109 protein-coding genes, 2 tRNA genes, 1 pseudogene and 1 riboswitch (1 of these 113 running past the window's edge) are annotated in these 107684 nt (G+C 70.9%); of the genes and pseudogenes, 30 read left to right on the forward strand and 82 right to left on the reverse strand.

Features of this window, described 5'->3' with window-relative positions; genetic code table 11:
- Nucleotides 1-613: the 3' end of a glycosyltransferase family 2 protein gene (locus tag RM609_RS15385; RefSeq protein WP_311611284.1), read on the forward strand. 1238 nt of this gene lie to the left of the window's left edge; only the last 613 of its 1851 coding nucleotides appear in the window; its start codon lies off the left edge, out of view; its stop codon occupies nucleotides 611-613.
- Nucleotides 610-2574 (forward strand): radical copper oxidase GlxA, encoded by a 1965-nt coding sequence (gene glxA / locus RM609_RS15390; RefSeq protein WP_311611285.1) that lies wholly within the window; start codon nucleotides 610-612, stop codon nucleotides 2572-2574. Before RM609_RS15385 ends, glxA begins: the two co-directional genes overlap by 4 nt.
- Before the next feature lie 25 nt (nucleotides 2575-2599).
- On the opposite strand, the gene RM609_RS15395 is transcribed toward glxA, so the two are convergent.
- From RM609_RS15395 to RM609_RS15455, 13 genes are all read right to left on the reverse strand, one after another.
- Nucleotides 2600-3652: a glycoside hydrolase family 6 protein gene (locus RM609_RS15395; protein WP_311611287.1), complete on the reverse strand. Its 1053-nt coding sequence runs from the start codon at nucleotides 3650-3652 to the stop codon at nucleotides 2600-2602.
- A 175-nt stretch (nucleotides 3653-3827) separates the two neighbouring features.
- The gene (locus tag RM609_RS15400; protein WP_311611289.1) at nucleotides 3828-4517 is read right to left on the reverse strand and encodes a class F sortase; all 690 of its coding nucleotides are present in this window, start codon (nucleotides 4515-4517) and stop codon (nucleotides 3828-3830) included.
- Nucleotides 4518-4539: 22 nt separating this feature from the next.
- Entirely contained in the window at nucleotides 4540-5175 is a 636-nt protein-coding gene (locus tag RM609_RS15405; RefSeq protein WP_311611291.1) for a hypothetical protein, read from the reverse strand.
- Between the two features lie 138 nt (nucleotides 5176-5313).
- Nucleotides 5314-6093, reverse strand: coding sequence for an HAD-IIA family hydrolase (locus RM609_RS15410; RefSeq protein WP_311611293.1), 780 nt, complete (start codon nucleotides 6091-6093; stop codon nucleotides 5314-5316).
- Between the two features lie 94 nt (nucleotides 6094-6187).
- A complete protein-coding gene (locus tag RM609_RS15415) occupies nucleotides 6188-7258 on the reverse strand; it encodes a 2-aminoethylphosphonate ABC transporter substrate-binding protein (RefSeq protein WP_311611295.1) in 1071 nt (356 codons plus the stop codon).
- A 27-nt stretch (nucleotides 7259-7285) separates the two neighbouring features.
- Nucleotides 7286-8092: an ABC transporter permease gene (locus tag RM609_RS15420; RefSeq protein WP_311611297.1), complete on the reverse strand. Its 807-nt coding sequence runs from the start codon at nucleotides 8090-8092 to the stop codon at nucleotides 7286-7288.
- The gene (locus RM609_RS15425) at nucleotides 8079-8948 is read right to left on the reverse strand and encodes a 2-aminoethylphosphonate ABC transporter permease subunit (RefSeq protein WP_311611299.1); all 870 of its coding nucleotides are present in this window, start codon (nucleotides 8946-8948) and stop codon (nucleotides 8079-8081) included. The genes RM609_RS15420 and RM609_RS15425 overlap by 14 nt, the downstream gene beginning before the upstream one ends.
- Nucleotides 8941-9990: an ABC transporter ATP-binding protein gene (locus RM609_RS15430; protein ID WP_311611301.1), complete on the reverse strand. Its 1050-nt coding sequence runs from the start codon at nucleotides 9988-9990 to the stop codon at nucleotides 8941-8943. The genes RM609_RS15425 and RM609_RS15430 overlap by 8 nt, the downstream gene beginning before the upstream one ends.
- Nucleotides 9990-10727: a phosphonatase-like hydrolase gene (locus RM609_RS15435; RefSeq protein WP_311611303.1), complete on the reverse strand. Its 738-nt coding sequence runs from the start codon at nucleotides 10725-10727 to the stop codon at nucleotides 9990-9992. Before RM609_RS15435 ends, RM609_RS15430 begins: the two co-directional genes overlap by 1 nt.
- A gap of 5 nt (nucleotides 10728-10732) precedes the next feature.
- The gene (locus RM609_RS15440) at nucleotides 10733-11854 is read right to left on the reverse strand and encodes a TIGR03364 family FAD-dependent oxidoreductase (protein ID WP_311611305.1); all 1122 of its coding nucleotides are present in this window, start codon (nucleotides 11852-11854) and stop codon (nucleotides 10733-10735) included.
- Between the two features lie 102 nt (nucleotides 11855-11956).
- On the reverse strand, nucleotides 11957-12721 hold the full coding sequence (locus RM609_RS15445; protein WP_311611449.1) for a GntR family transcriptional regulator: 765 nt from the start codon (nucleotides 12719-12721) through the stop codon (nucleotides 11957-11959).
- A 117-nt stretch (nucleotides 12722-12838) separates the two neighbouring features.
- The gene (locus RM609_RS15450; protein WP_311611306.1) at nucleotides 12839-13645 is read right to left on the reverse strand and encodes a hypothetical protein; all 807 of its coding nucleotides are present in this window, start codon (nucleotides 13643-13645) and stop codon (nucleotides 12839-12841) included.
- 141 nt (nucleotides 13646-13786) lie between these two features.
- On the reverse strand, nucleotides 13787-14923 hold the full coding sequence (locus RM609_RS15455) for an ROK family transcriptional regulator (protein ID WP_438828442.1): 1137 nt from the start codon (nucleotides 14921-14923) through the stop codon (nucleotides 13787-13789).
- Between the two features lie 48 nt (nucleotides 14924-14971).
- On the opposite strand from RM609_RS15455, the gene RM609_RS15460 reads away from it, so the two are divergent.
- Complete coding sequence (locus RM609_RS15460) at nucleotides 14972-16075, forward strand: Gfo/Idh/MocA family oxidoreductase (protein WP_311611310.1); 1104 nt, start codon at nucleotides 14972-14974, stop codon at nucleotides 16073-16075.
- Here RM609_RS15460 and RM609_RS15465 read toward each other — a convergent pair.
- On the reverse strand, nucleotides 16059-16985 hold the full coding sequence (locus tag RM609_RS15465) for an aminoglycoside phosphotransferase family protein (RefSeq protein WP_311611312.1): 927 nt from the start codon (nucleotides 16983-16985) through the stop codon (nucleotides 16059-16061). The two genes, RM609_RS15460 and RM609_RS15465, sit on opposite strands and share 17 nt — an antisense overlap.
- Before the next feature lie 100 nt (nucleotides 16986-17085).
- Between RM609_RS15465 and RM609_RS15470 the strand changes: the two genes are divergently transcribed.
- Nucleotides 17086-17724, forward strand: coding sequence for a pyridoxamine 5'-phosphate oxidase family protein (locus tag RM609_RS15470; protein ID WP_311611314.1), 639 nt, complete (start codon nucleotides 17086-17088; stop codon nucleotides 17722-17724).
- A gap of 121 nt (nucleotides 17725-17845) precedes the next feature.
- Nucleotides 17846-18766 carry a class A beta-lactamase gene (gene bla, locus RM609_RS15475; RefSeq protein ID WP_311611315.1) on the forward strand — a complete coding sequence of 307 codons (921 nt, stop codon included), beginning with the start codon at nucleotides 17846-17848 and terminating at the stop codon, nucleotides 18764-18766.
- Between the two features lie 48 nt (nucleotides 18767-18814).
- Here bla and RM609_RS15480 read toward each other — a convergent pair whose 3' ends face one another.
- Nucleotides 18815-19771 (reverse strand): GlxA family transcriptional regulator, encoded by a 957-nt coding sequence (locus tag RM609_RS15480; protein WP_311611317.1) that lies wholly within the window; start codon nucleotides 19769-19771, stop codon nucleotides 18815-18817.
- Nucleotides 19772-19858: 87 nt separating this feature from the next.
- On the opposite strand from RM609_RS15480, the gene RM609_RS15485 reads away from it, so the two are divergent.
- Nucleotides 19859-20791, forward strand: coding sequence for an NADP-dependent oxidoreductase (locus RM609_RS15485; protein ID WP_311611451.1), 933 nt, complete (start codon nucleotides 19859-19861; stop codon nucleotides 20789-20791).
- Between the two features lie 17 nt (nucleotides 20792-20808).
- On the opposite strand, the gene RM609_RS15490 is transcribed toward RM609_RS15485, so the two are convergent.
- From RM609_RS15490 to RM609_RS15525, 8 genes are all read right to left on the reverse strand, one after another.
- Nucleotides 20809-21342: a class I SAM-dependent methyltransferase gene (locus RM609_RS15490; protein ID WP_311611319.1), complete on the reverse strand. Its 534-nt coding sequence runs from the start codon at nucleotides 21340-21342 to the stop codon at nucleotides 20809-20811.
- A 54-nt stretch (nucleotides 21343-21396) separates the two neighbouring features.
- Entirely contained in the window at nucleotides 21397-22797 is a 1401-nt protein-coding gene (locus RM609_RS15495) for a choice-of-anchor A family protein (RefSeq protein ID WP_311611320.1), read from the reverse strand.
- Nucleotides 22798-22875: 78 nt separating this feature from the next.
- Nucleotides 22876-23748: a fumarylacetoacetate hydrolase family protein gene (locus RM609_RS15500; protein ID WP_311611321.1), complete on the reverse strand. Its 873-nt coding sequence runs from the start codon at nucleotides 23746-23748 to the stop codon at nucleotides 22876-22878.
- Nucleotides 23749-23829: 81 nt separating this feature from the next.
- Nucleotides 23830-24606 carry a YidC/Oxa1 family membrane protein insertase gene (locus tag RM609_RS15505; protein ID WP_311611323.1) on the reverse strand — a complete coding sequence of 259 codons (777 nt, stop codon included), beginning with the start codon at nucleotides 24604-24606 and terminating at the stop codon, nucleotides 23830-23832.
- A gap of 121 nt (nucleotides 24607-24727) precedes the next feature.
- Entirely contained in the window at nucleotides 24728-25039 is a 312-nt protein-coding gene (locus tag RM609_RS15510; protein ID WP_311611325.1) for a DUF6412 domain-containing protein, read from the reverse strand.
- 71 nt (nucleotides 25040-25110) lie between these two features.
- Nucleotides 25111-26658 carry a sodium:solute symporter family protein gene (locus RM609_RS15515; protein ID WP_311611327.1) on the reverse strand — a complete coding sequence of 516 codons (1548 nt, stop codon included), beginning with the start codon at nucleotides 26656-26658 and terminating at the stop codon, nucleotides 25111-25113.
- A complete protein-coding gene (locus RM609_RS15520) occupies nucleotides 26655-26855 on the reverse strand; it encodes a DUF3311 domain-containing protein (RefSeq protein WP_311611329.1) in 201 nt (66 codons plus the stop codon). The genes RM609_RS15515 and RM609_RS15520 overlap by 4 nt, the downstream gene beginning before the upstream one ends.
- 53 nt (nucleotides 26856-26908) lie before the next feature.
- Nucleotides 26909-28258 (reverse strand): DUF445 domain-containing protein, encoded by a 1350-nt coding sequence (locus RM609_RS15525; RefSeq protein WP_311611330.1) that lies wholly within the window; start codon nucleotides 28256-28258, stop codon nucleotides 26909-26911.
- Between the two features lie 139 nt (nucleotides 28259-28397).
- Between RM609_RS15525 and RM609_RS15530 the strand changes: the two genes are divergently transcribed.
- The gene (locus RM609_RS15530) at nucleotides 28398-29720 is read left to right on the forward strand and encodes an SGNH/GDSL hydrolase family protein (protein WP_311611332.1); all 1323 of its coding nucleotides are present in this window, start codon (nucleotides 28398-28400) and stop codon (nucleotides 29718-29720) included.
- Between the two features lie 15 nt (nucleotides 29721-29735).
- Here RM609_RS15530 and RM609_RS15535 read toward each other — a convergent pair whose 3' ends face one another.
- The 4 genes from RM609_RS15535 to RM609_RS15550 form a co-directional block, all read right to left on the reverse strand.
- Nucleotides 29736-30419 carry a DUF1707 SHOCT-like domain-containing protein gene (locus tag RM609_RS15535; RefSeq protein WP_311611334.1) on the reverse strand — a complete coding sequence of 228 codons (684 nt, stop codon included), beginning with the start codon at nucleotides 30417-30419 and terminating at the stop codon, nucleotides 29736-29738.
- A gap of 68 nt (nucleotides 30420-30487) precedes the next feature.
- Entirely contained in the window at nucleotides 30488-31453 is a 966-nt protein-coding gene (locus RM609_RS15540; RefSeq protein WP_311611336.1) for an ABC transporter ATP-binding protein, read from the reverse strand.
- Nucleotides 31454-31462: 9 nt separating this feature from the next.
- Complete coding sequence (locus RM609_RS15545; protein ID WP_438828443.1) at nucleotides 31463-32332, reverse strand: ABC transporter permease; 870 nt, start codon at nucleotides 32330-32332, stop codon at nucleotides 31463-31465.
- Nucleotides 32325-33125, reverse strand: coding sequence for an ABC transporter permease (locus RM609_RS15550; protein WP_311611337.1), 801 nt, complete (start codon nucleotides 33123-33125; stop codon nucleotides 32325-32327). Before RM609_RS15550 ends, RM609_RS15545 begins: the two co-directional genes overlap by 8 nt.
- Nucleotides 33126-33449: 324 nt before the next feature.
- Here RM609_RS15550 and RM609_RS15555 point away from each other — a divergent pair, with 324 nt between their 5' ends.
- Entirely contained in the window at nucleotides 33450-35759 is a 2310-nt protein-coding gene (locus RM609_RS15555) for a transglycosylase domain-containing protein (RefSeq protein WP_311611338.1), read from the forward strand.
- Between the two features lie 20 nt (nucleotides 35760-35779).
- On the opposite strand, the gene RM609_RS15560 is transcribed toward RM609_RS15555, so the two are convergent.
- From RM609_RS15560 to RM609_RS15570, 3 genes are all read right to left on the reverse strand, one after another.
- The gene (locus RM609_RS15560) at nucleotides 35780-36100 is read right to left on the reverse strand and encodes a DMT family transporter (RefSeq protein ID WP_311611339.1); all 321 of its coding nucleotides are present in this window, start codon (nucleotides 36098-36100) and stop codon (nucleotides 35780-35782) included.
- A 32-nt stretch (nucleotides 36101-36132) separates the two neighbouring features.
- Nucleotides 36133-36198, reverse strand: a riboswitch (guanidine-III (ykkC-III) riboswitch).
- Complete coding sequence (locus RM609_RS15565; RefSeq protein ID WP_048831771.1) at nucleotides 36196-36498, reverse strand: GroES family chaperonin; 303 nt, start codon at nucleotides 36496-36498, stop codon at nucleotides 36196-36198. It overlaps the preceding riboswitch by 3 nt.
- Nucleotides 36499-36624: 126 nt before the next feature.
- Entirely contained in the window at nucleotides 36625-36975 is a 351-nt protein-coding gene (locus RM609_RS15570; RefSeq protein WP_311611341.1) for a DUF3618 domain-containing protein, read from the reverse strand.
- A 140-nt stretch (nucleotides 36976-37115) separates the two neighbouring features.
- Between RM609_RS15570 and bcp the strand changes: the two genes are divergently transcribed.
- Nucleotides 37116-37583 carry a thioredoxin-dependent thiol peroxidase gene (gene bcp / locus RM609_RS15575; RefSeq protein ID WP_311611342.1) on the forward strand — a complete coding sequence of 156 codons (468 nt, stop codon included), beginning with the start codon at nucleotides 37116-37118 and terminating at the stop codon, nucleotides 37581-37583.
- On the opposite strand, the gene RM609_RS15580 is transcribed toward bcp, so the two are convergent.
- Complete coding sequence (locus RM609_RS15580) at nucleotides 37564-38856, reverse strand: sensor histidine kinase (RefSeq protein ID WP_311611456.1); 1293 nt, start codon at nucleotides 38854-38856, stop codon at nucleotides 37564-37566. The two genes, bcp and RM609_RS15580, sit on opposite strands and share 20 nt — an antisense overlap.
- Nucleotides 38856-39386, reverse strand: a complete 531-nt coding sequence (locus RM609_RS15585; RefSeq protein WP_311611343.1) for a hypothetical protein — start codon at nucleotides 39384-39386, stop codon at nucleotides 38856-38858. The genes RM609_RS15580 and RM609_RS15585 overlap by 1 nt, the downstream gene beginning before the upstream one ends.
- Nucleotides 39387-39686: 300 nt before the next feature.
- On the opposite strand from RM609_RS15585, the gene RM609_RS15590 reads away from it, so the two are divergent.
- From RM609_RS15590 to RM609_RS15600, 3 genes are all read left to right on the forward strand, one after another.
- On the forward strand, nucleotides 39687-40316 hold the full coding sequence (locus tag RM609_RS15590) for an HNH endonuclease signature motif containing protein (protein ID WP_311611344.1): 630 nt from the start codon (nucleotides 39687-39689) through the stop codon (nucleotides 40314-40316).
- 248 nt (nucleotides 40317-40564) lie between these two features.
- Complete coding sequence (locus tag RM609_RS15595) at nucleotides 40565-41155, forward strand: HNH endonuclease (protein WP_311611345.1); 591 nt, start codon at nucleotides 40565-40567, stop codon at nucleotides 41153-41155.
- A gap of 36 nt (nucleotides 41156-41191) precedes the next feature.
- Nucleotides 41192-41266: transfer RNA gene (locus RM609_RS15600), tRNA-Leu, on the forward strand.
- A gap of 45 nt (nucleotides 41267-41311) precedes the next feature.
- On the opposite strand, the gene rdgB is transcribed toward RM609_RS15600, so the two are convergent.
- From rdgB to RM609_RS15615, 3 genes are all read right to left on the reverse strand, one after another.
- Nucleotides 41312-41914: an RdgB/HAM1 family non-canonical purine NTP pyrophosphatase gene (gene rdgB, locus RM609_RS15605; RefSeq protein WP_311611347.1), complete on the reverse strand. Its 603-nt coding sequence runs from the start codon at nucleotides 41912-41914 to the stop codon at nucleotides 41312-41314.
- Between the two features lie 52 nt (nucleotides 41915-41966).
- Nucleotides 41967-42698: a ribonuclease PH gene (gene rph, locus RM609_RS15610; RefSeq protein WP_311611349.1), complete on the reverse strand. Its 732-nt coding sequence runs from the start codon at nucleotides 42696-42698 to the stop codon at nucleotides 41967-41969.
- 89 nt (nucleotides 42699-42787) lie between these two features.
- On the reverse strand, nucleotides 42788-43021 hold the full coding sequence (locus RM609_RS15615) for a PTS sugar transporter subunit IIB (RefSeq protein ID WP_106679865.1): 234 nt from the start codon (nucleotides 43019-43021) through the stop codon (nucleotides 42788-42790).
- Between the two features lie 194 nt (nucleotides 43022-43215).
- Here RM609_RS15615 and RM609_RS15620 point away from each other — a divergent pair, with 194 nt between their 5' ends.
- Together RM609_RS15620 and RM609_RS15625 are read left to right on the forward strand one after the other, a co-directional pair.
- Nucleotides 43216-44526 carry a PTS transporter subunit EIIC gene (locus tag RM609_RS15620; RefSeq protein WP_311611351.1) on the forward strand — a complete coding sequence of 437 codons (1311 nt, stop codon included), beginning with the start codon at nucleotides 43216-43218 and terminating at the stop codon, nucleotides 44524-44526.
- 335 nt (nucleotides 44527-44861) lie between these two features.
- Nucleotides 44862-46058: a PTS transporter subunit EIIC gene (locus tag RM609_RS15625; protein WP_311611457.1), complete on the forward strand. Its 1197-nt coding sequence runs from the start codon at nucleotides 44862-44864 to the stop codon at nucleotides 46056-46058.
- A gap of 75 nt (nucleotides 46059-46133) precedes the next feature.
- Here the strand turns inward: RM609_RS15625 and RM609_RS15630 are convergent, their stop codons facing one another.
- The 8 genes from RM609_RS15630 to clpS form a co-directional block, all read right to left on the reverse strand.
- Nucleotides 46134-46886 carry an MBL fold metallo-hydrolase gene (locus RM609_RS15630; RefSeq protein WP_311611353.1) on the reverse strand — a complete coding sequence of 251 codons (753 nt, stop codon included), beginning with the start codon at nucleotides 46884-46886 and terminating at the stop codon, nucleotides 46134-46136.
- A 414-nt stretch (nucleotides 46887-47300) separates the two neighbouring features.
- On the reverse strand, nucleotides 47301-47420 hold the full coding sequence (locus RM609_RS34510; protein ID WP_126914323.1) for a transposase: 120 nt from the start codon (nucleotides 47418-47420) through the stop codon (nucleotides 47301-47303).
- 110 nt (nucleotides 47421-47530) lie between these two features.
- Complete coding sequence (locus RM609_RS15635; RefSeq protein ID WP_311611354.1) at nucleotides 47531-48481, reverse strand: PLP-dependent cysteine synthase family protein; 951 nt, start codon at nucleotides 48479-48481, stop codon at nucleotides 47531-47533.
- 16 nt (nucleotides 48482-48497) lie between these two features.
- On the reverse strand, nucleotides 48498-48779 hold the full coding sequence (locus tag RM609_RS15640) for a MoaD/ThiS family protein (RefSeq protein WP_311611355.1): 282 nt from the start codon (nucleotides 48777-48779) through the stop codon (nucleotides 48498-48500).
- Nucleotides 48780-48905: 126 nt separating this feature from the next.
- Complete coding sequence (locus RM609_RS15645) at nucleotides 48906-49328, reverse strand: M67 family metallopeptidase (protein ID WP_311611356.1); 423 nt, start codon at nucleotides 49326-49328, stop codon at nucleotides 48906-48908.
- Between the two features lie 80 nt (nucleotides 49329-49408).
- Nucleotides 49409-50857: an amino acid permease gene (locus RM609_RS15650; RefSeq protein ID WP_311611357.1), complete on the reverse strand. Its 1449-nt coding sequence runs from the start codon at nucleotides 50855-50857 to the stop codon at nucleotides 49409-49411.
- A gap of 322 nt (nucleotides 50858-51179) precedes the next feature.
- Entirely contained in the window at nucleotides 51180-51773 is a 594-nt protein-coding gene (locus tag RM609_RS15655) for a DUF2017 domain-containing protein (RefSeq protein WP_311611359.1), read from the reverse strand.
- Nucleotides 51773-52084, reverse strand: a complete 312-nt coding sequence (gene clpS, locus RM609_RS15660) for an ATP-dependent Clp protease adapter ClpS (RefSeq protein WP_311611360.1) — start codon at nucleotides 52082-52084, stop codon at nucleotides 51773-51775. Before clpS ends, RM609_RS15655 begins: the two co-directional genes overlap by 1 nt.
- Before the next feature lie 108 nt (nucleotides 52085-52192).
- Between clpS and RM609_RS15665 the strand changes: the two genes are divergently transcribed.
- Both RM609_RS15665 and RM609_RS15670 read left to right on the forward strand, forming a co-directional pair.
- Entirely contained in the window at nucleotides 52193-53521 is a 1329-nt protein-coding gene (locus RM609_RS15665; RefSeq protein WP_311611361.1) for a nicotinate phosphoribosyltransferase, read from the forward strand.
- Nucleotides 53522-53629: 108 nt separating this feature from the next.
- On the forward strand, nucleotides 53630-54223 hold the full coding sequence (locus tag RM609_RS15670; RefSeq protein WP_311611362.1) for an isochorismatase family protein: 594 nt from the start codon (nucleotides 53630-53632) through the stop codon (nucleotides 54221-54223).
- Between the two features lie 21 nt (nucleotides 54224-54244).
- Here RM609_RS15670 and RM609_RS15675 read toward each other — a convergent pair whose 3' ends face one another.
- Together RM609_RS15675 and RM609_RS15680 are read right to left on the reverse strand one after the other, a co-directional pair.
- The gene (locus RM609_RS15675; RefSeq protein WP_311611364.1) at nucleotides 54245-54580 is read right to left on the reverse strand and encodes a hypothetical protein; all 336 of its coding nucleotides are present in this window, start codon (nucleotides 54578-54580) and stop codon (nucleotides 54245-54247) included.
- A 116-nt stretch (nucleotides 54581-54696) separates the two neighbouring features.
- Nucleotides 54697-57117 carry an immune inhibitor A domain-containing protein gene (locus RM609_RS15680; protein WP_311611365.1) on the reverse strand — a complete coding sequence of 807 codons (2421 nt, stop codon included), beginning with the start codon at nucleotides 57115-57117 and terminating at the stop codon, nucleotides 54697-54699.
- Between the two features lie 352 nt (nucleotides 57118-57469).
- Here RM609_RS15680 and RM609_RS15685 point away from each other — a divergent pair, with 352 nt between their 5' ends.
- Nucleotides 57470-57754 carry a hypothetical protein gene (locus RM609_RS15685; protein WP_311611366.1) on the forward strand — a complete coding sequence of 95 codons (285 nt, stop codon included), beginning with the start codon at nucleotides 57470-57472 and terminating at the stop codon, nucleotides 57752-57754.
- Here the strand turns inward: RM609_RS15685 and RM609_RS15690 are convergent.
- Together RM609_RS15690 and RM609_RS15695 are read right to left on the reverse strand one after the other, a co-directional pair.
- Complete coding sequence (locus tag RM609_RS15690; protein ID WP_438828444.1) at nucleotides 57740-58180, reverse strand: RDD family protein; 441 nt, start codon at nucleotides 58178-58180, stop codon at nucleotides 57740-57742. The genes RM609_RS15685 and RM609_RS15690 overlap by 15 nt on opposite strands.
- Before the next feature lie 245 nt (nucleotides 58181-58425).
- Entirely contained in the window at nucleotides 58426-59823 is a 1398-nt protein-coding gene (locus tag RM609_RS15695; RefSeq protein WP_311611369.1) for an RDD family protein, read from the reverse strand.
- A gap of 234 nt (nucleotides 59824-60057) precedes the next feature.
- Here RM609_RS15695 and RM609_RS15700 point away from each other — a divergent pair, with 234 nt between their 5' ends.
- Complete coding sequence (locus RM609_RS15700; protein WP_311611370.1) at nucleotides 60058-60474, forward strand: SsgA family sporulation/cell division regulator; 417 nt, start codon at nucleotides 60058-60060, stop codon at nucleotides 60472-60474.
- 84 nt (nucleotides 60475-60558) lie between these two features.
- Here the strand turns inward: RM609_RS15700 and RM609_RS15705 are convergent, their stop codons facing one another.
- On the reverse strand, nucleotides 60559-61938 hold the full coding sequence (locus RM609_RS15705) for an FAD-binding oxidoreductase (protein WP_311611371.1): 1380 nt from the start codon (nucleotides 61936-61938) through the stop codon (nucleotides 60559-60561).
- Between the two features lie 70 nt (nucleotides 61939-62008).
- Entirely contained in the window at nucleotides 62009-63151 is a 1143-nt protein-coding gene (gene hppD / locus RM609_RS15710; RefSeq protein ID WP_311611373.1) for a 4-hydroxyphenylpyruvate dioxygenase, read from the reverse strand.
- A gap of 124 nt (nucleotides 63152-63275) precedes the next feature.
- On the opposite strand from hppD, the gene RM609_RS15715 reads away from it, so the two are divergent.
- A complete protein-coding gene (locus RM609_RS15715; RefSeq protein ID WP_311611375.1) occupies nucleotides 63276-63740 on the forward strand; it encodes an Lrp/AsnC family transcriptional regulator in 465 nt (154 codons plus the stop codon).
- Between the two features lie 17 nt (nucleotides 63741-63757).
- On the opposite strand, the gene RM609_RS15720 is transcribed toward RM609_RS15715, so the two are convergent.
- Both RM609_RS15720 and RM609_RS15725 read right to left on the reverse strand, forming a co-directional pair.
- Nucleotides 63758-64552 (reverse strand): YlbL family protein, encoded by a 795-nt coding sequence (locus RM609_RS15720; RefSeq protein WP_311611376.1) that lies wholly within the window; start codon nucleotides 64550-64552, stop codon nucleotides 63758-63760.
- A 223-nt stretch (nucleotides 64553-64775) separates the two neighbouring features.
- Nucleotides 64776-65417 (reverse strand): IclR family transcriptional regulator, encoded by a 642-nt coding sequence (locus RM609_RS15725; protein WP_311611377.1) that lies wholly within the window; start codon nucleotides 65415-65417, stop codon nucleotides 64776-64778.
- A 293-nt stretch (nucleotides 65418-65710) separates the two neighbouring features.
- Here RM609_RS15725 and RM609_RS15730 point away from each other — a divergent pair, with 293 nt between their 5' ends.
- A complete protein-coding gene (locus RM609_RS15730) occupies nucleotides 65711-66700 on the forward strand; it encodes an LAETG motif-containing sortase-dependent surface protein (RefSeq protein ID WP_311611378.1) in 990 nt (329 codons plus the stop codon).
- A gap of 79 nt (nucleotides 66701-66779) precedes the next feature.
- Here the strand turns inward: RM609_RS15730 and RM609_RS15735 are convergent, their stop codons facing one another.
- The gene (locus RM609_RS15735) at nucleotides 66780-68567 is read right to left on the reverse strand and encodes a DEAD/DEAH box helicase (RefSeq protein ID WP_311611379.1); all 1788 of its coding nucleotides are present in this window, start codon (nucleotides 68565-68567) and stop codon (nucleotides 66780-66782) included.
- A 156-nt stretch (nucleotides 68568-68723) separates the two neighbouring features.
- Nucleotides 68724-70136: an MFS transporter gene (locus tag RM609_RS15740; protein WP_311611381.1), complete on the reverse strand. Its 1413-nt coding sequence runs from the start codon at nucleotides 70134-70136 to the stop codon at nucleotides 68724-68726.
- A gap of 279 nt (nucleotides 70137-70415) precedes the next feature.
- On the opposite strand from RM609_RS15740, the gene RM609_RS15745 reads away from it, so the two are divergent.
- Entirely contained in the window at nucleotides 70416-70985 is a 570-nt protein-coding gene (locus RM609_RS15745) for a hypothetical protein (protein ID WP_311611383.1), read from the forward strand.
- Nucleotides 70986-71073: 88 nt separating this feature from the next.
- On the opposite strand, the gene RM609_RS15750 is transcribed toward RM609_RS15745, so the two are convergent.
- The 3 genes from RM609_RS15750 to RM609_RS15760 all read right to left on the reverse strand — a co-directional run bounded on the left by RM609_RS15750 (nucleotide 71074) and on the right by RM609_RS15760 (nucleotide 73797).
- Entirely contained in the window at nucleotides 71074-72183 is a 1110-nt protein-coding gene (locus RM609_RS15750; protein WP_438828445.1) for a YeiH family protein, read from the reverse strand.
- Nucleotides 72183-72791: a cysteine dioxygenase family protein gene (locus RM609_RS15755; RefSeq protein WP_311611385.1), complete on the reverse strand. Its 609-nt coding sequence runs from the start codon at nucleotides 72789-72791 to the stop codon at nucleotides 72183-72185. Before RM609_RS15755 ends, RM609_RS15750 begins: the two co-directional genes overlap by 1 nt.
- 100 nt (nucleotides 72792-72891) lie before the next feature.
- On the reverse strand, nucleotides 72892-73797 hold the full coding sequence (locus RM609_RS15760; RefSeq protein WP_311611387.1) for a LysR family transcriptional regulator: 906 nt from the start codon (nucleotides 73795-73797) through the stop codon (nucleotides 72892-72894).
- A gap of 88 nt (nucleotides 73798-73885) precedes the next feature.
- On the opposite strand from RM609_RS15760, the gene RM609_RS15765 reads away from it, so the two are divergent.
- From RM609_RS15765 to RM609_RS15775, 3 genes are all read left to right on the forward strand, one after another.
- Nucleotides 73886-74749 (forward strand): alpha/beta fold hydrolase, encoded by an 864-nt coding sequence (locus RM609_RS15765; RefSeq protein ID WP_311611389.1) that lies wholly within the window; start codon nucleotides 73886-73888, stop codon nucleotides 74747-74749.
- A 136-nt stretch (nucleotides 74750-74885) separates the two neighbouring features.
- Nucleotides 74886-74957, forward strand: a tRNA-Cys gene (locus RM609_RS15770).
- 100 nt (nucleotides 74958-75057) lie between these two features.
- Nucleotides 75058-75417: a hypothetical protein gene (locus RM609_RS15775; RefSeq protein WP_311611391.1), complete on the forward strand. Its 360-nt coding sequence runs from the start codon at nucleotides 75058-75060 to the stop codon at nucleotides 75415-75417.
- A gap of 31 nt (nucleotides 75418-75448) precedes the next feature.
- Here the strand turns inward: RM609_RS15775 and RM609_RS15780 are convergent, their stop codons facing one another.
- From RM609_RS15780 to RM609_RS34520, 5 genes are all read right to left on the reverse strand, one after another.
- Nucleotides 75449-76768: a DUF1266 domain-containing protein gene (locus RM609_RS15780; protein WP_311611392.1), complete on the reverse strand. Its 1320-nt coding sequence runs from the start codon at nucleotides 76766-76768 to the stop codon at nucleotides 75449-75451.
- A gap of 87 nt (nucleotides 76769-76855) precedes the next feature.
- A complete protein-coding gene (locus RM609_RS15785; protein WP_311611393.1) occupies nucleotides 76856-77200 on the reverse strand; it encodes a hypothetical protein in 345 nt (114 codons plus the stop codon).
- A 101-nt stretch (nucleotides 77201-77301) separates the two neighbouring features.
- The gene (locus tag RM609_RS15790) at nucleotides 77302-78018 is read right to left on the reverse strand and encodes a hypothetical protein (RefSeq protein WP_311611395.1); all 717 of its coding nucleotides are present in this window, start codon (nucleotides 78016-78018) and stop codon (nucleotides 77302-77304) included.
- Between the two features lie 119 nt (nucleotides 78019-78137).
- Entirely contained in the window at nucleotides 78138-78356 is a 219-nt protein-coding gene (locus tag RM609_RS34515) for a DUF6255 family natural product biosynthesis protein (RefSeq protein WP_369016240.1), read from the reverse strand.
- The gene (locus RM609_RS34520) at nucleotides 78343-78546 is read right to left on the reverse strand and encodes a hypothetical protein (protein WP_369016241.1); all 204 of its coding nucleotides are present in this window, start codon (nucleotides 78544-78546) and stop codon (nucleotides 78343-78345) included. Before RM609_RS34520 ends, RM609_RS34515 begins: the two co-directional genes overlap by 14 nt.
- Here RM609_RS34520 and RM609_RS34525 point away from each other — a divergent pair.
- From RM609_RS34525 to RM609_RS15815, 5 genes are all read left to right on the forward strand, one after another.
- Entirely contained in the window at nucleotides 78532-78690 is a 159-nt protein-coding gene (locus RM609_RS34525; RefSeq protein ID WP_369016242.1) for a hypothetical protein, read from the forward strand. The two genes, RM609_RS34520 and RM609_RS34525, sit on opposite strands and share 15 nt — an antisense overlap.
- Before the next feature lie 132 nt (nucleotides 78691-78822).
- Nucleotides 78823-79257, forward strand: coding sequence for a DUF5753 domain-containing protein (locus tag RM609_RS15800; RefSeq protein ID WP_311611461.1), 435 nt, complete (start codon nucleotides 78823-78825; stop codon nucleotides 79255-79257).
- Between the two features lie 10 nt (nucleotides 79258-79267).
- A complete protein-coding gene (locus RM609_RS15805; RefSeq protein WP_311611399.1) occupies nucleotides 79268-79465 on the forward strand; it encodes a hypothetical protein in 198 nt (65 codons plus the stop codon).
- A 116-nt stretch (nucleotides 79466-79581) separates the two neighbouring features.
- Entirely contained in the window at nucleotides 79582-80067 is a 486-nt protein-coding gene (locus RM609_RS15810; RefSeq protein ID WP_311611400.1) for a hypothetical protein, read from the forward strand.
- A 197-nt stretch (nucleotides 80068-80264) separates the two neighbouring features.
- Complete coding sequence (locus tag RM609_RS15815) at nucleotides 80265-80627, forward strand: cupin domain-containing protein (RefSeq protein WP_311611401.1); 363 nt, start codon at nucleotides 80265-80267, stop codon at nucleotides 80625-80627.
- Here the strand turns inward: RM609_RS15815 and RM609_RS15820 are convergent.
- From RM609_RS15820 to RM609_RS15910, 19 genes are all read right to left on the reverse strand, one after another.
- Complete coding sequence (locus RM609_RS15820) at nucleotides 80624-81175, reverse strand: hypothetical protein (protein WP_311611403.1); 552 nt, start codon at nucleotides 81173-81175, stop codon at nucleotides 80624-80626. The genes RM609_RS15815 and RM609_RS15820 overlap by 4 nt on opposite strands.
- Nucleotides 81176-81443: 268 nt before the next feature.
- A complete protein-coding gene (locus RM609_RS15825; RefSeq protein WP_311611404.1) occupies nucleotides 81444-81761 on the reverse strand; it encodes a hypothetical protein in 318 nt (105 codons plus the stop codon).
- A gap of 5 nt (nucleotides 81762-81766) precedes the next feature.
- Nucleotides 81767-86572: a putative T7SS-secreted protein gene (locus tag RM609_RS15830; protein ID WP_311611406.1), complete on the reverse strand. Its 4806-nt coding sequence runs from the start codon at nucleotides 86570-86572 to the stop codon at nucleotides 81767-81769.
- Nucleotides 86572-87177 (reverse strand): hypothetical protein, encoded by a 606-nt coding sequence (locus RM609_RS15835; protein WP_311611407.1) that lies wholly within the window; start codon nucleotides 87175-87177, stop codon nucleotides 86572-86574. The genes RM609_RS15830 and RM609_RS15835 overlap by 1 nt, the downstream gene beginning before the upstream one ends.
- A complete protein-coding gene (locus RM609_RS15840) occupies nucleotides 87174-87674 on the reverse strand; it encodes a hypothetical protein (RefSeq protein ID WP_438828446.1) in 501 nt (166 codons plus the stop codon). The genes RM609_RS15835 and RM609_RS15840 overlap by 4 nt, the downstream gene beginning before the upstream one ends.
- Before the next feature lie 199 nt (nucleotides 87675-87873).
- Nucleotides 87874-88311 (reverse strand): hypothetical protein, encoded by a 438-nt coding sequence (locus RM609_RS15845; protein WP_311611409.1) that lies wholly within the window; start codon nucleotides 88309-88311, stop codon nucleotides 87874-87876.
- Entirely contained in the window at nucleotides 88311-89606 is a 1296-nt protein-coding gene (locus RM609_RS15850; protein WP_311611411.1) for an amidase domain-containing protein, read from the reverse strand. The genes RM609_RS15845 and RM609_RS15850 overlap by 1 nt, the downstream gene beginning before the upstream one ends.
- A 4-nt stretch (nucleotides 89607-89610) precedes the next feature.
- Complete coding sequence (locus RM609_RS15855) at nucleotides 89611-89934, reverse strand: type VII secretion target (protein ID WP_311611412.1); 324 nt, start codon at nucleotides 89932-89934, stop codon at nucleotides 89611-89613.
- A 145-nt stretch (nucleotides 89935-90079) separates the two neighbouring features.
- Nucleotides 90080-91315, reverse strand: coding sequence for a type VII secretion-associated serine protease mycosin (mycP, locus tag RM609_RS15860; RefSeq protein WP_311611414.1), 1236 nt, complete (start codon nucleotides 91313-91315; stop codon nucleotides 90080-90082).
- A gap of 1653 nt (nucleotides 91316-92968) precedes the next feature.
- The gene (locus RM609_RS15865) at nucleotides 92969-93427 is read right to left on the reverse strand and encodes a DUF2563 family protein (protein WP_311611416.1); all 459 of its coding nucleotides are present in this window, start codon (nucleotides 93425-93427) and stop codon (nucleotides 92969-92971) included.
- A gap of 129 nt (nucleotides 93428-93556) precedes the next feature.
- The gene (locus tag RM609_RS15870; protein ID WP_438828450.1) at nucleotides 93557-95920 is read right to left on the reverse strand and encodes a xanthine dehydrogenase family protein molybdopterin-binding subunit; all 2364 of its coding nucleotides are present in this window, start codon (nucleotides 95918-95920) and stop codon (nucleotides 93557-93559) included.
- 5 nt (nucleotides 95921-95925) lie between these two features.
- Nucleotides 95926-97791, reverse strand: coding sequence for a 2Fe-2S iron-sulfur cluster-binding protein (locus RM609_RS15875; protein WP_311611419.1), 1866 nt, complete (start codon nucleotides 97789-97791; stop codon nucleotides 95926-95928).
- The gene (locus tag RM609_RS15880; protein ID WP_311611421.1) at nucleotides 97788-98720 is read right to left on the reverse strand and encodes an FAD binding domain-containing protein; all 933 of its coding nucleotides are present in this window, start codon (nucleotides 98718-98720) and stop codon (nucleotides 97788-97790) included. The genes RM609_RS15875 and RM609_RS15880 overlap by 4 nt, the downstream gene beginning before the upstream one ends.
- A 306-nt stretch (nucleotides 98721-99026) precedes the next feature.
- Nucleotides 99027-100688 carry a beta-N-acetylhexosaminidase gene (locus RM609_RS15885; protein WP_311611423.1) on the reverse strand — a complete coding sequence of 554 codons (1662 nt, stop codon included), beginning with the start codon at nucleotides 100686-100688 and terminating at the stop codon, nucleotides 99027-99029.
- 3 nt (nucleotides 100689-100691) lie between these two features.
- Complete coding sequence (locus RM609_RS15890; protein WP_311611425.1) at nucleotides 100692-101579, reverse strand: carbohydrate ABC transporter permease; 888 nt, start codon at nucleotides 101577-101579, stop codon at nucleotides 100692-100694.
- Complete coding sequence (locus RM609_RS15895; RefSeq protein WP_311611426.1) at nucleotides 101576-102484, reverse strand: carbohydrate ABC transporter permease; 909 nt, start codon at nucleotides 102482-102484, stop codon at nucleotides 101576-101578. The genes RM609_RS15890 and RM609_RS15895 overlap by 4 nt, the downstream gene beginning before the upstream one ends.
- Entirely contained in the window at nucleotides 102484-103785 is a 1302-nt protein-coding gene (locus RM609_RS15900) for an extracellular solute-binding protein (RefSeq protein WP_311611428.1), read from the reverse strand. Before RM609_RS15900 ends, RM609_RS15895 begins: the two co-directional genes overlap by 1 nt.
- A gap of 204 nt (nucleotides 103786-103989) precedes the next feature.
- Nucleotides 103990-104289, reverse strand: a complete 300-nt coding sequence (locus RM609_RS15905; protein ID WP_071961972.1) for a DUF3039 domain-containing protein — start codon at nucleotides 104287-104289, stop codon at nucleotides 103990-103992.
- Nucleotides 104290-104319: 30 nt separating this feature from the next.
- The gene (locus RM609_RS15910) at nucleotides 104320-104952 is read right to left on the reverse strand and encodes a YqgE/AlgH family protein (protein WP_311611430.1); all 633 of its coding nucleotides are present in this window, start codon (nucleotides 104950-104952) and stop codon (nucleotides 104320-104322) included.
- 346 nt (nucleotides 104953-105298) lie between these two features.
- Between RM609_RS15910 and murA the strand changes: the two genes are divergently transcribed.
- The gene (murA, locus tag RM609_RS15915; protein WP_311611432.1) at nucleotides 105299-106642 is read left to right on the forward strand and encodes a UDP-N-acetylglucosamine 1-carboxyvinyltransferase; all 1344 of its coding nucleotides are present in this window, start codon (nucleotides 105299-105301) and stop codon (nucleotides 106640-106642) included.
- A 259-nt stretch (nucleotides 106643-106901) separates the two neighbouring features.
- Here murA and RM609_RS15920 read toward each other — a convergent pair whose 3' ends face one another.
- Both RM609_RS15920 and RM609_RS15925 read right to left on the reverse strand, forming a co-directional pair.
- On the reverse strand, nucleotides 106902-107183 hold the full coding sequence (locus tag RM609_RS15920) for an HU family DNA-binding protein (protein WP_071961969.1): 282 nt from the start codon (nucleotides 107181-107183) through the stop codon (nucleotides 106902-106904).
- Nucleotides 107184-107471: 288 nt separating this feature from the next.
- Nucleotides 107472-107684, reverse strand: a pseudogene (locus tag RM609_RS15925) (NAD-dependent malic enzyme); the annotation flags it as partial.

Genomic DNA, 107684 nt, shown 5'->3' on the forward strand with positions numbered 1-107684 from the left:
CTACGAGACCATCATCAAGCAGTACTGGAAGGGCCCCTTCACGCTGTCGCCGGGGAAGTTCCTCAATTACACCCTGATGGTCATCTATTATCCGATGACAGCGCTCAACTGGATGCTAGGAGCGCTGAGTTGCGCGCTCTTCCTGGGGCTCGGCGCCTCCGGCATCTCCATCGACTCCGAGATCTGGATGATGCTCTACAGCGACGCCGCGGCCCTCCAGATCGGCCTCTACATCTGGAACCGCCGGCACAATGTCTCCCCCCATGAGCCCGAGGGCTCGGGCGGTCTCGCGGGCATGGTGATGTCCGCGCTCTCCGCGCCGATCTACGCCCGCTCGCTGACGGACGCGGTGCTGCGCCGCAAGAGCTCGTTCGTGGTGACGCCCAAGGGCGATTCGGCCAGCCCCGACACCCTCTTCGGCACCTTCCGCATCCATCTGTTCTTCCTGCTCGTCTTCGGGGGGTCGCTGGTGGCCTCCTTCGTCCTCGGCCACACCCATGTGGCCATGCGCACCTGGGCGTCGCTCGCCCTCGCGGTCACCATGGCCCCGATCGTCGCGTGGTCGTGGACGCTGTACCGCGCCAAGCATCCCGAGGGAGCCCGTCAGCGATGAGATTCCAACCGAGCCGCCGCACCCGTCGTACGACGGTGGGTGCGGCGGTCGTGTTCGCCCTGGCGGGAATGAACGGCCCGGCGCTCTGGGACTACACCGCCGACCGGTATCACGCATACAAGATCAATCAGCCCGCCTACAAGGCGGAGAACGGCCACTGGGACGTCGTGGACGTCCCCCGGGAATACCGGATCAACACCATTCACGCCGCCTTGTTGCACACCGGCAAGGTGCTCCTCGTGGCCGGCTCCGGGAACAACGCCGCCAATTTCAAGGCCAAGTCCTTCCGCACGGTCCTGTGGGACCCGCGCAGGAACACCTTCAAGAACATCCCCACGCCCAAGGACCTGTTCTGCGCCGGCCACACCCAGCTGCCGGACGGCAGGCTCCTGGTGGCGGGCGGCACCCAGCGTTACGAGAAGCTCAACGGCGACGTCACCAAGGCCGGCGGCCTGATGATCGTCCACAATGAGAACCCCGACAAGCCGATGACCTTCCCGGCGGGCACCCGCTTCACGGGCAAGGCCAATCACAAGACCTTCGAGTCCAAGGACGCCGTCCTCGTGCCGCGCGCGACCAAGACCGGCGAGGGCGACAAGGTCAAGGTCACGGCCAGTACCGCGCGCGTCTATGTGGAGGCCCTGGACAAGGGCCCCAAGTACGAGACGGGGGCCACCGACAACTACCGCATCCAGGGTCTCACCGGCGTCGACGACCGGAACAACTACGGCATCGCCAACAAGCTCTCCTTCGACAAGAAGGATTTCCAGGGCATCAAGGACGCCTTCGAATTCGACCCCGTGGCCGAGCGCTACATCACGGTCGACCCGATGGAGGAGGCCCGCTGGTACCCGACCCTGACCACGCTCCAGGACGGCAGGGTGCTCTCGGTCTCCGGGCTGGACGAGATCGGCCAGGTCGTCCCCGGGAAGAACGAGATCTACGACCCGAGGACCAAGAAGTGGTCCTACCTCCCCGAGGAGCGGTTCTTCCCCACCTATCCGGCCCTCTTCCTCGCCGACAAGGGAAAGATCTTCTACACCGGCTCCAACGCGGGCTACGGCCCGGCCGACAAGGGCCGCACCCCGGGCCTGTGGGACCTGGAGAGCAACGCGTTCACGGAAGTGCCCGGCATCAGCGATCCGGACATCCTGGAGACCTCGATGTCCGTGCTCCTGCCGCCCGCCCAGGAGCAGCGCTTCATGGTCCTCGGCGGCGGCGGGGTGGGCGAGGACCGCAAGTCCACCGCCAAGACGCGCATCGTGGACCTGCGCGAGGACAAGCCGCGTTTCCACGACGGCCCCGACCTCTACGCCGAGGTCCGCTATCCCAGCAGTGTCATCCTCCCCGACGACACCGTGCTGACCACCAATGGCTCGGGCGACTACCGGGGGCGCAGCCAGTCCAACGTCCTGGGGGCCGAGCTCTACGACCCGGGCGCCAACTCCACCCGTCGCGTCGCCGATCCGCTGGTGGGCCGCAACTACCACTCCGGTGCCCTGCTGCTGCCCGACGGCCGGGTGATGACCTTCGGCTCCGACTCGCTGTTCGGCGACAAGGACAACACCAGGCCCGGTACGTTCCAGCAGCAGATCGACCTCTACACGCCGCCGTATCTCTTCCGCGACGAGCGCCCGGAGTTCAAGGACACCGCCCCCCGGACCGTCAAGCTGGGCGAGCGGACCTCGTACCGCACCGGCGACACCAAGGAGATCTCCCGGGCGCGGCTGATCCGGCCGGGGTCCTTCACCCATGTCACCAATATCGAGCAGCGCTCGATCGCGCTGGACCTCGCCAAATCGGCGGACGGCGTGACCGTCACCGTGCCCGGGGACCCGTCCCTGGTGCCGCCCGGCTGGTACATGCTGGAGCTGATCGACGGCAAGGGCACCCCGTCCGAGGCGGTGTGGGTCAAGGTGCCGGTGGCGGAGAAGGCCTCCGGGGAGCAGGGCGGGGAGTGAGCGCGGGCCCGGGCGCCGGCGGTGGTCAGCGGGTGTTGCGGGCCAGCTCCAGGGCGTAGTTCTCCCACCACTGGCCGGCGTCCGGGCCGCCCTTGCAGGTGCCGTCCGACTCCCCGGGCCGTTTGACCCAGAGGTAGGCGTCCACCAGCGCGTCTCCCGTCTTCGTGGTCGGGGGGTCGCCGAGGGCGCGTCCGGAGGGGTTGCACCAGGCCTTCTCGTGGCCGCCGGAGAGCGGGCCGTTGCCGTTGCGGCTGGTGTCGATGACGAAGTGCTTGCCGCCCAGTTGCTCGGAGATCCGGTGGCCGTAGTCCTTGCTGTCCTGGGTGGTCTGGAAGTTGGAGACGTTGAGGGCGAAGCCGTCGGCCTGGTCGATGCCCGCGCGGCGCAGCGGGTCGGCCATGCGGTCGGCGGGCGTCACCCAGCTGGGGTTGCCCGCGTCCAGGTAGACCTTGGTCCTCGGGAGGGCCTTGAGCCTGCCGACGGCGTCCTTGAGGAGTGCGTAGCGCTCCTCGTGGAACTGCTGGGGGGTGCAGCCGTCCTCCATGTGCGGCAGGGCGTCGGGTTCGAGGATGACGGTCGTCCTGCGGTCGCCGATGCCGGCGGCGGCCTTGTCCAGCCAGGCCCGGTAGGAGTCGCCGTCGGCGGCGCCGCCCTGGGAGTACTGGCCGCAGTCGCGGTGGGGGATGTTGTAGAGGACCAGCAGCGCGTCGCGGTCGACGGCCGCGGCGGCCTCGGTGAAGCCGCGGGTCTGGGCGTCCGGGTCGTCGGCGCCGACCCATTCGGCGACGGGCTGGGCGGCGATCTTCGCGATCAGCGCGGCGTCCTGGGCCTTGCCGGCCTTGCCGAGCCGGAGGGCCTCGCGGGCGGCCGTGCCGTCGGGGTTCACCCAGTAGGGAGAGGTGGACTTGGGGAGCTGGGAGGGGGCCTGGACGGCGAGGGCGTCCTTCCTGGGGGCGCCGGATTCGTCCGAGGAGCCGCAGCCCGTGGTCGTGAGGAGCAGGAGCACCCCCGCCGTCGCCCCCGTCCGCGCCCATGCCCTGCGGCCCCGGCGCGCGCGGCCGGAGTAACTGCGGTACATCCACTCCCCCTTGGGTGTACTGCCTGTGGAGGTGATTGACGGAAGCGCCGTCCCCATGCTGGCACAGACGTGCCCACGCCCGGGGGCAGTCATGCCACGACACGTGGCGGGTCGCTCTGTCGGGCGACCCGGCCGGCGGGTGCCCGTGCGCTCGGGCGGGCCGTCGGCCGGGGTCTCAGGCCGCATGGCCGGATCCCGTGGCGGCGGGGTCGGTCGCGCCGGTCAGATAGGCGGAGACGACGACGTTGGCACTGTAGGTGCGCCGGTCGCGGTCGTAGTAGCCGCCGCAGGTGATGAGGCGCAGCTCGGCGCGGCCCTTGACACGGGGTCCATAGGCGCGTGCGGCGTCGAAGCGTTCCTTGGTGAAGACGGAGACGTCCTCGACGGTGAACTCGGCGACGGAGCCGTCGGCGCGGGTGACGTCGACCTCGGTGCCGCGCCTGATGCCGCCGAGTCCGTAGAAGACGGCGGGCGCGTGATCGGTGTCGAGGTGGCCGACGAGGACGGCGGCGCCGGGGCTGCCGGGCCGGGGCCCGTCCCGGTACCAGGCGACGGCGCCGGGCCGGGCGTACGGGGGCGGGTCGACCGCGCCCCGGGGGGTCAGGCCGTGGTCCTCGACGGGGGCGTGGACGTTCATGGCCTTGATGGTCAGGCTCTGTGGGCGGCTCCCGGTCAGGGGGTGGTGGGGCGGGGGCAGCGCGGGGTCGGCGGGCCGGCCGACGGCGGCCACGTCGCCGGTGGTGGGGGCGGTCGCCATGGGCACCTCGGTGATGTCGCGTCCCCACAGCCACAGCGCCACCAGCAGGGCGGCCCAGGCCGTGCCGGTCAGCAGCCGGCCGGTGCCGCCGGGGCGGTCCTCGTCCATGGCGGTCGTCCGTCCCGCCGGGTCAGCGCCGGGCCGCGGCGGTGCGCCGCCGGTGCCAGATCAGCGCGCCGGCGATGGCCGCGGTGGTGCCGGCGAGGGCGAGGCCCGCGGTGTCGGGCGGTTCCACGGCGGCCGCGTGGGAGGTGCTGCCGCCGCCTCCGGCGGGGACGGGGGCGACGGGCGAGGAGTGGCCGAGGCGGCGGTCGCGGCCGGTGAGGGTGCCGTGGTCGTCGCGGTCGGCGAGGGAGCCCGCGGCCGGGTGGTCGGCGTCGGGGTGGTCGTCCCGGCGGGCGTCGGAGCCGTCGGTGACGACGGTCAGTTTGCCCTCGGCCGTGGCCTCCGTGCCGTCGCAGTTGACCCTGACCGGGTAGGTCCCGGGGCGTACGGCCTGGCGGATGGTGGTCTCGGCGAACATCCCGGCGGAGTCCTTGGCGAGCTTGGCGTCGGAGACGAACGCCTCGGAGGTGGCGGTCCCCCGCTCGCCGGTACAGCCGGAGACCCTCAGCTGCACCTCGGCGCCGGGCCGGGTGGTGACGGGGGTGAGCTCCATGGTCCCGGACATGGTGACGGGCCCGTCGTTGGCGTGGGCGGGGCCCGCGCCCGCGGCGAGCGCCGCCGCGATCACGACCCCGCTGAGGGCGGAGCGGACTGCATCCATAGTGAACCTCCTGGTACTCCCGAGGTTCACCCGGTGATGTCCGTGGACGCATCCGCTCCGTAGCCGTATTGCTCCATTTGACGATCATCCAAGCCGGTCGGGTCAGCGCGGGGGCGCGGGCCCGGCCGGGGCGGGGCGTCAGATGAGCTCGACGAGGTCCGCGATGGAGTCGACGACCCTGGACGGGCGGAAGGGGTGGAGGTCGACCTCCTCGGCCCGGGTGAGGCCGGTGAGCACCAGGAAGGTCTCCATGCCGGCCTCCAGGCCCGCCAGGATGTCGGTGTCCATCCGGTCGCCGATCATGGCGCTGGTCTCGGAGTGGGCGCCGATGGCGTTGAGGCCGGCCCGCATCATCAGGGGGTTGGGCTTGCCGACGAAGTAGGGCTCGCGGCCGGTGGCCTTGGTGATGAGGGCGGCGACGGAGCCGGTGGCGGGCAGCGCGCCCTCGGCGGAGGGGCCGGTCTCGTCGGGGTTGGTGGCGATGAAGCGGGCGCCGTTGTTGATCAGGCGGATGGCCTTGGTGAGGGCTTCGAAGCTGTAGGTGCGGGTCTCGCCGAGCACCACGTAGTCGGGATCGGCGTCGGTGAGGACGTAGCCGATGTCGTGGAGGGCGGTGGTCAGGCCGGCCTCGCCGATGACGTAGGCGGTGCCGCCCGGCCGCTGGTCGTCCAGGAACTGGGCGGTGGCCAGCGCGGACGTCCAGATGTTGCGGACCGGCACGTCCAGCCCGATCCGCTTCAGGCGCGCGTGGAGGTCGCGGGCGGTGTAGATCGAGTTGTTGGTCAGCACCAGGAAGGGCTTGCCGGACTCCCGTAGCCGGGCGATGAAGGCGTCGGCGCCGGGGACCGGGATGCCCTCGTGCATGAGGACGCCGTCCATGTCGGTGAGCCAGGACTCGATCGGCTTGCGTTCTGCCACTGCGGACTCCTGCCGTGCTGTGCCCGTCGCCGGGGACGGGTCGGGGACGCCGGGACGCCGCCGCTCGTGCGTCGCCCCGACACCCCCAGCCTAATCAGTTGCCGGTGGCCGCCTTCCACGCGCTGACATAGGAGGGGAGATTCCTGTCGATGTCGGCCCAGTCGGGGCGGAATATCTCGACGCCTTTCATAAGGTTCGCCAGGGAGGTGGCGCTGAGGTCGGTGGCCTTCACGTCCGTGCGGGAGGAGAAACCGCCGCCGACGCCGGAGACGGCCTTCTGGACGGGTTCGGTGAGGAGGTAGTCCAGGAACTTCCTGGCGTTCTCGTCGTGCGGGGCGTCCTTCACCAGTCCGGCCGCGTAGGGCAGGGCGAAGGTGGTGGGCTTTCCGTCGTCGCCGGCCGGGAAGAAGATCCCCTGGTTCGGCATGGACTTCATGTTCGCGAAATTCATCTGGACGTCGCCGTTGGCCACCAGGAGTTCGCCCTTGTCGACCTTGGGGGCGAGCTGGCCGGTCGACTTCGAGGGGCCGACGTTGTTGGCCTGGAGGTCCTTGAGGAAGGCCATGGCCTTGTCCTTGCCGCCCAGGTCGTGCATGGCCTTGATCAGGACGGCGGTGCCGTCGCCCGCGACGCCGGGGGTGGAGTACTGGAGCTTCCCCTTGAACTTCGGGTCGAGGAGGTCCTTCCAGGTCTTCGGCGGAGTGCTCTTCAGTTCCTTCGAGTTGTAGATGAAGCAGAAGTAATTGTCGGCGATGGAGGTCCATTTGCCGTTCGGGTCCTTGTCGCTCGCGGCGACGTTCTCGGAGCCCTTGGGCGTATAGGCCTCCAACAGGCCCTTGCCGTCGGCCTGCTGGATGAAGGGCGGCAGGGTGACGACCACGTCGGCCTTGGTGTTGGACTTCTCCCGGTCCAGGCGCTGGACGAGCTCCCCGGAGCCGCCCTCGACGTAGTCGACCTTGATTCCGGTCTCCTTCCGGAAATCCTTGAAGACCTTGTCGTAGAAGCCGGAACCGTCCTCGGCCTTGAGGCCGTCGGCGCTGTAGACGGTGATTTCCTTGGCGTTCCCCGCGGCGGAGGCGCCGCAGCCGGTGAGGGTCGTGCCGAGGGCGAGGACCGACAGCGCGGCGGCGAGCGCGAGCGGGCGGGGGGTAAGGGGGCGGGGCATGACGTGTCGGACTCCTTCGGTGGTGGGCTAGCGGTAGGAGGCCCTCGTACGGATCCGGGAGACCGCGGTCAGGACGATCAGCGTCGTGCCCATGAGGACGACGGCGAGCGCGGCGCCCGAGAAGAGGGACCCCCGGTCGGTGGCGGCGAAGACCTTGACCGGCAGGGGCAGCCAGTCCGGCGGGTAGAGCATCATCGTGGCGCTCAGCTCGCCCATGGACAGGGCGAAGCAGAGGCCGGCGGCGGCCGACAGGGACGGCAGCAGCAGGGGGAGCTTGACCCGTCGCAGCACATGCGCCGGGCTCGCGCCGAGGCCGGCCGCGGCCTGCTCGTACGCCGGGTCCAGGCGGCTCAGCGCCGCGGTCACGGACTGGTGGGCGAAGGCGGTCACCAGCACGGTGTGGGCCAGGACGACGATCGTGGGCGTGCCGTTGAGGAGCAGCGGCGGCTTGGAGAAGGCGACGAGGAGCGAGAGGCCCACGACCACGGAGGGCACGGCGACCGGCAGCATGAACAGCGTGTCGGCGGCCCGGCTCAGCCGGCGCGCCCGGGTGCGCAGCGCCTGGGCCGCGAGGGCGGACCAGGTGCCGATGGCCAGCGCCAGCGCGCTCGCCGCGAGGCCGGTCAGCAGGCTGGTGACCAGCGCGTCGAGCGCGTCGCCGCGGGCGATGTCCCGGTAGTGGGCGAGGGTCGCGCCGGAGGGCAGCGCGCCGCTCCAGCCGGTGGCGAAGGAGGCCGCGAGGATCACCAGGAACGGCAGCGCGAAGACGGGCAGGAAGACCACGGTGAAGGCGGCCCACACGACCCACCGGGCGGTGCGGCTATGCACGAGCACGTCGGACTCCGTTGGTGGGGACGAGGAGGCGGTAGAGCCCGTAGAGGGCCACCGACAGGGCGATGTTCACGACCGCAACGACGCAGGCGCCCGTGTAGTCGCCGTCGAGGATCGCCTTGCCGTAGATGAGCGTCGGCAGCGTCGTCACGCCCTTGGCGCCGGTGAAGAGCACGATCCCGAACTCGTTGAGGCACATCACCAGCACCAGCGACCCGCCCGCCGCGAGCGAGGGCAGCGCCTCGGGCAGGATCACCCGCCGTACGATCCGGGGCGCGGTGGCCCCGAGCGAGGAGGCGGCCTCCAGCTGCGCGGTCTCCAGCTGGGAGAAGGCGGCGAGGAGGGGCCGCATCACGAACGGGGTGAAGTAGGTGACCTCCGCGAGGAGTACGCCCCAGGGGGTGTGGAGGAAGTCGAACGGGCCGTGGGCGGCGCCGGTCATCCCGGTCCACAGCCCGTTGGCCATGCCGACGGTGCCGTAGACGAAGAGCAGGGCGAGGGTGATCAGGAAGGACGGGAAGGAGAGGAAGACGTCGATGAAGCGGCTCAGCGCCTTTCCGCCCGGGAAGGGGACGAAGGCGATGACGAGCGCGAGCGCGAAGCCGAGGGCGACGGCGCCGAGGGTGGCGCCGACGGCGATGAGGACGGTGTTGGTGAGGGCGTCGCGGAACGCGGTCTGCGCGAGGACGTCGCTGTAGGCGGACAGCGAGAATCCGCCGCCGTCCGGGGAGACGGATTCCCGGACGACCAGGGCCAGGGGGTAGAGGAAGACGAGGCCGAGGGCGGCGACGGGCGGGAGGGCGAGGGCCCAGGCGGCCCAAGCGGCCCGGCCGGGCCGGGTCGCCCCGGGGCTAGCCACGCGCCACTCCCGCCGGCAGCAGTACCGCGTCCTCGGCGGCGAAGTGCAGCGACACCTCCGTGCCCAGGGGCAGCGGCTCCCGCAGTTCGCGGACGTCGGCCTTCACCCGGTGGCCGGCCACGTCGACGTGGAGCCGGTGGGTGGCGCCGCGCCACTGGAGCTCGGCGATCGTGCCGCGCAGGGTGTTGGGCCCGGTGCCGAGCCCGACCAGGTGGGGGCGGACGCAGAGCGTGGCCGAGGCCCCGGGGGCGGCTCTGCCTGCCGCCACGTCCAGCCGGGTGCCGGCGAATTCGGCGCCGCCGTCCCTGACGGTGACGGGCAGCAGGTTCGCGTCGCCGACGAAGGACGCCGTGAACTCGGTGCGCGGGCGGCGGTAGAGGTCGTGCGGGGTGCCGCAGTCCTGGAGGCGGGCGCTGTCCATGACCGCGATCCGGTCGGCGAGGGTGAGCGCCTCGACCTGGTCGTGGGTGACGTACAGCATGGAGACGCCGGGCAGTTCGCGGTGGAGCCGGGCGAGTTCGGCGAGCATGCCGGAGCGCAGCTGGGCGTCGAGCGCGGAGAGCGGTTCGTCGAGGAGGAGCACGCCGGGCCGGACGGCCAGCGCCCGGGCGATGGCGACGCGCTGCTGCTGGCCGCCGGACAGTTCGCGCGGGTAGCGCTTGGCGTAGGCGGTCATGCCGGTCATCTCCAGCGCCTCGGCGACGCGGGCGGCGATCCCGGCGCGGGGCGCCTTGCGGGCCTTGAGCCCGAAGGCGACGTTGGCGTCGACCCGCATGTGCGGGAAGAGCGCGTACTGCTGGACCACCATGCCGACGCCCCGCCGGTGCGGGGGCAGCGCGGTGACGTCCCGGTCGCCGATGAGCACCCGTCCGGAGGCCGGCTGGACGAACCCGGCGACCGCCCGCAGCGCGGTGGTCTTGCCGGAGCCGGAGGGGCCGAGGAGCGCCATGACCTCGCCGGGTTCGACGGTGAGGTCGAGTGAGTCGAGAACGGTGTTCCCGCCGTAGGCGACCGAGACGTTCTCAAACGTGATGCCGGACATCAATCGCCTTCCGCGGCGGAGCGCTCGTACGCGGCGATGGCGTCCGGGAGTCCGGCGACCGACCCCAGGACGTGGGTGGCGCCGGCGGCGCGCAGGGCGGGCTCGTCGTGGGCGCCGGTGAGGACGCCGGCCGCGAGGGCGGCGCCCGAGCGGCGGGCGCTCAGCATGTCGTAGGAGGTGTCGCCCGCGACGGCGATGCCCTGGACGGAGTCGGCGGCGTGGGTGCGCAGCAGGGCGGTGAGGACCATGTCGGGGTACGGGCGGCCGCGGCCGCCGGCGTCGGCCGGACAGAGGGTGAGGTCGGCGAGGCCGGTCCAGCCGAGGGCGGCGAGGATCGCGTCCTGGGTGACGCGGGCGAAGCCGGTGGTGAGGACGACGGTCCGGCCCTCGGCGCGCAGCTGCTCGATGGCCTCGCGGGCGCCGGGGATCGGCGCGACGTGCCCGGCGTCGACGAGCTGCCCGTAGGCGGTCTCGAAGGCGGCGTTGGCGCGCTGGGCCCGTTCCTCGTCGCCGCCGAAGAGGTGGCGGAAGACGGAGATCTTCGATTCGCCCATGGTGGCGCGGACGTAGGCCAGTTGCCCGGCGTGCTCGGGGGTGCCCGGCTCGACGCCCAGGGCGCGGGCGGCGGCGTCGAAGGCCCGCTCGACCAGGCCGTCGTCGGCGACGGTCGTGCCGGCCATGTCCAGGACGACCAGGCCGATCTTCTTGTTCTCTTGCATCTCTTGCGTCTCTCGCATCTCTTTCACCACTCCAGTGCGTCGGCGGTGGTCTCGGCGATCGCCGGGGAGCAGGTCATGCCGCGGCCACCGGGGCCGGTCACCAGCCAGACCCCGTCGCGCACCTGCTCGCGGTGGACGACGCGGGTGGTGTCCACGCACTGCGCGTACACCCCGGCCCAGCGGTGCCGGATCTTCGGGAGCGGCCGGCCGAGGAGCCCTTCGGCGACGGCGGTCAGGTGCTCGTAGGGGTCCTCGACGACGTCGAAGGAGAAGGGCTCGGCGTATTCGTGGGTGTCGCCGATGGTCAGGCCGCCGTCGGCGCGCTGGACCATGAGCAGCTGCATCTTGTGCTCCGCCGCCACCGGGGGCTGGGGCTTCGCCGCCGCCATGGCGTCGAGGCCGGCGCCCGCGTAGGCGGGGTAGTAGCGGAAGCTGTCGGCGTCGGCGACGGAGGTGGTGAGCTTCTCGCCCAGCGGGGCGGTCTGCATCATCTGGAGCCGCACCCGGCGGACGGGGAGGGCGGGGGCGAGCTCGCGGACGAGGCCGCCCAGCCAGGCGCCCGTGCACAGGACGACCGCGTCGCCCATGTGGAGCTCGCCGCGGTCGTCGCGGACGGCGCGCTCGCCGACGACCTCGCGGACCTCGCGGCCGCCGAGGAAGGTGTAGCGGCCGGAGGCGAGGAGGGCGTCCTTGAGGGCGCGCTGTGCGGTGCGGGGCTCGACGGCCGCGTCGCGCTCGCACCACAGGGCGCCGAGGAAGTCGCCGCGCAGGGCGGGGTTGAGAGCGCGGGCCTCGTCCGGGGTGAGCAGCCCGAAGCCGCGGGCGGCGGCGTCGGGGCGGGCCAGGGCGGCGCGGGCGACGGCCAGTTCGGTCTCGTCGGTGACGGCCGTCAGGGATCCGTTGGCGCGGAAGCCGAGGCCGGGGACGGCGGCGCCGATCTCCTCCCACAGCTCCCGGGCGCGCAGGGCGGTCTCCAGCTCCTCGCCGGCCGCCCGGCCGCCGACCCAGACCAGGCCGAAGTTACGGACGGAGGCGCCGCGGGCCTCGGCCTCCCGCTCGATGTGCACGACCTCGTGGCCGCGTTGGACTGCCTGCCAGGCGTGCATGGTTCCCAGCACCCCGGCTCCGACGACTATGACTCGCATGACTCGAACAGTCGTCGGGCGCGGTGTCGCCGAGGGGGCCGTACGGCGACGCGACGGTGAACGAGCCGCCAAACTTGGCCTAGACCCGTTATCGTTCCGTTATCAGCCGGGCTGGTCCCCACCGCGCAGGTGCGTGGTGAACGAGAACCGGTCCCCCCGGTACAGCGACCGCACCCGCTCCAGCGGGCGGCCCTCGGTGTCGCGCGAGACCCGGTGGATCAGCAGCATGGGCAGCGCGGGCGGCGTACCGATCAGCAGCGCCTCGCGCGGGGTGGCCAGTACGGTCTCCAGGCGCTCGTCCGCGTCGCCGAAGGAGATGCCGAGGCACTCGCGCAGATAGCCGTAGAAGGACGAGTCCGGGGCGAACCCGGCGTCCAGCGACGGTACTCGCGCCACCGCCACGTACGTACTCTCCAGCCCCACCCGTTCGTCGTCCGCGAGCAGGACGCGCTCCATGTGCCACACCGGCTCGCCCGGCGCCACGCCGAGGTCGGGGGCGAGGCCCGCCGGGCAGGAGAGACGGTCCAGGCCGATCAGGGCACGGCCGGGGCGGCGGCCCTGACGGCGTACGCCCTCGGTGTAGCTGGCCAGGGACAGCGGCTGCTCCAGCTTGGGCCCCGCGACGACCGTGCCACGTCCCATGCGGCGCAGCCGCCCTTCCAGCAACAGCTCGCGCAGGGCCTGCCGCACGGTCTCGCGCGAGACCTCGAAGCGCGCCGCGAGCTCGCGCTCGGTCGGCAGCAGACCGCCCTCGCCCAGCTCGTCGAGGAGCGCGGCCACGCGTGTCTTGACCGCGTAGTACTTGGGGATCCGGCCGTGTTCCGGGATTCCCGCGCGAATGGGGGCGCCGGGCCGCTGACCTGCCATGTCATGGGGGTGCGTGTGCGTGTTGTCCACGGCGCGATCCTCGCACCCCCGGGTGACGCCCCGGTGTCGGCGGACCTGGGGGGTGTCGGCGGGTGTCGGCCGTTCGGTCAGGGGGCGTCAGCGGTTCAGTCGCCGCGCCCCGACCACCAGCGCCGTCCCGGCGATCAGCAGGGCGAGGGCGGCCGCGCCGACGGCGAACACGGGCCGTTCGTCACCGGTGTCGGCCAGTCCGGGCGGCTCCAGGTGCGCGGCGGCGTCGGGCCGCGTGGGGGCGGTGGCGGCCGAGGGCGTCGCGGCTCCGCCGCCGGCCCCGACGGCGAACGTGTAGTCGTCCGACTCCCCCACCCACGCGCCGTCGCCGCCGCGCTTCTGCACCGCCGTGACGTTGACCGTGACCGGCCCCTCGGGGGCGTCGCCGGCGAAGCCCAGCCGCAGGGGCACGGTGAGCGAGCCATGGGCGGGCACGGTGAAACCGGGGAAGGCGGGCGTCTCGCCGCCGGGTGCCGGTGAACCGCCGTCCAGGACACCGACGTTCTCCGCCTCGTCGGTCCGCTCGAACCGCACGGGCAGCCAGCGGCCGTCCGCCGGGTCCTGGAAGTCCAGGTGGAAGTCGGCGGGCTCAAGGGCCCGGCCCCGGTCGGCGAGGACCGCGACGGGGTGGATGGCCCGGCACTCGGTGGCGGTGGCGTTGCGCAGCTCCAGCCGCCAGGCGCGCGGGGTGCCGCCGCGCTCGTAACCGGCGGGGCCGCCGGCGATCCGCGACGTGATCGGGAACTCGGCGCTGTGCGGGTCGCCGCACTGCTGCCGTCCCGGGTCGGCGGGCGGACGCGCCGCGCCGACGGCGCCGAGCGCGAGCACGGCGCCGCAGACGAGCAGGGCACGGCGGGGGGCGGAGCGGGGCGACGGCTTGGGGGGCCTGTTCATGGCGGGCCTTTACGGCTGGGGGCTCCGGTCGTCCGCAAGCTTCCACGGCCCACGCCGTCGAGGGCGTACGGCACGGCCCCGTACGGCCGACCGGGCGTCAAACGCCGCCCGATGAGCCGACAGTCGTTTGATCCGGTCGGGTCATTCGGCCGAGCGGGTGAGCGCTGCCGGAGCGGCGGGCGCCAGGGCGCGGCCCGCGCCGAAGAGCGGCGCGAGCACGAGTTCGGCCGCGCCCTCGGCCACGGCGCGCTCCCCGCCGGGGGCGACGGCCACGGGCACGGACGCGGGGAGCTCGGCGCGTACGCCTCGTACGTACGGGTCGGGGTCGGCCAGCACGGTCCGGCCGCCGAGCAGCACGCGGTCGATGTCCAGCAGCTGGACGAGGTTGGCGGCGCCGACGCCGAGCAGGCGCGCGGCGAGGGCGGTGTCGCCGTCGGCGACGGCCCGCAGGCACAGGACTTCGAGGCAGCCGCGCCTGCCGCAGGGGCACGGCGGCCCGTCGAGCCGCAGCACCTGGTGCCCGAACTCCCCGGCGCCGGTCCGGGCGCCCCGGTGCACCTCGCCACCGAGCACGAGCCCGGCGCCGAGGCCGGTGCCGAGGTGGAGGTAGGCGAAGGAGCCCGGCTCGCGGGGGGCGGACCGCAGGAGGCCGAGCGCGGCGGCGTTGGTGTCCTTGTCGAGGACGACGGGCACGCCGGGGGGCAGGCCGAGCCGCTCGGCCAGCGCGTCCCGCAACGGGAAGCCGCTCCACTGGGGGAATCCGGTGACTTCCCGCAGGACGCCGCCGGCGTGATCGAGAGGGCCGGGGGCGGCGACGCCGACGCCGAGCTTCAGCCCCTCCGGGGGGACTCCCCCACCTTCCAACAGCGCTCGCACCCCGTTCACGACCACGTCGACCAAGGTCTCCGCTGTCGCGCCGAGCGAGAGCGGCACCGTGCGAGTCGCGACGGCCGACCCCGCAAGATCCACGACCGTGAACGTCACCGCGTCCCGCTCCACGTGCACCCCCACCGCCCGCCCCGCCCCCGGCACCAGCCGTAGGGCCGTCGCGGGCTTGCCGCCCGTGGAGACCCGCCGCCCGGCCTCGGCCGCGAAGCCCTCCGCCCGCAGCCGTGCCGTGATCTTGCTGACGGCCTGGGGTGTCAGCCCCGACCGGGCGGCCAGCTCCGCACGGCTCGCGCCGTCCTCGCCCGCGTCGCGCAGCAGTCCGAGGACCACGGCGGCGTTGTGGTCGCGCAGGGCGGCGAGGTTGGCTCCAAGATTGCTCACAGGTCCCATTCTCCCCTCCACTTGCGCTTACGCAACAGCGTTGCCAAAGTGGAGGGCATGAACATGGGCATGAACACCGGCATGGGCACCGCCCCCTTCCGCGTCGGCCTGATCGGCTACGGCCTCGCGGGCTCCGTCTTCCACGCCCCGCTCATCGCCGCCACCGACGGGCTCACCCTCGACACGGTGGTCACCGCCAACCCCGAGCGGCAGCGGCAGGCCGTGGCCGAGCATCCCCAAGCCCGTACGGTCGCCACCGCCGAAGCGCTCCTCGACCGTGCCGCGGATCTCGACCTGGTCGTCATCGCCTCCCCCAACCGCACCCACGTCCCGCTCGCCCGCGCCGCGCTCGAGGCCGGGCTGCCGGTCGTCGTCGACAAGCCGCTGGCCGCGACCGCCGCCGAGGCGGAGGAGCTGGCCGCGCTGGCCGAGGAGCGCGGGCTGCTGCTCAGCGCCTTCCAGAACCGCCGCTGGGACAACGACTTCCGCACCGTCGCCAAGCTGGTCGGGGGCGGCACGCTCGGCAAGGTCCAGCGCTTCGAGTCCCGCTTCGAGCGCTGGCGGCCCCGCCCCAAGGGCGGCTGGCGCGAGTCCGGCGACCCCGCCGAGATCGGCGGCATCCTCTACGACCTGGGCAGCCACCTCGTCGACCAGGCCCTCACCCTCTTCGGCCCGGCCGTCACGGTCTACGCCGAGTCGGATGTGCGCCGGGCGGGCGCGGAGGCCGACGACGACACGTTCATCGCCATCGGTCACGCCTCCGGCGTCCGCTCCCATCTGTGGATGAGCGCCACCGCCGCCCAGCTCGGCCCGCGCTTCCGGCTGCTGGGCGACACGGCCGGCTATGTGAAGTACGGGCTCGACCCGCAGGAGGGCGCGCTCCGTGAGGGGCTGCGGCCGGGCTCGGCGGCCTCCTGGGGCGTCGAGGCGGAGTCCTCCTGGGGCCGGCTGGGCGCCGGGGAGTCCCCGCTGACGGGCGGCGGCGAACCGGTGCCGACGCTGCCGGGCGACTACCCCGCGTACTACGCCGCGATCGCCGAGGCGCTGCGCACGGGCGGTCTGCCGCCGGTCACGGCCCGGGAGGCGGCGGCCGCGCTGCGCGTGCTGGAGGCGGCGAAGACCTCCGCCGCCGAGGCGCGTACGGTCACGCTGAACGGCTGACGGACAGCGGGGCCCGCTCGCGCCACCGCGCGACGGCGGGCTCCAGCATCGCCCCCATCTCCGGCATCAGCGGCACGAACGCCAGCGCCCCCACCACCTGGAGCAGCCGCGCGCCCTCCATGACCTCCAGGAGGGCGGGGTCCACAGGCCCGCCGCCGGCGCGCTCGTACGCCTCGATCCCGTGCGGGCCGACGAGGGTCAGGTCCCACTCCACGGGTCCGAGGGTGACGTCCTCGAAGTCGCTGAAGAGCCGGCGACCGCCGGTGACGCGCAGCATGTTGTACGCGGGGGAGTCGCCGTGGAGCGGCTGGAGGCGGGCTCCGGGGAAGTGTGCGGGCAGGTCCACGACCAGCGCTTCGAGCGCGGCGTACTCGCTCTCGGCCCGGTCCAGGTCCGCCGCGGTGAGGCCGTCCGGGCGGCGCCTGCCCAGCTCGTCCAGCAGGGGGCGCAGGCCGGGTACGAGCGGGGAGAGCACGGGCAGTTCACCGGGGTAGCCGGCCAGGAGGGCGTGCAACTCCGCCGCGTTCCCGGTCTGTTCGACGAACCGCGCCATGAGGTCCTCATCGGCGGCGGGCTTCTCCTCGCTGACGAACTCCCAGAACGTCAGCGACGTCCCGTCGGTCACGACCGGCTCACGCGGCACCAGCGGGCTGGGCCGGACGACCGGGGCGCCGGTGTCCGCCAGCCAGCCCGCGACGGCGAGTTCGCGGCGCTGCTTGCGTTCCAGTTCCTCGGCGCCGGCGAAGCCCAGGGACGGCACCCGCACGACGACGGGCTCGGGCGCGAGGTGCACCAGCACGTTGAACACGTCGTGCAGCACGCGGGGTTCGCGGGCGTGGAGCCCCAGCCGGCGCCCGGCCCGGGTCGCGATGGCCACAGCGCGTCCGGCGCGTTCGCTGAGGTTCGTCATGACGATGATCTTGCCGTCCGGGTCGAGCCCTGTCGAAGAGATTTCCCGCGATCTAAGCTCGTGGGACAGCATGATCCAGCCCAACGGGAAGGACTCACCGATGGATACGGCTGCGATGGCCGAGGTAGCCGAGATCACCTCGCCCGAGGAACTGCGCGAACTGCTGGGCGAGCCGACGGCGGCGGCCGCCGGCAAGGTCCGTACGCGGCTGCACGACCTCGACAGGGAGTGGCTGGCCCGCTCGCCGCTCTGCCTCGTGGCCACGGCGGCGGCCGACGGCACCTGCGACGTCTCCCCCAAGGGCGACCCCCACGGCTTCACGCTCGTCCTCGACGACACCACCCTCGTCATCCCCGAACGCCCCGGAAACCGCCGCGCCGACGGCTTCTTCAACATTCTGAGCAACCCTCACGTCGGGCTGGTCTTCCTCATCCCCGGGCGCGGGGACACGCTCCGCGTCAACGGCCGGGCCCGGCTCCTGCGCGACGCGCCCTTCTTCGACGAGCTGGTCGTCAAGGGGCACCGCCCCCAACTCGCGCTCCTCGTCGAGATCGAGGAGGTCTTCCACCACTGCTCCAAAGCGTTCCTGCGGTCCGCCCTCTGGAAGCCGGAGACGTGGCGGCCCGAGGAGATGACCTCGCGCGCGCGGATCGCCAAGCGCCTGGAGCGCCCGGAGGCGCCGCTGGAGGAGCTGGAGAACTACTACGGACCGCGGTACGCGGACGGCCTGTACGGCTGAAATGACCGGAACGCTCTGAATCAATCCGAATCGATCTGAATCCCTCTCGAGTGGAACCAGTGCCCTCTTTTGCGGCGTCGTGAGTGATGTCCTGGCCGCAACTGGAGAGGAAACCGAGACGTTGGAGACCACAGGGGCACACCCGTCGCGCCGGGCCGTGCTGGCCCTCGGCACCGGGGCCGCGCTGGCCGTCACGCTGACCACGGGCGGGAGCGCCGTGGCGGCCACGCCGCGACGCGAGGACGAGATCACCCGGCGGCTGAGGGAGCTGGAACGGAAGCACTCGGTCCGGATCGGCGTGTACGCGCGCGACACGGCCACGGGCCGGACCGTCGAGCACGGCGCGGACGACGCGTTCCCGATGTGCTCGGTGTTCAAGACCCTCGCCGCGGCGGCCGTCCTGCGCCAGGACCGGCGCGGCGAACTCCTCGGCAAACGCATCCGCTACACCGAACAGCAGACCAAGGACTCGGGCTACGCCCCCGTCACCGGCGAGGCCAAGAATCTCGCCAACGGCATGACGGTCGCCGAACTGTGCGCCGCCGCCGTCAGCGAGAGCGACAACGCCGCCGCGAACCTGCTCCTCCGCGAGCTGGGCGGCCCGACCGCCATCACCCGCTTCTGCCGCTCGATCGGCGACGGCACGACCCGCCTCGACCGCTGGGAGCCCGAGCTCAACTCCGCCGAGCCGGACCGCGACACCGACACCACGACCCCCGCCGCCATCGGCCGCACCTACGAACGGCTCGTCCTCGGCGCCGCGCTCCCCCACCGGGACCGCGAGCGGCTGACCGGCTGGCTGATCGCCAACACCACCAACATCGAACGCTTCCGCAAGGGCCTGCCGGGCTGGACCCTCGCCGACAAGACCGGCGGCGGCTCGGCCTACGCCGTGGCCAACGACGTCGGCATCGCCTGGCCCCCGCACCGCCGCGCCCCGATCGTCCTCGCCGTCCTGACGACGGCCCATTCCGCCACCGCCCCGACGAACAACGCGCTGGTGGCCGAGGTCGCGGCGCTGGTGGGGCCGTCCCTCGTCTGAGGCGACTGGTACGTGCTGGACACGCAGGCGGGCGCGGGCGCGGCCCCCTCACGCCCGGAACGTCCTGCGGTACGCCCCCGGTGAGACGCCGATCGCCGTGTGGAGGTGCTGTCGCAGGGTCGCGTCCGTGCCGAAGCCGACGCGTTCGGCGACGCGGGTCACCGGGAGGTCGCTGCTCTCCAGGAGGTGGCGGGCCAGGTCGACGCGTTGCTGGGTGAGCCACTGGCCGGGGCTGAGGCCGACCTCGGCGCGGAAGTGGCGGGTGAAGGTGCGCCGGCTCATGCCCGCGTGCCGGGCCAGGTCGGTGAGCTGGAGGGGCTCGTGGAGGCGGTCCAGGGCCCAGGCGCGGGTCGCGGACGTGCCGGTGTCGGCGCTGTGCGGCACCGGGCGTTCCACGTACTGGGCCTGGCCGCCCTCCCGCTGCGGCGGGACGACGCAGCGGCGGGCCACGTGGTTGGCGACGCCGCTGCCGTGGTCCCGCCGGATGAGGTGGAGGATCAGGTCGATGCCCGCCGCGGCCCCCGCCGAGGTCAGGACGCGGCCGGCGTCCACGAAGAGGACGTCGGGCGCCAGGGCGACCCGGGGGTACAGCCGCTGGAAGCGGTCCGCGTGGCACCAGTGCGTGGCCGCGCCCTTGCCGTCCAGCAGGCCCGCCGCCGCCAGGACGTAGGTGGTGATGCAGATCCCGACGATCCGGGTCCCGGGCCGGATCCGGGCCAGCGCCTCGGCCACGGGGGCGGGCAGCGCGTCGCTGTCGACGATGTCGGCGAACGCCTCGGACGCGGGGATCACCACCGTGTCGGCCGTGGCCAGTACCGACGCGTCGTGCTCGACGCTGATCGAGAAGTCGGCGCCCGTACGGACCGGGCCACCGTCCGGCGAGCAGGTCAGCACCTCGTACAGCCGCCGCCCGTCCGGGTCGACTGCCACGCCGAACAGGCGCGACGCCAGGCTCAGCTCGAACGGGATGACGCCGTCCAGCGCCAGGACCACCACACGATGCATGGCCCGATTCTTGCATGTCATGGCCTCCGGGCCACTGTCGATCACGTTCCGGGCCGGGAAATCCTTACGTCCATGAGCAAGAGCACGATGAAGGCGATCAGTCAGAACAGCTACGGCGGCCCCGAGGTCGTCCACATGGTCGAGACCGAGCGGCCGGCCCCCGGCCCCTCCGAGGTGCTGGTCCGCGTCCGCGCGGCGGGCATGAACCCCACGGACTGGAAGCACCGGCAGGGCGCCGGCTTCCTCGACCGGCTCCCCCTGGTGCTGGGCTGGGACGTGTCGGGCGTCGTCGAGGCCGTGGGCATCGGCGTCACGCTGCACGAGCCCGGGGACGAGGTGTTCGGCATGCTCCCCTACCCCTACGGCGTGGGGTCCTTCGCCGAGTACGTCGTCGCCCCGGCCCGCGCCCTGGTGCGCAAGCCGGAGGGCGTCGACCACGTCCAGGCGGGCGCGATCCCGCTGGCCGCCCTGACCGCCTGGCAGGTGCTCGTGGACACGGCGGACGTCCGGCCCGGCCAGCGTGTGCTGATCCACGCCGCGGCCGGTGGCGTGGGCCACCTCGCCGTGCAGATCGCCAAGGAGCGGGGCGCGTATGTGATCGGCACGGCCAGCGCCCCCAAGCACGCGCTCCTGCGCGAGCTCGGCGCGGACGAGACGATCGACTACCGGAACCAGGACTTCACCGAGATCGACCCCGTCGACCTGGTCTTCGACACCATCGGCGGCGACACCGCCGACCGCTCCCTGGACGTCCTCAAGCCCGGCGGGCAGCTGATCAACATCGCCATCCGCTCCTACGCCGAGGACCTTCCCGAGCGGGCCGCCGCCCGGGGCGTGCGCTTCCGCCCCCTGCTCGTCGAGGCCGACCAGGAGGGCATGCGGTCCATCGCGGACCTCATGCGCGCCGGCAAACTGAAGGCGGTCGTCGAGGCGGTCTTCCCGCTGGACCGGGCCGCCGAGGGGCACGCGCTGGGCGACACCAACCGGGTGACCGGGAAGGTCGCCCTCACCGTTTCCTGACCGCCCCCTCTGCCCCCTCAGCGTCTGCGGTAGGCCAGGCGCAGGTTCTGGCCGCCGCGCCGGGCCCGCCGCAGGTCGAAGGCCTCGGCCCGGCCGAGCGCGGCCATGTGCCCCCGCCGGAGCAGGGGGCGCCAGAGGAAGAGCACGAGCTGTCCGCCCGGGCGCAGCACCCGGGCGGCCTCGGCCAGCGCCGTCTCCGGGTCGGCCATCTCCTCCAGGCTGTAGCTGTAGAGCAGCGCGTCCAGGGTGGCGGAGGCGAAGGGCAGGGCCAGCCCGTCGCCGCCGACGTGGACGGTCGTCGCGCCCGGGCCCGTGCGGCGGTGGGCGCGGGGGTCGTGGGCGGCCGGGTCGAGCGCGATCAGCAGGCCGCCGGGCCCCAGGTGGGCGGCGAGGGCGGGGGTGTAGTACCCGCCGCCGCTGCCGATCTCGGCGCAGCGCATGCCCGGTCCGGCCGCGATCCAGCGCACGTCGCGCCGCGGGTCGTCACCGAGGACGCGGCGTGCGAGGCGGAGGCTGACGACGGGGTAGCAGCCGCTGGGGGTACGGGGCATGGGAGACCTTTCCGCGAGACCTGTCCGCGTGTGTCCGCCGCCTTTGCTCCACCACTACTCCACCACCCTCATCCGGGTCCGGAACAGGACGACGAGGGCGAGTCCGGCACCGGCGGCGACGAGGGCCGTGCCCGCCGTCATGTACGCGCCCATCGGCGGTCCGGTGCGGGCCAGTTCATGGCCGTCGCCGGCGACCGGCGCGTCCTGGGCGGGGGCCCAGGAGGCCCCGGGGGCGCCGGCGAGTCCGGCCGGGCCGACGGCCGGGGCGGCGGGGCCGCTGGGCACCGGCAGGGGCAGGGGCTCACCGGAGTCGGCGGGGTCCGCGGGCACGGTGGTGCCGCAGTCGGGGAGGGAGCCGTCGAAGGGGTAGGCGTGGAGGGCCTGGCCGACCGCGCCGGTCCCGGACTCGTGGATGAGGGAACCGGCCGTGAAGAACCGGCCGTTGACGCCCGGCAGGGTGACCCGGGTGACGCTGGAGCGACGCCCGACGAGCACGGTGCCGTCCAGCTGGCCGCCGCCGGTGAGGCGGACCTCCTTCGCGTCGGGGAAGTTCCACAGCAACCGCTCCCGCCGCACTCCGGTGAGCCTGCCGGAGGACGTACTGACGGCCCGGGCCGTACCGCCGTCGGGGTTGGTGACGTTGACGAGCACGGTCGCCCCGTCCGGGACGTAGCGGAACAGCAGCTCCTGCGCGCCACCGCCGGGCGCGACGAGGTCGAAGGGGGCGTTGAAGACCTGGAGACGGGAGCGGCCGTCGCCGGTGAAGACCGTGGCGGCGCCCTGGTTCACGGCCGTGCCCGTGCTGCGGCGGGCCACGCCCCGCTCGTAGGCGTAGCAGTTGCTGGCGGAGGTCACCTCCTCGCGCAGGGGCCCGTAGAGGGCGACGGTGCCCACGTCGCGTACGGCCTTGGGGCTGACCGTGCCGGTGTGGACGCTCCCGGCGTACGCCACGGTCCCGCTGACCGGGCCCTGTTCGGCCACGAGCCGCTGCCCGGCGGCCACCTTGAGGTCGCCGCCGATCCTCAGGAACGGCGAGCCGTTCTCCGGCGGCACCCGGGAGCCGGTCCCGACGACGCCCACGTTGTAGGCGGGCGGGACCCCGGCGGCCTTGGAGACGTCGAAGTCGCCCAGCACGACGATCCGCCCCTCGGCGTCCGCCGCCGCCTGGCGCACGGTGTAGTCGCCGCCGACGAAGATGTTGACGCCGTTGTCACGGCTGGTGACGGGGCCGTTGTTCGGCTCGGGGTACGCGCCCGGGCACGTCCCCGGGACACAGGGCCCCGGGCCCGCCACGGGCGCCGAGTCCTCGGTGCCCATCATGCTGAAGGCGCAGGCCAGCAGGGTGCCCCCGATCAGGGACAGCAGGGCCATCACCGAGGCCGCCGGGCGGTTCACCCGGAGCCATCGCACATACTCCTTGTGCTGCATGGGCCGGGGGTGCTGCATGGGGTGCATATCCGAAAATATGCCTATCCGGGGTGCCGGATCCCCGCAGCACACGCTTCCGTGCCCCCGTACGGCCCACGGCCGGCGCTAGGCCCCTTTGAGCTGCTGCCGCTGCCTGCCCAGTCCCTCGATCTCCAGCTCCACCACATCCCCCGCCCGCAGATACGGCTTGGGCTCGGGCCGGGCCAGCGCCACGCCCGCCGGGGTGCCGGTGTTGACGACGTCCCCGGGGTGGAGCGTCATGTACTGGCTCAGATGACGCACCAGATGCGCCACCGGAAAGATCTGCTCCGCCGTGCTGGAGTCCTGCATCAGCCGGTCGTTGACCCACAGACGCATCCTCAGCGCCTGTGGGTCGGGTATCTCATCGGCCGTCACCAGCCAGGGCCCCAGCGGATTGAACGTCTCGTAGTTCTTGCCCTTGCCCCAGGCGTTGCCCCACTGCCCGCCGTTGCGCCCGTTCTGGTACGAGCGCTCGGAGACGTCGTGGGAGAGGACATAGCCCGCGACCGCCGCCAGCGCCTCCTCGTCCGTCCGCAGATAGCGTGCGGTACGGCCGATGACGACGCCCAGCTCGATCTCCCAGTCCGTCTTCACGCTGTCGCGCGGCACCAGCACCGTGTCGTCCGGGCCGACGACCGTGTCGGGCGCCTTGAGGAACACCACCGGCTCGGCCGGTGTCGCCACCCGGCTCTGGGCGACGAGATCGCGGTAGTTGACGCCGATGCCCACGATCTTGCCGATCCTGGCCAGGGGCGGGCCGGTGCGCAGCCCGGCCGGGTCGAGGACGGGCAGGATCCGCGCCCCGACGGCCGCCCGGACGCGGTCGAGGGCCGCGGGGTCGCCGAGCAGCGCCCCGTCGACGTCCGCCACCAGGGGCGACAGGTCGCGCAGCGTCCCATCCTCCTCAAGCAGCGCCGGGCGCTCGGCCCCGGCGGGCCCGACCCGCAGCAGTCTCATCACCACACCCCCACATGATCGAACAGGACCGGAGGCTGTCTCCACAAGCCCCCTTTCGGCCCCTGGTCCCGATACGGCGCGCTATGCGGCGGAAGTCCTCGCCTTCGGGCCCGTCCCCACCGTCTCGCGCGGGGTGCGCAGCGGCTGGAGCAGCATCCGCTCCACCGCCGTCCACGTGGTGGTCGTCGCCAGGTACAGCCCGGCCGCCAGCGGTACCACCGCGGCCGTGACCAGCGTGCCGAACGACAGCAGCGGCATCACCTTCGCCATCGCCGCCATCCCCGGCACCTGCTCGTCGCCCGCCACCGGCGCCGGCAGCGTGGCGGCGGCCTTGCGGTTGCGGAGGAACGTCCACGTGGCCACGGCCGCGATCAGCGCGAACAGCCCCAGGTACACCAGCCCCTGGGCGCCGAACGCTCCCCCGTGTCCCAGCGCGCCCGCCCAGCGGCCGCCGAGGGGAGCGCCCAGCAGCGTGTGCTCCAGCAGGTTCCCGCCGTCGCCGGTGGAGAACAGGTGGTACATCACATAGAAGACGGGGAGCTGGGCGAGCGACGGCAGACAGCCGGCCAGCGGCGACGTCCCGGACTCCGCGTACAGCTTCGCCCCCTCCTCGCGCAGCCGCTCGGGGTCCTTGCCGTGCCGGCGCTTCAGCTCGGCCAGCCGGGGCGCGAGCTCGGCCCGGGTGCGCTCGCCCCGCGCCGCCGACCGGGCGAGCGGAAGCAGCGCGAGCCGTACGCAGCAGGTGAGGACGACGATCGCGGCGGCCGTGGCCGAGGCGCCGAAGAGCGGCTCGACCGCGTCCGCGAGATGGGTGAGAAGCGAACCGAGATTCGAGAAAAGCGGTGAGAGGAAAGACATGGCGAGTGAGCCCTCCACGGGGTCCCGTCGTGACCGAACAAAGCCAAAAGAGGCAGGGGATTTCGGTGTGACGAGCCGCGCGGGCACCCCCACGGGGCGGTGAAGGCCCGGGTGTGCGCGCCTACGCGGCCGTCAGGACGGAACGGCCGGGCGCCCGGGGCCGGCGACGGCCGCGGGCATCGGGATCGCGCTGGGCGAGGAACGCCGTCCGCAGCTCACGGTCCCGTATCGCCGTGCGTATCCGGGTGGGGGTGAGCGGGCCGGAGGACCGGGCGGCGACGGCGGCCAGCAGCAGCGCCGCGGTGGCCACCACGGAGGTGGCGACGGTGAAGGCGACCGAGGCCATCAGGCCGCTCAGCCCGCTCTCCGTCAGCCACAGCTCGGCGAGCAGGAAGAGGAGCATGCTCATGTGCGTACGGAAGACGACGCTCATCACTGCTCCCCCCTGCCGAACCGGGCTCACGATCAGGCGAACACCTGATCACATCTCAACTGCCGTCGATACTAGTCCCCGCCACTGACAACGGCACCGGCCGGGGCGCCGTCCCGCTCCGGATCGCGGCCCGGGTCCCGGGCCAGGACCTCGTCGTCGGGCCGGGCCGCCTCGGCCGGTCCCGGCCGCGGGCCCCACCACGACACCGCCAGCGCCACCAGCACGTTCGCCACCAGCGCCAGGGCTCCCGCGTTCACCCCCCACACCGGGTCGTGCTTGGTGAAGACCAGCGCGCACACCAGCGTGCCGCCCACCGCGAGCCCGCTCAGGGCGCCCCACAGCGTCAGCCTCCGCCACATCAGCCCCAGCAGGATCATGGGAACGAGCTGGGCCATGCCCTCGTACGAGATGAGCGACAGCCGCACCAGCGTGTTGGGCGCGGTGTAGGTAAGCAGCAGCGCCAGCGCGCCCGCCCCGACCACCACGGCCTGCGCCGCCGCCTTCTGCCGCTCCGGGCGCTCCGCGAGCCGGGGGATCGCGCCCAGCACGCTCCGGCCCCACATCGTGCCGATGACCAGCATGAACACGGCCATCGGCACGATCGACGAGAGCGCCCCGGCCACCCCGATCACCCCGACCGCCCACGCCGGCAGCGAGTCGACCACGAGCTTGAACAGCGCCAGGTTCGAGCCCGCCCCGGTGAGCCCGGGCACCACGAAGATCGCCGCCATGCCCAGCAGCATCGGCACGAACAGCAGCACGTTGTAGAACGGCAGCAGGATCGCGTTGCGCCGCAGGGCGTCGGCGTTGCGGGCGCCCAGATAGCCCGCCACGGTCGTCGGGAAGATGACGACCGTCAGGGAGTTGAGGAAGCTCGTCGTGACGAACCAGCCGCCGGCCATCCCGCTGCCGCCGTGCCCGGAGAAGGTCAGCCACTCGGGCTTCTCCGCCACCATCCGGTCCAGGAAGGGGCCGTAGCCGCCGAAGTAGTGGAGGGGGACGTAGACGGCGAGGAAGCCGAGGGTGCCGATGACGAGGATGTCCTTGAGCACCGACACCCACGCGCTGCCGCGCAGGCCGCTCACGACCACAAAGGTTGTGGTGACGGCGAAGGCGATGAAGTAGGCCCAGTTCAGGCTGATCGCGCCGTAGGAGATCGTCGAGACGACGACCCCCATCCCGGTGATCTGGAGCTGGATGTACGGCAGCAGGCACACCGTCGCCAGGACCGCCACCAGCGCACCGGCCCATGGGCGGCCGTAGCGGTGGGCCACCATGTCCGTGATGCTGACGAGCCCGTGGCGGCGGGCGTAGGCCCACAGCGTCGGGCCGACGACGTAGCCGATGGCGTAGCCGCAGGAGAGGTACGCGACGACATAGAGGACGGGCGCGCCGTAGTTGTAGCCCCAGCCCGCCGCGCCGAGGTAGCTGAAGCTGGTGTAGCCCTCACCCGCCATCAGCACCCAGATGAAGACCGTGCCCAGGCTGCGGCCGCCCACCGACCACTCGGCGAGCCCGCCGCCTCGGCCGTGGCCCCGGACGGCCAGCAGGCCGAGGGCGACGGTCAGGAGCATGAAGACGCCGAAGATCGCCGAGGCGACGGCGGCGTTCCCGCTCATGCCCGGCCCCGCGCGCGGTCGCCGCGCCAGGCGAGGAAGACGGCGACGGGGGTGAGGAGGGTGGCCAGGAGCAGCCAGAAGAACAGGAAGGGCAGGCCCATGACGGTGGGACGGACGCGGTCCACGAGGGGGAGGGCGGCCAGGTAGAGCACATAGGGGGCCAGGAGCCACAGGAGAGTGGGACGTTTCTTCAGCACGCCCCCGACCCTAGGGGGTGGGAGCTCACGCCCCCAGGCTCACGTCCCAGGACTCACGCCCCCAGCAGCCGGGACGCCGTGTAGATCAGCAGGCCCGCCAGGGCGCCCACCACCGTGCCGTTGATGCGGATGAACTGGAGGTCCCGGCCGATGTGGGCCTCGATCTTGCGGGAGGTCTGCTCCGCGTCCCAGCCCGCCACCGTCTCCGTGATCAGGGCGGTGATCTCGTCCCGATAGGTCGTCACCACATAGACGGCCGCGTCCTCCAGCCAGCCGTCGACCTTCCGGCGCAGCCGCTCGTCGTCCGTCATCCGGGCGCCCAGCGAGAGGATCGAGGCGCGGACGCGCAGCCGCAGCTCGCTGCGCTCGTCCTCGGCGGCGGCGACGATCATCGCGCGGACCGAGGACCAGACCGAGGCGATCACGTCCTGGACCTCGCCGCGCCCCAGCACCTCGGACTTCAGGCGCTCCACCCGGGCCCGGGTGTCCTCGTCGGACTGGAGGTCACGGGCGAAGTCCGTCAGGAAGCGGTCGACGGCGCCGCGCGCCGGGTGGTCCGGCATGTCGCGCATCTCGGTGACGAAGCGCAGCAGCTCCTTGTAGACGCGTTCGCCGACCTTGCGGTCGACGAAGCGCGGCGTCCAGCCGGGGGCGCCGCCGGTGACGGCGGACATGACGGAGTCGCTGTGGGTGACGAGCCAGTCGTGGGCCCGTACGCACACCAGGTCGACGACCCGGTGGTGGCCGCCGTCGGCGACGACCTTCTCCAGCGTGGCGCCGATGCCGGGGGCGATCTCGACGGCGTCCGCGCGCCGGGTGATGGCCTCGCCGACGACCGCCTGGACGTCGGAGTCGCGCAGCACGGTCAGGGCGCCGCGCAGCGCCGTGGCCAGCTCGGCGGTGACCCGGTCGGCGTGCGCGGGGTCGGACAGCCAGGCGCCGAGCCGGGAGCCGATGCCGACGGCCCGCAGCCGTACCCGCACCACGTCGCCGGAGAGGAAGTTCTCGCCGACGAACTCGCCCAGGCTCTGGCCCAGCTGGTCCTTCTTGGTGGGGATGATCGCGGTGTGCGGGATGGGCAGGCCCATGGGCCGCCGGAAGAGCGCGGTGACCGCGAACCAGTCGGCCAGCGCGCCGACCATGCCGGCCTCGGCGGCCGCGGCCACGAACCCGGCCCAGCCGCCCGCGCCCGCGGACTGCGCCCACTTCGCGAGGGCGTACACCAGGGCCACGGCCAGCAGCAGCCCCGTCGCGAGGGCCTTCATCCGGCGCACGCCGCGCCGTTTCTCCTCGTCCGCCGCGCTGTAGGTGAATCCGGCCGCCGGCCCGGGCAGCATCACTCCGTCGGCGGCATTCGCGCCGCCCCCGGCGGCAGCCGGCTCCTCTTCATGGAACCGTTTCATCGACACCACCCGTTCCGACTGTCCTCGCTGTGCATTGTCCCTACCCGACGTACTCGGGGAACGGACGAAGAGTTCCCCGGCGTCGTTCCCCACGTCCGGCCGTCGTCCGCCGTCGATGTGTCCCCGGGAGTTGTCCGCGATGAACAGGCCACCCCTGTCCCGTGGCGCGGCCCACGCCCTGCTGGCCGCGCTGGCGGCCCTGGTCGTGGCCGCCTCACTGGCGATATTCACCGGCGTGGGCGGGGCGGACGGCACGGCCGGCGAGGCGCGGCGGTCCCAGCGCCCGGCCGCGCCGGCCGCCGCCGGGCGCTGGATCGGCTCCTGGTCGGCGTCCCCGGCCGCCGCCGAGCCGGGCACGGCGCGCGGCTACCCCGGCCGGTCCATCCGCAACGTGGTGCACACGACGCTGGCCGGCGGCATGGCCCGCGTCCAGCTCTCCAATCTCTTCGGCGGCGCCCCGCTGACCGTCGACCACGCCTCGCTCGCCCTCGCCGCGACCCCGGGCGGCCCGGCGGCCGCGCCGGGCGGCATGCGGGAGCTGACCTTCGGCGGGGAGCGCTCGGTGACCGTCCCGGCCGGACGGGCGACCTACAGCGACCCGGTCCGCCTCCCCGTGGGCGCCCCCGCGGACCTGCTGATCAGCACCTACGTCTCCCGGCCGGCCGGCCCCGTGACCATCCACCCGCACGCCCGGCAGATCTCCTACCTCGCCCCCGGCGACCGGACGCTGGACGCGGGCGGCGCCGCGTTCACCGCGAAGAGCCTGTTCTGGCGCTATGTGACGGCCGTCGACGTCTGGACCGCCGAGGCCACGGGCGCGGTGGTGGCCCTCGGCGACTCCATCACCGACGGCGTCTCCGCCACCATCGGCGCCGACCGCCGCTGGACCGACTTCCTCGCCGCCCGGCTGCGCACCGAGCACGGCGCCCCACGCCTGGGCGTGCTCAACGAGGGCATCAGCGGCAATCGCGTCCTGCTCGGCGGAATGGGCTCCTCCGCCGTCAACAATCCCAGCGCCCTGGACCGCTTCGACCGCGATGTGCTCTCCCGTTCGGGCGTGCGCGCCGTCGTCGTCGAGCTCGGCGTCAACGACATCCTGCGCAGCCCCCGCCAGACCGATCCCGCGCGGATCGCGGCGGGCCTGCGGACGCTGGTCGAACGGGCGCACACGCGCGGGCTGCGGGTGACGGGCGCGACGCTGTCGCCCTTCGGCGGGCGGACGGGCACCGGGCCGGACCAGGAGCTCGTCCGGCGCGGGCTCAACGCCGAGATCCGCTCGGGGCGCGTCTTCGACGACGTCGTCGACTTCGACCGGACGCTGCGCGACCCGGCCGACCCGCAGCGCCTCCTCCCGGCGTACGACTGCGGGGACCATCTCCACCCGAACGACGCCGGCTATCTGGCGATGGCCCGGACGCTGGACGTCGGCACGCTCAAGGGGGAGGTCAGGGCGGCGCTGTGACCTCCAAGGCGGCGGCTACCCCAGGGCCTTGCCGCCGCCGTCGCGCCGGTCGTCCCACTCCAGCCGCTTCTGCTCGCGCAGCCGCTCCCGTTCGGCCCGGGTCGCCTTGCGCTCGACGCCGACGCCGCCCCAGAGCGCGAGGCCGGTGATCCGCACCTTGGGCGAGCCGGGTGTGCCGGAGCCGGTCGCCCTGTCCCCGAAGCCGCCCATGATGCCGATGCCGCGCACCTCCACGTCGAGGTCCGGGGGGACGACGACGCCCATGCCGCCCATGAGGGCGAAGCAGCGGATGACGACCTCGCGGTCCTCGAAGCGGGCCTCGCGCAGGTCGATCTTCCCGCCGCCCCACATGGTGAAGGCGGTGAAGCGCCGCCCCACGGTCCAGCGGCCCGCGCGGCTGAAGCCGCCCCAGAACGCCATCGCCCAGGTGGAGGTGGCGGGCCCGCCGACGCGCTCCGCCCAGCCGCCACCGCCCTCGGGCACCGGCGCGGCAGCCGCCTGCCCGGTGCCCGAGGGCACCGGCAGGTCCCGCACCAGCGGGGTCAGCTCGGCGTGGGTACGGGCCTTGTAGGCGGCGTCCAGGCGCTCCTCGAACTCCTCCATGGTCAGCCGGCCCTCGGCGGCGGCCTCGCGCAGGACCTCGGCGATCCGTTCGCGCTCCGCGTCGGAGGCCCGCATCTCAGGAAGTTCGCTCATCATGGCGGACAGATTAGATGCCCCGGCCGGATGGCCACAGCGCGCGTGCGCCACCGGCCGCCCCGCGCCCGCTACAACGCGGAACGATCCGCGTACATCGCGGCGATGACCTGCTCGATGTCCGGTTCCCGCACCGACAGGTCCACCAGCGGATAGCGCTCGGCGACCGCCGCCACGACGGGCGCCGCGCTGTGCGTGGCGGCGAACGCCAGCCACTGGCGCGGCCCCTCGACCCGCACCACCCGGGCTCCCGGGACGCCGGTGATGGGCGGGAACTCCCGCTCCAGGTCGACGACGAGCATCCGCTCGCTCTCCCCCTTCGCATGGAGGCCGTCCAGCCCGCCGTCGTAGACCAGCCGGCCGTGGTCGATGACCATCACCCGCTTGCACAACTGCTCGATGTCGGTCAGGTCGTGGGTCGTCAGAAGCACCGTCATCCCGCGCTCGGCGTTGACGTCGCGCAGGAACTCCCGCACCTTGGCCTTGCTCACCACGTCCAGTCCGATGGTCGGCTCGTCGAGGTAGAGCACCTCGGGGTCGTGGAGCAGGGCCGCCGCGATGTCCCCGCGCATCCGCTGCCCCAGCGACAACTGCCGCACCGGTACGTCCAGCAGCTCCCCGAGGTCGAGGAGCTCCACGCAGCGCTCCAGATTGGCTCGGTAACGGCCGTCGGGAATCCGGTACATCCGGCGCACCAGACCGTAGGAATCCTTGAGCGGCAGGTCCCACCACAGTGTGGTGCGCTGCCCGAAGACGACCCCGATCCGGCGCGCCAGCCGCGAGCGGTCCCGCGAGGGGTCGATGCCCGCGACCCGCAGCCGGCCCGCACTGGGCGTCAGGATGCCCGTCAGCATCTTGATCGTGGTGGACTTGCCCGCGCCGTTCGGCCCGATGTAGCCGACCATCTCCCCGCGCGGGACCCGGAAGCCGATGCCGTCCACCGCGCGCACCCGGTGCCGCTCCCGCCGCAGGAACCCCGCCCTGCGGCGTACGTCGAAGACCTTCTCGACGTCCTCCAGAACGATGAGATCATCCACCGCGAACCGTCAACTCCCCGTACTTCGATAGCCCCTGAGCCCCACCCGCCAGGCCAGCCCCGCCAGCACCCAGCACACCAGCGCCACCAGCGGCGACGCGAAGTCCACCCAGCCCGGCAGCCCCAGCGGATCGTCCCGTCCCAGCACTCTCAGCGCCGGCAGCCAGTTGACGAAGGCCAGCGGCACCACGAACGTCACCCCGCGCACCAGGTCCTTGGCGAACACCGACGGCGGGTACTGGAGCAGCGTCGTCCCGCCGTAGGTGAACGCGTTCTGCACCTCCGCCGCGTCGACCGCCCGGAACTGGAACGCCGCGCCCACCACGAACAGCGCCCCGAAGATCACCGCACCCGTCACCAGCATCACCGGCAGGAGCAGCACCGTCACCGGCGTCCACACCACGTCCAGCCGCGACAGCGACCACCCCAGCAGCAGCGCTCCCTGCGTCACCCGCCCCAGCCGGCGCAGCGCGAACTGATCGGCGGCCACCTGCGCCAGGACCGGCGCGGGGCGCGTCAGCAGCGTGTCCATCGTCCCGTCGCGCACCCGCCGCCCGACCCGGTCCAGATTGCCCAGGACGAGATCCGCGAGCCCGAACGACGTGCTCGTCGTGCCGTAGAGGAAGGCCACTTCAGGCAGCGTGAACCCGCCGAGCGCGTGGATGTGGGAGAACATGAAGGCGATCGCGACGAAGTCGAGGGCCGTCGCCGCGAAGTTCCCCACGGTCATCATCACGAACGACACGCGGTACGCCATCGTCGACCGCACCCACATCCGCACGACGAGCCCATAGGCCCGCACCCCGTCACGGGCGTGGGCGGACCAGCGCGCGACCGCGCCCCCGCGCGGCGCCGCCCCGTACGGCCGCGCCTCAGCCACCCTGGACCACCACCTTCCGGGTGGCCGCCGTCTGGAGCGCCCGCCCCGCCAGCAGCAGCGCCACCGCCCACGCGGCCTGGAACCCCAGCGCCGCCGCCAGCCCCGTGCCCGTCCGCCGCTCCAGCAGGACGTCCGCCGGCACCTGCAGCATCGCCGACCACGGCAGCGCCCGCGCGACCTCGCCGAAGGCACCCGGGAAGACGTTGAGCGGCAGCAGCGTCCCGGAGAAGAAGATGCTCAGCAGGGCGAACGCCATGTTGACCCCCGCGCCGTCCAGCAGCCAGAAGGCGCACAGCCCCACCAGATACCGCAGCCCGAAGCTCACCAGCAGCCCCAGGAGCACCGACAGCAGAAAGGCCGGCCAGGCCAAGGACAGGCCGGGCAACGCCAGTTCGAAACACAGGGCGCCCACCGTCAGCGGAACGACACCCCGCCCCAGTAACTGGAAGAAGGCCCGCCCCATGTCGCTCGCCAGCCACCACAGCTGGAGATCGGCCGGCCGGTAGAGGTCCACCGCGATGTCCCCGGAGCGGATCCGCTCCTGCAACTCCTCCTGGAACCCCCCGCCGATCAGGCACGCCGCGCCCAGCAGCGCCTGGCTCGTCCACACGAACGTCAGCGCCTGCTCCCGGCCGTAACCGCCCAGGTGGGGACGCTCGTTCCACAGCGCGATGTAGGTGTACGCGAGGATGAAGCCGAAGACGGTGTTGGTGAACACCCCGGCGGCCGTGGCCACCCGGTACGTCGCGTGCCGCCGGAAGCCGCTGACCGCGACCGCCGCGTACAACCGCATCCTGGCGTCCCCCTCCTCGTTGAACCCGGTCGAGCGTCCTCGCGTCCCCCCGCACCGGGCCGCGGTCGCTTCGGGCCGCCGCACCCCGAAGCGCAGGAGCCTAGCCGCACACCACGTCCAGGAACCATGGATTTTCACTCCATGGAGTGGTCGGACTGGCCCGAACGGCCCTTCCGGGCCGCCCAACGGTGCGCTGGGCCCTTCCGCCGGAACGCATGATGCGACAGTGTCTCCGGGGCCCACGACGCAGTCCGGACCCGCCCGAGACGACACCCCTCCGCCGAGGCGGCACAACCCCGGCGGCGGCCGAGGAGTCCCTAAGACATGAGCGACGAGCAGTCACAGCGGCGTCCCGCCGGACGCGGCCACGCGCCGCCGGGCTGGGCCCCCAGAGGCCCGGCGCACGGCGCGCCCCCCACCGGACCGGGCGACGGCCCCCGCCGGGTCGGCCGGCCCGGGCGCCCCCGCCGGACGGGCTGGCGCCGGCTCGTACCCACCTGGCGCATGGTCCTCGGCGGCTTCCTGCTGATCGTCCTGATCATCGTCGGCGGCCTGATCGCCGGCTACATGCTCGTGAACATCCCCCCGGCCAACAAGGCCGCCACCGCCGAGAGCAACGTCTTCCTCTACTCCGACGGCTCCCAGCTCGCCCGCGACGGCGAGGTCAACCGCGAGAGCGTGCCGCTCAGCAAGGTCCCCAGAGACGTCCAGCACGCCGTCCTCGCCGCCGAGGACCGCGACTACTACTCCGAGTCCGCCGTCAACCCCGAGGCCATGCTGCGCGCCGCCTGGAACACCGTCACCGGCAAGGGCAAGCAGTCCGGCTCCACCATCACCCAGCAGTACGTCAAGAACTACTACCTGGGCCAGGAACAGACCATCAGCCGCAAGGTGAAGGAATTCTTCATCGCCATCAAGCTGGACCGCGAGGAGAGCAAGAACGACATCCTCGAGGGCTACCTCAACACCAGCTACTTCGGGCGCAACGCCTACGGCGTCCAGGCCGCCTCCCAGGCGTACTACAACAAGGACTCGGACAGACTCACCACCGCCGAGGGCGCCTATCTGGCCACCCTCCTCAACGCCCCCAGCGCCTACGACGTCGGCGCCCACCCCGAGAACAGGCCGCGCGCCGAGGCCCGTTGGCGCTACGTCCTCGACGGCATGGTCAAGAAGAAGTGGCTCAGCCCCGCCGACCGGGCCGCGATGACCTTCCCCACCCCCGGCAAGACCAAGCCCCGGCTGAGCATGTCCGGCCAGCGCGGCTATCTCGTCGAGGCCGTCAAGGACTACCTCACCGGCAACAAGATCGTCGATGAGAACACCCTCGCCGCCGGCGGCTACCGCATCACCACCACCATCGAGAAGAAGAAGCAGGACGCCTTCGTCGCCGCCGTCCGCGACCAGCTGATGAGCGAACTCAGCGACAACCGCAAGGTCGACCGCTACGTCCGCGCCGGCGGCGCCTCCGTCGACCCCAGGACCGGCAAGGTCGTCGCCCTCTACGGCGGCATCGACTACACCAAGCAGTACGTCAACAACGCCACCCGCCGCGACTACCAGGTCGGCTCCACCTTCAAGCCGTTCGTCTTCACCTCCGCCGTCGACAACCACGCCAGCACGCTCGCCGGCCAGACCATCACCCCGAACACCGTCTACGACGGCACCAACAAGCGCCCCGTACAAGGCCCCGACGGGCCCGTCGGCTACGCCCCCGAGAACGAGGACGGCTACTCCTACCCCCACATCACCGTCACCCGGGCCACCGACCTGTCCGTCAACGCCGTCTACGCGCAGATGGCCCAGGACGTCGGCCCCGGCAAGGTCAAGGAGACCGCCGTCGCCCTCGGCGTCCCCGAGAAGACCCCCGACCTCACCGCCACGCCCTCCATCGCCCTGGGCCCCGCCACCGCCAGCGTCCTGGACATGGCCCAGGCCTACGCGACCCTCGCCAACCACGGCAGGCACGGCCCGTACACGCTGGTCGAGAAGGTCTCCAAGGGCGGCGAGGAGGTCCAGCTGCCGGACGGCGAGGACACCCGGCAGGCCGTCTCCCGCGAGGCCGCCGACACCACCACGTCCATCCTCCAGAGCGTCGTGGAGGCCGGCACCGGACGCCGCGCCCAGTCGGCGGGCCGCCCGGCGGCCGGCAAGACGGGCACGGCCGAGGAGGACAAGGCCGCCTGGTTCGCCGGCTACACCCCCGACCTCGCCACCGTCGTCGCCGTGATGGGCCAGGACCCCGACACCGGCGACCAGAAGCCGCTGTACGGCGCCACGGGCGAGGACCGCATCAACGGCGGCGGCTACCCGGCACAGATCTGGGGCGCCTACACCGCGCAGGCCCTGGAGGGCACCGAGGCCACCGACTTCGACCTGGAGCTGGAGAACGGCGCGGCCCCGCCGACACTGGAGCCCTCGCCGAGCGCCGCGCCCCCGTCGTCCACCGGCCCGCCGTCCTCGGCCCCGCCGACCGGCCCGCCGTCCCTCCCGGTGCCCAGCCTGCCGCCGACGATCCCGACGCCCCCGCCGGTCACCCCGAACTTCCCGACCCCGCCGGGCCCGCCGACCTTCGGCCCCCCGGGCGAGGGCAAATCGGACCGCCACGGGGACCTGCTGGGCTATGAATACTGACCGTGACCGGGCATGGCCCGTCAGTGGCCGGACGTCGCCTTCAAGCCGACCACGGCCACCAGCAGCAGGCAGATGAAGAAGATCCGCGCGGCGGTCGCCGGCTCACCCAGCACCACCATGCCGAGCACCGCCGCCCCGGCCGCGCCGATGCCGACCCAGACGCCGTACGCCGTGCCGATGGGCAGCGTCCGCGCGGCCTGGGACAGCAGCATCATGCTCGCCACGATGCCCGCGACCGTGAACACGCTCGGCCACAGCCGCGTGAAACCCTCGGTGTACTTCATGCCGATCGACCAGCCGACCTCGAGCAGACCGGCGACAGCGAGCAGAACCCATGCCATGACGGCACCTCCGGTGAAAACGACTCTCCAGGGGTGCGTCGTCTTGTCCTGACCCGGTACGGCGCGTCTCGTCGGGTTGCCTACGAGCGTAGCAACTACAGATACAGCCCCGTGGAGTCCTCGGACCCCTCCAGCCGCTCCGCCGCCACCGCGTGGAGATCCCGCTCGCGCATCAGCACATAGGCGACCCCGCGGACCTCCACCTCGGCACGGTCCTCCGGGTCGTACAGCACCCGGTCGCCCGGCTCCACCGTGCGTACGCTCTGCCCGACCGCGACGACCTCGGCCCAGGCCAGCCGGCGGCCCACCGCCGCCGTCGCCGGAATGACGATCCCGCCGGTGGACCGGCGCTCGCCCTCGGGAATGTCGGTCCGGACCAGAACCCGGTCGTGGAGCATCCGGATGGGCAGCTTGTCGTGGGTGGTATTCGTACTCACGCCAAGACCGTACCTGCCCGAAGGCGGCACCGAGGCCACCGGCCGGTCATCCGGCCCGAACCGGCCACCCGGGCTACCGCACCGCGGCTAGCGCTTGCGGCGGCCCGCCGCCTTGGCGGCCTTCCCGCCGGACCTCGACGAGGACACCAGCAGACCGATCACACCCACGGCCACCATCGCCACCGGAACGATTCGCTCCAGACGAGGCTCGCCCTCCTTGGTGACAAAACCGGAGCGCACCTCCGACACGACCCGGTTGGCCGCCACACACGCCCGGCCCGCCACATGGTCCACCTTCGAGCTCACCTTCGCCCGGGCGTCCCCGATGATCGTGCTCGGGTGCATCCGCACCCCGATCTCGTCGAGCACAACGGCAAGCTCCTGCCGCCGGCGGTCGATGTCCGCCTCGATCTGCGCAGGGGTCCTGGCTTCCGCCACCGCGCTGCCTCCGTCTCGTCGATAAGAATGAAGAGTGATGACTACAGTCTGTCAGCTCCCCGGGGCCACCGCCCCGCGGCACCCCCGAACCGTGACCTGGCTACCCTCGGGACCATAACCACCGACTGTCGAGGAGAGCCATGAGCGAGCGACTGACGCCCGGCGACACCGCCCCCGCCTTCACCCTGCCCGACGCGGACGGCAAGCAGGTCTCGCTCGCCGACCACAAGGGCCGCAAGGTCATCGTCTACTTCTACCCCGCCGCCCTCACCCCCGGCTGCACCAAGCAGGCCTGCGACTTCACCGACAACCTCGACTTCCTCGCCGGCCACGGCTACGACGTCATCGGGATCTCCCCCGACAAGCCGGAGAAGCTCGCCAAGTTCCGCGAGAAGGAAAACCTGAGCGTCACCCTCCTCGGCGACCCCGACAAGGAGGTCCTCACCTCCTACGGCGCCTTCGGCGAGAAGAAGCTCTACGGCAAGACCGTCACCGGCGTCATCCGCTCCACCGTCATCATCGACGAGGACGGCAAGGTCGAACGCGCCCTCTACAACGTCAAGGCCACCGGCCACGTCGCCAAGGTCATCAAGGACCTGGGGCTGTAGCACCCGGCGCCAGCGCGCCCCGGCACACCGGACGTTCACCCTCCGGCACGTCCTCGGCCTCCGGCAGGTCGAGGACGGCCTGGGCGCCACCGCCCGGCGCCGCACCGAACACCAGCCGCGCCCCCAGCACCGCCGCCTGCCCCACCGCGATCGTCAGCCCCAGACCATGACCCGTACCCCGCTCCGGCGCGGCCGTACGGAACCGGCGCGGCCCCTGATCCACCAGACCCGGCGGAAAACCGTCCCCGTGGTCCCGGATCACGATCCGCGTACCGTCCACGGTGATCTCGATCGGCGGCCGGCCGTGCTTGGCCGCGTTGGCCAGGATGTTCACCAGGATCCGCTCCACCCGACGCGCGTCCGTCGCCACGATCCGGCCCTCGCCGACCACCTCGACCGCCACATCGTCCACACCCCGCTGACCACGCGCCCGCTTCACGATCCCGCGCACCAGCGACGGCAGCTCCACCGCGTCCAGCTGCGCGCTCTCCACCCCCGCGTCCAGCCGCGAGACCTCCAGCAGATCCTCCACCAGCGCCCGCATCGTCTGCGCCCGCTCCTGCACCATCTCCACCGCCCGCGGATGCGGCAACAACTCCGCCGACGCCACCAGCCCCGCCACCGGCGTCCGCAGCTCATGCGCCACATCCGCCGTGAACTGCCGCTCCGCCGACACCCGCCCCGCCAGCGACGTCGCCATCTGATGCACCGACCGCCCCAGCTCCGCCACCTCGTCCCGGCCACCGGTGTCCAGCCCCACCGCGTCCAGGGTCTCCCCCGCCGCGATCCGCCGCGCCGCCGCCGCGCTCAGCCGCAACCGCCGCGACAGCCCCTGCGCCACGAACCACGCCACCACCGCCATCAGCGCCACCGTCGCCGCACCCGCCACCACCAGCGCCTTGTCCAGCGCCGTCTGCAACGGATCACGCGCCGGATACGACGCCGAGATCGACAGCACCCGGTCCCCGGCCACCCCCGTCGCCGCCCACACCCGCGGATCCTCACCACCGCTGATATACGTACCCGACTGCCCCCGCGCCACCGCCTGCGACAGCGTGAACGGCAACGTCGAATCGTCCAGCTGCGCCCCCAGCGCCAGCGTGCCGTCCCGCTGATAGATCTGCAGCGCCGAACTCAGCAACCCGTCCTGATACGCCTTCGCCTGCCGGTCGCGCTCCAGCCCCGATATGTGGTGTACGGCCACACCCAGGACCACCACGGCCAACGCGGTGACAAAAGAGATCGCGAACGCGATCCGGCCACGAATACCCATCACGCGATCGGGAGCACCTCTCGGTGCTCACCGGAAGGGGTGGCACCCGTATAGACGACCTCCAGCGCCGTGAACGCCACCGAGCCGTCGACCTCCTTCGGCCCGTACAGCCGCAGCTTCGCCTGGAACGACTTCGCCGCCGCCCCCGACGCACCACCCGACACCTGCACCACACCGCTGCCGTTCGCGCCGTCCTCCGTATAGGCATCCCACTGGATGCCACTGGCCACCCGGCCCGACGTCGAACAATCCAGCGTGATGATCGTCGGCTCCTGCACCGGCTCACCCATCCCGCAGTCCCGCACCCCCGGCAACTCCCGCGCGCCCGAATCCTCCGGCTCCACCTGAGAGTCCTGCCCATCGGCCCCCGACCGCTGCGCCGCCGCGGTCTTCGGCGCCGCGTCCACCATGCTCGCCCGGTCCGTGGCCTGCTCCAGCCACACCCCACCCACCACCAGCACGGCCACCCCCACCAGGATCGCCACCACCCTGCGCCAACCCGCCCAGCGGGCCACGGTGCGGTCGGTCATCGGGCTCTCTTCCTCACTCACAGGCGGCTGTTCGTCCACGGGCCTGTCCCCTTCCCCGCCCTGAGTGACGGAGAAAAAAGGCCGCGCGTTCCCGTTTCGCCCTACGGACATGTGTGGCGTAACCGATCACGTAACCGGTCAGGGGCGTGCTCGTTACTCCATACGAGGCCGCCGGTCGGTGGCCGTACCCAGGGACGCAACCGTCCGAGTCACAGCCCTCGCGGCACGCTCGACGGGAACGGGGTACGGCCGTCGGCCGTGCCCTTTTCCTGCCGGGGGCCGCGGGGTGGGAGGGGAACCATGCCGGTCAGGTACACGTACGAGCTGCTCGTCGAGGCGGCGCGTGCCACGACGTCGTACGGCGAGGCGGTGCGCTGGTGCGGCGGGAAGGCCACGCCGGGCAGCCGGGCATATATCCGCACCAAGATGGCGGAGGCCGGCATCGACACGTCGCACTTCACCACCGCCCGGGTTCGCCACACTGAGGAGACGCTGCGCGAGGTCGTCGCGGTGTCAAACAGCGTGGCCGAGGTCGTGCGCCGCCTCGGCATCAACCCGGTGGGTGGGAACCAGGCACACATCGGACGGCGGATCGCCGTGCTCGGCATCGACACAGGGCATTTCGTCACGCCACGCCCGGCGCAACGTGGGAAAGTGCCCTTGGAGAGCCGCCTGGTCCTGGGGGCACCGTCCGACGGCCGGATCCCTGGAGAGCGGCTGCGCAGGGCGCTGGTGGGCGCGGGTGTTCCGGAACGGTGTGCGGAGTGCGACACCGGTACGACGTGGAACAGCAAGCCGCTACGGCTGGAAGTCGACCACGTCAACGGCGAGTGGTGGGACAACCGGCCAGCCAACCTCAGGCTGCTCTGCCCCAACTGCCATTCCGTCACGGACACATATCGCGGACGCAAGCGCCGGGCAGCGGCATGAGCAGGGCCGCATACACACGCGATCTGCTGCAGAGGACAGCTGCGGTCTCCACCAGTCTGGTCGACATGATGCGCCGACTCGGGGCTCCTCTGAGCAGCGGGCCTCGCAGGTATCTGCGCGATCGGCTGGCGCACTACGGCATCGACACAGCGCATTTCGCTGACGAACCTCTGCCTGTACGCGAGCGCCGCTCCTACCCCAGAGAGGTCCTCGAGGAGGCAGCCGCACACAGTCACAACGTCCGGCAGATGCTCGAGTACATGGGTGTTCCGCCCTACGACAGCTCGTACAGCCACATCTGGAAGAAGCTGGAAGCATTCGGGATCGACACGTCCCACTTCCAAGAAAGGCGTGGCAGCGGCCGCAAACCTCTGTTGCCGCGTGATGAGCTGGAAGCGGCCGCCGCAAAGGCGTACGGACTGGCCGGGGTGCTGCGTGCTCTGGGGCGGCCCAACGACGGAGCAGCCAGGATCCTCCTGAAGCGGAGCATCGCCGCGTACGGGATCTCCACGGCGCATTTCGTGGGCCAGGGCCACTTTCGTGGACGCCCCTCGCAGAACCGGAAACCCGCAACCGAGATCCTGCGGCGCCTGATTCCAGGTTCGCCCCGCACAAGGACAATCTTGCTGCGACGAGCGCTGGACGAGAGCGGGGTGCCCCACGTCTGCCAGGAGTGCGGCGTCGGTGATACATGGCGAGGCAAACGACTCGTGCTGGAGATCGACCACATCAACGGGGACCGACTCGACAACCGCATCGAAAATCTCCGCTACCTTTGCCCGTCCTGCCACAGCCAGACGAGCACCTTCTGTCGTGGCTGGAGCGACCGGAGGCGCTGACACACGAGTTGCCGCTGGCAGTAGAGTAGGGCCGTTGGGCCCGTACCCCAGCTGGCAAGAGGGCGCCGGTTTAGGTCCGGTGTGTCGTGGGTTCGAGTCCCACCGGGCTCACAACGGTGGCGTGGCACTCTGCTGAGTGCCACGCCACACTCGTACTCAGCCCAAAAGCTCCCGCACCACCGGCACCAGCCCCCGGAACGCCTTCCCCCGGTGGCTGATCGCGTTCTTCTCCTCCGCCGTCAGCTCCGCGCACGTGCGCGTCTCGCCGAGCGGCTGGAGGATCGGGTCGTAGCCGAAGCCCCCCGAACCCGCCGGCTCGTGCCGCAACGTGCCCTCCAGGCGGCCCTCGACGACGCGCTCCGTGCCGTCGGGGAGGGCAAGGGCGGCCGCGCAGGCGAAGTGGGCGGCGCGGTGCTCCTCCGCGATGTCGGAGAGCTGGGCCAGGAGGAGGTCGAGGTTGGCCTTGTCGTCGCCGTGGGCGCCGGCCCAGCGGGCGGAGAAGATGCCGGGGGCGCCGTTGAGGACGTCGACGCAGAGGCCGGAGTCGTCGGCGACGGCGGGGTGACCGGTGGCCTGGGCCAGGGCGTGGGCCTTGAGGAGGGCGTTCTCGGCGAAGGTGACGCCGGTCTCCTTGACGTCGGGGATCTCGGGATAGGCGTCGGCGCCGACGAGTTCGACGTCGAGGCCGGCCGCGGCGAGGATCGCGCGGAGCTCGGTGACCTTGTTGGCGTTGCGGGTGGCGAGGATCAGGCGCTTCATGGGTCCTGATTATCCCGGGGGCCACGCCGGGGCCCCCGGGACGGGTGGTGTGTCAGAGCGTGCGGGCCAGGGCCTCGCGCTGGGCCGCGTCCAGGGAGGCGCAGCCGGCGACGGCGAGGTCGAGGATGTTGTTGAGTTCGTCGCGGTCGAAGGGCTGGGCCTCGGCCGTGCCCTGGACCTCGACGAAGCGGCCGTCGCCGGTGCAGACGACGTTCATGTCGGTCTCGGCGCGGACGTCCTCCTCGTAGCAGAGGTCGAGGAGGGGGACGCCGTCGACGATGCCGACGCTGACGGCGGAGACGGTGCCGGTGAGCGGCTTGCGGCCGTGCTTGATGAGCTTCTTGCCCTGGGCCCAGGTGATGGCGTCGGCCAGGGCGACGTAGGCGCCGGTGATGGCGGCGGTGCGGGTGCCGCCGTCGGCCTGGAGGACGTCGCAGTCGAGGACGATGGTGTTCTCGCCGAGGGCCTTGAAGTCGATGACGGCGCGCAGGGAGCGGCCGATGAGGCGGGAGATCTCGTGGGTGCGGCCGCCGATCTTGCCGCGGACGGATTCGCGGTCGCCTCGGGTGTTGGTGGAGCGGGGCAGCATCGCGTACTCGGCGGTGACCCAGCCCTCGCCGGAGCCCTTGCGCCAGCGGGGGACGCCTTCGGTGACGCTGGCGGTGCAGAAGACCTTGGTGTCGCCGAAGGAGACGAGGACGGAGCCTTCGGCGTGCTTGCTCCAGCCGCGCTGGATGGTCACGGGGCGGAGCTGGTCGGGGGTACGGCCGTCGATGCGAGACATGGTGATGAGCCTATAGCGACGGCAGAGGGCCCCTGTTCCGGTTGTGGGACAACCGGGTGGGGGCCCTCGTGGGGAGCGCGTGGCTCAGCTCACATCATGTCTTCGATCTCGGCGGCGATCGGGTCGGCGTCGGTGCCGATGACGACCTGGATGGCGGTGCCCATCTTGACGACGCCGTGGGCGCCGGCGGCCTTGAGGGCGGCCTCGTCGACGAGCTCGGGGTCGTTGACCTCGGTGCGGAGGCGGGTGATGCAGCCCTCGATCTCCTCGATGTTGTCGATCCCGCCGAGGCCGGCGACGATCTTCTCAGCCTTGCTGGCCATGTGCACTCCTGGTTGTCTCGGCCCCTCGGCGATCTCGCCGACCGGCTTTCACACGGTAAACCACGTATAGCCCAACTATGCGGGCGTATGTCCGCCATCTCACGAAAGATGGCGACCACCCGGACTGCGTTCCGGGGGGCCTCACACCGCCCATAAGTGGTCTACACCAGTATGCCAGCAGCCGGAGGACGCACATGAGTTCGGTCGCCGCGGCGGCGCCCCGGAAGAAGTGGTCGCAGGGACTCTTCCAGGGCCTCCAGAAGATGGGCCGCAGTCTCCAGCTGCCGATCGCGGTGCTGCCGGCGGCCGGCATCCTCAACCGGCTCGGCCAGCCGGACGTCTTCGGCAAGGACGGCCTGGGCTGGACGGACGTCGCCAAGGTGATGGCCGGGGCGGGCGGGGCGCTGCTGGACTCCTCGCTGGGGCTGCCGCTGCTCTTCGCGGTGGGCGTGGCGATCGGGATGGCGAAGAAGGCGGACGGCTCGACGGCGCTGGCGGCGGTGACGGGCTTCCTCGTCTATTACGCGGTGGTGCACCAGTTCCCGGAGACCTGTCCGGGCGGTGGCCGGTTCACGGGGCTGGGGCTGCTGAGCGGGGTGTGCGTGGGGACGGCCGGGCCGGCGGGCCCGGCGACGTACCAGAACCCGGGGGTGTTCGGCGGGATCGTGATCGGGCTGCTGGCGGCGTGGTTCTGGCAGCGTTTCCACCGGGTGCGGCTGGTGGACTGGCTGGGGTTCTTCAACGGCCGCCGGCTGGTGCCGATCATCATGGCGTTCGTGGCGATCGTCTTCGCCGCGCTGTGCCTGTGGATCTGGCCGCCGGTGGGGCGTGGGCTGACGAGCTTCAGTCAGTGGCTGTCGGATCTGGGTTCCTGGGGTGCGGGCATCTTCGGTGTGGCCAACCGCGCTCTGCTGGTGATCGGCCTGCATCAGTTCCTGAACGTGTTCGTCTGGTTCCAGTTCGGTTCGTTCACCAAGCCGGACGGCACGGTGGTGCACGGCGATATCAACCGCTTCCTGGCGGGCGACCCGCACGCGGGCCAGTTCACCTCGGGCTTCTTCCCGATCATGATGTTCGCGCTGCCGGCGGCGGCGCTGGCGATCACACACTGCGCCAGGCCGCACCACCGCAAGGCGGTGGGCGGCCTGATGCTGTCGGTGGGCCTGACCTCGCTGGTCACGGGCATCACCGAACCGATCGAGTACTCGTTCCTCTTTATCGCCCCGGCGCTCTACGCGGTCCACGCGGTGCTGACGGGTGTCTCGATGGCGGTCACCTGGGGGCTGGGGGTGCACGACGGCTTCAGCTTCTCGGCGGGCCTGATCGACTACGTCATCAACTGGGGACTGGCGACCAAGCCCTGGCTGATCATCCCGATCGGGCTGTGTTTCGCCGTCGTCTATTACGCGGTCTTCCGTTTCGCGATCACCTTCTTCGACCTGCCGACGCCGGGCCGCGAGCCGGAGGAGCTGGCGGAGCAGATCGAGAAGGACAACATCAAGTAACCCCCTGTTAATCAACGTCCCGTAAGGGTGGCGTGACACAGCGCTGAGCGCTCACGCCACCCTTTCTCCTGTGGTCCAGACCACTTGGAACGATGGATTCCTTTATGCCCGACTCACGTGCTACAACAGGTCTAAACCAGTAGTGGTGTAGACCAAATTGCGGGCCGTCCCCTTTCCCCCCGAGCGCCCGCCTCACCTGGAGGAATCCGATGAGTACGGCAGCCAAGGCGGCGAAGAAGGCGCCTGGAAAGGCCGAGAAGGCTACGAAGCCCGAAAAGGCTGAAAAGCCCGCAAAGGCCGCACCGGAGGAGAAGAAGAAGTTCGGCGCCGGTGCCATGGCCGTCGCCCAGCGCATCGGCCGCAGCCTGATGCTGCCGGTGGCCGTGCTGCCGGCCGCCGCGCTGCTGGTGCGCCTGGGCAACAGCGACATGCTCGGCCGGAGCTCGTTCCCCGAGTTCGTCACCAAGATCGCCAGTTATATGTCGGCCGGCGGCAACGCGCTGCTGGGCAACATGGCCCTCCTCTTCGCCGTCGGTGTCGCCATCGGCTTCGCCAAGAAGTCGGACGGCTCCACCGCCCTGGCCGCCGTCGCCGGCTACCTGGTCTTCAAGGAGGTGCTGGCCACCTTCACGGACAGCAACCTGCCGAAGGTCGCCTCCGTCGTCGACGGCAAGATCGTCATGAAGGAGGCGGCGGTCAACGCCGGCGTCCTCGGCGGTGTGGTGATGGGTCTGGTCGTGGCCCTGCTCTACCAGCGCTACAGCCGCAAGAAGCTCCCCGACTGGCTGGGCTTCTTCGGCGGCCGCCGCCTCGTCCCGATCCTCTCGGCCTTCGCCGGTCTCCTCATCGGCATCGTCTTCGGCCTCATCTGGCCGGTCCTCGGCACGGGTCTCCACAACTTCGGCGAGTGGCTGGTGGGCTCCGGCGCCGTGGGCGCGGGCATCTTCGGTGTCGCCAACCGTGCGCTGATCCCGGTCGGCATGCACCACCTGCTGAACTCCTTCCCCTGGCTCCAGGCCGGCGACTACCACGGCAAGAACGGCGACATCGCCCGCTTCCTCGCCGGTGACCCGAACGCCGGGCAGTTCATGACCGGCTTCTTCCCGATCATGATGTTCGCCCTCCCGGCGGCCTGCCTGGCGATCGTCCACTGCGCCCGCCCCGAGAACCGCAAGGTCGTCGGCGGCATGATGACCTCGCTCGCGCTCACCGCGTTCGTCACCGGTGTGACCGAGCCGATCGAGTTCACCTTTATGTTCGTCGCCCCGGTGCTCTACGCGATCCACGCGGTCCTCACCGGTGTCTCGCTGGCCCTGACCTGGGCGCTCGGCATGAAGGACGGCTTCGGCTTCTCCGCCGGCGCCATCGACTTCGTGCTCAACCTGGGCATCGCCACCAAGCCGTGGCTGCTGGCCCTGGTGGGCCTCGCCTTCGGCGCCCTGTACTACGTGGTGTTCCGCTTCGCGATCACGAAGTTCAACCTCCCGACCCCGGGCCGCGAGCCCGAGGGCCAGCTCGAGGACGTCAAGTGACGATCTGACGAGCCCTCGTCACGAAGCCCCCGGAACCGTCAGGTGTTCCGGGGGCTTCGGCACGTCCGGGGGACGCTACAGCTCGTACACCGCTCCCGCGTGCGCCAGCTCCGCCGGGCCGTCGTAGACCGAGCGCGCGTCACGGAGGTTGGCGAGGGGGTCCGTCCACGGCGGGACATGGGTGAGGACCAGCCGGCCCACCCCGGCGGCGGCGGCCACCTCGCCCGCCTCCAGGCCGTTGAGGTGGAGGTCGGGGATGTCCTCCTTGCCATGGGTGAACGACGCCTCGCACAGCAGCAGGTCCGCGCCCCGGGACAGCTCGTCCAGGGCCTCGCAGGGGCCGGTGTCGCCCGAGTACACCAGCGACGTGCCCTCGTGCTCGACCCGGAACGCGTACGCCTCCACGGGGTGGCTCACCCGGGCCGTACGGATGGTCAGCGGGCCCAGGGTGAAGGTGCCCGGGTTGAAGGTCCGGAAGTCGAAGACCTCGCTCATACAGGCCTCGTCGGGGACGTCGCCGTACGCGGTGAGCAGCCGCCGCTCGGTGTCCGCGGGGCCGTACACGGGGATGGCGTCGGCCCGGCCGCCCTCGTGACGGTAGTAGCGGGCGACGAAGTAGCCGCACATGTCGATGAAGTGATCGGGGTGGAGGTGCGACAGGAGCACGGCGTCGAGGTCGTAGAGACCGATGTGGCGTTGCAGCTCGCCGAGGGCGCCATTGCCCATGTCGAGGAGGATCCGATAGCCGTCGGCCTCCACCAGATAGCTCGAGCAGGCCGATTCCGTGGACGGGAACGAGCCCGAGCATCCGACGACGGTGAGCTTCATACGGGCCTGAACCTCCGTGGGCCGGTTACGGGGGGCCATCCGGTGCAGTCGAGGGTAAGGCGAGAGAACGGGCCGTGACTCCTCCGGGACGGTGCGTGTGGGCGGAATCACCAGGACGGACGTGGCCGGAGCGGGCCCCGGCGGCGCGGCCGGGACGCGCCGGGGCCCCGGTCGCGCTGCCGGTGGAGCGCGATCGGGGCCCTGCGGAACGAACGGACGCACGGACGAACGGACGGGCGGCGTGCGGGGAGACGCGCGGCGGGACGGCTACGACGGAACGGCTACAGCGGCCGGTGGGCCTCGGCCCGGTCCAGGGTGTCCATGAAGCGCTGGAAGCGCTCGGCCGACTCCTTGCTCCCGGCCGTCACCGTGAACACATCCGGCGTCATGAACGCCGCCAGCCGCTCACGCGTCTCAGGGGCGAGCGCATCCCAGGCCGCTCGATCCAGCCGTGACTGCGCCGCAGCTTCCGCACTGCCAGTTTCCATTGTTGAGTTGCCTCATGTCCGAAGATCCACATGCGGGACAGTTCATGTGCGTCTCCCAAGTGATGATGTCAGCCGATTCCCAACATCGGTAGTGCAAGTTCACCCGTGCACAGTTCTGTTTTTAATGGACCGGCGCGCTCGGACGGCGCGTTGGGACTACGCCCAGAGCTGGCCGTGGAGGGTCTCGACGGCCTCTTCCGTGGTGGCGGCGGTGTAGACGCCGGTGGACAGGTACTTCCAGCCGCCGTCGGCCACGATGAAGACGATGTCGGCCCGCTCCCCCGCCCGTACGGCCTTCCGGGCGACGCCCAGCGCGGCGTGGAGCACCGCGCCGGTGGAGATGCCCGCGAAGATGCCCTCCTCGGCGAGGAGTTCGCGAGTGCGGCGGACGGCGTCCTCGGAGCCCACGGAGAAGCGGGTGGTGAGGACGGAGGCGTCGTAGAGCTCGGGCACGAAGCCCTCGTCGAGGTTGCGCAGGCCGTAGACGAGGTCGTCGTAGCGCGGCTCGGCGGCGACGATCGACACATCCGGCTTGTGCTCGCGCAGATAGCGGCCGACGCCCATCAGGGTGCCGGTGGTGCCGAGTCCGGCCACGAAGTGGGTGATCTCGGGGAGGTCGGCGAGGATCTCGGGGCCGGTGGTCGCGTAGTGGGCGCCGGCGTTGTCGGGGTTGCCGTACTGGTAGAGCATCACCCAGTCGGGGTGCTGCCCGGCCAGTTCCTTGGCGATGCGTACGGCCGTGTTGGAGCCTCCGGCGGCGGGCGACGGGATGATCTCGGCGCCCCACATGGCCAGCAGGGAGCGGCGCTCCTCGCTGGTGTTCTCCGGCATCACGCACACCATGCGATAGCCCTTGAGCCTGGCCGCCATGGCGAGGGAGATGCCGGTGTTGCCGGAGGTGGGCTCCAGGATGGTGCAGCCGGGGGTGAGCCGGCCGGCCTTCTCCGCCTGCTCGATCATGTGGAGGGCGGGGCGGTCCTTGACCGAGCCGGTGGGGTTGCGGTCCTCCAGCTTGGCCCAGACGCGGACGTCCTCGGCCGGGGACAGACGCGGCAGGCGGACGAGCGGGGTGTTGCCCACCGCGGCCAGGGGGCTGTCGTAGCGCATGCGGGGCGCGCCGGGATCAGACCGCGCCGCCGGCCACGGCCGGGAGGATCGTCACGCTGTCGCCGTCGCCGAGCTCGGTGGTGATGCCGCCGAGGAAGCGGACGTCCTCGTCGTTGAGGTAGACGTTGACGAAGCGGCGGAGCTCGCCCTTGTCGTCGACGAGGCGTTCCCGGATGCCCGTGTGCCGGGTCTCGAGGTCCAAGAAGAGCTCTTCGATCGTGGCGCCGCTGCCCTCGACGGCCTTCTGTCCGTCGGTGTAGGTGCGGAGGATGGTCGGGATGCGGACCTCGATGGCCATGGGGTGCTCCTGTCGGAGTGCGGAGAGGTGCCTGGTTCCAGAGGGAGAACGGTGGGCGCATCGTATCGATTCCCCGTGCGCCAGCCGTATGTTCGTCCCGGTATGCGGGATAAGCGGTCTCAGCCCTCAGTACGCCGGGACGACCTTCACATCCTCCTCGGTGACCTCGCCGTCGACGATGCGGAACGAGCGGAACTGGAAGGGGCCGGATCCGTCGGTGTCGGCGGTGGAGACGAGCACGTAGTGGGCGCCGGGTTCGTTGGCGTAGGAGATGTCGGTGCGGGAGGGGTGGGCCTCGGTCGCGGTGTGCGAGTGATAGATGACGACCGGTTCCTCATCACGGTCGTCCATCTCGCGATAGAGCTTGAGCAGGTCGGTCGAGTCGAACTCATAGAACGTGGGCGACCGGGCGGCGTTCAGCATGGGGATGAACCGCTCGGGCCGTCCGCTGCCCTCGGGGCCCGCGACCACTCCGCACGCCTCGTCGGGGTGGTCGGCGCGGGCGTGCTCGACGATCCGGTCGTACAGGGCCTGGGTGATGGTCAGCATGCGCGCCAGGATAAACGCGGAACAGGCCCCGTACCGAGGGCGGTACGGGGCCTGTTCATTCAGGATTTACGCGGCCGGGGCTATGCGGCCGGCGTGTAGTCCTTGCGCTCGAACGCCTTGGGGTTGCGCTTCTTGAGCACGAGGTAGGAAACCCACATGATCGCGGCCCAGCCGGGCGCGCAGTAGAGGGAGACCCGCGAGTCCTCGTCGATGCCCATGAGCACGATCACCATGCCGATGAAGGCGAGGGCGAACAGGCTGGTCCAGGGGGCGCCCGGGGCCTTGAGCTCGGACTGGGGCAGCTCGCCGCGGTCCGCCTTGCGGCGGTAGCGGAGCTGGGCGACCAGGATCATGATCCAGGCCCACATACCGGAGATGGTCGCGAAGGAGACGACGTAGTCGAACGCCTTGCCCGGCCACTGGTAGTTGATCCAGACGCCGACGAGCATCAGCGCGGCGGAGAAGGTCGTGCCGCGGAACGGCAGGCCCTTCTTGGACAGCTGGCCGAAGAACTTCGGGCCCTGGCCGTTGAGGGACAGGTCGCGGAGCATGCGGCCGGTGGAGTACATACCGGAGTTGCAGGACGACAGCGCCGCGGTGAGCACCACGAAGTTGACGATTCCGGCGCCGGCGGGCAGGCCGATCTTGGCGAAGGCCGCCACGAACGGGCTGACGCCGGGCATGAACTCGGCCCAGGGGACGATCGACAGGATGATGATGAGCGCGCCCAGGTAGAAGACGGCGATGCGCCACGGCACGGTGTTGATGGCCTTGGGCAGGGTCTTCTTGGGGTCGGCGGCCTCGCCCGCCGTGACGCCGACGAGCTCGACGGCCAAGAAGGCGAACATCACGATCTGGAGCGTCATCAGCGTGCCGCCGATGCCCTTGGGGAAGAAACCGCCGTGGTCCCACAGGAGGCTGAAGGAGGCGGTGTCACCGGCCTTGGAGAAGCCGAGGGTGATGACGCCGATGCCGATCAGGATCATGCCGATGATGGCGGTGACCTTGACCATCGAGAACCAGAACTCCAGCTCGCCGAAGAGCTTTACGGAGATCAGGTTGACGAAGTAGAGAATGACGGTGAAGACCAGCGCCGAGGCCCATTGTGGAATGCCCTTGTTCCAGTACTGGACATAGGCGGCCGCCGCGGTGACTTCGGTGATGCCGGTGACGACCCAGAAGAGCCAGTACGTCCAGCCGGTCACATAACCCCAGAAGGGGCCGAGGAACTCTCGGGCGTAGTCCGAGAAGGAGCCCGAGACCGGGCGGTACATGAGCAGCTCACCGAGCGCTCGCATGATGAAGAAGATGACCAGGCCTGCGATGGCGTAGGCCAGGATGAGGCTGGGTCCGGCCTTGGATATGGCCTTGCCCGCGCCGAGGAACAGACCGGTGCCGATGGCGCCACCAATGGCGATCATCTGAATCTGTCGGTTACCGAGTCCCCGCTCGTAACCTTCGGAAGCTTCCTGTCCGCTTCCTTCTCCGTCCCGCACTGCGGTGCGGTCCGCGACCTGCTCAGAGGTCATGGTGGTGCGCCTTTCTCCATACCGATCCGGTTGCTCCGGATCGGGTACCGATCCCCCCGGATGGAGTCCTGCTAGGTGCCGACGGTCGGCCGGCTCAGCGCCCCCGCCGTGACAGGGGTGGCGTCACGGAGGCAGGTCGGCAAGAAGTATCACGTCTAAAGGCGAGATCAATGTGAGTGTTGTGGCGCATGACACAAATAAATCAGGACAAAAGCAAAGACGGCGGCTTAATTGCCGCCGTCACAGTGACGTGATCGTTATTCGGAATTGAGCGTTCGGTGAGCGAACACCCGAAGAATCCTCCGAATACCGGAAAGTAACTTCAGGAAGTGAGCGCCTCCACCAGCGTCTCCTGGAGTCCGCCGAGCCAGAGGTAGGCCATCACCATGGGCTTGCGCGGGTCGCTGTCCGGCAGCCGGTAGAGGGCGTCGCCCTCGTCCTCGTCGCCGATCTCCAGCCGGGCCGCGATGGTCAGCCGGAGGTCGTTGAGCGCGCCCAGCCACTGCCGGCAGCCGTCGGGGTCCAGGCGCAGCACGGCGCCCCCCTCGCCGCCGGGGGTGAGGGAGTCCAGCGAGCGGACCACGCCGAGGGCGTCCTGGCGCTTGCGTTCGCGCAGGTCGTTCTCGGTGTAGCGGCGGAATTCGGCCGCGTGGGCGCGCTCCTGGCGGTCCTGCTCGGTGCCGGGGGTGCCGTAGGCGTCCGGGAAGAGACGGGCCAGGGCGGGGTCGGTCGGCGGCTCGCTGGGGCCTTCGGCGAAGAGCCGGGCCAGCGGGTCGGCGGCCTCGGGGCCGTCGGCCTCGCCGGGGCCGATCAGCTCCAGGAGCTGGACGGCCAGGCTGCGCAGGATGGAGATCTCGACCTCGTCCAGGGCGACGGCGGCCCCGCCGCCCGCGAGCGGCTCGAAGTGCCCCGCCATCAACGGTCCTGCGAGAGAGTCGCCCAGAGCCCGTAGCCGTGCATCGCCTGCACGTCGCGCTCCATCTCCTCACGGCTGCCGCTGGAGACCGTCGCCCGGCCCTTGTGATGAACGTCGAGCATCAGCCGGTGCGCCTTGTCCTTGGAGTAGCCGAAGTACGCCTGGAACACGTACGTCACATAACTCATGAGGTTCACGGGGTCGTTATGGACCAGGGTCACCCAAGGTACGTCGGGCTCAGCGACAGCGAAGGGCGATTCGCCCGTCTCGGGCCGTTCGATCTCGACCGGTGCAACACTCACGCTTCCCATGCTGCCACCCCGGCTGCCCCAACGCATAAACGCCCCCCGTCAAACGCCCCCGGATGAACGGCCACCAGAAATCGTCACTCTGACGAGTACCGGGTAGCATCTGATCCCATGAACGCTGCGGACCTGAGGCTCCCGGTCGATGTTCCCTCGACGGCCCTCTTCACCGACCGGTACGAGCTCACGATGCTCCAAGGCGCGCTGCGGTCCGGTACGGCGCACCGGCGCTCGGTCTTCGAGGTCTTCACCCGCAGGCTGCCCGAGGGGCGCCGCTACGGCGTCGTGGCGGGCACCGGGCGGGTCCTGGACGCCGTGGAGAACTTCCGTTTCGACACCGGCGTGCTGGAATTCCTCGCCGACCGGAAGATCCTCGACGAGGCCACCCTCGGCTGGCTGGCCGACTACCGCTTCCGGGGCGACATCTGGGGCTACCCCGAGGGCGAGGTCTACTTCCCGGGCTCCCCGGTGATGCGGGTGGAGGGCACCTTCGCCGAGGCGGTGCTGCTGGAGACGGTGATCCTGTCCATCCTCAACCACGACTCCGCGGTCGCCGCGGCGGCCTCGCGGATGTCGGTGGCGGCGGGCGAGCGGCCGCTGATCGAGATGGGCGCGCGGCGTACCCACGAGCTGGCGGCCGTGGCGGCCGCGCGCGCCGCCTTCGTGGGCGGCTTCACCTCGACCTCCGACCTCGCGGCCGGCTTCCGCTACAACATCCCGACGGTGGGCACCAGCGCCCACGCGTTCACCCTCCTCCACGACAGCGAGCGCGACGCCTTCCGGGCGCAGGTCGACTCCCTGGGCGAGGGCACGACGCTGCTGGTGGACACCTATGACGTGGCCGAGGCCGTCGCCATGGCGGTGGAGATCGCGGGGCCGGGCCTGGGGGCCGTCCGGATCGACTCCGGCGACCTGCTGCTGCTCGCCCACCGGGTGCGCCGGCAGCTGGACGAGCTGGGCGCCAAGGACACGAAGATCATCGTGACCAGTGACCTCGACGAGTACGCCATCGCCTCGCTGGCCGCCGCGCCCGTGGACGCCTACGGCGTGGGCACCCAGCTGGTGACCGGCAGTGGTCACCCGACGTGTTCGATGGTCTACAAGCTGGTCGCCCGGGCGGACGAGGACGGCGCGGACGCGCCGCTGCGGCCGGTGGCGAAGAAGTCCATGGGCGGCAAGGCGTCCGTCGGCGGCCGCAAGTGGGCCGCGCGCCGCCCCGACGCGTGCGGGGTGGCGGAGGCCGAGGTCGTGGGCACCGGGGAGGTGCCGGCGGAGCTGGTGGACCGGCAGCTGCTCGTCCCGCTCGTCCGGGGCGGCGAGGTCGTCGCCCGGGAGCCGCTGAGCGCGGCGCGCGACCGGCACGCGCAGGCGCGCGCGGCGCTTCCGATGTCGGCGACGCAGCTGTCGCGCGGTGAGCCGGTGCTGCCCACGGAATACCTCTGACCGGGCGCCCGAGTGCCCCTCCCATTACGGAACAGGACTCACTACCCTCGGTCACGTAAGGCTGATCCGCACAGCCGGCCGAGGGTTCTCGACAGAAGGATCCGCACCATGACCCGTGCACTGATCATCGTCGACGTGCAGAACGACTTCTGCGAGGGCGGCAGCCTCGCGGTGGCCGGCGGCGCCGACGTGGCCGCGGCCATAACGGACCTGGTGGGCGAAGCCCCCGCCGGGTACGCGCACGTGGTCGCCTCGCGCGATATGCACATCGACCCGGGATCCCATTTCTCGGACAGCCCGGACTTCGTCGACTCCTGGCCGCGGCACTGCGTGGCCGGCACCGAGGGCAGCGGCTTCCACCCCAATCTGGCGCCCGCCCTCGCCTCGGGCGCGGTCCAGGCGGTCTTCGACAAGGGTGCCTACGAAGCGGGCTACAGCGCCTTCCAGGGCACCGACGAGAACGGCGCGGGGCCGGCGGACTGGCTGCGGGGGCGCGGGGTCACCGAGGTGGACGTGGTCGGCATCGCCACGGACTACTGCGTACGGGCGACCGCGCTGGACGCCCGGCGGGAGGGGTTCGCCACGCGGGTGCTGCTGGACCTGACGGCGGGAGTCTCGCGGGAGACGACGGACCGCGCCCTCAAGGAGCTCCAGGAGGCGGGCGTGGAGCTGAGCGGCAAGCCGGTGGTCCAGGGCGGATAGCCGCCCCGGACCGGTGGTCCGCTAGCCGCCGGACGGGCCGGCTCCGGCGCGTACCAGCCGTGCGATCGGGTGCCAGGACTCGGTGTCGTCGTGGACGGCCGGCTGCCAGACCATCCCGTCGGGGTGGTGGAGCACGGCCGTGATCTCGTCGGGGGTGGGCGGTTCCGTGTTGCCGCGCAGATAGACGGCGCGCAGCCCGAGGTTGCGGAGCCGGGTGAGCGCGCGCTGGCGGTTGACCGCGTGGACCAGCACCCGGACCCGGGTGTCCGGTGGGGCCGCGCCGCCGGGCGGGGCGGTCAGGGACAGGGCGACGACGACACTGCCGTCGGGAAGCCTGGCGTATCCACCGCCTGCCATCAGCCTCTCGTCTCCCTTGAAGCCGAGGGCGTCAGTAAGACCATCATGAAAGGCATTCTCAAGCCGGACGGCCGCCGTCCGCCAGGGGACGACGGCCGCCGGTGGCTACCGCGGGGTCACTTGCCGGCCGGGCCGACCTGAAGCGTCATCGAGGAGCCGTTGAGGGCCTCGGTGAGGATGCGGATCCGGGTGTTGGTATCCGTGATCTTCACACCGCCGGTGGGGTTCGCCGGGTCCACGTAGGTGTTCTTGTGGTCGTCGAACACCGGGACGCCCAGCTTGCCCTTGACGCGAGTGGCGACACCGTTGTTGTGGGCGGTGAAGCCGTCGGTCGGGTACCAGCTGAAGGTCGAGTCGTACGCCTGGAAGCGGTTCTTCATCAGCGAACCGTCCGCCCACTTCTCGGCCTTGGGGTGGGCGTCGATCGGCAGGATGCGGCCGGTGCCCGGGTGGACGCCGACGTTGTTGTCCGCCTGCGAGGTGTCCCACTGCCAGATCAGCAGGCCGTTCTGGTACGGGTAGTGCTCGACCCAGCCCGGCTTGGTGTTCTTCCAGCCGAAGTTGTACGGGCCGACCTTGAGGGTGCGGTCGTATGACACGTACTGGCGGTTCTCGGCGATGTAGTACTGCGGGTAGTCCTTACTGAAGGACGCGCCGATGCGCGAGAAGCCCTTCGACGTCCAGCCGTTGTCGCCGTTCTCGGCGCCGTCGGTGAAGACGTTCGCGCCGTCGGCGGTCAGGCTGATGGCGTCGGCGGTGAAGCCCTTGCCGGCGGTGCCGCCGTCGGTGGCGTAGCGGAAGCGCAGGTCGATCTTCTTGCCCGCGTAGGCGTCGAGCGGGAAGGACAGCTTCTTGTACACGCCGGAGACCCCGGTCAGGGCCGGCTTGTCGCCACCGTCACGGGTGATCGTCTTGCCGTCGGCCGTGCCGTCGACGGGCGTCCAGTTGGCGCCGCCGTCCGTGGACACCTCGGTGTAGAGGTAGTCGTAGTTCTCCTCGATGTCCCACCAGCCGGACAGGTCCAGGGTGGCCTTGGACTTGCCGGTGAGGTCCACCGGGCGGGAGAGGGTGTTCTTCAGGTCATCGCCCTGGCCGCTCCACCACTGGGCGGCGCCCTCGGCGGGCTTCACGACGTCGGTGGTGACCTTCTTGTCGGGGAGGCCGACGACGAGCGCCTGCTTGTCCTTGGTGTTGTACTCGGCGACACCCAGCTTGTGGGTCGACTTCGTCGCGGCCTTGGCCTTGTCGTAGTTGAGCCAGCCGAGCTGGAGCTTGTCCCAGGCGCTCATGTCGCCGGGCATGTCGCCGATGGTGTCCTTGCCCTCGCCGAGCCAGGAGCCCGAGGACATCAGGGACCAGTAGGCGACGGAGGACTCACCGGTGCCGGTGGTGTCGTACTCGTCGGGGAGGCCCAGGTCGTGGCCGTACTCGTGGGCGAAGACACCGAGGCCGCCGTTCTCGGGCTGCATGGTGTAGTCGCCGACCCAGATGCCGGTGTCGCCGATCTGGGTGCCGCCCGCCTTGTTGTCCGCGGGGCCGGTCTTGCCCGCGTCGGAGCCATAGGCGTACCAACGGTGGGCCCAGATGGCGTCCTTGCCCTGCGCGCCGCCGCCCGCGGACTCGTCCTCGCCGGCGTGGACGATCTGGAAGTGGTCGATGTAACCGTCGGGCTCGTTGAAGTTGCCGTTGTGGTTGTAGTCGTTGCGGTCCCACTGGTCGTACTGGGCGAGGGTCGCCTTGATGTCGGCGTCGCTGCGACCGGCGGCCTTCTGGTCCTTGACCCACTGGTTGACGGCGTCGCGGATCAGGTCCCAGGCGCTGGGGCAGTTGGTGGAGCCGCAGTAGTTGGAACCGTAACGGGCCTCGTTCCACGGGACGCGGACCCAGTCGGTGACCTGGCCGTCGACCGAGTAACGGCCGGACGACTGCTTCTCGTAGTACTTCGCCAGGGACTCCTTGTTCTTGTCCTTCGAGAAGTACAGGTCCTGGAAGTACTGGCGGTTGTAGTCCTTCTGCCAGGCCGTGCTGTTGTCCTTCGCACGGTCCGGCTTGGCTATGGTGTTGTGCGCCGGGCCGGGCGTACCGCCGTACTTCTTGACGGGCGGCTTGGGGCCGTCGGGCCCGTCCGGGTCGTACATGGTGGTGTCGTCGACCTTGTCGCCGAAGTCGACCAGGATCGTAAATATCTTGTCGGTCTTCTCACGGCCGAGCTCGACGTACTTGTCCTTGCCCAGCTGGACGACCTTGGAGGCGCCGCGCTGCACCGGCTTGGCGTCACCGGCGACGACCTGCTCCACCGCCGCCTTGCGCTGAGCTTCCTGCTTCTTGCTGAACGGGCCCTTGAGGTCGTGCTCCACACCGGGCTTGACCTGCGCCGGGTCCTGACGCTGGACATGGGTGGGGCCCTGGTCCGCGCTCGACGGGCCGGTCACGCCCGCCGCCTGCGCGACACCCGCCGCCAGGGTGCCCGTACCGAGCGCAGCGACCACGACGGCCGCCGCCGCGGATCGGACGACCCTCCGATGGCTGATCTTCACTTGTGAATGTCCTCCCCAGTAAGAACTGTGGAGGTATTTGACCTGAGTGACGCAAGAAAAGACAGATCTTGACCATGGCGAGCAGAGCAAGTACGTTATCCGGCCTTTAAGTTGCGGATAACGGGCGTCAATGGGCGAGACCGGGCGCGCTCGACTCACTTGACGACATACCAAACGCCCCCGTGCGCCCCTTTCGCTCCGGGCACCGTGGGTTAGGTCACGCTTACCACCAGTTCCCCCAGGGCAAAGAGCATCGTAGAGTCGAAGTGCGGTACGTACCAACGGCACGTACCGCCAGACTCCGGCCCCCTATATCCCCCCGCATATCGATGCCTTGAGGACGGATACCGCCATGCCGCGTCCGACTCCTGCACAGATCGCTTACGGATCGGCCACCGTAGTCTTCGCCGGCGCCGCGCTCCTGCTACTGACCCCCACCGGGTCGACGCTGATGCTCGGCGCACTGGCCCTGGCCGCGCTCGTCCTCGGCTGTGCCGTGGCCGTCACCGTCCCGGCCCGCTCCCGCCGGGAACGCCAAGCGGCGGGCGCCGCCGCCCGGTTGCCCGAGCAGCGCACGCCCGCGCACGTGGGTTCCCACGCCGGTTCCGCCGTGGGGGAGCACTCACTCCACGGTTGAGACCACCACGGTCTTCGCCGCCTTGTCGTGGACGCACTGGTGGTACGGCTGGTCCCAGGTGCACCACAGCACGTTCACCAGCCAGAAGACGAAGCCGCAGCACGGCACGATCTCGGGCAGGGAGTAGACCGCGGCACGCGTCCACCCCGGCCGCCCTTCCGGGATCGCGCCGTTCTCCAGCATCGCCACCCGGATCTTCATCAGCATCTTGCCCACCGTCTGACCACGCGTGGTCAGCATCAGGCCCTCGTACACGAAGTAGACGACCGCGATGATGATGGACAGGCTGGTGGACCGCGCCTGGTCGTTCCAGGGGTCGTAGTTCCGCGTCGAGAGCGAGAAGATCAGGCTGATCGGGATGCTCACGATCAGCCCGTCGACGATGCGGGCGACGAGCCGCTTGAAGCGGTTCGCGAGCGGGGGCATACCGGCGAGGGGGTCCGGCCCGTAGGGGCCGGCACCGTATGGGCTACCGCCCGGCGGGCCGCCGTACGGGCCGCCACCGGGAAACGGACCGCCCGGGGGCGGACCGGGGTACGGCCCCGGGCCCCCGGGCGGGGCGCCTCCGGGGGGCGGTTCCTGCGGCGGGGGCGGCGGCTGATCGGTGCTCATGGCCCGAGTAGAACCCAGGGCACTTGAGGGCGCATCCGCCACTGTGCCGTTCGGGGGGCCTACTCCCCCGCCGACGCCACGAACGTTCGCGCCACCTTGTCATGCCAGCACTGCCGCCACGGCCGGTCGAACAAACCCCACACCACGCCGAGCACCCCCACCCCCACCACGCCGAGCACCCCGTACACCAGCCACCGCCGCACCGCCGCCCCCGTCGACGCCGTGTCGTGGGACTCGATGTCCAGCACCCGCACCCCGAACAGCTTCTTGCCCAGCGTGCGTCCCCACTTCGCGGTGGGCAGCGCCTCGTACAGCAGCCCGGCGACCAGCAGCACGCCCACCACGATCGCCAGATACGTGCCCGTCGTGCCGTCGAGGAGCCAGACCGTCACCGTCCGGCCGGTCTGCCGCGCCTGCTCCACCTTCCCGTCGATGTGCTCGACCGACTTCGCCCACAGCGGCACCGCGACAGCGCTGACCACTCCGCCCAGCACGGCGGAGTCCAGCAGCCGGGCGGCGAGCCTGCGGCCGAGCGCGGCGGGGCGGCCCTGTGCCTGGGCCGCGCGCAGGAACGGGTCGTCCTTGGGCGGCTTCCGCCACGCCGCGGCCGGCCCGTTCGGCTCGGCGACCGCGCCACCGGGCACGGCCTGCGGCCCCTGCTGGGCGAGCTGGTGCACCTGCTGGGCCCAGCCCACCGGCTGCTGCCGCTCCACGGGAACGGGCGCCGACTCCGGGCGCCGGGCAGGCAGGGCGGCCCCCTGGGACCCGGCCGGGGCCACCGAGGCCACCGGAGCCACGGGGGCCACCGGAGCAACCTCCCTGGCACGCTGGGCGGGCCACGCCAGCAGCGGCGCGGGCGGCCCGCCGGGCGCCGCGCCATGGGGCTTGGGCCGCAGGTCCAAGGTGCCCTGGCCGGGGCCCTGGCCGGGGCCCTGGCCGGGTACGGGGCGCTCGGCCCGCTCCGGGGCCACCGGCTCCACCGCGGGCAACTCGGGCAGCCGCGGGTCACGCGCCTGGGGCAGCGCGGCGGGACCGGAAGCGGCGACAGCGGCGGCACCACCCCAGGAGACCCGCTGGTCCTGGCCACTGTCCGCCTGCGCCTGCCATGCCCCACCGCCCGCCGGCCCGGGCTCCGGCTCCTCGTCCAGGAACACCGGCCCTGTCTCGTCCGCCGGCCGCCCCGCCACCGCCCGCTGCGCGACCGGCTCGGCGGACGCGGTGGACGCGGCGGGCCCAGGCGATACAGGCGTCACGGGCGGGACCGGCGCGGGAGGCCGCGCGGCGGCCGCCGACGGCGGCGGCGCGGGCATCGGCTCGCCCTCGGCGGGCGCCGGCCGGCTCGTACCGGGCACCCAGGCGGCACCGCTCCAGTAGCGGATGTAGCCCGGAATCGACGGGTCCGGATAAAAGCCCTGAGGGGGGCTGCCGTCGGCGGATCCCGAGATAGGTGCGCTCATGGTCTCCGGTGTCCCGTATCTGCTCGGCCGTACATAAGGGGTGGTCACCAGGTCTACCAGAACGCCCCTTCCTCTGTGACCGTCACGGGGCCGGTCCACTCACACGTGCGACTGAGGCATGGCCGCGCCGCCCGGCACGAAAATCTTGAAACTGTTCGCCGAAACCGCGTAATGAAACCCGTCCGGCGCACTCTCTCCGCCCGTAACCGATCCCGAGCAGAGAGGAGTGCGCCCATGCACACCGAGGTGGTACGAGACCTGGAGACCGACCTGGTGCTGTCGCCGGAACGCAGCGTTCCGGTGCCGGCCCGGCTGACCTACCGGACGGAGGACCCCTATGCCGTCCAGCTCAGCTTCCACGTCACCTCGCCACGCCCCGTGACCTGGACCTTCTCCAGGGATCTACTGATCGAGGGGGTGTTCCGGACAGCCGGTGAGGGTGATGTGCGGATCTTCCCCGGCAAGGTCGGCGGGCGGTCCGTGGTCTGTCTGGCGCTGTCCTCGCCGGAGGGCCGGGCGCTGGTGTCGGTGCCGGTGAAGGAGGTGTCGGGCTGGCTGGAGCGGACGCTGCGGCTCGTGGCGCCGGGTCTGGAGGGCCAGTGGCTGGCCCTCGACGAGGCCCTGGAGGAGCTGCTGACGTCCGGTGCGTAGGGCGGAAGGCACCGTTCGGGGAGGGTTGGGCGCGGGCGGGCTACCCGATGGAGTGACCGCCGCGCCGGCCCCGGGCCGATGAGGTCACGCCGGCGGGTCGAGGACCTTGCCGGGGTTGAGCAGCCCGAGCGGGTCGAAGACGGCCTTGACGCCGCGCTGGAGCTCCATCGCCACCGGCCCGGCCTCCCTGGCCAGCCAGTCCTTCTTCAGCAGGCCCACTCCGTGTTCGCCGGTGATGGTGCCGCCCAGCTCCAGCCCCAGGGCCATGATGGCGTCGAAGGAGGCCCGGGCGCGGCGTGTCTCGTCGGGGTCGGCGGGGTCGAAGCAGACGACGGGGTGGGTATTGCCGTCGCCCGCGTGGGCGACGACGCCGATGGTCAGGCCGTGTTCGCGGGCGATGGCGGTGGTCCCGTCCAGCATCTCGGCGAGCCGGGAGCGCGGTACGCACACGTCGTCGATCATCGTGGCGGGGCGCAGCCGCTCCAGCGCGGGCAGGGACATCCGGCGGGCTTGCAGCAGCAGTTCGGACTCGGCGGCGTCCTCGGCGGGGACGGCCTCGGTGGCCCCGGCGGCGCGGCACAGCTCGGCGACGGCGGCCAGGTCCGCGGCGGGGTCGGGGGTGTCGAAGGCGGCGAGCAGCAGGGCCTCGGTGCTCTCCGGGAGGCCCATATGGGCCATGGAGTTGACGGCCCGTACGGTCGTGGCGTCCATCAGCTCCAGCAGGGACGGCGCGTGTCCGCGCGCCATGATGTTCCGTACGGCCTCGCAGGCCGCGGCGACGGAGGGGAACTCGGCGGCGAGCGCCAGTTGCGCCGGCGGCGCGGGCTTGAGGGCCAGGACGGCCCGTACGACGATGCCGAGGCTGCCCTCGGAGCCGACGAAGAGCCGGGTGAGGTCGTAACCGGCGACGCCCTTGGCGGTGCGCCGGCCGGTGGTGAGCAGCCGTCCGTCGGCCAGGACGACGTCCAGGCCGAGGACGTATTCGGCGGTGACGCCGTATTTGACGCAGCAGAGCCCGCCGGAGGCGGTGCCGATGTTGCCGCCGATGGTGCACTGTTCCCAGCTGGAGGGGTCCGGCGGGTAGTACAGGCCGTGTTCGGCGACGGCGCGGGAGAGGGTGGCGTTGACGACGCCGGGTTCGACGACGGCGATCCGGTCGACCGGGTCGATCTCCAGGACGCGGTCCATCTTGACGAGCGAGAGGACGACGCAGCCGTCGGTGGCGTTGGCCGCGCCGGACAGTCCCGTGCGGGCGCCCTGCGGGACGACGGGGACACGCAGGGCGGTCGCGGTGCGCATGACGTGCTGGACCTGCTCGACGGTCCGTGGCAGGACGACCACGGCGGGCGTCCCGGCGGCGCAGAAGCTCGCCATGTCGTTGGCGTAGGACGTCACCACGTCCGGGTCGGTGATGACCGCCCCGGTGGGCAGCGCTTCGCTCAGGAGCTCGATCAGATCGCCCATGCCCCCACCCTGCCACCGTGCGGTGGCAGGGGGAAGATCGCCGCTGCGGTCCGGATCGCTCCGGTGGCGCTCAGAGATTGCCGCGCTTCTCCTGCTCGCGCTCGATCGCCTCGAAGAGGGCCTTGAAATTGCCCTTGCCGAAGCCCATGGAGCCGTGGCGCTCGATCATCTCGAAGAAGACCGTGGGACGGTCCTGGACCGGCTTGGTGAAGATCTGGAGCAGATAGCCGTCCTCGTCGCGGTCGGCGAGGATCTTCAGCTCGCGGAGGGTGTCGATGGGCACCCGGGTCTCGCCGACCCACTCGCCGAGGGTGTCGTAGTACGAGTCGGGGGTGTCCAGGAACTGAACGCCCGCCTCCCGCATGGCCCGTACGGTGGCGACGATGTCGTTGGTGGCCAGCGCGATGTGCTGGACGCCGGGGCCGTTGTAGAACTCCAGGTACTCGTCGATCTGGGACTTCTTCTTGGCGATGGCCGGCTCGTTGAGCGGGAACTTCACCTTGCGGGTGCCGTCCGCGACGACCTTCGACATGAGCGCGGAGTACTCGGTGGCGATGTCGTCGCCCACGAACTCCTTCATGTTGGTGAAGCCCATGACGTTGTTGTAGAAGCTCACCCACTGGTCCATCTTGCCGAGCTCGACGTTGCCCACGCAGTGGTCGATGGCCTGGAAGCGGCGGGGACCGGTCTCGACGATGGGCTCGGCGGCGACGTAGCCGGGCAGGTACGGGCCGGTGTAGGCGGAGCGGTCGACGAGCGTGTGGCGCGTCTTGCCGTAGGTGGCGATGGCGGCGAGGACGACGGTGCCGTGCTCGTCCTTCAGCTCGTACGGCTCCTGGAGCCCGGTGGCGCCGTGCTCTATGGCGTAGGCGTACGCCGCCCGCGCGTCGGGCACCTCGATGGCCAGGTCCACGACGCCGTCGCCGTGCTCGGCGACGTGGTCGGCGAGGAAACGGCCGTGCTCGGTGGTCGCCTTGATCACGGTGGTGAAGACGAACCGGGCGCTGCCGGACTCCAGGACGTAGGCGGCGGTCTCGCGGTTGCCGTTCTCCGGTCCGGAGTAGGCGACTCGCTTCATGCCGAAGGCGGTGGAGTAGTAGTGGGCGGCCTGCTTGGCGTTGCCGACGGCGAAGACGACCGCGTCCATCCCCTTGACCGGGAAGGGGTCTGCCTGCCGTGCGGTGTGCGGGGTGTGATCCGTGGTCTGAGTCATGGGCGAAGAGTCTCTCCGAACCACAAGGTGCGCAATAGTTTGCGATTTCACTGGGCATTATGCATAGAGGAGGTCGAGAAGCCCCGGACGTTCTGTGCATGATGACCACGAAGGGAGCAACAGGGTGATCGATCGTTTGGACGGGCGGCTGATCGAGCTGCTCGCGGGGGAGCCCCGGATCGGGGTGCTGGAGGCCTCACGGCGCCTCGGCGTGGCGCGCGGCACGGTGCAGGCGCGGCTGGACCGGCTCCAGTCGCAGGGGGTGATCAGGGGCTTCGGCCCGGATGTGGACCCGGCGGCGCTGGGCTATCCGGTGACCGCGTTCGCGACGCTGGAGATCAAGCAGGGGCAGGGCGCGGACATCCGGACGCATCTGGCGTCGGTCCCCGAGGTGCTGGAGCTCCACACCACGACCGGGCACGGGGACATGCTGTGCCGGCTGGTGGCCCGGTCGAACGCGGACCTCCAGCGGGTGATCGACCGGGTGGTGGGCTTCGAGGGGATCGTCCGGGCGTCCACGGCGATCGTCATGGAGAACCCGGTGCCGCTGAGGATCATCCCGCTGGTGCAGCAGGCGTCGGAGGACTGACCGCGCGGCTTTTCGCCTTACGCCGGGCAGGAGGGCACGCTGCCCCCGTCCTTCAGCGCCTTCAGGGAGGCGACGGCGTCGGTCAGCGTGGTGACCGGGATCAGCCGCATGCCCTTGGGCAGCTCGGCCCCCGCGTCGGAGCACTCGTCCTTCGGCACCAGGAAGACGGTGGCGCCGTCGCGCCCGGCCGCCTGGGTCTTGAGGGAGACGCCACCGACCGCTCCGACGGTGCCGTCCGGGGCGATGGTGCCGGTGCCCGCGATGGACCGCCCGCCCGTCAGGTCGCCGCCCCGGCCGTCACCGTCGATCTTGTCGATGATGCCCAGGGTGAAGAGCAGCCCGGCGCTCGGCCCGCCGACGTCGGCGAGGCTCAGCTCCACCTTCACGTCCTTGGGCGAGCGGTGGAGATAGCGCAGGGCGGCCTCGGCCGCCGCGTCCTGGGACTTCTTCATCTCCGCGACGTTGTGCCGCTCGATCTCCCGGTCGGACTGTCCCGGGGGGTAGACCGCGTCGCGCGGCATCACGGCCCGGTCCCTGCGGAACCAGCTGTCGACCACATCGCCCAGACCGATCTCGGTGTCCGGCCCGGTGGCCTCGATGGTCGTCATGCGCAGCTGCCCACTCGTGCCGCGGGTCGCGACACCGGAGATCGTGATGACGGGCTTGTTCTTGTGCTGCCCGAGCACGTTCGCGGTCGTGGAACCCGGCTGGGCGATGACGAACGGCAGGGGGACGAGCGCGGCCACGGCGATCAGGGCGACGACGGGTGCGGCGCAGACGGCGAGGACGCGGGTCCGGGTGGGGGCTGGCATGCTGCGAATCTAATTCACGTGTGGGGGGAACGCGGCATCCGGGCCCGCGCCCGCCGTGGTGCGGGTCGGGGGCGGGGTGGGGCGGATGGACCCTTACGGGGCTGACCTCTTCGCGGTGCCTGCCATCACATAATGGCGGCCCCGCACGGGCTCCAGCGGCGAAGAGCTCTTTACGCCCCTACCAGGGCCCATCCGCCCCACCCCACCCCCTCACGCCGGTGGGCTACCGCAGCGCGTCGGCCACCTCCTTCGCGGCCTCCATCACCCGCGGCCCGACCCTCACGGGCACCGAGTCGGCGAGCATCACCACTCCCACGCTCCCCTCCAGCCCGGACACCCCCAGCAGCGGCGCCGCCGCCCCGCTCGCCCCGGCCTCCAGCTCGCCGTGGGTGAGCGCGTACCCGGGGTTGTCGACCTCGCCGCGGCGCGCGGCGAGGATGGCCCGTCCGGCCGCGCCGCGGTCCAGGGGGTGACGGAACCCGGCGCGGTAGGCGACGTGGTAGTCGGTCCAGGTCGGCTCGACGACGGCGACCGCGAGCGCCTCGGCCCCGTCGACGAGGGTGAGATGGGCGGTGGCTCCCAGGTCCTCGGCGAGCGAGCGCAGGGCGGGCAGGGCCGCTTCCCGCACGAGCGGGTGCACCTGCCGCCCGAGCCTCAGCACCCCGAGGCCGACCCTGGCCCGGCCGCCTATGTCCCGGCGGACGAGCGCGTGCTGCTCCAGGGTGGCCAGGAGCCGGTAGACGACGGTCCGGTTGACACCGAGCTTGGTGGACAGCTCGGTGACGGTCAGTCCGTGGTCGGTGTCGGCGAGCAGTTTGAGGACCTTCAGTCCCCTGTCGAGCGTCTGCGAAGTCTCCGCGGTCACGACGCCCCTCCTCCGATGAGTGGCGGCTCCCTTCGCGGTGGGGTCGCGGCGCCGGTCCCGTTCCGGCAGCGCGCGAGGAGAGGCCGCCGGCGGCTTGTCGTTATGGTCCGGCTGCGCTCCGCGGCGGCGCTGCCACGGGGCGTGTGCGTGACCGGCACGGTAGCGCCGCCGGTCCGCTCAGCGGAAGAGTCTGCCCACAATCCGGGCACCACACAGGGGAATTGCGTAATCCGCTTTGTGGACAGGGCAATCCAGGGGGGCTATTGGCATTGCGGGGCTTTAGTGTGATCGCCATGCAGATTTCCCGAATAGCCACGATCGTGGCGGCCGGTGTCATCACCCCGGCCCTCTTCCTGGCCACGCCCGCCGTCGCGGAGGAGCTGCCGGCCACGGCGGGACAGACCACGACCCAGCAGGGCGGCGGGGCGGTCGCCCCGGCGGACACGAACACGGCCCCGAAGGCCGACACGAACGGCAACGGCACCACCCCGTTCGACATCCCGGTGACGGTGCAGGGCCTTCCCAAGAAGATCCAGGCGGGCACCGGCGACTGGTCGCAGTTCGAGATGTCGTTCGACAACCGCAAGGGCGACAAGGACGCGGTCTTCAGGCCGCACGCCATCTACATCCCCGTCAAGCCCGATGCGGACAAGGCTGCGGACTACGCCCTCAAGCTTGAGTACCGGAAGGGCCAGAACGGCGAGTGGAAGCGGGCGGACATGTCCGTGGGCAAAATCGAGAGCGAGAAGGAGGGACGTTCCTTCACGCTCTCCAGGTCGCTCGGTGAGTACCCGGTGAGCAAGGGCGAGATGGCGACGTTCGAGCTGCGTCTGCTCTTCGAGAAGCAGACCCCGGCCCACAAGGCGCACTTCCGGGTGGTCGACGAGCACAACGTGGCCTCCATGGGCGATCAGGAGTTCTCCGTCCTGGCCGCCAAGGCCAAGGACCCGCAGCCGAGCAAGAGCGCGACCACCTCCGCCTCTCCGAGCGCGACCGCGACCGCGTCCGGTAAGGCGACGGCCAGCCCCAAGCCCTCCACGAGCGCCGGCGCGAGCGCCTCCGCGAGCCCGAGTGCCTCGTCCTCGTCCTCCGCCGCCGTCGACTCGTCGTCCGGCTCGGGCGCGAGCTCCGGCGGCACCACCGCCACCGGCAGCCGCACCGAGCTCGCCGCGACCGGCTCCGACCCGGCCACCCCGTGGATCGCCGCGGGCGGCGCCGTGGCGATCGTCGCGGGCGCCGGCCTGGTCGTCGCGACCCGCCGCCGCGCGAACGCGCGGGGCTGACCGTACGCACCGACGCGCCGGGCGGGCCGGGCCACCCGGCCCGCCCGGCGCAACCGTCACCGGAAGACCAGCGTCAGCGTCACCGCATCCGGGTCGCCCACTCCCGCACCTTCGTGATGCGCTCCGTGAGCTGCCCCGCCGTGGCCTCCGCGCTCGGCGGGCCGCCGCAGACGCGGCGCAGCTCCGTGTGGATCACACCGTGCGGCTTGCCGCTCTGGTGGACGTACGCACCCACCAGCGTGTTGAGCTGCTTGCGGAGCTCCAGGAGCTCCTTGTGCGTGACGACCGGCCGCCGCTCGGCGGGGATTTCGAGCAGGTCCGCCTGCTCGTCCGGCTTCCGGCGGCTGTGCGCGATCTGCCGGGCCTGGCGCTTCTGGAGCAGCAGTTGCACCTGCTCCGGCTCCAGCAGCCCGGGGATGCCGAGGTAGTCCTGCTCCTCCTCGCTGCCGGGGTGGGCCTGCATGCCGAACTCGGCACCGTCGTAGAGCACGCGGTCGAAGACCGCGTCGGACTCCAGCGCCTCGAAGGGCAGCTGGTCCTGCTCGCCGGTGTCCTCGTCCTGCTCCTTGTTCGCCTCGTCCATCTCCTTCTCGGACTCGGCGTAGGGGTCCTCCTCGCCCTCCTTCTTGGGCTTGTCGAGGACGTGGTCGCGCTCGACCTCCATCTCGTTGGCGAAGGTCAGCAGCGTCGGGATGGTGGGGACGAAGACGGACGCCGTCTCGCCGCGCCGGCGCGACCGTACGAAGCGGCCGACGGCCTGGGCGAAGAACAGCGGCGTGGAGATCGTCGTGGCGTATACGCCGACCGCCAGGCGGGGGACGTCCACGCCCTCCGACACCATGCGGACGGCGACCATCCAGCGGTCCTCGGACGCCGCGAAGTCGTCGATCCGCTGGGAGGCGCCGCTGTCGTCGGACAGCACGAGCGTCGCGCCCTCGCCGGTGATCTCGCGGATCAGCTTGGCGTAGGCGCGCGCCGACTCCTGGTCGGAGGCGATCACCAGCGCGCCCGCGTCGGGGATGGACTTGCGGACCTCGGTCAGCCGCCGGTCAGCGGCGCGCAGCACGTTCGGCATCCAGTCGCCGCGCGGGTCCAGGGCGGTGCGCCAGGCCTGCGAGACCGCGTCCTTGGTCATGGGCTCGCCGAGCCGGGCCGCCAGCTCGTCGCCCGCCTTGGTGCGCCAGCGCATGTTGCCGCTGTAGGAGAGGAAGATCACCGGGCGGACGACGCCGTCGCCGAGCGCGTTGCCGTAGCCGTAGGTGTAGTCGGCGGAGGAGCGGCGGATGCCGTCGTTGCCCTCTTCGTAGGTGACGAAGGGGATGGGGTTGGTGTCGGAGCGGAACGGCGTGCCGGTGAGGCAGAGGCGGCGGGTGGCCGGCTCGAAGGCCTCCAGGCAGGCGTCGCCCCAGGAGCGGGAGTCACCGGCGTGGTGGATCTCGTCGAGGATGACGAGCGTCTTGCGCTGCTCGGAGCGGTTGCGGTGGAGCATGGGGCGGACGCCCACACCGGCGTAGGTGACGGCGACGCCGTGGTACTCGCGGCCCAGCGGACCGGCGCTGTACTCGGGGTCGAGCTTGATACCTATCCGGGCGGCGGCCTCGGCCCACTGCTTCTTCAGGTGCTCGGTCGGCGCGACGACGGTCACCTGCTGGACGACGTGGTGGTGCAGCAGCCAAGAGGCCAGAGTCAGGGCGAAGGTGGTCTTACCGGCGCCCGGGGTGGCCACGGCGAGGAAGTCGCGGGGCTGCGTCTGGATGTACCTCTCCATGGCGCCCTGCTGCCAGGCACGCAGCTTGTTGGCGGTACCCCAGGGCGCCCGGCCGGGGAAGGCGGGTGAGAGATGGTGATTCGCGGTGGTGGTAGTCACGGTCTCCGTCGGCGGGGTCGGCGGTCGGCAACCGAGTCAGCGTACCCGCGCCGACGGGGCGGTCCGGGGGTCACGGGCCGGGTCCACCCGGGGGTGGGACGGACGTCACAGACGGGCTGATCTTCAGCCGGCCCCCACTGGATCTACCCCCCGTGCCTACCCCCGTGCCTTCAGCCGCGTCGTCACCCACGCCCCCGCCAGCGCCGCCATCGCGGAGAGCGCGAAGACCGCGACGAAGGCCCCCGCCGGCGCGGCCGTACCGTGCGCGGACACGGACGAGGACTCCCCGCCGGCCGTGGCGAAGAGCACCCCCGCCAGCCCCACCAGCACCACGCTTCCCAGTGCGTCCGACACCTGGAGCGAGGACGCGTTCGTGCCCTCCTCCCCCGGCCGCGACAGCCGGAGCGTGAGCACGCCCACGCTGGAGATCGTCAGCCCCATCCCGTATCCGACGAGGAGCCAGCAGACGGCCACCAGCCACACCGGCACCGCGTCGATCAGCACCAGCGGCACCACCGCCACGGCGAGCGCCTGCACCGCCATGCCCAGGCCCATCAGCCGCTCGCGATGGGGTTCCAGGCGGGCGCGGCTCAGGGTGTACGAGCCGAGGGCCCAGGTCAGCCCGCCTCCGGTGAGCGACAGCCCGGCGAGCGTGGCCGACAGCCCGCGCTCGGTCACGAGCATCAGCGGGACGAAGCTCTCGGCGGCCAGGAAGGAGCCCTGGGCGAGGCCGCGCAGCAGCACGACGGAGGGCAGCCCGCGCCCGGCCAGGAACGTACGGGTGGGCAGCAGCCGACGTACGCACGGCACGAGGAGGGCGAGCCCGGCGGCCGCGGGGAGGAGGGAGAACGGGCGGAGGTCCTGTCCGGCGTACTGGAGCAGTCCGGCCCCGGCGGCGACGCCGAGCGCGAGGAGGATCCGGCGCCGGTTCATCGTGTCCGTGTTCTTCCCCGGCGGCAGCGCGCGCAGCGCGGGGAGCATCACGGCGAGCGGCAGCAGTATCAGCACGGGGATGGCCAGGAACACCCAGCGCCAGCCGAACGTCTCGGTCACCGTTCCCGCCACCAGCGGCCCCACGATCACGGGGACCACCCAGGCGGCGGAGAAGGACGCGATCACGGCGGGCCGCAGCCGTTCCGGATAGGCCCGCCCCACGACCACGTACAGGGCGACGATCACGAGCCCGGAGCCGATGCCCTGCGTGCCGCGCGCGGCCACGAACATCCACATCTCCTGCGCCGCGCCCGCGCCCACCAGCCCGGTGCCGAAGGCGGCGATGCCCGTGAAGAGGGGTACGAGGGGGCCGGCGCGGTCGCACCACTCCCCCGACAGCGCCATCGCGAACAGGCTCGCGGTGAAGAAGGAGGAGAAGGCGAAGGCGTACAGCCCGATGCCGTCGAGCGCGCGGGCCGCGACGGGCATCGCCGTGTTGACGGCGCTGGCCTCGAAGGCGATCAGTGAGACGACGGAGACGATGCCGAGGGTGAGAGCGCGGTAGCGGCGTCCGAGAACGCCTTCCACCGTGTCCGTCGCGGCCTGGGTGGCGGATATGGAATCGGCGGCGGTCATGGCCTTCACAGTAAGTGGCGAAAGCCGGTTTGACCCCTGTCGTGCGGAGGAGATCCACTCGGCCTTCAGGCCTAGTCGCACGGTCGGCCGGGGCTCGGCCACGAGTCGGACACGGGTCCGTCGTGGTTCGGTTGCGGTTTGATCATGGCCATGCAAATGGCCGATTTTTCGCCATGCTCATGCCCATAGACTTCCGGCCGGTTCACACGTTCAACCAGTTCAACCAGTTCAACCAGTTCGACCCGGCGATCGGCGCCGGGCAGCACCAGGGGGATCCCTATGTCCATTCGGCATGTCGTCGCGGCCGCGCTGGTCGTCTCCGGCGCACTCGCACTCACCGCCTGCGGCCCCACCGACGACGGCGCGAAGAACGACGACAAGGGTCCGGCCAGCGCGGCCCCGTCGCAGAAGCCCACCGGGGACAAGAGCGGTTACAAGGACCCGTGCGCGCCGCTGCCCAAGGGCCACAAGCTCATCAAGGTGCTCAGCGTCGAAGGCGCGATGAACAACATCATCGCGCAGGACGCCAAGGTGTCCTGCAACACGAAGATGGACGAGGGCGCCTTCTACCGCAACGAGGGCCCGACGAACACCTACGCCTTCGACAACGACAACGCGAAGGTGACCGTCCTCAGCCTGAACGGCCCCGAGGCCCGCCCGACGCGGCCGAACGACAAGGTTCTCTCCGGGATCGGCCACGTCAAGGAGTGCGCGGACCCGAACCACCAGCAGTACGACAACCAGGGCAAGGCCGACCACAAGGAATGGTGCGCCGGCCAGAACTACTACAACGTGACGATCGGCGCGGACCACAAGATCACCGAGATGGTCGAGCTCTCCGGCTCGTGACGCCCGCCTCGTAACGCCCGCCTCGTGACGCCCGTGGGGCCCGGCCACACCGGCCGGGCCCCACAGCGGCAACCCCGCGCCGCACTCCTCACATCGTGAGCAGCACGCCCCCGTACGACGCCCCCGCGACGACCACCCACGAGCACAGCCCCAGCGCCGCGACCCGGCCGCCCGTCCGTACGAGCGAGGGCAGGTGCACCGCGCTGCCCAGGCCGAAGAGGGCGGCGGCGAGCAGCAGCTCCTGCGCGTGCGCCGCCGCGTCCAGCGCGCCGCCGGGCAGCCACCCGGTGGTGCGGACGGCCACCATGGCGAGGAAGCCGAGGACGAAGAGGGGGACGAGCGCGGGCCGCTTGCCCGTGACGTCCGTGGCACCCGTGGCACCCGTGGCACCGGACGCGGGTATCCGCCTCCGCTGCCGTACGGACACCGCCACCGCCGCGACCAGCGGCGCCAGCAGCGCCACCCGCATCAGCTTGACCAGCACGGCCTCGCCGAGGGCGGCGGGCCCGGCGGTCTGCGCGGTCGCCACCACCTGCCCGACGTCGTGGACGCTCGCGCCCACCCACCGTCCGAACTCCGCGTCGCCGAGCCCCAGCGGGTGGTGGAGCAGCGGCAGTACGGCGATGGCGAGGGTGCCGCACAGCGTCACCAACGCCACGGACGTCGCGACGTCCTCCTCGTCGCTGCCCGACACCTCGCTGACCGCGCCGATCGCCGAGGCCCCGCAGATGGAGTAGCCGGTGGCGATCAGCAGCGGCTGGTCGCCGCGCAGCCCGAGCCGGCGGCCGAGCCACAGCGTCCCGAAGAAGGTCGCGGCGACCACCGCGGCCACCATCGCGACGGTGGCCCAGCCCAGCCCGAGCACGTCGTCGAGGCTCAGCTTGAGCCCCAGCAGCACGATGCCGACGCGCATCAGCCGCTTCCCCGCCAGCGTCAGCCCCGGCTTGCCGGCGCCCCGCACCCGGGCCCGTACGCCGGGCAGATGGGCGGCGGCGATGCCGAGGACGACGGCGGCGGTGAGCATGGGGACGGCGGGTACGAGCCGGTGCGTCCCCCAGGCGAGGGCCACGCCAGCGGCGGCCATGGCCAGTCCGGGCAGCTTTCCGCGTACGGAACCCGCAGGCCCGGAGGGCCGTACGGGCGCGGCCGGCGCGGTGGGGGCGGAGGCCTGTGAACCGACTGAGTCGACGACCGCCATCAGAACTCGTCGGCGGGCAGGTCGTACACGCGCCGCACGCTGGAGCCGAGGCGGGAGACGTCGGCGCCGTAGACGTGCAGGGAGATGGCGACGGTCGAACAGGCGTTGCGCACCCGGTGGATATCGCCGGGCGGTGCGAAGCCGCAGACGTCGCCCTGCCGGTTGACCACGTCCTCGGTGGCGATCAGGCGCGCGGCCGGGACGTCGGGGACGAGGCGGTAGCGGCGCTCGCTCTCGGTGCCCTGGTGGACGCCGGTGACGCACCAGGAGACGTGGTCGTGGATGGCGGTCCGCTGGCCGGGCATCCAGACGAGCGCGACGACGGAGAAGCTGCCGTCGGCCTCGGCGTGGAGGATGTGCTGGCGGTAGCGGTCGGGGTAGCCCTCGCACTGCTCGGGGGTGAGCAGGTCCGGGGCGCCGAGGTGGGCGGCGAGGCGCTCGCCGACGAGGTAGGCCGTCGCGTCGGGCGCCAGGCCGCGGCCGACGGTCTCGCGGATCTCGTCGACGAGCCGGCCGAGGCGCGGGGTCGTCGCTGCCGTCGCTGCCGTCGTTGTCGTCGCTGTCGTCGCTGGCGTCGCTGTCGTCGGGGGTGCGGTGGGGGTGGTCATGGGTGCAGCGTCGGGGCGCCCGATCCATCACGTCCAACGACAGTTCTTTACGCGGTCGCCAACACCCGCTTATGAATGTGCGGACACCCGGAACGAGGAATCAGCACCCGACCCGCCGCGCCGCGACGGCCTTGAGCTCGTCGAGGACGAGCGCCGTGGCCGGAATGCGCAGGTGCTCGCGGAGGACGTAGGCGGAGACGTACCGCCGGCAGGCCGGGTCGAGGGCCCGTCCGGTGATCTTGTCGTGCCGGAGGAAGGACAACACCAGCCCCGGCATCATCGCCACCCCCAGCCCCTCGGCGACGAGCGACTGCACGACGAGGTTGTCGTCCGTTGTGAACGCGATGTCCGGAGCGAAGCCCTGCTCGGCGCACTCGTGCAGGAAATTGGTGCGGCAGCGCAGACAGCCGGCGATCCAGCGCTCCTCCGCCAGGTCGGCGAGTTTGACGGCGCGGCGGCGGGCCAGCGGGTGGCCTATCGGTAGCAGCGCCATCAGCTGGTCCTCGAACAGCGGTATCTCGACGAGCTCGTCGGGGACCTGTTCGTGCAGGCCGGGGTAGGTGAAGGCGAGGGTGATGTCGCACTCGCCGCGCACCAGCCGGCGCAGCGAGTCCGGCGGCTCGCCCTCCTGGAGCTCGACCCGCACCCCCGGATGGTCGGCCGCCAGCCGGGCCAGCGCCTCGGGTATGAGGGTGGCCCCCGCGCTGGGGAAGGCGCACACCCGCACCCGTCCGGCGCGCAGCCGCGTCAGGGAGCTCATTTGCCGTTGCGCAGCGGTCAGGCTGTCGAGGATGACCTCCGCGTGCCGCGCGAGGGCCTCGCCCGCCTCGGTCAGCCGCATTCTCCGCCCGACCCGGGTGAACAGCGGCGTGCCGACTACGCGTTCGAGGGCCTTCATCTGCTGGGTGATCGCAGGCTGCGTATACCCCAGGGCCCTGGCGGCGGCCGAGTAGGACCCCGCGGTGACGACCGCGTGGAAGGTCTTGATGTGCCTGGAGTCGAACACGCCGGAATCATAAGCGGAATTTGGGATAGGGGGACGGGTAGGGGTGGCTCGCTTCTGGATCACTGACTATTTCCGGCATGGTGGACTTATGACTCGTTACACCTCATACGACTCGGTGGAGCTGGCCTACCGGGTCCTCGGCGAGGGCGCCGGCCCGCCCGTCGTCTGTCTGGCCGGCGGCCCCGGCCGCGACGCCGCGTACCTCGGCGACCTCGGCGGACTGGACGCCCACCACACCCTCGTCGTCCCCGACAGCCGAGGTACGGGCGCCTCCCCGCCCTCCCCCGACGTGGCCGGCTACGCCTTCCCCGCCCTCGCCGAGGACGTCGAGGCGCTCCGCGTCCACCTGGGCCTGGAACGCTTCGCCCTCCTCGCCCACGACGCCGCCTGCGCCACGGCCCAGGCCTACGCCGCCGCGCACGGGGAGCACCTGACCCACCTCGTCCTGGTCACCCCCGGCTCCCGCCTCCAGGGCGAACTCCCCACGGACGCCGAGGAGATCTTCGAGTCCCGCAGCGCCGAGGACTGGTGGGTCGACGCCTACGTGGCCGTCCACTCCCTGCGCGAGGCCGGCGACCTCGCCGAGGTCCGCTCCCTCCTCCGCCGCGCCGCCCCCATGGCCTACGGCCGCTGGGACGCCGAACAACGCGCCCACGCCGCCACCGAGCCCACCCAGCTCAACCCCGTCCCCCGCGCCGCCTTCTGGCAGGGCGTCGACGAACCGCTGCGCCTGGCCCTGCTCCACGGCCTGCGCGAGGCCCACTGCCCGGCGCTGGTGGTGACGGGCGACCTGGACGCCGTCACGGGCATGCGCGCGGGCGAACTCGTCGCCGCCTCCTTCCCCCGCGGCGTGGTGCGGCCGCTGCACGGGGTGGGGCACTACCCGTGGGTCGACGAGCCGGAGATGTTCCGCCCGCTGGTGGATGAGTTCCTGCGGGGGGTGAGCGCGTGAGGGCGTCGGGGTTTCCGTGGCGCCCGGACGTGACTGGCGCATGTCCGCCATATGACAGTGGCCTCCGCACCATTGAAGCGGGGCCGGGGTGAACGTATGGTCGTAGCCGTCGGGGAGGCGCACAACGCTCCCACCCGGCCGTGTGCCCGAGTGGCTTAGGGGCTCGCCTGCAAAGCGAGTTACGTGGGTTCGATTCCCGCCACGGCCTCTTCAGGTCCTGAGTAGGTACCGCTGCTCAGACCGTACTCAGACCGCTTTGAGTGCGCGAGCGCTCCCGGGCGGGGGCCGTCGGCGTGTGTGATCACTGCATGACGACCGAACAGTTTCCGTACCGCGTGCCCGCCCCCGTTTCCGCGCGGGCCGAGAACCGCTTCATGACCGTCCTGGCGGCGATCCTGTGGACGATCACGGCCCAGGCCGTGGGGCTGTGCCTGGTGGTGGTGCTGATGATCGCCGTCTGGGGCGCGGCGGCGGAACACCCGGCCGAGGCCGGTGACTTGCTCCTCCAGACCGCGGGAGTCCTGGCGCTGGCGGCAGCAGTCCTGACGGCCGTCTGGCACGCCCTGAAGCTCCTCCGTCTCGGCCCGGCCACCCGCTGGGCCATCACCGGCGCCCTGGCCTGCCCGGGCCCGGTGGCACTGGCGCTGTACGTCTACCTGGGGCGATGAGCGAGACCGCCCGCCCGGCCCGGGGGCCGGCTCAGCGCCCCCAGGGGATGTTCAGCCAGGGGCTGGCGGGGTCGGTGGTGAGCACGCGATGCGCGGCGAGCGCGTCCTCGTACCACTTGCCGAACTTCTCCTCGTCGAAATGGAGACAGCGCGCGAGGATGTACCCGGCGGAGAACTCCTCCCACGAGCCGTAGGCGGCCTTGGCCGCGATCCCGGCGCGCAGCACCGCCTCCTCGGCCTCGTGCAGGGTGCAGTACCGCGCGGCCAGCCCCCAGCGGGCCATCCCGGCGGCGCGCCCGTAGTCCCATGCCGCCGCCGTCCGCACATACGCGCCCTCCGCCAGCAGACCGTCCGCGCGGAAGCGGGCCTCGTAGCGCGCGATCCGCCCGATCAGCTGGTGGATCTCCGCGATGTACCCCTCGACCTCGTCGTCCGGCAGGGCCTCCCCCCGGGTCACGCCCTCCAGCGTGATCCGCACCTCCCCCGCCTGCTCGGCCCTGCGCCGCAGGACGCGCTCGGCCGCCCGGCGCCAGTGCTCGACGTCGACGAGCCCGGGGAAGTCCATCGCCATGGCACGGCGGACGCCGAGCGCGAACTCCCACGAGCCGCTGACCATGTCGGCGTCCAGCAGCGACTCCTGGGCGTTCCGCCAGCCCTCCCGGTCGGTGACCCCCCACCACTCCTTGAGCCGGTCCTTCTCGTGGAAGTAGCCGCCGCCGTGGTAGGCCATGGCGTTCCACAGCTCACCGTTGTCGACGAAGAGCAGCGCGGAGCAGGCCAGCCCGTGCGCGAGCGGCCCGTGCAGGGGCCCGCCCGTGTGGAGGGCGCGCAGCCGGCCGTGCCGGTCCGGGCAGCCGCAGGTGGAGGTGCGGACGCGCTCGGCGTGCCGCTGCCAGATCTCCCGCCCCGCCGGATTCGCCGGGAGGGCCGCCTCGCAGGGGCTGCCGGGGTTCACCACCAGGTACGGCGGGTCGCCGGCCTCCCACACGCGGGCGTACCAGCCCAGGGAGTATCCGCAGAAGACGGGGTCCTCGGCGGGCGCGGGCAGCATCCCCTCGGTGAAGACCGCGAGGCAGGGGGTACCGGTCTGCGGGTTCCAGTAAGGGGCGAAGGGCACGGTACGGGTCTCGGCGTCGGCGTTCGCCCGGGGGACGGCGAGGAAGAGCCTCGTCTCGGCCAGCACATGGAAGTACGCGTCCCAGTCGCCGCGCACCCGCGCCTCGTACAGCTTCTGCTCGACGTCACTCGGCGCCTGCCACGGCGCGGCGGCCGCCCGCGGCACGGCCCCCACCGGCGGCGCCCAGCCCATGGGCCGCTGCCCTGTCGTGCCTGTCGTGTTCCACAACCCCATGGTCTGACCCTATCGAGCACTGTTCGAACAACTTCGGGGTCACCCGGGGAGTCGCTCAGAGAGTCACCCAGGGAGTCGCTCAGGGAATCACCCGGCGATCGCGGACACCACAGCCCACGCGGCGACCAGCATCCCCATCGCGAGCGCGTAGGCCCCCTTGGCCCTGCCTCCCTGGGCCGTCAGCCCGTACGTGCCGAGCACACCGGCGACGGGCGCGGTGACCATCGGTATGTAGGCGACGGCGTTCTGCCCGGCGACGGTGCAGATGGCGCGGGTGTCCCCGTCGAAGCAACCGTCGCTGGCCATGACGTTGAGGGGGAGGAGAAGGAACGTGAACGCGGCGAAGACCCACAGCGCGACCCCGCCGAGGTACTTCATCACGAGGAGGGTGGGGTCGCTGCCGGGGTCGATGTCAGTCGTGTTCATTGCCATGCGGCCGACGCTATGGCGGGCGGGGAGGCCGGCGTATCCGTAGCGGTACTCAGGTGGGGGGCGTGCGGGTACGGACGTACTCACACGGGCCGCGTACAGCGCTACGCCCGTACCCGGGTCTCGTTGCGTATCCGCAAGGTCTTCATCGCCGCTGCGTCGAAATCGCCGCTGTCGCCGGGGACGGAGACGGTGCCCACGGTGCTGTGGTCGCTCCACCCGCAGACGACTACCGAATTCGACTGCCCTGCACGGTTGGCGCCGAGAACCTGGCACGTGACGGGCGTCTGGGCGCCGGGCGGCGTGACCTCCTTGGCAGGGGTGGTGACCGTGACACCTTCGTTCTCGCTCATGCCCCGGAGCATGCTGTCCAGAGCACGGTGCGGATCGTCGATCTCACCGTAGCTCCCGGCGAAGAGCATGGTCTCCTGCTCCTCGCCGGAAGAGGTGGTGTACTGCCCGCTCACCATTCTCATGTCGTGCTCGTTCCTGCCGTTCCTCTCCCCCGCGAGCTTGTCGTCCATGGTCTTGCTGAGGTCCTGGGCCAGGGTGTACTGGCCATCCAGGAGGGCAGAGGGCACCTTGAGCCGATAGCGCTCGGAGTCCGGTACGGGACTTGAGGCGTGGTGCCGCTGCCCCTGACCGCCGGAGGACACGTACAACAGGACGCCGGAGAGGGCAGGCAGACCGAACACCACCCCGACGACGATCCCGACTATCGCCCCGGCACTCAGCCCCCGCCGGGGCGGGGGCGCCATGGGCGCGCCCCAACCGCCGGACTGCGCGTACGGGTAGGCGTACGGCTGTTGCGCCGGATGCACTGGATGCACCGGGTATGGCGATGCGGCCGGGGGATGAGGCGGGAGGGGCGGCTGGGGCGGGGGCGTCGTCATGGGTAGACCGTATGCGTCCCGACGGAGCCGAAGCCCACCCTGCGGCCCTAGCCCAGAACCACCCGGCGCCGCCGACTCCACCACCTCCCCCGGCTCATCAACTCCGCCACGCACCGGGCCGCCGCACGGTCGGCGGCACGCCGGTCACGCGGGGCAGATACGACGGCCTGCGGCAGGCCGGGCGGCCGCAGGGACCCGTAATCGGTGAACCGCCGCACTCCGCACGTCCGACCACAAGGGGCCATCCTCGCTTCAGAGCACGGCATAGCGCTCCGCCGCCTCTCGCGGGAGTACGGCCCACAACCTGCTGCCGGCGAGAGGACTCTCCGCCGCCGCGAGCCCGACGACTCCGCCGCACTCGTCGACTACGGCCTCCAGCATGGCCAAGGCCTCCCGCCGGTACGCCCGGCACGCCTTACCGGCCTCGACGGCATGCTCCTGGTGCTCGTCGAACACGGTCAGCCGCAGCACCCCGAAGCGCCAGCGGACGGCGAGGCTGACATCACGCCCCGGGGTGAACGTATAGGCGTTCCCGAGCAGTTCGGACGCGGCCAGGGCCCCGAGCTCGGCGAGACCGTCGAGGCCGTGCTCGACCAGTAGACGCCGGACGACAGTGCGGGCCGTGCCGAGACAGTAGGAACCTCCGGGAAGACCGAGGGAGTAGTTGAGATTCGCGCGGGTGGGAGGGAGCGCGGACGCGGCTGGGCGGGATTCGGGCAGTCCATCACCGCGATTTCCCAGAAGGACGTCGAGCTACGGGCCATGCGCCGCATGCGACGCCAGGAAATCCTCACTCTCCGAGAACACCCGCCCCAGTATGACGTGATCGTTCATGAAGCCGCCCTGCGGATGCAGTTCGGCGGACCGAAGGTAGCCAGAAGACAACTGCAACACCTCCTGGACATGAGCGAGCGGGACAACATCAGCATCCGGGTCCTCCCCTTCGCGGCCCAAGTGTTCTCCGGACCGGGGCAGCCGATCTGCTACGCGAACGGACGGGTAGGACAGCTCGATACCGTCCAACTGGACAGCTTTCACGGACCTGTTTTCGTTGACGAGTCAAAAGAGTTGGCGAAATACCGAGCCCTGCTCGACAAGGCAGAAGCGATGTCACACTCTCCGGATGAGACACGTGAACTCATCCATGAGATCGCGCAGCGACTCTGAAAGGCTCGACATGCCCGATATCTCTTGGCAGAACCCATTATGCGGCGATGAGGGCGGTAACTCCTGCCTCCAGATAGGCCACACGTCCACCGGCACCCTCATCCTCCGCGAAACGACGCACCCCACCGAGCTGATCACCACCACCCGCCAAGGCCTCCGCAACCTGATCGAGGCAGCGAAACGCGGCGATCTGGACCACCTCCTCTAGGCCTGTAAGGTGCACGCCAGGCATTGAACCGAGGGGAATCGCATGAGTCACGGGGAGCTCTGCTTCGTGCGCACAGCGCGCACGTCGCGCCCGGGCACCGGGGCGGGGATCTAGCGATGGGCCTCCGGGACAGATTGCTGGGCACCACGTACCCCGAGAACGATGTCGTACCGCGTTCAGCCGCGGAGGTACGGGAATCGCTGCTCGCGATCGACGGTACGGACACGCCGTATCGCATACGCAAGGCCAACCCTTCCGAAAAGGCCGACGTGGTGGCGGAATGGTGGATCCCGCCTCGTTCGTCGACCCGTGAGCAGGTGGACCGCAGACTCAGGATCCGGATGCGTCTGGATCCGCACGGGCGCGAGGTGCGGATTCTCCAGGAACAGTGGACTTCCACCAGGCAGGGGCTGTCCGGGTCGCACGAGTACAGCCGTGGATGGGGGTTCGCGGTCGAACGGGAATGGGCCTACGAGCGGGGGCCCGACGGCCGCCGGCGCAAGATCGAGACATATCGTCTGGACACGCGTGAAATGAGGAACACCCTGCGGAAGGTGGTCCTCAGCGCAGGGTGGACCTGGCGCGGGGTATTCAGGCTGTGACCGGGTGGGCACGTGCCCACCACTCCTCGAACTCGTCGCGACCGACCTCCTGACCGACCGGCTCAGGGTCGAAGAGGTCGACTACCGGCGGCTGACGAGGCAGCGCCCCCGTCCCCCACCCGCCCCGCACCGCTCGCCGAGGCCCTCTCCCCATGGCATGGTCGAAACGGCAGATCCGCAGCCGAGGGGAGCACGCCATGGCCGGCCTCGTACGCAAGAGCTTCACTTCGCCAGAGGAAATCCGCCCTTTCCAGGGGGACAAAGGGCGAATGGAGCTGCTGGAACTGGGCGGCGGCACGGTGGGCCGGGCGACATTCGAACCGGGCTGGCGCTGGTCCGATCACGTCAAACCGATCGCGGGAACCGACAGCTGCCAGGCCTCCCACGCGGCCTACGTCATCTCGGGCCGCATGCATGTCGTCATGGACGACGGCGAAGAGGCGGAATTCGGCCCGGGCGACTGCATGATCTGCCCCCCGGGCCACGACGCCTGGGTTCTCGGCGACACCCCCTGCGTCATGGTCGACTGGCAGGGCGCCACAAACTACGCCAAGGGTTAGCGGGCTACGCCAAGACTCCGTCGCATGACACGACGCATCTCATTGAGCTGATCCCAGGCCTCATTGATCTGAGCGCGGGACTGCTCCAAGGACTCGCCCTCCCGTCGCGGTGGCAACCCGCCGTCGAGACGCTTGAGAACCCCGTACACCCGACTGAGCCCGAGGTTGACTTCGTGGGCGGCGGCGAGCACGTCGTCCGGCACACGCATCTGCGCCTCGGAGTGCCGCGCTCGATGCTCGCGCCGCGCGTCATCCAGGCGTGACCGCAGCTCGTCGGTGACGCGGCCGGCTCGGGACGCGTACCAGAAGTTGTTCAGCTCGGAGTGGTAGTCGAGGGAGGCGGTGTTCAGCGTGACGTAGCAGGCCCGAAGAGCGTCAGCCGTCGCACGCTCCGCCTCGTACCGCCGTTCGTCCACGCGCTGCCGTTCCGCGTGCTCCAGCTCCTTGGCCTTGGCCTTCTCCACGAGCCGCTGCGTCATCAGCCCGGACGCGAGCGTGCCGAGGATGCCCAAGAACGCGATCACCAGAGAAATCACCGAACCACTCATCCACTCCCCCCACCCCGCACCTTTCCCAGCACCGACGAGACCACTGTGACCGAACTCGACGCACTGCAAGGTCAGTTCCACTCGGAATGACAGCCCATCCACGCGACTGGCGCCCGCGAGCACAGGGAGCCGGAGTGCGGCACGCGTCGGCCACTACCTCATGAACCACGACCGGCATGCGGGCCACATGTCCAGCCGAGTCCTCTGCGGCTGGGACCTCCGCGTGCACACCTATGCCACCGCCTCACCCTCGCAGCCGACCAGCCGACTACTCGAACCCTCGACGTGTCACACGGGTCGGCTCAATTCCTGACTCCGTCAAAAATTCCTCCAGGATGTCGGGTAGATCTTTTACCCCGATAGCAGTCAAGATGTATCCAGGATTTGGGGCATTTTCCACTTCCCGAACCAGAGCAGCCAGAATCCCACTACGGAGCGAAAACGCAAAGGTGAACCACGGACCGAGGTCATCCATGGTGATCTCATGAGGACCCCAGCGCGCCTCGATCTCCTCCGTAACCAGATCAAGCTCGGCAATATAATTCTGGGGCTTACCGCGAAAATCAGAGGCTGCGATTCGTTTCACCACTGCTACCTTACCTCCGTAACAAACACAGGGATTGAGGCGAAGTCTTCACCATTACTCTGGATATATTGCACTCCCGGCTGCTGCCCCAACTCCCACGCCGCATAGTCGCCCGGCGTGTTTCTCAGAGCCTTCGGCTCGGCGGTCGTATAGAATTCAAAACTTCCCGGCTTGGCGTCCTTCGGTATTGGACCCCGGTGCGCCTGGACCATCGGATCGCCTCCCCAGCGCGCCTCGCGCCCCCACAATTGCCCGGACTCAATCACCTGCTGAGTGACCTCCGGCGTTTGAGTGCGTGAGCCTCGCCTGTGAAAGGGGCCATGCAGTTCCGCTACATCCCCGATCCCGGGCGAGCCCGATCCCAACATGCGGGGTGCCTGCGTAGTTCCGTGCCCGGAACTACCTGCACCGGTCTCACCGCGCCCAAAAAAATCCCTCAGGCGGTTGAATATCGACCCCTTACATGGAGCAAGTCCAAGTGGGTCTGCCCACGTATGTGGGTTCTCAACGTACGCCACCGGATTCGGCGCCGGCGCCAACCCCAGCGGGTCCGCCGACGCATACCGCGCCGTCTCCGGGTCGTAGTGGCGGTGGAAGTTGTAGTGGAGACCCGTCTCCGGGTCGTAGTACTGGCCCGGGAAGCGCAAGGGCGTATAGGCGGCGCTGTCCGATGCCCAGGCCGTCGTGCCCCAGAGAGTGGTGCGCGTGCGCCAGGCGATGACACCGGATTCGTCGACGAGCTCGCTCGGTGTGCCCACCAGGTCGGTGACGATCGCGAAGAAGCGGCTGTCGATCTCGGCCTGTGAGGCGTCCGTCGCCGATATTCGTTCCGTCTGAGCGACCGGATGCAATCCGTCGTAGTCCCACGTAAGGGTGAGCGGGTTCGGGACGCCGGGCGACGTCGTCGTTTGTTCGGTGAGTTTCGGGCCGTCCCAGGTGAAGTGGACCTGCTCCGTCACGCCGCCCGACTCGTCCAGGCGCTGCTTCGCTATGCGGCGGCCCAGCGGGTCGTACAGGTAGCGCCAGCGCGTGCCGTCCGGTGTGACCACCGACCGCAGGCGGTCCTCCGCGTCCCACTCGTATCGCCAGGTGTCCGGCTTCCGGGACAGCCTGACCTTCTGGCGCAGGACGACGCGGCCCTGATCGTCGTGCTTGTAGCGGATGTTGCCCGCGCGCGTGATGCGCGTGCCCGCGTACGCGCGGGTGCCCTGAGCATCCGCGCCCGGGTGTTCCGTGGGCCAGATGGCTTCCGTCTGGTTGCCGACGTCGTCGTAGGCGTACCGTTCCTGCCAGCCCGGTGCCGTAACGGCGGTGACCCGGCCGACGGCGTCGAGTTCGAAAGAGCGGTCGTTGACGGCCGTCAGGTGGCCATCATGGCGGTACGTGTAGTCCCGGCGCTGAAGCTGCGCGGACTCCGCTCCCGCCGTCAGCGTCTGCGACGTCAGGCGGCCCGTCGCGTCCCACGCGTGTGTCAGCGTGACGCCCTCGCCGAAGTGCCGTGCGATCTCGCGTCCCGCTGCATCGTGCTCGATGTCGAAGACATGGCCCGACGCCGTCAGCGACGTACGGCGTCCCGCCGCGTCGTACGTCCACATGCTGACCGCGCCGCCAGGACAGACCCGCCGCGTCCGTCGCCCCAGCTGGTCGTATGTGAAGGTCAGCGTCCGGCCGTTCGTCGTCTCCGACTTGACGCGGCCCAGCCGGTCGCGGCTGTAGGTAAGCGTCGCATCGGGGCCGACCACCTCCAGCAACCGGCCGACAGCGTCGTGCGCGTACGTCGTGACAGCGCCATCCACTTCCTTGGCCACCATCCGACCGAGAGCATCGTGGGCGTAGGTGATGGTCTGCCCAAGCGCGTTCGTGCGTGACGTGAGCTGACCGGCCGCGTCATGTGTGTACGTCAGCGTCCGTCCGTCGAAGTCCGTCTCGGATACCAAGCGGCCGACGGGGTCGTATTTGTAGGACCATGTCAGACCTTGAGGATTGGTGACCTCCGTCAGCCGTAGTTCCGTGTCGTGGGTGAATTCATGCCGGATGCCGTCGGGCCCAGTTTGCGCACAGAGCAGATCGAAGTGCGTGTATTCGTATGTCGTCACTCCGCCCAGGGCATCGGTGTACGTGACGCAGTTGCCTTCACCGTCGTACGTCCACGACTGTTCCGTGCCATCGGGAGCGATGCGGCGAACAAGGTGACCCTCCATCGACCACTTCAACCGGGTCGTGGCGCCGAGTGGATCGATCGCGATGGTTACCCGACCGAACGCGTCACGTCGATAGCTGGTCACCCCACCTAGCGGATCCGTCAGCTCCACCACGAGCCCGGCACCGTTACACCGAAGTCGCGTGCTGTTATCCAAGGCGTCGGTGACCGAAGTGGGATGACCGAGTTCGTCGTAGGTGAATCGGGTCACGGAACCCGATGGATCAGTGGTGGATGTACGGTTCCCATTCCGGTCGTACGTCTGCTGCCAGACAGTTCCATCCGGGTTCGTAACCGTCTCCGGAAGCCCCAGCGCCAGGTCGTACGAAGCCTGCGCCGCTCGATCGTCGGGGCGGACCACGCCGGTGTTACGCCCGGACTCGTCATACCGGAAGTGAGTCGTCCGCCCCAAGGCGTCAGTACGCGACAGAAGCTGGTTGTGCTTACCCCAGGTCGATCGGGACACCGCACCGTCCGGAGCGATCTGCGCTACTACGCGCAAGGAGCGGTCGATCACATAGCGCGTGGTGTGACCTAGCGAGTCGGTGACGGTGGTGACGGGCAGGCCGCTTTCACCGTCGGACCCGTCATAGGTGAAGAACGATCGCAGATGCCCTTGGGTCCCGGACTGCTCGACGCAGCGGTGACGGTCGTCGTAAACGTAGTCGAAGTGGCTGCCGTTACGGTCGGTCCAGGAGGTGATCCGGCCATGCTCGTCGTAACCGAAGCGGAGGGGCTGTCCTGAAGAGTTCAGGATCTCGGATAGGTGGCCGTCGGTGTATCCGTAGCGGACCAGCTCAACATCCGTGCCTGCGGTCCCTGCCCCCACCAAGTGCAGCGCAGTGATCCGGCCCGTATGGGTCGTGATGCGGATGTGGTAGCCCGCGTCGTGAATGATGTCGGTCGGGGTGCCGTCGTCCGTGTGGACGAAGGTGATGCGATGACCGTTCCTGTCGGTCAGCTCGTCGAGCAGGGCAAGTCCGTCGTCGTACGGGCGGAAACGCCACGCTCGGCCACTGCCAGGGTCGTTGATCGAGTAGGTGCCGCCCTCGTCGACGGAGAGCGGCCAGCGCTGGCTCCCCGTGGGCAAGGTCGTCAGGCCAGGCGCCGGGTGCGGGTAACACAGCAGAACCCCGTCCTCCCGGACGAAGATGACTCCTTCGGAGTCGATCTCGAGGCGCTGGTCCGCGCTGCTCGCCCAGGATGGGCCGAACCAGACGCCGGCCCGGTACGACGACTCGAAGTGTCGGGAGAACACGAGAGGAAGAGCGCCGGGAAGCGTGACATCCGTTTGCGGCAAGAGCATGCGTCCCGTCGCGACGTCGACAGGGTCCTTCTCACAGATTTTTTCTTTAGGAGCCCTGTTGAAGTCGTTGGGCCCATCGGTGGTGTTCTCTCGCGCCGCGCTCCGCTCAGTGTCTTTGGCTGCTTTGCTTCCTGAACGTGCGCCTGCGCTCTCTGCCGCGTCCGCGGCCCCCCGCCTGGCCGCCCCGATCGCCGTACGTTCGGCCACTGCGGCGCCCGCGCTGCCGCCGCCCGAGGCGACGGCCAGCCCTACGTTGCCGAGGAGACGGCCGCCGGACTCGTAGGGGTCCTTTCCCCAGCCCTCGCCGACCAGAGTGGCGGGCAGGCGCTCGGGGTGGGAGGCGAGGGAGAGCATGCCGGCGGCGGTGTTGGAGACGGTGCTCAGGTAGTCCGCGGGGTGGGTGACGTTGTAGATGTCGAGGGGGTTGAGGCCGCGGGCAAGCTTCATCGCGTCCGTACCGGACCGGAGGACGCCGCCCTCGAAATGCATCAGCTCCATCGCCCCGCCGTCCTTGAGGTCAAGGGCGTTGGCCTTCATGCGGTTGGTGAAGCTGGGCTTCTCCGGGGCGCGCGAGACAGCCGACTCGATCTTCGTCTGGGCCTCGGCGGCGGCCGTGTTGCGCTGCTTGCGGGCCTCGGAGAGGAGGCGCTGGGCCTCCTTCATGTCCGCCTCGCCGGGGTTTCCGGGGTCTACGGGCTTGGGGCCGGGGTCCTGAAGGTTGTCGATCTTCGCGTTGTAGGCGTGGACCTTGGCGTTGTAGTCGTCGACGGCCTTCTTGTTGGCCTCCTGGCCCTTCTTCCAGAGCCGGATCGCCTCCTTGGCCTGGTTCTGCGCCCAGGTGACGGTGTGGGCGTACGAATCGAGGACGCCGGCCGCCGCCTCGAAGGCATCGGCGGCCTCCGCCCACTTCTTCGGCTGCTCGACGAACTTCGTGGTGAAAGCGTCGGCTCCCTCACCCTTCCAGTCGGTGGCACGGACCTGCTGGAGGGCGAAGTGGGTGGCGTTGAAGGAGGAGTGGAGGCTGCGCAGGTGCTTTGCCGTGGCCTCGATCCGCTTGGGCTCGCCATGGACGAGATCCTTGGGATTCTCGGACTGGCCCAGTTGGTGCTCGCCGACCTCGGCGCCGAGGCTGGACGCGATCGCCTCACCGGCATGATCGACCTTGCGGGCCGCGCCGTGCAGGCCGACCTTGTCCAGGCCCTCCGCGGCGACCTCGGTGCCCTTGTGGATGGCCTTGCCGGCAATCTTCTCGGCCTGGTCGAGCTTCTTCTCGCCCCACTCGCCAAGGCTGTCGAACGCGTTCATCAGTAGTCCTCGATCTTGCTGACCGTCCGGACCGCCACGCCGAGCGGGCCCGGCCCGCCGGTCTTGGCACTGTCCATGAGGTCCTTGCCGGTCTTCGACCAGGCGTCCTTGGCACCCTCGCCCGCCTTGGCGAGGGAACCGAGGCTGTAGTCGGCGTCGCGGGTCTGGGTGAACGCGTTGTCGGACAGCACCTCACTGACCGACTTTTTCTCGACCTGTTCCTCGGTCAGATGCGGATTTCCCATGGCTGCGTTGGCGACGACCTTGAAGGTGTCCGCTATGTATCGGTCGCGCTCGTGGTAGTAGCCGGCCGCGAGCCCCACGCGCTCCGCGAACTGGTCGGCGTCTTGAATGAGCGCGCGTACGCCCCAGTCCCAGCGCTCGCAGAAGCCCTTGAGCGAGGCGGTCAGACCGCCGTGTCCGAGCTCCATCCCGGAGAGCGCGAGGTCGTCGAAGCCCCGGCCAACGGAGGCCGCGCCCGCGCTGCCGATGTCCTTGAGCTCGCCGATCGCCGCGTTGATGCCCTTGGCGACGTTGTCGAGCGCCGCCTGGCTCGCCTGTATGCCGCCGGCGCCTCCGCCACCGGCCCCACCCCCACTGCTCACGGTGCTGCTGCCTCCCTCTCGACGGGTTCGTCAAATTCGTCAGGCCCGTCAGGTCCGTCAGGCCCTATGGAGAAACGATTCTTCGATGCATCCAGCGCCACGTCATCCGGCACGATGCCGCGTACGGGCGGGAACATGACGGGGCGTTCGCCGGCGATGTCCAGGGCGACTCCGGCGGGCGCGCCGATCGCCGGAACGACCACGTCGAGTAGGCGCGCGCCGAGGACGGCGCGGTACTCCCATTCCTCTTCCTCGTCCTCAGCGATTCCCCGCGCCACGGCGAACCGTGCGAGGGCGGCCATGTCCGTGAAGCCGCAGATCCAGCGGATGCCGTGCATCTCCACGGACCAGAGCCCGCCGCTCCGGTCGAGCGGCACGAGCACGGCGGTACGGCGGAACTCGCCGACGAGGGAGGCGGGGTGTACCGCCTCGTCGTACATCGCGGCGATTTCGTTGGCGAGTCGGCTGGAATCGGCGCCGGTGGAGGCGGAGGGCATCTGTGACTCGGTCCCTGGGGCGGGGAGCGGGGCATGGGTCATCGGGTGGCCTCGGGGAGGAGGGGACGGTTTCGGAACGTAAAGGGCTCAGCCTAGTCAGGCAACGGCGCCTTCCCAACGGCGAATTTCCTGTGCCGCATGCGGGCGATCGGGTACCCACCCTCGCGGCCCGCGCTCACCAATGAAGACTGCTGGGGCACTATCCGCAATCGCCCAGGATCGGACCGGAGTCGACGGGCGAGTATGTGGCGTACAACAGGAACAGCTCCAGTGGAATCGTCAGTACACCCGGCCACACGCCGATGTAGGCCACGAGCCCACGCTTCGTCCCCCACAGCGGTACGCCGTGCAGCCGGCGGATTCGTTTGGCGAGCAGTACGCAAACCACCACTGCCGAGATGCCGAGGACCGGTCCTGCCCACGCAGCGACATGTTCCATCGTCGGTAAAGGCATGTGCCGACATGCCGCCTGTTGCCGTTCGACCCAGTCGCGATCGATCTCTTGAACCTGCCAGGACGTGACCACGCCGATGACGGTCGCGAGCGGCACCCACAGTGCGGCAATCAGCGTCCCGAACGCGATCGGGCGCTTCTCTGTGGTGTGGTTGGAGGTAGCCGAGGAAGACGAAGTAGCCATTAGTACCAATTCGGATGGGGGCGGACGAAGCGAATACGTTGCTCGCCGTCGTTCCTGGTGGCGATATGCACTCGGCTATCCAGGCTGACGTTCTGCCACGAGCTCGTGTGCTGGCTCAATTTGATGTCGCCATCGGGCGATACCGAGGTGACGAGGGCAGCGTGGTACGTCTCGCCCTGGGGCTCACCGGCTCCAGGAGCCACTTGCTCATAGAAGATGATGTCGCCAGGGCGCGCTTCCGACCGCGGAACCTCCTCACCTCCATTGCGCACCAGAAACTTCTGTAGCTCTTTGGCCAGGGCCCAGGAGCGCGAGTGGTAGGCCCGCTGGTCGAGGTAGGGCACTCCGATGCCGCTCTCCCGGCCCCAGGTGTTGTCGCCCATGGGGCCCGCCCAGGAGCCGAACTTCCTCTGCATACCGCCCGCTTCAAGGGCAGACGATACAAAATTGGCACAATTATTCTTGAATGCGAGATCATCCTTCTTGTCCCAATGGTCCAGCGCGTACCGCACCATCTCGACCCGGTCAATCTTCCCGTCGGCCCCCCGCAGCTCCTGACCGACCCCCGGGGGCAAGCCTTTGAGGTCGGCGAGAGTCACGGGATCAGCCCTCATCAGGGCCTTCTGCTGCTCCGAGGTCAGACCGTCCCACCAGGCGCGGACAAGGTGGGAGTCCTTGCCGACCGGAATGCTCCCCCTGAGGATGTCGAACTCCACGTGGGAGGCGTCGACCTCGAGCTCGTTGTGTGCCTTGCTGGTGTTGGCCACGTCGACGGCCTTCGCCAGCTTGGCCAGCTCCGCGGATGCTTTCTCGTCGGCCTGCGCGGCCTGACGCAACGATTCTTCTATCAGGCCGTCGATCTCGGATATGTGCGCCGACTCCTTCGCGTAGGCGTCGCGCACGTCCTGTGGAACGTTGGGGCCCGTGGGGGCGGCGCCGGTATAAGCGCCGACAGCACGGCCGTCCTGGATGCGGAGCCCGTACTCGTTCGCGAGCTCGGTCGCGTGGAACAGTGTGCGCTGGGCCCATTCCATGGAGTACGCCAGGCCGTCCAGCACCATGGCCACGCCCTTGGTGATGTCGCCGCCGGCCTCCAGACGGTTGGCGATGTCCTCCAGGCGCTTGCCCGCCTTCTTGCCTGTGGCGTCTGCCCAGTGCTCGTCGAGCGGCTTCTTGCCCTGCGCACGGATGTCCTCGGCGGCGGATTCGGAACGCCGGGAGAGGGCGACCCAGTCGTCGGCCGCCTTCTTCCACTGCTCGACGCGGCAGCTGTAGAGGTCGTGATACGAGACCACCGGATCAGTTCCTCCCGAATTCCGAGAGCCCGTGCTGGAGACGGGAGAAGCCGTCCTTCGCCTGCAGGTCGGTGGTGTCGTAGGCGTTGGCCGAACCATGGAGGTTCTCCGCCATGGTGGTCATCTGCTTGGCCAGGTCGACCATGTGGTTCTCCCAGGCGGTGGCGCATTGCTTCAGGGCTGCGGCGGAGGTCCACCCGTGGTGACCGTCGGCGGCCGTGTCGCTTGAATCGAGAGATCGGCGGAGGTTGTCCAGGGCGGTATCGGCCGCCGCATGAGCCCCGCCGGCTCCCTGCCGCACGTAGTCCGTCTTGATATTTATATCCATCGACTTCCCCCTGAGAGACGCGAGCAGCCTAGTCGGCATCGAGAAATGGCAGCAGCTCAGGCAGGTTGGGTGGCCGGTTACGGTCGCGGTGGCCATGCCGTCTGTCCGGCCGAGCAGATAGGTGGGTGTCTGAAGCCGGGACCGTCTACTTGGGCTGCGTCCTGCGGCGGCGTTTGAGCAGGACGGAGGCGCCGGAGGCGAGGATTACCGCTGCGGCAACGCCCACGGCTAGTACGTTGCGCTGGGAGAGCAGGCTGCTGCCGTCCTTCTTCGGCTCGGCTGCTTGCCGGTGCGCCGCGTCCTCGTCGCTGCTCGCGGTGCCGGGGGCAGGGGACTTCGCTGCCGCGAGCTCGGGGAGGGGGCTGACGTCGGCGGGGCCGGGGTCGCCGGGGGTCTGGAGGGCGACACGGGGGCGGACCACGCCGTAGCCGATGGAGTCGCTGCGCTTCTCGCCGCTCTTGGGGCCGCCGGCGGTGTTGATGAGGACGCGGAGGACCTGGTTGGCGGTCCAGTCGGGGTGGGCGGACCAGAGGAGGGCGGCCGAGGCGGAGGTTAGGGCGGTGGCAGCGCTGGTGCCCTTCCCGCGACAGACCCCTGTGCCCCCGAGGCACGCCGTCACCATGTTGTCGCCAGGTGCCGCGAGGTCCACCTCCGGCCCATGGCGTGACCACGAAGGCGCCTTGATTTCCTGATCTACCGCAGCCACACCGACGACGCCTGGGTACGCTGCCGGATATTCGACATCGTTGCCTTTGTCGCCCCTGTTCCCCGCGGAAGCAAAGATTATCTTCCCCTTGGAGAGGGCGTATTCGATATCCTTCGCACCCTCAGGGTCTCCCGCTGGCATCCCCATGGAGATGTTAATAATCTTGGCATCGGAGTCGGCGGCATACCGGACGGCCCTGTACACGGTGGCTCCGGCGAGCAACTTTGTCCTCGGAGCCTTGTCGTTGGCCACTCTCAGCGGCAAGATCTTTGCCCCCGGAGCCAGACCGAATGACCCTTGGCCACCGTTGCTCTTACCCGTCCCCGCAATGAGTACAGCCATTCCGGTTCCATGGCCCTCATAGTCCGGTGGCGTTTCTTCTTCGATTCCCGAAAAGTCTTTGCCGGGGAGCACTTGACCATGCAGGTCGGGCAGGCTCCCGTCGACACCGCTGTCAATCACCGCTACGGTCACGCCGGCACCAGTACTGGTCCTCCATATTTCCTCTGCATGCATCGCATCCAGGTACCACTGCTGGGAGCGAATGGTGTCCGCGTTGGCAGGCGCTACGGAGGTAGCAAGGGCGTAGAGCGCAACAGCCGTGCACCCGGCGCTTCGCCACCCGCCCATATACGGGAGCCAGTTTCGGCGCATCTTTTTCTCCTGCCTCGCCATGGAATCAGTCGATGACGGGCGGTACGACACGCCGATTGCTCTGTGCCCAGGTCTCCTCGTCTTCGACCAGGTAGCCGGGGCGCTGCCCGCCTTGCCCGCGCCGTGACGGAGACCCTCCTGTGGTGCCGGGAACGGGGAAACCCTGCCCTCGTGCACCGCCTTGTCCTGACGAGCTGCCTTCCACCGCAGGACGGCTACGGACCAGGCCCGTACCGCCCGGAGTGAAGTCCACGGCAGCACCGGGGCGCCGAACAGGGGCCCCTCCGATTACCCCGCCAGGTTCAGTGGCCAATCGACGCCCGCCGACCATGCCCGTTCTGTTGCCGCTTTGTCCGGCAGCACCCCCAAAGGCAGGTCCGGTGCCCGTGGAAATGCGCCCTTGGCCCTGCCCGTGGTCTTCCGCGCCAATGGCGCCTCGCGGGATCTGCCCGCCCGGACGGTCCATTCCTGTGACAGCAGGACGACCACCGACAACGCCAGGGTCGGAAACCCGCGGTACAGCAAGGCTTGGCTTTGCGACGCCCGTCCCCGGCCCCACAGGCAGAGATGAGCGAGTCGGCAGAGATGTGCGGCCGCCTCGAGCCGATCCCACAGCTCTCGCCGCTGCCTCCGTCGCAGGTGGCATGACAACGCTTGACAGAGGCGACGGGGTGCCAGTCGTACCGCCGCCTGTTGAGCCTTCCGCCTGCCTAGTGGGCAGAGTGGAAGCGTGCGTCGGTGACGGGGCGAGGCCGTCGATCGCAGTGCCGATGCTCTCGGTTGGCAGGGGCACACCATGACGTTCAGGAAGCGACGTGGCGAATGCGCCCTGGCCGCTCGCTCGGGGGAGAGAGCCTCTATAAACGCCCGTCTGGCCAGCTCGGCCACCGGCCGGGGAAGCCGATGGACCGCTTGTTCCGCCTCGGGGGCCCTGCTGACTGGCACCCGGCGCGGGGATGTACTCCATCTCCTCGCGCCCCGTAGGCATGAGTCGCGGGTCAACCGGCCGAAACGTAGGCCGCTCCGTCGTCGACATCTGATGCGCCGACCACGAATAGGACTGCGCCAGCCTCCGCATCAGCTGGGCAGCCTCCGCGCGGTCCGCGTCCAGTTGTCGTTGGGCCGCGTATGCCTGGGCCTGCGAAGGACCGGAAGTAGCAGCACCACCCGACAAGCCGCTGCCCTGGCCCGAGAGCCCGGGCGGTGCGACGGCGCCCACCTGCCCAGGGTTGGCGCTTCGGAACGCGGCAAGGACGGTCTTCGAGTCTGCCGAGACCTCCGGCATCGAGGATTTGACCAGGGACAGGGTCTGCGCTGCCTCGATCATCCATGAGCCCGTGCGGTGGCTGTAGTCGCTCAGGCGGAGCGTCGCGTTGGCCATGTCGGCGCCCCATTCGCGGAAGGCGTCGCCGCCCTGGCCCTCCCAGTCGACCTTGGGCATGTCGGCCTTGAGGTCCTCGCCGAGCTGTTTCATGGCGACGGCCGCGACCATGAGCTTGACGCCCAGGTTCTGGGTACCCGCCGGGTCCGCCTGCTCGATCATGGCGCGCAGTTGCTCGTGCGACATCGACTCGAAGTCCGATGTCGTGATCAGGCCGCTGCTGGGCTGCCGGATCAAAGGGGATGGGGTCGTAGGGGGCTGGGGCGAAGGCATCGGGTTCGTCGGCGTCGTCATCAGATCCGTCCTTCGTCGCTGCCGCCCTGCGGCCGGGGCGCGGGCGCGGGCGCAGGCGCGGGTGTGGCGCCCGGGGCCGGGTTGGGGTTCGGGTCGTGGGACGGTACGTACAGCTCTCTCGTCCGGGCCTGGATCGCCCACATGCGGTCGCGGAGGTCCGCGTCGACGTTCGCGTAGCCGATCTTGGCGGCGTGGACCGCCGTGCCCAGGGCCTCGATCTGGTCGCTCAGGAGCTGGGACAGCGCCTTCAGTTGCGCGTGGACCTCGTTGTACGCGCTGTAGAGGGAGTCGACCTCCGCGAAGCCCACGCCCAGCTGAGCGGGTACCAAGTGGTTGTCCGCCATATGGTGCGGAGCGGCCGCCGAACCCTGGAGGTAGGTCAGGAGTTCATCGACCCTGCCCTTGAAGGACTCCAGCGACTCCAGCCCTGCCCGCATCGCCCCGTCGCCCGCGCCCACGGTCCCCGCCCCACCCCTCGTGTCATCCCCGTCAGTTCCATCGGTTCCATCAGTTCCATGCGCATGGAACACAAGAGCCTTAAGACTACTGACAGGCACCGACACTCGCCTGAGTACACCTACTCAGGCTCAGGAAACAACCGCCGCCGTCTGGGGCCTGATCGGGAGGCGGTTGACCGGGCGGCCTGTGGCCGCGCGGACCGCGCCGGCTACTGCCGCCGGGGAGGCGACGACCGGGGCCGCGCTGATCGCCTTCGCGCCGAAGGGGGCCACGACGTCGCGTTCCTCGACGAGTTTGACGATGTGGATGTCCGGCGCGTCCAGTGCCGTCGGGAGGGCGTACGACATCAGGTCGGGGCGGCGGACCTGGCCGGCGTTGGTGCGGAGGTTCTCCGTCAGCGCGGCGCCCACGCCCTGGATGACGCCCGCTTCGAGGCGGGCCCTCGCCTGTGCCGGGTTCAGGACGCGGCCCACGTCCTGGGCCAGTGCCAGCTCGACCACGCGGACCGAGCCCAGTTCGACGTCCACGTCCACCACGGCCCGTACCGCGCAGAAGGCCATGCCGACGAAGGCGTCGCCCTGGCCGGATTCGTCCAGGGGCTCCGTCGGGTGGGGGCGGCACTGGGCGGTGGCCCAGAGTTCCTTGCCGTCGAGGGCCTCGGCCACCGTCGTGCTCAGGACGCCGTCGTACGACGTGATCTTGCCGTCGGCGATGGTCAGCAGCTCCGTCGACATACCGAACTGGTGGGCCAGGGGCTGCAGGAGCTGCGTGCGGACCATTCTCGCCGCGCGTTCCACCGCGCCGCCCGAGACCCAGGTGTGGCGGCCGTGCGCGGCCGGGCCGCAGGGCGGCTGGTCGGTGTCGACCGGGGCGACGTGGACCTCCTCGATGCCCAGCACGTCCTGGACGATCTGCCGCGCCAGCGTGGCGAAGCCCTGGCCGGTCTCCACGGCGGCGCAGATGACCGTGGCCACCGAGCCGGAGACCTTCACCGTGGCCGTGGACACCTCGTCGGCGCCCTCCGCGCCCAGCATGTGGACCATGCCCACGCCGTAGCCGACGCCCCGGCGCACCGCGCCCGGGTCGCCCGCGCCGTCGGGGCCGCCGGGCAGGAGCCAGTCGTCCTCGGAGCCGTCGGGGTCGTCCTTCGGCAGGCCCGGCAGCGGGTAGTCGCGGACGGCGCGCAGGAGTTCGGCGACGGGGGCCGGGCAGGTGACGGTCTGGCCGGTGGGCAGGACGTCGCCCGTGGCCATCACGTTGCGCATGCGAAGTTCCGCCGGGTCCAGGCCGAGCTGCGCCGCGAGCTTGTCCATCTGGCCCTCGTACGCGGCACACACCTGCATGGCGCCCTCGCCGCGGACGTGCCCGGAGGGCGGGTTGTTGGTGCGGACGACCCAGCCCTCCACGAAGGCGTGGGGGACGACGTACGGGCCGCAGGCGAAGGCCACGGCCGCCGCCAGCGCGTCCGAGGAGGAGTCGGCGTAGGCGCCGCCGTCCATCAGGACCTGGGCCTCGACCTTGACCAGCTTGCCCTCGGCGTCCGCGTGGTGGCGGTAGCGCAGCAGGGTGGGGTGGCGGTGGGGGTGGCTGAGGAAGGACTCCTCGCGCGTCGCCACCAGTTTCACCGGGTGGCCCGTGCGCAGGGCGAGCAGTGCCAGGGCGAGCTGGACGCCCGGGTCCTCGCGGTCGCCCATGGCGCCGGGGACGCCCGTGACGACGACCTTGACGCGGTCGTGGTCCAGGCCGAGGCAGGCGGCGACGAGGTCGCGGTCGGCGTGCGGGTCGGTGGAGGCGGTGTAGATCTCGACGCCGCCGTCGGGGCGCGGCACGGCCAGCGCGGCCTCGGCGCCGATGGGGGCGGGGTCCTGGCGGCCGATCCGGTACAGGCCCTCGACCACGACCTCGCCGACCGCTTCCGGATCGCCGAAGCGCAGCGGGATGTGGCGGACCAGATTGCCGTCGGGGTGCAGCGGCTCGGCGGCGAACGCCTGCTCGGGGTCGGTGACCGGGTCGAGCGGCTCGTACTCCACCACGATGGCCGCGGCGGCGAGCCGGGCCGTGTCCGGGTGGTCGGCGGCGACGGCGGCGATCGGCTCGCCGTGGTGCCGGACCAGGTCGGAGGCGAAGACCGGCCGGTCGGCGACGCCCCGGCCGTACATGGTCTCGCCCGGTACGTCGGCGTGGGTGACGACGGCTCGGACGCCCGGCATCGTCGCGGCGGCCGAGGTGTCGACGGAGACGATACGGGCGTGGGGGTGCGGCGAGCGCAGCACGGCGGCCCACAGCAGGCCCTCGGCCCACAGGTCCGCCGCGTAGGGGAACGTGCCCTGGGCCTTGGCGGTCGCGTCGACGGAGGGCAGGGAGACGCCGATGCCGAGGAGAGGCTCCTCGGGAGTGGCGGGCGGTACGACGGTGGCAGTGATGACGGACGCCGGGATGTCGCCCGCGCCCGTGCCGCCCGCCATTCCGCCCGTACCGGTCATCCCGCCCATTCCCGTCATGCCGTTGCCTTTCCAAAGCCACTGCCGGCGCCGCCGTCCCCGTACGGGCCGTCACCGTAGGAGCCGCCGTCACCGTAGGGGCCGCCCCCGTAAGAGCCCGTGTCGTACGAGCCGTCGTCGTACGCGCCCGTCCCGTACGGGCCCTGGGCGTACGCGCCGTCGCCGTACGGGCCGGGCTGCTGGTGCGGGATGCCCATCGGGTCCGGGGCCTGAAGGGCCTGGGCCTCGATCCGGGCCTGCTCCTCGTGCGTCGCCGCGTCCGCCTCCGCCGCCGCCTCCTCTTCCAGGGCGGCAGCCTCGGCGCGCTCGTCGGCGACCTGGCGCACCGCTTCGAGCACCCCCCGGTAGCCGGAGCAGCGGCAGAGGTTGCCGCAGATGGCCTGCCGGGTCTCCAGCTCGGTCGGGGCGTGGTTGCCCTCGAGCAGGTCGTGCACGGTCATCGCGAGACCGGGTACGCAGAAGCCGCACTGCACGGCGCCGCACTGGGCGAGCGCCCGCTGGACGTCGGACGGCTGTCCGTGCGCCGCGAGGCCCTCGACCGTACGGATCTCCGCGCCCGCGCTCGTCGCCGCCGGCACGAGGCAGGACGCGACCAGCCGGCCGTCCACCTGGACGGAGCACGCGCCGCACTCCCCCTGCGAGCAGCCGTCCTTGGCGCCCGCGAGACCGAGGCGCTCGCGCAGGACGTACAGCAGGGACTCGCCGATCCACGCGTCGGTCACGGGACGGTCGGTGCCGTTGACGCGCAGGACGTACGAGGCGCAGGGGTGCTCATTGAGGGCGTACGGCTGCGGGTGGTCGGGAGCCGGGAGGTCGTCCTGTCCCTGGACCTGGCCCTGTCCCTGGGCTTCGGGCTCGGCCCGGTCGTGGCCGTCGGTCCGGTCCGTTTCGGGTTCCTGTGCCGGCTGTGCCTCTGCGTCGTGCGCGCCTTCGGCGGAGACGAGATCCTCCGCCTTGGCCTCGGCTTCGATCTCGGCCTCAACCGTCTCAGTCGCCTCACCGGTCACGGCGGGCTCGGCCGCAGCCGTCCACTCGCCGGTCGGATTATCGCCCGCATCGGTGACCGTACGATCGTCGACGGCGACGTCGGCAACTCCCGTTCCGTACCCGGCGGACGCGTCCCGCGCTGCCGGTACGGACCACTGCCGCGCGGCGGAATCGCGCAGCGCGTACTCTCCCGACTCCTCCACCGAGTCGTCCCCGGCGGCCGGGACGGACCACTGCCCCGTGGCCCCGGGCCCCGGGTGGTTCAGCGGCTCCGGACCCTCGGGCTCGGCGACGGCGGCAACACCGGGGACAGCCGCGCCGCTCCCGGTGTCGTCCGCCGCGAAGGACACCTGCCACTGCGCGGTGGCGTGCGGATCGGCGGCACCGCCGTCGTCCGCGCCTGGAACGTGCTGGTCCGGAACGTGCTGGTCCGGAACATGCTGCTCAGGCACCAGCGCATGCGCGTCCGGCACGTGCTGGTCGTACGACGCGGCCGCGGGCTGGTGGTGATCGTAGGAGCCGGCGGCACGCTGCTCGTACGAGTCCCAGTGCTGCTGCGCCGGCACCTGCGGCACGTGCTGCTGAACGGGCGCGGGTGCGGGCGCAGCCTCCGGATGCTGGTGCTGCAGGTGCTGCGGGTGCTGGTGCTGCGGCTGCTGCCAGGAGTCCACGACCGGGGGCGCGTAGCCCGTGCCGGGCGCCGCCAGGGGGCTCCATCCCGCGCCGGTCCCGGGGCCGGTCTGGGCCAGGAGCTCGGGCGGGAGCTGGAGGAAGGTCGTGCCGTCCGCCTCCAGGCCCGCCCCCTGCGGGATCGGCTGCCAGCCGCCCGCGCCGGGCGCGGGGGCATGGGTGTGTCGCTGCTGGTCGTCACTCACGCGAGTGCCCTCCCCAGTGCTCGGCGGGCCAGGGTCGCCACCGTACGACGGAGATGCAGCACGGCCGGCGGCAGGGTACCGGGCTCGGCTCCGTCATGAGGGGCGTGAGAGTCATGGGGGGACAACGGGTTCGGCACGGGGACCGGATCGGGGATGCACGCGGCCGCGACATAGTCGCCGAAGGCGGCGAGGGCGTCCGGCGCGAGCGTGCGCTCGCCGTCCCAGTCGACGATCGAGGACACCCAGCGTTCGGCGTCGAAGGGCCGCAGCGGCATCGGCGCCACCGCGCCCACCGCGCAGCGCACGCTGCGCCGCGCCGGGTCGAGGACGACGGCGACCGAGGCGATGGCGCGGCCGGGGCCCATGCGGCCGGTGGCTTTGAGGAAGGTCTGGGGGGCGTGCAGCAGCGGTACGCGCACGTAGCCGATCAGCTCGCCGGGGCGCAGCATGTCGAGCCCGGCCAGCAGGCGGCCGATGGGGATCTCACGGCGCGTGCCGCCGGGACCGGCGATGACGAGCGAGGCCTCCAGGGCGGCCAGCACGGGCAGGGTGTCGCCGGTCGGCTGCGCGGAGGCGATGTTGCCGCCGAGGGTGCCGGCGTTGCGGATCTGGGGCGGCCCGGCGGCGCGGGCGGCGGCGGCGAGCGCCGGCATGAGGGCGGCGAAGTCCGGGCGGCCCATGCGGGCGTGGGTGAGGCCCGCGCCGAGCAGGGCGGCGCCGTCCTGGTACTGCCAGCCCCGGATCTCGCTGATGCGGCCGAGGCCGACGAGTCCCGCGGGGCGCAGCAGCCCGGAGTTGACTGCCGCCATGAGATCGGTGCCGCCGGCGACGGGCACGGCCGTGGGCATGGCGGCCAGCGCCGCCACGGCCTCGTCCAGCGAGCCCGGCAACGTCACCGTGTGCGCCGCCTGCGGTGCGTGCGTGGTCAACCCAGGTGCCCCTTCCCGGTGGTCCCGGCTGTTCCGTCGGGCCCTCGCCGTACGGTACGTGCTGTCGGCCCGGACGTGGAAACTTTGGCACATCTTCCGGTTCCGCTGTCGCGAGGGTCCGCAAGCCGTGGTCGCGTACCCGCCCAGGGAGAAAGTCCGGGTTGGGAGACTCTCACCAGTGTGGGCGCTTTGCCAGCGTATTGCGGTGCTTGCTGACTCTTGTGCGGCCCTTGTACGACTTACGGCAGTGTGTGGAGGACCACCGTGCCAGGGGCCGCCGCACGGTTCGTCAGCTTCCGGCGCGGCTCACACGATCGGGGGCGCGCCCTCGATCGGACGTCCGAGCACTCCGGGCCGGCGCTGCCAGGGGTGCGGCCCGCCGGGCGGGCGGTAGTCGACGCCGAGGGCGTCGAGCCGGGCGTAGTGGACGGCCATACGGCGTTCGAAGGCGGCGTAGTCGCGGGCGGCGGGGGCGGGCAGCGGGGACCACACGGTCTCGGCGAAGGCGGCCAGGCGGGGGAACGCCTGGTAGTCGAGGCGCCGCTGGTCCTCCATCACCTCGGTCCAGAGGTTGGCCTGGGCGCCGAGGACGCGGGCGGCCTCGGCCTCCGTCAGCTCCGCCGGCACCGGGTCGAAGCGGTAGACGTCCTCCAGGGTGCGGACGTAGCCGATGGAGACGGGCTCGTCGGCGCCGGGCGCCTGGCGGTGGTCGAGGTAGACCTGCTGTTCGGGACACATCACGACGTCATGGCCGGCCCGGGCGGCGGCGATGCCGCCCGCGTATCCCCGCCAGGACGAGACGGTGGCGCCCGGCGCCAGGCCCCCCTCCAGGATCTCGTCCCAACCCACCAACCGCCGGCCGCGTTCCGCGAGCCAGCGGTCGAAGTGCCGGATGAACCAGCTCTGGAGCTCGTCCTCGTCCGCCAGCCCCTCCGCCGCCATCCGCGCCCGCGCCGCCGGGGACGCCTTCCACTGGTCCTTGGGGCACTCGTCGCCGCCGATGTGGACGAAGGGGGAGGGGAAGACGTCGAGGACCTCGGTGAGGACGTGCTCGTAGAAGGCGAGGGTGTGGTCGGTGGGGGCGAGGATGTGGGGGCTGATGCCCCAGGTGTCCCAGACGGTGAGGGTGGTGGTGTCGACGACGTCGGTGTTGCCCAGTTCGGGGTACGCGGCGATGGCGGCCTGCGAGTGGCCGGGCAGGTCGATCTCGGGGACGACGGTGATGTGCCGCTCGGCGGCGTACGCGACGATCTCGCGGAGGTCGTCCTGGGTGTAGTAGCCGCCGTGCGGGCGTTCGTCCCACAGCGGTGAGGCCCGGTGGCCGAGTTTGGTGCGGGCGCGCCAGGCACCGGTCCGGGTCAGCTCCGGGTAGCGGTGGATCTCCATGCGCCAGCCCTGGTCGTCCGTCAGGTGGAGGTGGAGGACGTTGAGCTTGTGGGCGGCGAGCAGGTCGAGGTAGCGGAGGACGCCGTCCTTGGGGAGGAAGTGCCGGGCGACGTCGAGGAGGACGCCGCGCCAGGCGAAGCGGGGGGTGTCCTCGATGGCGGCCATCGGTAGCGTCCACTCGCGACGGCCGGTCACCGGCGCACGCCGGAACGCCTCCGGGCCCAGCAGCTGACGCAGGGTCTGGGCGCCCCAGAAGACACCGGCGCTGCTGCCCCCGTCGACGCGTACGGCGTAGCCGTCCACCACGACGCGGTAGCCCTCGGGGCCGAGCCGCCGCCCGAGCGCCGGATCGACGGCGAGCACGATGCGATTGTCGGCGTCGCCGCCCGGGGCCAGCGGCAGCCCCGTCGCCGCGCCGACGGTCGCGCGCAGCCAGCGCGCGACGCCCTCGGTGCCGGGGCGCGCCTCGACGAGCGTCTCCTCGTCGAGGACGTACCGGCCCGGGGGCGGCACCTCGCGGACGGACACCGGGGCCGGGATCAGGTCGAGATCGAGGTCGAGATCAGGGTCGAGATCGTCCATGGTTCAGTCCTTCACCGCTCCGCCCAGACCCGATACGAGCCCGCGCTGTACGAGTACGAAGAAGACGAGCACCGGAATCGTCATCACGGTCGACGCCGCCATGATGCCGCCCCAGTCGTTGCCCTCGTCCTTGAAGAAGACCAGCAGTGCCATCGGAAGCGTCGAGTTCTCGGTGGCGCTGATGATGAAGGACTTGGCGAGGAGGAAGTCGTTCCATGTCGAGATGAAGGAGAAGACGCTCGTCGCCACCAGTCCCGGGAAGACCAGCGGAAAGAGGATCCGCCACAGGAAACGGGCCCGGCTCGCCCCGTCGAGATACGCCGCCTCCTCCAGCGTCTCCGGCACCGCCCGGACGAAGCCGCGCAGCATCCAGATCGCGAAAGGGAGGGAGAAGGCGAGGTGCGGGAGGATCAGCGAGCCCAGCGTATTGAGCCCGACGCCGGGCAGCCCGGTCACGTCGCCCAGGTCCCGCATCAGGAAGAAGAGCGGAATCGCCAGGGCCTCGACCGGCACCATCTGCGCGACGAGGAACATGACGAGCAGCGTCGTCCGGAAGCGGAAGCGGAATCGGGTGACCGCCACGGCCGCCAGAAAGGCGATCAGCGCGGAGGCGACGACCACGACGACGGCGACCAGCAGGCTGTTGGCCAGGTAGCGGCCGAAGTCCTGCTGTCCGAAGACCCGCCGGAAGGCGTCCAGGGTGGGGTGGGCGGTCCACGGCCGGGCGTCCTCCGACAGCACTTCTCCTTCCGGTTTGAAGGCCGAGAGCACCATCCAGTAGAGCGGAAAGGCCACCACCGCCGCGCACAGCAACGCCACCGATTCCGCGACGAGCCGGGGCCGAGGCCGGTGCCGGTGCCGGGGGCGAAGCGACCGGCGAAACCGCTTCATATCTCCTCCCCTTGTCGTCTCAGCAGCCGTAGGTATCCGAGCGTCACCGCCAGCAGGATCAGCAGCATCACCACGCCGATCGCCGAACCGAGCCCGTACTGCGAGGAGGCGAACGCCTTCTGATAGGCGTAGACATTCAGCGTCAGATTCTGTCCGGCGATACCACCGCCGTTCGTCATCACATAGATCTGCGTGAAGATCTTGAAATCCCAGATGACCGACTGGATCGTGACGACGACCAGCACCGGGCGCAGCATGGGCGCCATGACGTCCCGCCAGATCCGCCACTGCGAGGCCCCGTCCAGCGCCGCCGCCTCCAGCACCTCCCCCGGAATCGCCCGAATGCCCGCGTAGACGGTCACCATGACGAAGGGGAACGAGCACCAGACGACCTCCAGCAGGACGAGCGCGAAGGCGCTGTACCGGTCGTAGGTCCACGCGTAGCCGTCGAATCCGCTCAGCCCGAGCCGGGAGAGCGCCTTGTCGACCGGTCCGAAGTCGGGGTCGAACAGGAAGACCCACACGGTGGAGCCCGTGATCGCGGGCGTGGCCCAGGCCCCCAGCGCGGCGAGCGTCAGCGCCAGCCGGGGCAGGGCCCGGATCCGCGTCAGCAGCACCGCGAGCGCGCAGCCGACGGCCAGGGTGGCGACGACACAGGCGGCCGCGAAGACGACGGTCGTCAGGAGGACCTGGCGGAACTGGCCGTCGGCGAACAGCGCGCGGTAGTTGTCCAGGCCCTGGAAGCTCGTGGGTTCTCCCCCGCTGACCTGCGCCTGGGTGTATTCGAGGAAGGAGATCAGGCCCAGCTCGTAGACGGGGTGGACGAGGAGCCCGCCGAGGACGACGAGTGCCGGGGCGAGGTACAGCCATGGGATGCCGCGTGTGCGCGGGTCCGTCCCCCTCATCACCGGACTCCGTTCTTCCGGAAGGCGTCGTTCATCTTCCGCGCCGCCCCGGCCGTCGCCGCGTCCACGTCCCCGCGTCCGCTCACGACCTCCTGGAGCAGGGTCGGCAGCACCTGCCCGGCGTCGATGGCGGCCCAGGCCGGGGTCACCGGTACGGTCCGCGCGCCCGCCGCCAGCGTCCGCACGAACGGTTCGACGAAGGGCCGCTTCCGTGCGGCCTCCGCCCGGGTGTCGGAGAAGGCCGGCAGGAAACCCATCGCGTCGAAGAGCCGGGCCTGGGTGCGCTTGCCGGCCAGGGTCTTCAGCAGGTCCACGGCGAGGGTGCGATGGGAGCTGCTTCTGAGCACCCCCAGGTTGTTCCCGCCCGCGAAGGCCGGGGCGATCCGCCCCTCCTGGGTGCCGGGCAGCGGTACGACCGCGTACGCGCCCTTGACCTTGCCGTTCTCCATGGCCTGATGGCTGAAGTCACCGGCGACGGCCATGGCCGCCTTCCCTGACGCGAAGGCCTGGACGGTGTCGTTGCCGGTCATCCGGGCGCACCGGCTCGCGGGGCAGTTGTCGTCGCCGAACAGGCTCGTATAGGCCGCGATGCCCTGCCTGGCGGCGGGGTCGGCGACGGTGGCCTCGTACGACCGTCCTTTCCGCTTCGCGACGTCCCCGCCGTGCGCCCAGACGAAGGGCAGCGCGGCGTAGGTGTACGCGCCGCCCACCGCGAGCCCGTACAGCTCCGGCCGGGCCGCGTGGACGCGGCGGGCGGTCGCGGCCAGTTCGTCCAGGGTGGCCGGGGGCCGGAGCCCTAAGCTCCGGAAGACGTCGGTGCGGTAGTACAGGGCCCGGACGCCCACGAACAGCGGCGCGCCGTAGAGCTTGCCGTCCACGGTCACGGACCGTTTCGCGGCCGGGTCGAGGGCGCGGGCGTCGTCCCAGGCCGCCAGGTCGGCGGTGAGATCGGCCAGGCCGCCGTCCCGGACGTACCCGGCCGTGTCCGTGTTGCCGTACTCGACGACGTCGGGGGCGCTCCGCGGGTCGTTGAAGGCGGCCTTGATCCGCTGCGCCCGGGTCTCGACGGGGATGTAGGTGACTTCGGCCCGCACCCCGCGGTGGGTCTTCTCGAAGGCGGCGACGGCCTCGTCGACGACCGCCGCCTTGGGCCCGTTGTCGACCTCGCGGAAGAGCCAGACCCGCAGGGTGCCGGTCGCGCGGTCCCCGCCCGGGCCGCCGGCCGTCGTACGGGGCGCGCAGGCGCCGGCGGCACACAGCACCGCCCCCACCACGACCAGGACGAGCGTTCGCCACGCCATGAGGCCCCCCGGAGCGTTGCAACATACGCAATGGACGTTTCGCAGCGCACAACTGAGAGGAGGCTAAGCGGGTGACAGCGCCCCGGCAAGAGCCAAGCCGGCAGAAGCAAGCCGACAAAAGCGAACGGCTCCCAGAGCGCGATCACGCGCCCTGGGAGCCGTCAGCGAACCCGAGAGTGAAGGAGCGGGGCTGAAGAAGCGGGGCTACTTCTTGTCGCCGCCCTTGCCGCCCTTGCCGCCCTTGTCGTCCCCGCCGGCGCCCATGCCGTCGAAGATCTCCTTGCACATCGGACAGACCGGGTACTTCTTGGGGTCGCGCCCGGGCACCCAGACCTTGCCGCACAGGGCGACGACCGGGGAGCCGGAGAGCGCGCTCTCCATGATCTTGTCCTTCTGGACGTAATGGGCGTAGCGCTCGTGGTCGCCGTCGCCGTGCGACACCTGCGGCGTCGGCTCTACGAGGGTGCCGGTACCTGCCCCGCGCTCGGGCTCAAGAGTGCTCATGGTCTCCAAGAGTACTGGGGCCGGCCCGGGTCAGTTGAGGCTCGGGTCGTCCGGATAGGTGGCGACCATCGCCAGCTCGCTGCGCTGACGCCGCAGTACGGCCCGCCACAGCCGCGCGGGGTCCGGGGACGACACGTCGCCGGGCTCCGACTCCACCACGTACCAGGCGCCCTCGGCCAGCTCCTTCTCCAGCTGCCCGGGCCCCCAGCCGGAGTACCCGGCGAAGATGCGCAGCGAGCCCAGGGCCCTGGCCAACAGCTCGGGCGGGGCCTCCAGGTCGACCAGGCCGATCGCCCCGTGCACCCTGCGCCAGCCGACGGGATCCCCCATGGCGGCCGACGGCAGCGGGCCCGTACCGGCGCCGTCCCCGGCCGGGGACGGACCGTCGTGCTCCCGGGCCTCTCCCGGCACCACCGCCACACCCAGCGCCGAGTCCAGGGAGACCGGGCCGCCCTGGAAGACCACTCCGGGCTCCCCGGCCAGCGCGGCCCAGGGCTCGAGGACGTCCCCGACGCCGACCGGGGTCGGGCGGTTCAGGACCACACCGAGGGAGCCGTCCTCGTCGTGATCGAGCAGCAGCACCACCGCGCGGTCGAAATTGGGGTCGGACAGCGCGGGTGTCGCGACAAGCAGTCGCCCTGTGAGCGAGGACACCTCGGTCATGGGCACATGATCCCGCATTTCGGCCCTTTGAGGGGAGTGGACGAGTACCCCTGCCCGGGGCGGGCAGGGGGCGTACGAGAGCAGCGCCCGCGCAAGTGACCGAAAGCGACCTGGCGGCCACGGAAAGCGCCGAAACGGCCGCCTGAGGCGTGATGCCGGGCTCTCGGGGCCGCCGCGGGACGACCTGGCGGCACCCCGGTGATAACCGGTAGCGACCATTCCATAAACACAGAGTGTTGTGACAAACCCATGACGTGCTTTCCGGGCCCTCAGCGCACCAGAACGGCCCCCCGGTCGCATTACCCTTTCTTCTTGCCCCCTGCCCAACTCCAGGAACGCGAGATCCATGACCGGCCCTGACGATGTCCTGCTTGTCCACGGCGGAACCCCGCTCGAGGGAGAGATCCGCGTCCGAGGCGCGAAGAATCTCGTGCCGAAGGCCATGGTCGCCGCCCTGCTCGGGCACGGTCCCAGCCGGCTGCGCAACGTGCCCGACATCCGTGACGTCCGCGTCGTGCGCGGTCTGCTCCAGCTGCACGGTGTGACCGTCCGCCCCGGCGACGAGCCCGGCGAGCTGGTCCTCGACCCGACGTACGTGGAGAGCGCCAACGTCGCGGACATCGACGCGCACGCCGGCTCCTCGCGCATCCCGATCCTGCTCTGCGGCCCGCTGCTGCACCGCCTCGGCCACGCCTTCATCCCGGGCCTGGGCGGCTGCGACATCGGCGGCCGGCCGATCGACTTCCACTTCGAGGTGCTGCGCCAGTTCGGCGCGACGATCGAGAAGCGCGAGGGCGGCCAGTACCTGGAGGCCCCGCAGCGGCTGCGCGGCTGCAAGATCCGCCTGCCCTACCCGTCGGTCGGCGCCACCGAGCAGGTCCTGCTCACCGCCGTCCTGGCGGAGGGCGTCACGGAGCTGTCCAACGCGGCCGTGGAGCCGGAGATCGAGGACCTCATCTGCGTCTTGCAGAAGATGGGCGCGATCATCGCCATGGACACCGACCGGACGATCCGGATCACCGGTGTCGACAAGCTCGGCGGCTACAACCACCGCGCGCTGTCCGACCGCCTGGAGGCGGCCTCCTGGGCGTCCGCGGCGCTGGCCACCAGGGGCAACATCTACGTCCGCGGCGCCCAGCAGCGGTCGATGATGACCTTCCTCAACACCTACCGCAAGGTCGGCGGCGCCTTCGAGATCGACGACGAGGGCATCCGCTTCTGGCACCCGGGCGGCTCGCTCAACGCCATAGCGCTGGAGACGGACGTCCACCCCGGCTTCCAGACGGACTGGCAGCAGCCGCTGGTCGTGGCCCTGACGCAGGCGAGCGGCCTGTCGATCGTCCACGAGACGGTCTACGAGTCCCGCCTGGGCTTCACCTCCGCGCTCAACCAGATGGGCGCGCACATCCAGCTCTACCGCGAGTGCCTGGGCGGCTCCGCCTGCCGCTTCGGCCAGCGCAACTTCCTCCACTCGGCCGTCGTCTCCGGCCCGACGAAGCTCCAGGGCGCCGACATGGTCGTGCCCGACCTGCGCGGCGGCTTCTCGTACCTGATCGCGGCGCTGGCCGCGGAGGGCACGTCCCGGGTGCACGGCATCGACCTGATCAACCGTGGCTACGAGAACTTCATGCAGAAGCTGAAGGATCTGGGCGCGAACGTGGAGATGCCGGCGCCTGCCGCGCAGGGCTGACCCCAGCCCCGCTCCCCTCGAACCCCCGGACGGGGCCGACCACACGGTCGGCCCCGTCCGGCGTTTGCGGGCCGGACTCGCCTGCCGGGCCGTCAGGGCGCCTGAACGACCGTGGGTGGGGCTCGGGCACCCTGACGAGGCGTTAGGGGCTTTACGGGCCGTACACGGGCCGTTTACGCGGCAACGCGGCGGGGCAGACTCCCCGGATACGCCAAAAGGGCGGCCACCCCGTGGGGTGGCCGCCCTTCGAGCTGAAGGCTTACTTGCCCTTCGCGGCTTCCTTGAGCTTGGAGCCCGCGGAGACCTTCACGCTGTAACCGGCAGCGATCTGGATCGGCTCGCCCGTCTGCGGGTTGCGCGCGGTCCGAGCGGCACGGTGGGTGCGCTCGAAGGTCAGGAAGCCGGGGATGGTGACCTTCTCGTCGCCCTTGGCGACGATCTCGCCGACGGTCTCGGCGAGCGCGGCCAGAACGGCGTCGGCGTCCTTGCGGGTCACCTCGGCGCGGTCGGCCAGAGCGGCCACCAGCTCACTGCGGTTCATGTTGTACTCCCGTGTTCTTCTTGCCAATGAGGCGTGAGATCGAAGCCGATGCTGCCAGGGCCCTCGGACAGTCCCCGGACCCGGGTCCGTTTGCCAGACCCTCGCGCCCGGTTACGCATCCTGCCCCCACCAGTGGCGGGAAAGCCAATCCGGCACCCTGGAGAGTCACACGGAAAGCGCCACGGCCAGCTGCCACAGCCTCGGATGTGGCCGCATTTCTGCGGCCGGATGTCTGCCCGACACCTTATGGGGGGCCCAGCGGCGTCGCGCCACTCGACGCGCCGTGCGTCAGACCGTCGTGGTGCCTGTCACAGCGGCCCCGGCGGCCTTGGCGGCATCCCGGACGGCACCCGCGACGGCCCCGGCGACCTTGTCGTTGAAGACGCTGGGGATGATGTAGTTGGCGTTGAGTTCGTCTTCGGCGACGACGTCGGCGAGGGCGCGGGCGGCGGCGAGCATCATGTCGGTGTTGACGGTGCGGGACTGAGCGTCGAGCAGGCC

Source organism: Streptomyces hesseae (assembly GCF_031845785.1).
Taxonomy (GTDB): domain Bacteria; phylum Actinomycetota; class Actinomycetes; order Streptomycetales; family Streptomycetaceae; genus Streptomyces; species Streptomyces hesseae.

Excerpts from the sequence above, each read along its gene's own strand:
- glxA (WP_311611285.1), top strand. The coding sequence starts at position 610 with ATGAGATTCCAACCGAGCCGCCGCACCCGTCGTACGACGGTGGGTGCG.
- RM609_RS15395 (WP_311611287.1), bottom strand. The coding sequence starts at position 3,652 with ATGTACCGCAGTTACTCCGGCCGCGCGCGCCGGGGCCGCAGGGCATGG.
- RM609_RS15400 (WP_311611289.1), bottom strand. The coding sequence starts at position 4,517 with ATGGACGAGGACCGCCCCGGCGGCACCGGCCGGCTGCTGACCGGCACG.
- RM609_RS15405 (WP_311611291.1), bottom strand. The coding sequence starts at position 5,175 with ATGGATGCAGTCCGCTCCGCCCTCAGCGGGGTCGTGATCGCGGCGGCG.
- RM609_RS15415 (WP_311611295.1), bottom strand. The coding sequence starts at position 7,258 with ATGCCCCGCCCCCTTACCCCCCGCCCGCTCGCGCTCGCCGCCGCGCTG.
- RM609_RS15430 (WP_311611301.1), bottom strand. The coding sequence starts at position 9,990 with ATGTCCGGCATCACGTTTGAGAACGTCTCGGTCGCCTACGGCGGGAAC.
- RM609_RS15435 (WP_311611303.1), bottom strand. The coding sequence starts at position 10,727 with ATGCGAGAGACGCAAGAGATGCAAGAGAACAAGAAGATCGGCCTGGTC.
- RM609_RS15440 (WP_311611305.1), bottom strand. The coding sequence starts at position 11,854 with ATGCGAGTCATAGTCGTCGGAGCCGGGGTGCTGGGAACCATGCACGCC.
- RM609_RS15445 (WP_311611449.1), bottom strand. The coding sequence starts at position 12,721 with ATGGCAGGTCAGCGGCCCGGCGCCCCCATTCGCGCGGGAATCCCGGAA.
- RM609_RS15450 (WP_311611306.1), bottom strand. The coding sequence starts at position 13,645 with ATGAACAGGCCCCCCAAGCCGTCGCCCCGCTCCGCCCCCCGCCGTGCC.
- RM609_RS15455 (WP_438828442.1), bottom strand. The coding sequence starts at position 14,923 with ATGGGACCTGTGAGCAATCTTGGAGCCAACCTCGCCGCCCTGCGCGAC.
- RM609_RS15460 (WP_311611310.1), top strand. The coding sequence starts at position 14,972 with ATGAACATGGGCATGAACACCGGCATGGGCACCGCCCCCTTCCGCGTC.
- RM609_RS15465 (WP_311611312.1), bottom strand. The coding sequence starts at position 16,985 with ATGACGAACCTCAGCGAACGCGCCGGACGCGCTGTGGCCATCGCGACC.
- RM609_RS15470 (WP_311611314.1), top strand. The coding sequence starts at position 17,086 with ATGGATACGGCTGCGATGGCCGAGGTAGCCGAGATCACCTCGCCCGAG.
- RM609_RS15480 (WP_311611317.1), bottom strand. The coding sequence starts at position 19,771 with ATGCATCGTGTGGTGGTCCTGGCGCTGGACGGCGTCATCCCGTTCGAG.
- RM609_RS15485 (WP_311611451.1), top strand. The coding sequence starts at position 19,859 with ATGAAGGCGATCAGTCAGAACAGCTACGGCGGCCCCGAGGTCGTCCAC.
- RM609_RS15490 (WP_311611319.1), bottom strand. The coding sequence starts at position 21,342 with ATGCCCCGTACCCCCAGCGGCTGCTACCCCGTCGTCAGCCTCCGCCTC.
- RM609_RS15495 (WP_311611320.1), bottom strand. The coding sequence starts at position 22,797 with ATGCACCCCATGCAGCACCCCCGGCCCATGCAGCACAAGGAGTATGTG.
- RM609_RS15500 (WP_311611321.1), bottom strand. The coding sequence starts at position 23,748 with ATGAGACTGCTGCGGGTCGGGCCCGCCGGGGCCGAGCGCCCGGCGCTG.
- RM609_RS15505 (WP_311611323.1), bottom strand. The coding sequence starts at position 24,606 with ATGTCTTTCCTCTCACCGCTTTTCTCGAATCTCGGTTCGCTTCTCACC.
- RM609_RS15510 (WP_311611325.1), bottom strand. The coding sequence starts at position 25,039 with ATGAGCGTCGTCTTCCGTACGCACATGAGCATGCTCCTCTTCCTGCTC.
- RM609_RS15515 (WP_311611327.1), bottom strand. The coding sequence starts at position 26,658 with ATGAGCGGGAACGCCGCCGTCGCCTCGGCGATCTTCGGCGTCTTCATG.
- RM609_RS15525 (WP_311611330.1), bottom strand. The coding sequence starts at position 28,258 with ATGAAACGGTTCCATGAAGAGGAGCCGGCTGCCGCCGGGGGCGGCGCG.
- RM609_RS15530 (WP_311611332.1), top strand. The coding sequence starts at position 28,398 with ATGAACAGGCCACCCCTGTCCCGTGGCGCGGCCCACGCCCTGCTGGCC.
- RM609_RS15535 (WP_311611334.1), bottom strand. The coding sequence starts at position 30,419 with ATGATGAGCGAACTTCCTGAGATGCGGGCCTCCGACGCGGAGCGCGAA.
- RM609_RS15550 (WP_311611337.1), bottom strand. The coding sequence starts at position 33,125 with ATGCGGTTGTACGCGGCGGTCGCGGTCAGCGGCTTCCGGCGGCACGCG.
- RM609_RS15555 (WP_311611338.1), top strand. The coding sequence starts at position 33,450 with ATGAGCGACGAGCAGTCACAGCGGCGTCCCGCCGGACGCGGCCACGCG.
- RM609_RS15560 (WP_311611339.1), bottom strand. The coding sequence starts at position 36,100 with ATGGCATGGGTTCTGCTCGCTGTCGCCGGTCTGCTCGAGGTCGGCTGG.
- RM609_RS15565 (WP_048831771.1), bottom strand. The coding sequence starts at position 36,498 with ATGCTCCACGACCGGGTTCTGGTCCGGACCGACATTCCCGAGGGCGAG.
- bcp (WP_311611342.1), top strand. The coding sequence starts at position 37,116 with ATGAGCGAGCGACTGACGCCCGGCGACACCGCCCCCGCCTTCACCCTG.
- RM609_RS15580 (WP_311611456.1), bottom strand. The coding sequence starts at position 38,856 with ATGGGTATTCGTGGCCGGATCGCGTTCGCGATCTCTTTTGTCACCGCG.
- RM609_RS15585 (WP_311611343.1), bottom strand. The coding sequence starts at position 39,386 with ATGACCGACCGCACCGTGGCCCGCTGGGCGGGTTGGCGCAGGGTGGTG.
- RM609_RS15590 (WP_311611344.1), top strand. The coding sequence starts at position 39,687 with ATGCCGGTCAGGTACACGTACGAGCTGCTCGTCGAGGCGGCGCGTGCC.
- RM609_RS15595 (WP_311611345.1), top strand. The coding sequence starts at position 40,565 with ATGCTCGAGTACATGGGTGTTCCGCCCTACGACAGCTCGTACAGCCAC.
- rdgB (WP_311611347.1), bottom strand. The coding sequence starts at position 41,914 with ATGAAGCGCCTGATCCTCGCCACCCGCAACGCCAACAAGGTCACCGAG.
- rph (WP_311611349.1), bottom strand. The coding sequence starts at position 42,698 with ATGTCTCGCATCGACGGCCGTACCCCCGACCAGCTCCGCCCCGTGACC.
- RM609_RS15615 (WP_106679865.1), bottom strand. The coding sequence starts at position 43,021 with ATGGCCAGCAAGGCTGAGAAGATCGTCGCCGGCCTCGGCGGGATCGAC.
- RM609_RS15620 (WP_311611351.1), top strand. The coding sequence starts at position 43,216 with ATGAGTTCGGTCGCCGCGGCGGCGCCCCGGAAGAAGTGGTCGCAGGGA.
- RM609_RS15625 (WP_311611457.1), top strand. The coding sequence starts at position 44,862 with ATGGCCGTCGCCCAGCGCATCGGCCGCAGCCTGATGCTGCCGGTGGCC.
- RM609_RS15630 (WP_311611353.1), bottom strand. The coding sequence starts at position 46,886 with ATGAAGCTCACCGTCGTCGGATGCTCGGGCTCGTTCCCGTCCACGGAA.
- RM609_RS34510 (WP_126914323.1), bottom strand. The coding sequence starts at position 47,420 with ATGAACTGTCCCGCATGTGGATCTTCGGACATGAGGCAACTCAACAAT.
- RM609_RS15635 (WP_311611354.1), bottom strand. The coding sequence starts at position 48,481 with ATGCGCTACGACAGCCCCCTGGCCGCGGTGGGCAACACCCCGCTCGTC.
- RM609_RS15640 (WP_311611355.1), bottom strand. The coding sequence starts at position 48,779 with ATGGCCATCGAGGTCCGCATCCCGACCATCCTCCGCACCTACACCGAC.
- RM609_RS15645 (WP_311611356.1), bottom strand. The coding sequence starts at position 49,328 with ATGCTGACCATCACCCAGGCCCTGTACGACCGGATCGTCGAGCACGCC.
- RM609_RS15650 (WP_311611357.1), bottom strand. The coding sequence starts at position 50,857 with ATGACCTCTGAGCAGGTCGCGGACCGCACCGCAGTGCGGGACGGAGAA.
- RM609_RS15655 (WP_311611359.1), bottom strand. The coding sequence starts at position 51,773 with ATGGCGGGGCACTTCGAGCCGCTCGCGGGCGGCGGGGCCGCCGTCGCC.
- clpS (WP_311611360.1), bottom strand. The coding sequence starts at position 52,084 with ATGGGAAGCGTGAGTGTTGCACCGGTCGAGATCGAACGGCCCGAGACG.
- RM609_RS15665 (WP_311611361.1), top strand. The coding sequence starts at position 52,193 with ATGAACGCTGCGGACCTGAGGCTCCCGGTCGATGTTCCCTCGACGGCC.
- RM609_RS15670 (WP_311611362.1), top strand. The coding sequence starts at position 53,630 with ATGACCCGTGCACTGATCATCGTCGACGTGCAGAACGACTTCTGCGAG.
- RM609_RS15675 (WP_311611364.1), bottom strand. The coding sequence starts at position 54,580 with ATGGCAGGCGGTGGATACGCCAGGCTTCCCGACGGCAGTGTCGTCGTC.
- RM609_RS15685 (WP_311611366.1), top strand. The coding sequence starts at position 57,470 with ATGCCGCGTCCGACTCCTGCACAGATCGCTTACGGATCGGCCACCGTA.
- RM609_RS15690 (WP_438828444.1), bottom strand. The coding sequence starts at position 58,180 with ATGCCCCCGCTCGCGAACCGCTTCAAGCGGCTCGTCGCCCGCATCGTC.
- RM609_RS15695 (WP_311611369.1), bottom strand. The coding sequence starts at position 59,823 with ATGAGCGCACCTATCTCGGGATCCGCCGACGGCAGCCCCCCTCAGGGC.
- RM609_RS15700 (WP_311611370.1), top strand. The coding sequence starts at position 60,058 with ATGCACACCGAGGTGGTACGAGACCTGGAGACCGACCTGGTGCTGTCG.
- RM609_RS15705 (WP_311611371.1), bottom strand. The coding sequence starts at position 61,938 with ATGGGCGATCTGATCGAGCTCCTGAGCGAAGCGCTGCCCACCGGGGCG.
- hppD (WP_311611373.1), bottom strand. The coding sequence starts at position 63,151 with ATGACTCAGACCACGGATCACACCCCGCACACCGCACGGCAGGCAGAC.
- RM609_RS15720 (WP_311611376.1), bottom strand. The coding sequence starts at position 64,552 with ATGCCAGCCCCCACCCGGACCCGCGTCCTCGCCGTCTGCGCCGCACCC.
- RM609_RS15730 (WP_311611378.1), top strand. The coding sequence starts at position 65,711 with ATGCAGATTTCCCGAATAGCCACGATCGTGGCGGCCGGTGTCATCACC.
- RM609_RS15740 (WP_311611381.1), bottom strand. The coding sequence starts at position 70,136 with ATGACCGCCGCCGATTCCATATCCGCCACCCAGGCCGCGACGGACACG.
- RM609_RS15745 (WP_311611383.1), top strand. The coding sequence starts at position 70,416 with ATGTCCATTCGGCATGTCGTCGCGGCCGCGCTGGTCGTCTCCGGCGCA.
- RM609_RS15750 (WP_438828445.1), bottom strand. The coding sequence starts at position 72,183 with ATGGCGGTCGTCGACTCAGTCGGTTCACAGGCCTCCGCCCCCACCGCG.
- RM609_RS15755 (WP_311611385.1), bottom strand. The coding sequence starts at position 72,791 with ATGACCACCCCCACCGCACCCCCGACGACAGCGACGCCAGCGACGACA.
- RM609_RS15765 (WP_311611389.1), top strand. The coding sequence starts at position 73,886 with ATGACTCGTTACACCTCATACGACTCGGTGGAGCTGGCCTACCGGGTC.
- RM609_RS15775 (WP_311611391.1), top strand. The coding sequence starts at position 75,058 with ATGACGACCGAACAGTTTCCGTACCGCGTGCCCGCCCCCGTTTCCGCG.
- RM609_RS15780 (WP_311611392.1), bottom strand. The coding sequence starts at position 76,768 with ATGGGGTTGTGGAACACGACAGGCACGACAGGGCAGCGGCCCATGGGC.
- RM609_RS15785 (WP_311611393.1), bottom strand. The coding sequence starts at position 77,200 with ATGGCAATGAACACGACTGACATCGACCCCGGCAGCGACCCCACCCTC.
- RM609_RS34515 (WP_369016240.1), bottom strand. The coding sequence starts at position 78,356 with ATGCCGTGCTCTGAAGCGAGGATGGCCCCTTGTGGTCGGACGTGCGGA.
- RM609_RS15805 (WP_311611399.1), top strand. The coding sequence starts at position 79,268 with ATGCCCGATATCTCTTGGCAGAACCCATTATGCGGCGATGAGGGCGGT.
- RM609_RS15810 (WP_311611400.1), top strand. The coding sequence starts at position 79,582 with ATGGGCCTCCGGGACAGATTGCTGGGCACCACGTACCCCGAGAACGAT.
- RM609_RS15815 (WP_311611401.1), top strand. The coding sequence starts at position 80,265 with ATGGCCGGCCTCGTACGCAAGAGCTTCACTTCGCCAGAGGAAATCCGC.
- RM609_RS15820 (WP_311611403.1), bottom strand. The coding sequence starts at position 81,175 with ATGAGTGGTTCGGTGATTTCTCTGGTGATCGCGTTCTTGGGCATCCTC.
- RM609_RS15830 (WP_311611406.1), bottom strand. The coding sequence starts at position 86,572 with ATGAACGCGTTCGACAGCCTTGGCGAGTGGGGCGAGAAGAAGCTCGAC.
- RM609_RS15840 (WP_438828446.1), bottom strand. The coding sequence starts at position 87,674 with ATGCCCTCCGCCTCCACCGGCGCCGATTCCAGCCGACTCGCCAACGAA.
- RM609_RS15845 (WP_311611409.1), bottom strand. The coding sequence starts at position 88,311 with ATGGCTACTTCGTCTTCCTCGGCTACCTCCAACCACACCACAGAGAAG.
- RM609_RS15855 (WP_311611412.1), bottom strand. The coding sequence starts at position 89,934 with ATGGATATAAATATCAAGACGGACTACGTGCGGCAGGGAGCCGGCGGG.
- mycP (WP_311611414.1), bottom strand. The coding sequence starts at position 91,315 with ATGGCGAGGCAGGAGAAAAAGATGCGCCGAAACTGGCTCCCGTATATG.
- RM609_RS15870 (WP_438828450.1), bottom strand. The coding sequence starts at position 95,920 with ATGGGCGGGATGACCGGTACGGGCGGAATGGCGGGCGGCACGGGCGCG.
- RM609_RS15885 (WP_311611423.1), bottom strand. The coding sequence starts at position 100,688 with ATGGACGATCTCGACCCTGATCTCGACCTCGATCTCGACCTGATCCCG.
- RM609_RS15890 (WP_311611425.1), bottom strand. The coding sequence starts at position 101,579 with ATGAAGCGGTTTCGCCGGTCGCTTCGCCCCCGGCACCGGCACCGGCCT.
- RM609_RS15895 (WP_311611426.1), bottom strand. The coding sequence starts at position 102,484 with ATGAGGGGGACGGACCCGCGCACACGCGGCATCCCATGGCTGTACCTC.
- RM609_RS15900 (WP_311611428.1), bottom strand. The coding sequence starts at position 103,785 with ATGGCGTGGCGAACGCTCGTCCTGGTCGTGGTGGGGGCGGTGCTGTGT.
- RM609_RS15905 (WP_071961972.1), bottom strand. The coding sequence starts at position 104,289 with ATGAGCACTCTTGAGCCCGAGCGCGGGGCAGGTACCGGCACCCTCGTA.
- RM609_RS15910 (WP_311611430.1), bottom strand. The coding sequence starts at position 104,952 with ATGACCGAGGTGTCCTCGCTCACAGGGCGACTGCTTGTCGCGACACCC.
- murA (WP_311611432.1), top strand. The coding sequence starts at position 105,299 with ATGACCGGCCCTGACGATGTCCTGCTTGTCCACGGCGGAACCCCGCTC.
- RM609_RS15920 (WP_071961969.1), bottom strand. The coding sequence starts at position 107,183 with ATGAACCGCAGTGAGCTGGTGGCCGCTCTGGCCGACCGCGCCGAGGTG.